This is a genomic window from Aeromicrobium endophyticum (assembly GCF_003586285.1).
Classification (GTDB): domain Bacteria; phylum Actinomycetota; class Actinomycetes; order Propionibacteriales; family Nocardioidaceae; genus Aeromicrobium; species Aeromicrobium endophyticum.
Genome location: NZ_QUBR01000001.1, coordinates 1,355,767 through 1,467,540, shown reverse-complemented (window position 1 = coordinate 1,467,540; position 111,774 = coordinate 1,355,767). Strand labels below are relative to the sequence as shown.

Sequence of the window (111,774 nt, the reverse complement as noted above, 5' to 3'; positions counted from 1 at the left end):
GCATCGAGCGCGACTTCGACGTCGACGCGGTGCGCGCGCTCGTCGAGGCCTCCGACACCGACGTGCTGATCGGCGGGCCCGAGCTGGCCGGTCAGGCCCTCGCGGCCGGGCTGGTCGACGAGATCCACACCTTCGCGCACCCCGTCGTCGTCGGAGGGGGTGCGCGGTGGCTGCCCGACGGCGTCCGCACCGATCTCGAGCTCGTCGACGAGCACCGCTTCGGCGAGGTCGTCCACCTGCACCACCGCGTGCTGCGACCGTCGGGCGTCCGGTGACCGAGCTCGTCGTCCGCGAGGACGACCTGACGGGCGCCGAGGTCATCGCCCTGCTCGAGCAGCACCTCGACGACATGCACAGCCACACCCCCGCCGAGAGCGTCCACGCGCTCGACGTCGACAGCCTGCGGGGCGACGGCGTGACGTTCTGGAGCGCGTGGTCGGGCGACGCGCTGGCCGGCTGCGGCGCGCTCCAGCAGATCGACCCGGCGCACGGCGAGATCAAGTCGATGCGCACCGCGGACGCCTTCCGCGGCCAGGGCGTCGCGAGCCTGGTGCTGGTGCACCTGCTCGACGCCGCTCGATCGCGCGGATACCGCCGGGTCAGCCTCGAGACCGGCAGCAACTCGCCGTTCGCCCCGGCCCGCCGCCTCTACGAGCGCCACGGCTTCACGTACGGCGAGCCGTTCGCCGACTACGAGCCGGATCCGTGGAGCGTCTTCATGTCGCTCGACCTGGCCTGACGCCGCCGCAGCAGGGCCGCGACGCCCGCGTAGGCCGCGAGCACGAGGGTCAGCACCACCCAGCTGAGCACGTACGGCTTGCCGAGGATCGTGTCGTTGCCGGGCTTGCCGCCCTGACCGCTCAGCACCGGCAGGAAGGCGACCGTCAGCGTCCCCCAGACGACGAAGGCCGTCGCCGTCGCGCTGCGCCAGTGCGCCGGCAGCACCCGCGAGGCCGCGTACCCGATGCCCACCACGACCGGCGCGAGCACCGCGTCGTGCAGCACCACCCCGCCCGCGAGCCAGAAGGCCTCGGACGTCAGCTGCTCGCGGGTGAAGTCGCGCATCAGCCACACCCCCCACAGCCCGCAGCCGACGCCCAGGGCGACGAGGAGCCCGCGGACGGCCCTCACGCGCCGACCTCGATGCGGTTGATCCACTTGGTCTGGAACACGCCCGGACGGTTGGGGGCGATCAGCCGGGCCGGGTAGCCGTGGTCGATGTCGAGCGTCGCGCCGTTGAGCGCCAGCGCCAGCATCGTCCGGCCGTCCTTGGCGACGTTGCCGACGACCCGTGACGAGCCGAACGCGCCACGCGTCTGCAACGACCTCACCACCACGTCGGAGTCGGCGTCGGCCCCCACGAGGGCGAGCAGGTCGCGCAGCGGCACGCCCGTCCAGGTCGCGTTGCGGCTCCAGCCCTCGACGCACGCGATGGGCAGGCGGTGGGTGCTCTGCGGCATCGCGAGCAGCTCGTCGCGCGAGAGCGAGACCGTCCGGTCACCGGCGACGAGCTCGAGCCGCCACGCGGGGTCGAGCGCCGTCTTCGCGGTGCCGGCACCCGCGGCGGTGCGGTTGACCGGCAGGTCCTGGGGGCCGTCGCCGGGCCGCACCGAGAACGCCGACACCCGCCGCAGCCACGGCACGGTCTGCCCAGCCGTCAGCACCACGGCGAGCCCGGATGCCGCGAACGCCGCCAGCAGCACGCTGCGACGGGTCGGCGCCGACGGGTCGAGGTCGTGCTCGGCATGCTCGACCGGCGCGCCGAGCGCCGTGCGGATGACCGGCAGCTTGACGCCGATGTGCACGAGCAGTGCGCCGATCGCCACCCAGGCGACGGCCTCGTGGGTGCGGCGGAAGCTGAACTCCCAGGGGTACCAGCCGATGATGTTGAGCGTCCCGCTCGCGAGCATGAAGAACGTCGCGCCCATCAACGCCGCGATCGACACGCGCTCCAGCGCCTCGACGACCAGCGCGCGGGCGCCGCGTCCGGGCCGGATGAACAGTCTCGGGAAGACCGACCACAGCTTGACCAGCAGCAACGGGATGGCCGCCGTGCCGGAGACGATGTGCAGCCCCTGCGTCCACCGGTACAGCTGGGTCGGGTTCGGGCTCAGGGTCAGCCACCCCGGGGTGCTGTACTGCAGGTGGCTCCACATGCCGGTGAGGAAGCAGACGGCGAAGCAGATGCCGAGGGCCGTGCCGACCCGTGCCGTCAGCTCGGGCCCCCGCGCCCTGCTGTCGAAGTCGTCCGGGCGCGGTATCCGTCGCTCGATGTCGGCGACGGTGGGCAGTCTCACGGCAAGGTCCGGACCATGGTGGCAGTGTGACGCCCACCGGCGGTCTGTGTCGAGACCACCCGCATGCCCGCGGCGGCTGCGACACCCGCGATGGCGTCGAGGCCCACGACGGCCCAGTCGAACGGCACCGACAGGCGTCCGTCGACCCGGAGTCGACGACGCTCGTGGACGAGCCCCGCGCCGCGGTCGGCGACCTCGGCGATGACCTGGCCTCCCGGGACGAGCACATCGCCCACCCGTGCGAGCAGCCGGACGGGGTCTCCCCCGATGCCCAGGTTGCCGTCGGCCAGGAGGGCGAACGACCAGCGTCCCTCGCCGGGGATCGTGGCGTAGACGTCGCGCAGCAGCGCCAGCGCGCCCCGGTCGCGGGTCTGACGGACCGCCTCCTTCGAGACGTCGATGCCCATCGCGAAGATGCGGCGGGCCGCCAGCGCACCGACGAGCCGTCCCGGACCGCAGCCGATGTCGATCGTCTCGGCGTCGCACGGGTCGATGAACAGCTCACGATCGACCCAGTCGGGCTCGGACGACCACATCGCGACGTCGAAGGGCTCGATGCCTCCCACGTCGTCGACCACGTGGGTGATCTTGCCGGTGAAGGCCGCGTCGTAGGCGCTGACCGGGTCGAAGGCGAGACTCATGACGGCGATCCGGTCTCGTCGGTCGTGTCGGTCTCGTCAGCCTCGGCAGCGCTCGCCAGCTGCCGGCTGACGGCGTCGGCGATCAGCGAGATGGGGACGGTGCCGGCGATCTCGACCGCGTCGTCCCACGTGTCCATGTCGCGCAGCGTCCGGAGCGTGACGACGTCGCCGCCAAGGGCCTCGACCGTCCTGGCGCCCGTGTCGGACGCTGACATCTCGACCCCGGTCAGCGCCGCGGCGAGCGACGGGTCGGGCAGGCCCAGCAGCCACCACCCGCCGTCGGTGGCGGGGCCGACGACGATGCTGCCGAGCTCGACGGTGCGACCGGCGTCGAGGTAGTCCGCCACCAGCAGCTGCGGGGTGTCCATGCCCACCTGCACGATGCCCGCGGTCGAGCCGGCGGCGGCGTCGGCGTGCGCGTTGGCCAAGCGCTCGGCCAGACCGTCACCGCGTTGGGGGATGACCTTCAGGGGCTCGAGGGCCTCGCGGATCTCGTCGGCGCGGGCTGCCCGCGACAGGTCTCCCGTCATGGCCACCACGACCGGCCAGCCGACGGCCGTGGCCGTGGCCAGGGTGTCGAGCAGCGCGGCGGCGGCCAGGTCGGCGGCCACGTCGTCGCCGACCGTCCGGGCGACGCGGGTCTTGGCCAATCCGGGGACGGGCGCCTTGGCCACCACGAGCAGCGTCGGGGCGGTCATCGCATGACCTTCGCGAAGTCGTGGGCCACGCGGACCGTGCCGCGCACCGAGCCCGACACCTTCGACTTCGTGCCCTCGGCACGGCGGTCGTACGACACGTCGATCTCGCTGACCGTCCACCCCGCCTCGGCAGCCTTGAGCATCAGCTCGAGGGGATAGCCGAAGCGCCGGTCCTTCACGTCGAGGGCCAGCAGGTCGTCGCGGCGGCAGACGCGCATCGGCGCGAGGTCGTGGATGCCGAACGCGCTGCGGTGGCGGATCAGAGCGGCGAGCATCGTGGTACCGGCCCGTGCGTGCCAGGGCCACACGCCCCGCCCGACGGGGCGACGCCGTCCGACGGCCATGGTCGCGGCGCCGGAGCGGACGATGTCGAGCATGGGCACGAGCTCGTCGAGGCGCATCGACGCATCGCCGTCGATGACGGCCACGAACTCGGACGTCGCGGCGAGCATCCCGGTGTGCACGGCGGCGCCGTAGCCCGGACGGTGCTCGCTGACGACCCGGGCGCCCAGCGACCTCGCGACATCGGCGGTGCCATCGGTCGATCCGTTGTCGACGACGATGACGTTCCAGCCCTCGGGGGTCTCCGCGAGGACGGTCGGCAGCGCGAGAGCCTCGTCCCGACACGGGATCACGACATCGCAGGTGCTCATGGTCATGATTCGAACCTAGGGGGCGTGGCGATTGGTCGCACCCGCAGAGGGATCGTCCACCTGTCTCCATCGGGCCGGGCGACCGCCTCCACCCTAGGCTTGCGGCGTGCCCAGGATCCCGACGAGCCCCCGAGCAGCCGTGCTGTCGGCCGGTGCCGGTCTGGTGCTCGTCGTGGCCGCGATGGTCGTCCCGCAGTGGCTCGACGACGACGTCCGCGTGCACTTCCCGCCCCTGCACGCCGACTGGGACCCCCGCTTCGGCGTCCTGACCCTGCCCGCGATCGCGATCGGGCTGGTGCTCGTGGGGGTGCTGCCCCGGCTCACCCGCACGCTGCCGTGGCGAGCACTGCTCGCCACGGCGTTCGCGACGGCATGGCTGTGGATCGTCGCCGTCGCCATGACCGAGGGCACCGAGGGGCTGGCCCGGACGTTCGAGCGCCGGCAGGAGTACGTCTACGACGCGCAGAGCGTCGGCTCGATCCACACGATGCTGCAGACGTTCATCGACCGCATCCCGATGGATGCGCCCGACAACTGGTACGTCCACGTCGCGGGCCACCCGCCCGGCGCGCTGCTCTACTTCGTGGGGCTCGACCGGCTCGGCATCACCGACCCGTTCTGGATCGGCGTCGTGTGCGTGACGATCGCCAGCACGGCGATCGTCGCGGTCATGATCACGCTGCGTGCGCTCGGCTCCGAGGCGCTTGCCCGCTCGGTGGTGCCGTGGATCGTGCTGGCGCCCAGCGCGGTGTGGATGGGCGTCAACGGCGATGCGGTGTTCACGGCGGTGGCGGCGTGGGGGCTGGCGCTGCTCGCCGTCGCCGCCGTGCACCGCCGCGCGCTGCCGGCCGTCGGATCAGGCCTGCTGCTCGGCTACTGCGTGTACCTGTCGTACGGACTGCCGCTGCTGGGCATCCTCGCGGTCACGGTGCTGGTCGTCGCGCGCAGCTGGCGGCCCCTGCCGTGGGCCCTGGGCGGTGCGCTGGTCGTGGCCGCGGCGTTCACCCTCGGCGGGTTCGCGTGGTGGGAGGCCTATCCCGTGCTGCGCGAGCGCTACTACGACGGCATCGCGTCCGAGCGGGCGTTCTCGTACTGGGTGTGGGCCAATCTCGCGGCGTGGACGTTCACGGCGGGCCTGGCCGTCTGGGCGGCGTTCCCGACGGCCGTGCGGGCGCTGCGCGAGCGCAACGTGCTGGCTCAGCTGGCCGCGGCCGCCGCGGCGACCATCGTCGTGGCCGACCTGTCGGGCATGAGCAAGGCCGAGGTCGAGCGCATCTGGTTGCCGTTCACGATCTGGATCGTCGCCCTCCCTGCCCTGCTGCCCGAGCGTTGGCACAAGCCGCTGCTGGCGTCGCAGGTGCTGCTGGCCCTGCTGGCCCAGCAGCTGCTCCTCACCCGCTGGTGACGCGATGTGTGACGTCTACGGCGTCACGGGCGACCCGTGACGCCGTAGACGTCACACACCGCAGGTCTAGCGGGTGCGCAGGGGGTCGGTGGCGAGGGCGGCGAGGCCCTCCTCCGGACGGATCTCGGCCTCGAAGCCCAGGCCGGCCTTCGCCGCTTCGGGCGACGCCACGACGTGGCGCACGTCGAAGGCTCGGTAGTCGCCCGTCAGCACCGGCTGCTGGCCGCCTGCCGCGGCCGCGAGGGTCGACGCCATCTGACCGATCGTGAACGTCGTGCCCGACGCGATGTTGTAGGGCGTCAGGCCCGGCTCGTGGTCGGCCACCTGCTCGACGGCCAGCACGTTGGCCCGCGCGATGTCGTGGACGTGCACGAAGTCGCGCACCTGGGCTCCGTCCTCGAAGACCCGAGGGGCCTCGCCCCGCGCGATCGCCGAGCGGAAGATCGCCGCGACGCCGGCGTAGGGCGTGTCGGCGGGCATGCCCGGGCCGTAGACGTTGTGGTACCTCAGCGCCACGGCCCGCGAGCCCTCCAGCGTGCACCAGGCCGATGCGTAGTGCTCCTGCGCGATCTTCGACGCGGCATAGCTCGTGCGTGGCAGGAAGGGGGTGTCCTCGGAGATGCGACGCCACGTGATGTCGCCGCCGCACACGGGGCAACGGGGGTCGTAGCGGCCCACCGACAGGTCGTCCTCGCGGCGCTGCGCGGGCGGGACGTCGCCGTGCTCGGGGCACGTGTAGCGCCCGTCGCCGTAGACGACCATCGACGAGGCGAGCACCAGGCGGTCGACACCGCGGCGGGCCATCGCGGCCAGCAGTCGGGCCGTGCCGGCGTCGTTGTGCTCGGCGTAGTCGGGCAGGTCCTGCGCGTCGACCCCGTTGCCGACCATCGCCGCCTGGTGGCAGACCACGTCGATGCCGTCGAGCACGTCGTCGAGCCGCGCCGAGCGCAGGTCGAGCTGCTCGAACCCCGGCGGACGCTCACCGGGACCGTGCGCCTTGTCGAGGAACATGTCGAGCGCGACGACCTCGTGCCCGCGCTCGCGCGCGATGCGTCCGATGTGGGTGCCGATGAAGCCGGCAGCGCCCGTCAGCAGGATCTTCACGGCAGCTCGATCGGGAGGTCCATGCCGTCGACGGCGTGCGAGCACTCGCAGTCGCGGTCGGTGCCGAGGCCGGCGACCACCTCGGCGAGCACGCCCTTGAGCGTGTCGGTGTGGGCGGCGAACACCTCGAACACGGCGTCCATGCTGACGGCCGAGGCCTCGTCGACGCCGGCGTCGTGATCGGTGACGAGGGCGACCGTGGCGTAGCAGAGGGCCAGCTCTCGAGCGAGGACCGCCTCGGGGTGCCCGGTCATGTTGACCACGGCCCAGCCCTGCGCGCCGTACCACTTCGACTCGGCACGGGTCGAGAACCGCGGACCCTCGATGACGACCATCGCGCCGCCGTCGACCGGCGTCTGCTCGGCCAGCCCGTCGAGCAGGTGGTGACGCAGCCTGGAGCAGTAGGGGTCGGCGAACGAGACGTGGCACGCACCGGAGTCGAAGTACGTCTGGTGACGTCCGCTGGTGCGGTCGACGAGCTGGTCGGGGACCACGAAGGTGCCGGGCCCGTGCTCGACCTGCAGGCCGCCGACGGCGCACGGCGCCAGCACCTGCCGGACGCCGAGGCTGCGCAGCGCCCACATGTTGGCGCGGTACGGCACGCGGTGGGCCGGGAAGTCGTGGTGCGCGCCGTGCCGGGGCAGGAACGCGACAGGACGCCCCTCGACGGTGCCGACGGAGATGGGGGCGGACGGCTTGCCGTAGGGGGTGTCGACCTCGACCTCCTGGGGGTCGTCGAGGAAGGTGTAGAAGCCGCTGCCGCCGATGACGGCGACGTCGGGACGCGCGAGCTCAGTCATCCCCCGAGCATGGCACCTGAGCCGTCACCCCGCGAACCACGCATCCGTGCGCCCTCCCGGACTGGCTAGACTGCCCATGACGTCGAAGGACGTCGCGCCGATGTAGCTCAGTGGTAGAGCGCTTGCTTCCCAAGCAAGATATGCGGGTTCGATTCCCGTCATCGGCTCTCACGCGCGAAGCGCGTCCCGCCCGATGACGGGAATCGAGTGGGCCCCTCCCCGCGGGGCCTCCGTCGCGGCGAAGCCGCCAGCAGGCGCCGCCCGCCAAGGGATCCCGTCATCGGCTCCGAGCACAGCGAGGCGCCGGTGACGGGAATCGAGAGGGCCCCTCCCCGCGGGGCCTCCGTCGCGGCGAAGCCGCCAGCAGGCCGCGCCCGCCAAGGGATCCCGTCATCGGCTCCGAGCGCAGAGAGGCCCGCGCAGCGAGGCCGTCAAGGGCACGTCAAGATGCCGTCAAGCCCGTTCCCAGCAGCCCAGCACGGTCCTACGTTCGTGATGTCAGCACATCACCCACGAAGGAGCACCATCCCATGGACACCCTGGTCGTCCCCGTCCGCCACTCGCCGTTCGGCACCCTGACTCCCATGACGGCTCGTCAGCGCAACGGCACACGGGTCGGCATCGCGTACAGCTCGATCGCCGCGCTCGAGGCCGTGCAGCCGAACCGCGAGTGGGTGCGCCTGAGCGAGGGCGCCCTGAACGCGCTGCTGTCGCCGCTGGGCATCCGGACGATCCAGGTCGATCCGCAGCTCATCGTGGCCGATCTGTGCAGCAGCGCGCCCGACCGTCCGATCTGCGCGTGACCGGCACCATGACGACGCTCCGCCACCACCACGCCCCACGAGCGGCCCACCCCTGGCTCGACCTCCTCGAACGGACCGGAGGACTCCCCCTGGTCGCCGCCGCGGTCGGCCTCGCCTCCGGGCTGGCCGTCGTCATGCGGGCGCTGGTGTGACGGCGGCCCGCTCCGTATCTAGCCGCGGTTGAGCGCAACGGCGGCACGCACGAGCTCGACGAATGCGTCGCCGTCGACCGACTCACCCTCGCGGACGTCGATGGCGCGGCGGGTGCCGGCGTCGAGACTGGCGTTGAAGAGTCCCGTGGGATCGGGCAGCGACGCGCCCTTCGCGAAGGTGACCTTGACCTTGTCCTTGTAGGTCTCGAGCGTGCACACGAGCCCCGACGACGAGAAGGTCGGGACGCCGTCGGGGTTGGTCGGCTTGCGCCACTTGACCTCCTCGACGACGTCCGGCTCGGCGCGGGTCACGAGCGTGCGAAGCGTGTCGACGGTGTCGGTGCGCCAGTCGGTCGTCATGAGCCCATCGTACGGATGAACGGCCTCGTCCGGCATCTTTCTGAGATCGTTTTTTCGCCTGCAATCGCAGGGGTTATCCGCCCGCCAAGCAGGCCGCAGCCACCACCCCCACCCATCCACCCCCACCCGGGTGCCGAAGTACTGGTGGAAGCACCCCCCAAACTTCACCAGCACGACAACCCCAAGGATGTGGATCACATGAGCACCATTCGCTCGTACAAGAAGACCTTCGCCGGTATCGCCCTCGCCGCCGTGGCCGCCATGCCGCTCGCCGCCTGCTCGTCGTCGGACTCGTCCGACTCGGCCAGCTCGTCGTCCAGCGAGTCCAAGACCGCCATCGCCAAGCCCGTCGCCCGGATCAACGCCCTCTCGGGCGAGGACACCGCCGTCAAGCTCGACGCCGGCTTCGCCGACGCCCTCAAAACCCTCGGCCTGACGCCCGGCGTCGTCGGCGAAGGCAAGCTCACGGACGGCTCGCTCGTCTTCCCGATCACCGGCGGCAACGTCACCTACTTCAAGCCGGGCACCGCCAAGCCGTACGTCATCGGCCAGATCCAGCACGAGGGCTCGGGCTTCTCGCTCGAGGCCGGCGGCACCAAGGTCGAGATCACCAACCTGAACGTCGACCCGGGCGCCTCGCGTGTCTACGGCGACGTGGCCGTCAACGGCAAGACCGCCGTCACCTCGGCGTTCATCTTCCAGCTGCGCGGTGCGACGCTGAAGCCGCTGCAGACCGAGGGTGACACCGCGATCCTCGAGGGCACCAAGGTCTACATCAGCCCCGTCGCGGCCAGCCTGCTGAACGACACGTTCAAGACCGACGCCGTCACCGACCAGCTCCTCGTGGGCGTCGCCAAGATCACCGTCAACACGACGCCGGCCAGCTGACACCACCAGACCCCTTGCCGGTTGGGTGAGGAGCACGACACGGTGGGCGCCTCCTCGGGGGGCGCCCACCGCGCTGCGTCCGGACGACCCTGCCCCCAGACGGAGGACGGAGTCAGATCGCGTGGTGCGCGTCGGCGACGGCCCGGGCCTCGTCGCGCAGGGCCTGGACGACCAGGCGGACCGACGGCCGCTCGAACCGGTCGGGACGCAGCAGGGCCGCGATGTCGCGCTTGGCCCGGATGCCGACCAGTGGTCGGGTGACCAGGCCGTTGCCGTGCTCACGGGTCGTGAACCGGGGCAGGATCGCGATGCCGTGACCCGCCGCCACCAGCGCCTCGACGATGCCGTTGTCGGAGATGCGCTGTGCGATGCGCACCGGCTCGCCGGTCGCGGCCACGACCTGGCTGAGCACCCGGTCGAACGGGTAGTCGTGCGGCACGCCGATCCACGTCTCGCTGACGACGTCGCGCGGCGAGAGGCTCGCCTTGCGGGCCAGCGGATGCCCCTCCGGCAGGGCCACGTCGAGCGGCTCGCTCATGAGCGGGACGACCTGCAGCCCCCGCTCGTGCCACGACGCGTTGGTCGTCGGCGAGTCGGCGATGACGACGTCGTGGTCGGGCGTGAGGTCGGCGAAGTCGACCGTCACGCCGTCCTCGTCCGAGCACAGCAGCTCGACCTCGGGGGTTCCGGCCATGCGCGTGAGCGTTCCCGGCAGCAGCATCTCGCCGCCGGTGGGGAACGTGGCGAGCCGTACCTGGCCGGCCGGACGCTCCATGTACTCGCGCCACCGACCCTCGGCCTTCTCGATCGCGACCGCGATCTCGGTGGCGGCCTGCGCGAGCGCGCGACCTGCGACGGTCAGCTCGACGCCTCGGCCGGCCGGGGCGACCAGCGTGTACCCGGCCTCGCGCTCGAGCACCTTGAGCTGCTGCGACACCGCTGAGGGTGTGACCTTCATCGCGTCGGCGACCGCTCCGACCGTGCCTCGTTCGGCCAGCTCCCGCAGCAGTGCGAGCCGATTGACGTCCATGTAGCAACACTACATGTTACGTGTAGCAATGTTGGCTTGTCCTTGACGTTCCACAGACCCACACTGGATGTACGAGCTACCCCGGCTCGCACAGACAGCCTTCAAGGAGGCCCCCATGCTCGTCCTCGGAATCCTCATCGGTGCGGTCTCGGTCGTCGGCGTCGTCAAGACGGTCCGCCTCGTCGCCACGGACGGCCACGGCGCCGTGCCGACGCGCACCTACCCGAACATGTTCAGCATCCGCTGACCCGCACACGCACGAGGCCTCCGCGACGATGTCGCGGGGGCCTCGTGCGTGTGGAGCCTGCCGGTCAGGCGACCCGGGTGCGGTAGCCCGGCAGCAGCTCGTCGACCAGCGCATCGGTCTCGGCGGCCGATCCGATCGGCGAGCCGTGCTCGGCGATGGCCGCGTACATGTCGCTGACGGCCTGCTCGAGGTCGTCGCGCGAGCCGACGTGCGACTCCAGCCGCAGCCGCGAGCGCCACAGCTCCTCGCTGGCCGGCGCCATGCGCAGACCCTGGGCCAGCGCCGCGCGCGCGGCGTCCTCATCGTCGCGCACGGCCGCGGCCTCGGCCGCCGCCAGCACCGTGAGGTTGACGGCCATCGCGATGTCGGACTCGAGCGTCGTCGCCGCCAGCCAGCCGTACCGGTCGGACGGGATGCCGTCGAAGGCCGGCCCCTCGACCAGGTCGAGGGCCGCGCGCAGGTGCGTCGCGCGGCGAGCCCCGTCGTCGCTGGCCCGGTTGAGCGCATCGCGGAACGACGTCCAGTCGAGGTCGACCGCGCCGGCCGCGAACGCCCAGATGCCGAGCTCGTGCTGCAGCACCGGCTCGCCGTCCGAGGTGCTGCCGAGCCAGGTGGACAGCTGGGCCAGCGCGGTGTCGCGCACCTCGGGCTCGACGCCGCGGGGCCACAGCGCCGCGCTGATGCGGTTGGCGTGGACGCCGGTGGGGTGGATCGCCAGGAAGCACGCCAGCTCGGTGAGCAGCTCGCGGCGGCCGGGATCGACCTCGCCGGGCGCGGACACCTCGACGGGCCCGAGGATGCGAACGCGTGCGACCGACTCGTGCTCGGCGGCCACCCGGTGCTCGGCGACCAAGGCGTCGACCAGCTGGTCCATGCTGACGCGCTGCGACCCGGCCGCCGGCTCGTGCAGGGCGACGAGCCCGTGCACGGCGTCGACCGTGAGCACCTGCGCCGTGACGTCGATGCCGGCCATGGGCGACGAGACACGCCCGTCGGGCCGGCTGGTCAGGCGCAGACCGCTGGTGGCGGTCGAGCCGACGATGACGACGCCCAGGGCGACGGTCGGGTCGGCGGCCAGCTCGTCGAGTCGCGCCAGCTCGTCGGGGCTCGGCGAGCCCGAGCACACGATGAGCTGGTAGCTCCAGTCGATCGCGTCGGGGTGGCTGGCCCGCGCCGCGCGAGCCGAGTCGGCACCTGCGTCGCGGCAGGCCGCGCGCTGGTACCGGGCGACGTTGTCGAGGCCCTCGAGCACGCGACCGACGTCGTCGGCGTGGCGGATGCTGCCCGATCCGACGTGCGACAGGTCGTCGGCGAAGCCGACCAGGGTGACCGCGCGGTCGTCGGCCCACGGGTGGGTCGCTGCGTCGACGGCCATGCTGAGCGCCAGGCCGCGCGCGACGTCGCCGTCGCCGTCGAGGGCGATGACCCCGTCGACCGACTCGGTGTCGAGCAGGAAGACCGTGCCGTCGTCGCGGCGCCCGATGCTCACCAGACCCGGCAGCGGCGACAGACCGTTGCCGCCGACGACGGCGTCACGCTGGAGCGACCACACGGACCCGCTGGACGTCCAGCCGTCGGGCGGCTCGACCGTCGGAGCTTCGTCGAAGACCATCGCGAGCCCCTGCTCGGACAGCGATGCCCGTGCCGGCGCGGCGAACCCGGGCCGGGAGTTGAGCGAGCGCACGGCGCGATCGAGCCAGCTGGCCGTCGTGACGTCGGCCTCGTCGCGCAACCGGCTGCCGGGGGTGGGCGGCGTGGGCACCGGATCGTGCGGATCGGTGCCGGACGGGTCGCGGGTGGCCCACCACTCGCCGGCCGTGGCCGACGCGCGGCGGCGGCGCAGGCCCAGGAAGGCTCCGGCGAGCACGAGACCGCCGGCGACGCCGAAGAACGGCGTCCAGGCACCGTCGACCTGCAGGCCCCCGCCGTCGGCCTGAGCCGCGGCGCCCGCGTCGGCAGAGGCGCTCTGCGCCGTGGCGCCGGTCTGGCTAGCGGGCGCGGGCGTCTGCACGGGCACCTCGGCGACCGTGGCGTGGTCGACGACCTTCAGGCCCGGGCCCTTCGCGTCGTTGGGCAGCTTCATGACCCAGCCGGGGTGGATCAGGTCGGCCTTCTGCAGCACGCGTCCGTCGGGCTGCTCGACACCCTTGTTGAGGTCCCAGATCTCCTGGTAGCGGCGACCGTCGCCGAGGTAGCGGTCGGCGATGTCCCACAACGTGTCGTAGTGACGCCCGTTGGGAGGCTTGACGTCGTAGTAGGTCGTGACGCCCGTGGCCACGTCGGTGTCGGTGGCCCGCTCGAGGTCGCCGACCGCCGGCAGCGTGCCGTCGGGCAGCTCGGCGGGCATGACGACCTGCGAGACCGTGCTGGTCACCACCTGGCTCGTCGGCGCCGCCTGCACCGTCTCGTCGGCCGACGCCGTGACCGCGTTGGCCGACGACATGCCGACCGACGTCACCGCGGCGAGCAGCACGATCGACGAGATCAGGCGGCGGGCGAGCGTCTGCGTGCCGATGCCGCCACCGGGGACGTGCGGGGCCAGGCCGCTCTTGCGGCGCTCGGCCACGGCCTCGACCAGCAGGCACACGACGAAGTGCGCCCACGCGAGCCACACGACGACCGCCAGCACCGCGAGCACCGTCTCGGCCGTCGTGGGCGTGGTCAGCCACTCGGCCGACGGCTTCTCGTCGGGCCACGGCGTGCCGAACGCCGACAGCAGGCCGATCGGGACGCCGACGACGATCGCGATCGTGCCGACCAGGGCCGCCGCGCCCTGCGCCACGAGTGCCCAGCGCTTCTCGGGCTCGGCGACGGCCGGCAGCCGGTTCTCGGGAGAACTCTCGATGGTCGAGGGCATCGTGCGCTCCTGGGGATCAGAGGATCAGTAGATGACGGCGGGCGGCTGGTTGGGCGCCTGGACCTCTTGGACCGGGATCACCTGACGAGCACGCATCGTGAAGCCCTGCCCGAGGTCCTGCATGGCCGTGCCGTCGCCGTAGCTGACGCGCCACACGATCGTGACGTCGGCGTAGAAGGCGTCCTTGACGTTCTCGGGGATCGGCTTGGTCGCGAGCTTGCGCGCCGAGGCCGACGACCTCGGGAACGTGATGAAGCACGAGCCCTCGGGCTGGTTCTTGGCCGAGGCGCCTTCGACGTACGGTGTCGACGGGTCGCACACCGCGGTGGGGATGCCTTGCTGGTTCGGGTTGATCGTGATGGACGTCGCGCGGGCCTCCATGACGACGCCGCCGACCTCGATGCGCCGGAACGGCCCGCCGTCGGCCTTGGCGGCATACGGACCCTGCGCCACGACCGAGGTGTCGACCGGGTCGAGCCAGCGGAAGGTGAAGAAGGTCGGCACGCCCACGATCGGCGTCGGGTTGGGACGCGTCCGCATGAACGGGACCGGCATCTGCGTGGTCGACCCGAACTGCTTCCAGAGGAAGTCGGTGATGCCGTTGTGGCGGTCCTCGATGTCGGTGCCGTTCTCGACGAACACGATCGACAGCTCGAGCGTGCGGGCACGTCCGCCCGTGTAGGTGTCGAAGTCGATGTTGCCCAGGCACGTCATCAGCATGTAGCGGCCCTCGGAGGGACGCAGGTTCTCGGGCTTCTGGATGGCCGGGGGGATCTCGCTGTAGCGGCACCGCTGCAGCTTCTGGTCGCCGAACCGCTCGCGCAGCGTCTTGGCGTCGCCGCCACCCGCCGACACGCACGACATGCCCATGCCGGCGCCGTTGGCGAACACCGAGCACGACTTGGTCGGCGACTGGTACGAGGCCTGCTTGGTGCCGTCGCTGAGGGTGTTGGTGTCGCCTGAGGTGCCGTCGCCGCCACCGCAGTTCGGCTCGGCGATCGGGCAGTCGGCCTGCGCCGGCCCCGACGACACGGTGACGACGCCGAGGCTGACGACCAGCGCCGTCAGGACGGTGCCCACGGTGGTGCGGATGGTGCTCATGCGGGCGGACCTCCCGGGCACGTGCCGGAGATCTCGGTCGTCTTGAGGACCCATCGACCGGACGACTTGCTCAGCATCGCCTTCTCCTTGAACCAGATCTGCTCGCCCTCGCCGACGACCTTGTTGTTCTTGTCTCGAATCGCCGTGGTGGGCGCCCACGAGCACATCACCAGCGTGGCGCGGTCACCGGTGGTCTCGGACGACTGGACCTTCACGTCGCCCTCGGGCGCCGCCTGGTACTGCTTCTGCTTGGAGATGTTGATCGCGTTGACGTACTTGCGCAGGACGGTCTTGCTCGTCATCTGCTCGAGCCCGCCGACGATCTTGCCGGCATTGATCGACGCGGCCAGCGTCTCGTTGGCCGTGGTCCACGCCAGCACGGCCTCGTCGTTCTGGTAGGTCGGCCAGTCCTGGATCTTCCACGTCACGCCGTTCGCGCCCGGCGGCTGCGTCGCCGCGGCAGGAGCCGGCGCGGACGTGGTCGCAGGCGTCGTGGGTGCGGCCTTCGACGGCGAGGGCTTGGGCTCGTCGTCGCTGCCGCCGCCGCTGCACGAGGCCATCGCGCCACCCAGGGCGACGACCACGGCGCCTGTGACCAGCGACTGACGCTTCACGTGTGGCTCCCCCCGGAGACGAAAGATGTCGGACCGGAGACCACCATACCGAGAAAACGCTGCGACGCCGACCCAGACCGGGCGACGACGACGGCAGACGCGGGGTCAGGCGCGCCCGAGAGGGCAGCCCGGCTCGCACGCACCCACGCGATCATGTGGGGGGCCCTCCCCGGCAGGTGCCACCTCTGCCGTCGATCGACGTCAGGACCCACTGCCCCGACGCCTTGCTCATCACGGCGTCCTGCCTGAACCAGATGCCCTCGTCATCGCCCACGGCTCGGTCGTTCTCGTCGCGGACACCTGTCGTCGTCGACCACATGCACATGGACAGCTCGGCACGGTCGCCCTCCGTCCTCGACGACCGGACCTTGACGTCACCCACGTCCGCGACGTGGTACTTGCGCTTGCTGGAGAGCGCGACGGCGTCGGCGTAGATCCGAAGCACCTTCTTGCTGACCCGCTGCTCGAGCCACGGAACGAGCCTGCCCTGGTTGGTCGATGCTGCCAGCCCCTCGGCGATGCGCGTCCACTCGATCACGGCCTCGTCGTCCTGGTGCTTCTCGAAGTCCTGGATCTTGTAGGTCACGCCGTCCGCCCCCGGTGCCCGCGTCGCGACGGTGGGCGAGGGCGACGGCGGAACGACCGGTGTGGGGGGCGTCGTCTGGGACGGGGCCGCCGAGGGGGTCGAGCGCGACGGTGTGGGCGCATCGCCATCCCCGCACGCCCCGACGACACCTGCGAGCAGGACGACGGACGCGCCGATGGCGAGGCGATCACGTATCACGGTGCGTCACCGGCCGGCTTGCACTCCGGGGGCTCGTCCTCGTCGGGCTTGTCGTCGTCCTTGTCCTCGTCGTCCTTGTCCTTGTCGTCCTTGTCGTCGTCCGGGTCGTCGGTCGGTTTGGGGGTGCACGGCGTCACCTCGACCTCCTCGGGCACCGGCGGCGCGGTGGCCGTCGGCGCGCTCGTGGCCGGGGGCGCGACCGAGGGAGGAGCGACGGTCGGCACCTTGCCACTGTCCGGCTTGGAGATGCCGCTGACCGGACGGGCGAGCGCCTCGCCGTCTGCCTGCAGCGTCTGCCGGCCGATCAGGCCCAGCAGCACCGCCTTCAGGTCGATCTGCGTCGTGACGACCACGGCGGTGAAGTCGCCGGCCGGATCGTTGACCCGCTTGAGGGCCGCTCGACACACGGTCAGCTGCGGGTCGAGCGACTTGGCCTTCTCGCAGTAGTCGCTGGCCGCCGCCAGCGCCAGGTTCGGCAGCAGGTCGAGCCGCGGATCGGTGACGTCGATGGCCTGGGCCCCGGCCCGCGCGGCCTCTTGCGCATAGGCGATCGCGCGCCCCTTGGCGTTCAGCTGGCGCCCGCCGTCGATGACCAGCGCCGCCAGCATCAGGATCGCCAGCGACACGATGACGACGAACGGCGTGATCGAGCCGCGCTCGTCGCGCGCCGTCACCGGTAGCCCCGGTAGCGGTCGAGCGGGCTCGTGAAGGTGCGCGCGATGTCGACCTTCTTGAGGGGCAGCGCGCCGAGGTCGCTGAGGTCGAGGGTGCAGCGCACCGTCACGGTGACGGTCTCGATCGCCAGGGGGTTGTCGGGATCGGGCAGGCCGAAGGCGTTCTGCGACAGCTGCGGCGGATCGGCGGCAGCCGTGCTGCGGCACGAGGCCGGCGCGTCGTCCATCGACTCCTTCACGACCTGCGAGACCACCGCCGGCACCTCCGACCGGTTGTTCTGCGCCGTCGCCGCCCGCGCCGCGTCGCGAGCCGCCTGGTCCACGAGGCTCTCGGTCTGCGCATAGCGACCGAAGGCGATGATCAGGAACAGCAAGGCGAGCAGGAACGGCGCCACGATGACCAGCTCGAGGCTGGCCGTGCCCCGCTCGGGACGATGCGTCGTCATGGGCGCAGATCACCCCGGAACTGCTCGAGCGTCGCCTCGGACGACTGCTGGATCTCGACCGTGCCGCCCACGGGCAGCACGACCGAGCCGATCACGCGCATCGTGACCCGTCCGGTCTGGGTGTCGATCGTGCCGACGGCAGTGACGTCGTTGAGGCGTCCGATCTTGGTGGCGTACCCCTCGGTGACCTGCTCGGCCGCCCTGATGAACGCGCCGGGGTCGGAGTTGTTGCCGGCCAGGCGCAGGTACGAGACGCCCTCGCGCGACGCCGACTGCGCCGTGTTGAGGGAGTAGAAGTAGAGCCCCGCCTGGATGATCGTGAAGATCAGCAGCAGGAAGATCGGCGCAATGATCGAGAACTCGATCGCGCTGGTGCCCCGGTCAGGGTGTGTTCGAGCCCTGCTCGATCTTGTTCGAGTTGTCCTCGACGACACCCTGGATGACGCGGGCGACGACGAGCGCCAGGATGACGACGACAGCCGAGATGATGGCCCACTCGATCGCGGAGGCCCCGCGCTCGTTGAAACCGTCACGGCGGGCACGATCGGCCCGGGCACGCACGAAGGTGATGATGCCCATCGCGTAGAACACTTCGGCTGACACGAATTTTTCCCCCGGTTCATGGGCCGCCACTCAACCGAGCTGACTGACGGCGGGATAGGCCAAGAATACCAAGAATGCGACGCACATGAGCAACTGAGCCATCAGCATCGACTGCGAGCTCTCACCGGCTGCTCCCTCGACGTCGACCATCTCCTTGCGCCGCATGCTCTCGGCACGCGCCATGAGCGACATACGGATGCGCGCGCCCTCGTCGCCGGCCAGCGCGAGCGCCGACGCGAGGTCGCGCAGCTCCTCGACGCCGAGGTCGCGGCCGAGGCGCGCGATGCCCTCCCACGGCGTCCAGCCCATGATGCGCGCGTTCGACAGCGCCTGGCGCATGCGCACCATGGCCCAGTGGTCGCCGAACGACGACGCCGCCATCAGCGCCTCGGGCAGGCCACGGCCGCCGGCGAGGTTCATGGCGACGAGGTCGAGGAAGGCGCCGGTGACGTGCCGGAAGTCGCGGCGGCGCTTCTCGGCCTCGCCGTGCAGCGCCAGGTCGGGCAGGAAGAAGGCGAACACGGCGGCGGCGAGGGCCAGGACGACGGGCACGCCGAGTCCCCCGACCAGACCGCTCAGCTTGAGGGCCACCGGCAGCCAGACGAAGGCACCCAGTGCCAGCAGCGCCTTGGTGCCCAGGTGCGTCGACATCGAGCGGTTCATGACCTCGAGGTCTTCGCGGGTACGCATGAGCTGCCAGCCCCGCGCGCCGGCCTCGGCCTCGAGCCGCTCGCCCAGCGTGGTGCGGACCCGATCGAGTCGACCGTCGAGCTCGACCCCGGCCGCGCTGGCCGTCAGCGACCGGCGTGGACGCCGCTGCCGGTCGAGCCGGCTGAGCGTCGCGGCGACGCCGGGCACGGGACGACGCAGGGCCAGGACGATCAGCAGGATGCCCGCTCCGACGCTGGCTCCGGCCAGCAGCTCGAGGATCATGCGTCCCGCCTCGCCATGGTCGGTGCGGCCGTGATGACGCTCGACGGGCTCGCCATGCCGGGCGTGATGAGGAAGCGCTCGGGCTCGGCGACGCCCGACAGCCGGCGCAGCCACAGGATGCTCAGGCCGAACACGCCCAGCACGCCGGCGAGCACCAGCTGGCCCTCGAGGGAGCCGTACGGCTCGACGTAGGTGCGGTTGAACACGACCAGGAGGGCCGCCACGCCGACGATGACACCCACCACGACCTGCACGCTGCGCCGGGTGCTGCGCCGGCTCGACTCGACCCGCCGTCGCACGTCGAGCTCGTCGCGCGCCGACGAGGCCAGGGCCGACAGGACGTCCCTCAGGCCGGGCCCGCGCAGCCGGGCGTTGAGGATCAGGGCCGCGACCACCAGGTCGGCCGACGGGTCGTCGAGGTCCTCGGAGAACTTCATCAGCGCGTCGGGCAGCGGCTCGCGCACACGCAGCCGGTCGACGAGCAGGTTGAGCGACGGCCTGATGGAGGGGGCCGCGTTGACCGCGGTGGCGGGGATCGCCTGCTCGAGACCCACGGCACCGGCGATCGTGTCGCGCAGCGCCTCGATCCATCCGGCGAGGCCCTCGATGCGGCCGATCGCGGCGCGCTCCTGACGAGCGCCGCCGAAGGCCCTGTCCCAGAACGCGACCAGCGCGCCCAGGACGACCGCGAGCACGACCCAGCGGGTCACGACCAGCACGACGACGCCGACGAGCACACCCGCCAGGGCCTGCTGCCCGCGGCGACGCGACGTGCGCGACGACACCGCGCGACGGCCCGGCGTGGCACCGGCGGTCGCGCTGACCTGGCGCGTGAGGGCGTAGTAGAGCACCACGCACCCGAGGCCGAGCACGGCGCCGGCCGTGATCGACAGCGGGAGGCGGTAGTCCTCGAGCATCAGGCCCACCGTCCGTGGACCATGGGCCGGTAGCCGTGGTCCTCGAGGTCGGCGACGCAGCCGATCGGCGAGTGCGCGGCCGCGCGACCGTCGGGGTCGGGGGCGAAGACCTCGTTGGAGAGCACCTGGCCGTCGTGGCCCACGACCTCGCGGATGCTCTCGACGACGCGGCGCTGGGTGCCGCCCGTGGCGTGGTCGTTGCGCTTGCGGACGAACACGACGAAGTCGAGGGCACCGGAGATCAGCATCGTGGTGGCCTCGAGCGGCAGCCGCTCCTTGCTCTGGATGGCGTAGGTGCCGATGCGGTTGAACACCTCGAGCGAGGAGTTGGCGTGGATCGTCGACAGCGAGCCGTCGTTGCCCTGGCTCATCGCGTTGAGCATCGTGACGATCTCGTCGCCGAGCACCTCGCCGACGATCACGCGCGACGGGTTCATGCGCAGCGACCGGCGCACCAGCTCGGCCATCGACACGTGCCCCAGGCCCTCGGAGTTGCCGAGGCGCTCCTCGAACGACACGACGTTGGGGTGCAGGTCCTCGTACTCGCCGAGGCCCAGCTCGAGGGCGCGCTCGACCGTGATGAGGCGCTCGGTGGCCGGGATGACGTTGGCCAGCGCTCGCAGCATCGTGGTCTTGCCGGCGTTGGTGGCGCCCGCGATCATGATGTTCTTGCGCGCGAGCACGGCCGCCTTGAGGAACTCGCCGATGTCGGCCGACATCGTGCCGTTCTCGACCAGCTCGTCGAGGAACACCCGGCCAAGCCGCGCCTTGCGCACCGAGATCGACGGGCGGGCGCACACGTTCATGACGGCCGACAGGCGCGATCCGTCGGGCAGGCGCAGGTCGAGCTGCGGGTTGGCCGAGTCGAACGGGCGGCTCGACAGGCCGGTGTGGGCGGCGAGCACCTGCACCAGCTCGATGAGCTCCTCGTCGCTCTCGGCCACCGGCGGGTGGCGCTCCTCGCGGCCGTCGCCGTACTGCACGAAGACGTTGTCGCAGCCGTTGATGTCGATGTTCTCGACCTCGGGGTCAGCCAGCAGCGGCTCGAGGCGACCCACGCCGAACAGCGCCGAGTGGATCGCCGCGGCGACGCTGGCCTCGACGTCGGACGGGATGGGCGAGCGTCCCTCGGCCACCTCGTAGCGGGCGTGGTCCTCGAGCACCTGGACGATGAGCGACCGGGCGAACTCGCGCTCGTCGTCGGCGCTCATCGGGCTGATGCCCGAGATCTGGTCGCGGCGCCTCTGCTCGTTGAGCCGGTCGGCCACCTGACCGCGCAGGGTGCGCACCAGGTCGTGATCGATCACGAGGTCACCTCCTGCTGCTGGTCGGCGGGCTGCTGGTCGGTCCCGCGGCCGGCCGGGACGAAGGCGCCCGCGGTGCGGTCGGCCAGCACGTCGACGATCGGCTGGGCCGACCGGACGAGCGCCGTGCGCGCCGGGCTGCCGGTGACCTGGCCGAGGAAGAACGCGGCGCCGGTGGTGTCGTGGGCCAGGTGATGCACGCCCTCGACCGGGGTCTGCGACTGCACGATCGCGTCCCTGATCTCGGCGACGGCACGAGAGCGCTTGGGCGGGGCCACGACCACGACGTGCAGCGGCGTGCCGACCTCTCCGCCCAGCGCGTCGCTGACCTTGCGCAGCCGCTCGCGCAGGTGCACGACGCTGCTCGGCACGATGTCGACGACGAGCACGACGGCCGAGGCGGACGCCAGGATCGCGTTCTGCGGCGTCTCCGCGCCGATGCGTCCGAGGTCGACCACCGTGTCGGTGCCCGGCAGCTCGGCGAAGAGCTGCCCGAGGACGTCCCACTGGCCGAGGCCCGCCGCCTGCTCGGGCGTCGTCATGCCCGTGATGACCTCGAGGCCCCCGACGATCTGCTCGGTGTGCTGGCGCACCAGGTCGGCGTAGAGCGACTTGCGTCCCGCAGCGACCAGGTTGAGCAGGCCGGGGTTGGAGTCGAGGGGCTCGCCGTCGGCGCCCGGCATGCGCAGGGCGACGTCGCCGCCGGCCGGATCGCACTCGACGAGGATGCTGGGGCGGGGCCAGAGCGCCGCGAAGAGCATCGCGGCGGTGGTGACACCGGGCGAGCCCTTGGCGGACGCGATCGCGAGGAGCGCCATGTCAGCCCTCGCAGGTCTTCTGCAGCGTGGACTCGTCGACGTTGCCGATCAGCGCCGGCGTGACCGAGGAGTCCTCGATGCCCTGCGACACCGTCGACAGGCACGTCAGGTCGATCGCGACGACGATCGAGACCTGGTCGTCGCCGGCTCCACCGATCGAGCCGCTCTGCTGCTCGCCGACCGAGACGAGCTCGGCGTAGACGGTGCGGCGACCGCCCTCGGTCGAGCCGACGTCGAGGGCCAGCTGGTCGCCGGACTGCAGCCCGCGGATGAACGGCGACGAGTCGACGTTGATCACCAGGCGGGTCTGGTCGGCCGCGACGCCGGGCTCGTCGGAGATCATCGTGCGCATCACGACGGTGCCGTCGACGAGCCGGGCCGCGGCGGTCTTGCCCACGATGCTGTCGCGGTCGGACGACGGCACGCCACCCTCGAACCCCTCGGGCAGGCTGACCGTCGTGAGGTCGTCGTCGGAGATCGTCGCGCCCTGGGCCACCTCTCGGCTGACCTGGACGAACGACGCCCGGTCGCCCGACTGGATCGCGAGGAACGCCGAGGCGAGCGCACCGCCGACGATCAGGATGACCGCGAGCCCGATCAGGGCCGGGCGCGACTCACGCGTCGACGGCAGTCGCGAGACGGACGTGGAGCTCGCGCTTGATCTGGCCATGTGTGGGGACCTCTCGGGAGTGGAGCAGGGGTCAGCCGCGGGCGCGATCCGTCCCCCGGCGGTGGATCAGGGCAAATTGTGGCACGCGTCGTGCCGACCCGCGAGGGGGCACGACGACGTGTCACGGCGTGGTCGCGGTCGACTCGGGCGCCGTGGCCGCCGGACCGGTGGGCGCGGGGGACGCCGGAGCGGGGTTCGAGGCGGTCTGGCCTGGCACTGCAGGCGCCGTGGTGGACGGTCGCTGCTGCTGCTCCTGCTGCTTCTTCTCGTTCTCGGAGGTCTTCTTGAACGCCTCGGTGACCGCGAGCCCCGCGATGATGACGGCGACCACGATGATGCCCACGACGACCGCCGGCCAGGTGCGTGGATGGTCGCGCCAAGTGCGCCGGCTGCCGTGCAGCAGCGCCGAGCGCAGCTGCCTGCGCCGCATCGCATCGGCCTCGAGCACGTAGCGCTCGGCGTTCGGCGTGTTCTGCATCGCCGAGCGCGGACCTCCCGACGTCGGTCGCGGCACCTCGGGGGGCTGCTCGGTCATCGCCGGACGCTCCGCTGCGCCACCGCGCCGGCGATGCGCAGGAACGCCTCGCGCGTCGTCGACGCCACCCGGGCCGGGTCGTAGGCGTGGCCTTCCTGCAGGTACGGGTCGGGCGGCACCACGACGACCCCGGCGGACGAGCCGGTCAGCCTGAGGGCCTCCTTGTAGGCCTGCTCGTGCGGGCAGACGACGACGTGCACGGCGACCGCCGCGGCCTCGGGGTTGACGAAGCGGACGCGCTCGAGCGCGGTGCGCAACGCGGCGACACCCATCTCGCCGGGCCCCGTCACCACGACGGCCTGGTCGGCGCGGGCGAGCGCGGCGTGCCCGGCCTCGCCGGCGTCGTCGCCGACGTCGAGCAGGTTGAAGGTGTGGTCGGCGCGCAGGCGGTCGAGCACGCCGACGACGTCGTTGCGCGTCAACGCCTGGTCCCACCCCGAGCCGTCGACCAGCCCCAGCCCGCTGGGGGCCGTCGGCGCAGCGGTCGCCTCGCTCTCGGCGACCAGCGAGGCGACGGACCTCGCCGTGTCGGCACCGAACGACGCGGCGAGGGACGGCGTGCCCTGCTGCACGTCGACGACGACGGAGTGATCCTCACGCATGGCCATGAACGCCGTGCCGACCCCGACCGCCACGGTCGTGCACCCGACCCCGCCCTTGCCCGAGACGAAGGTGACGATGCGCCGATCGGTCTGCCGCTGGCGCACCGCGTCGACGATCTGGCGCTCGCTCTGCACGGCGACGGCGGCATCGGGTGTCACGAGGCCGCGGGCGACGGTCTTCAGCAGCCGGGACGTCTGGCGCGGTGCAGCCGCCGGACGGGCGCCCGACAGCTGGCGCTCGAGCTCGGAGGGGGCCCGCACGACCTCGGGCTGCTCGGGCGGGGCGGGCGGGGCCGGGGGCTGGGCAGCACCCGGTGCGCCGCCCTGGGGCCGCAGGTAGACGACGGGCGCACGCGGCTCGCCGTCGTCGACGGGGGCCGGGTCGGGACGGCGCGGGGCCTCCGGCTCGCCCAGGCCGAGGCTGCGCGGGTCGATGCCCATGCGCGCCAGGTCGCCGGCCGCGCCCTGCGCCTGCCGTCGGTCGCGGATCGTGGGGTCGACCGGCTCGTCGCCGTCGCCCGTGCCGTCGTCGGCCATCAGAAGATCCCCCCGATCCGCTCGTAGATCCCGATCGCGCCGCACAGCACCACGAGCAGGTCGACCACCACCAGGAACTCCAGGATGTTGAGCAGCCGCTTGACCCGCGCCCGGGTGATGTCGGACATCGGCGCCGACGTCAGCCCGATCGCGGCCAGCATCGCGGCCGCGACGACCACCGCGAGCCACGGGGCGGCGTCGGCGTGCTCGATCGTGAACCGGCTGGCCACGAAGGCCACGACGACCAGCCCGGCGGTGCGCAGCGGCAGCATGTGCGGGGTGCGCGAGAACAGGCGCGACCGCAGCGTCGCGGCGACCGCGAGGCTGACCGCGAGCGTCCGGTCCCACGGGTCGTCGCGCAGGTCGAGGGCGATGCCACCCCACACCACGACCAGCGCGATGCCGACGAGCGAGCCGATCAGCACCGCGTTGCTGGCGCGGTAGCGGGCCTGCAGCGCCGTGAGGTCGAGGCGTCCGACGTGGCGGACGCGGTAGTCGGCACTCGCGACGCCGCCGACCGACAACGAGATGAGCGGGATCGTGCCGACCGTCAGCAGGGCCAGCACCGGCAGGATGCGCGTGGCCTGCTCGACCGGCGCCGAGGTGGCGTCGACCACGGCGTGCGCCAGGCCGACCACCAGCAGGACGGCGGCCGCGGCGAGGTGGGCCGTGGCGGCGGGGGTGAGCAGACGCGCGACGCCCGCCGTGACGGCGACCGCGACGACGGCGAACGCCAGCACCTCCCACGTGTCGACCTCGGCCCGGTCGCCGATCGCCGATCCGAGCACGGCCGCCCACACCATGGCGGTGGCGGCGGCGACCTGCGCGTCGAGCACCCGCGCCAGCGTCGCGGCCCACCAGGTGGCGAACAGCAGCGCGGCCACGACGATGCCCGCCGGGGCGGGGTCGCCGGCGCCGGCGAGGGCGCCGGAGCCGTCGAGTCGCGTGGTGAGCCACGAGCCGATGCCCAGCACCGCGAGCAGCACGGAGCCGAGCAGCACGGTGTACGAGCGCGTGGTGAGGGTCGACCACACGCCGCCCGAGGCGTCGACGCTGTCCTCGACGGTGTCGCGGACGTCCTCGACCGTCGCAGGCCGCACGTCGTCCTGCTGCGCCCGCAGCTCGAGCACGTCGCCGTCGAGCACGCCGGCGTCGCTCAGCGTCTGCGACAGCGCGAGCGTGGCGCCGCCGAGCGGGGCGAGCGTCCAGCTGGTGGGCGACCCGGGGGCCGTGTCGGGCGCCGCGTAGCGCATGACCTGCGGCAGGACGTCGGACAGCGGGAGCGCGCTGGGCAGGGCGAGATCGATCGTGCGCTCGGCCGTCACGACCGTGACACGGCTGTATGCGGTTTGCATGCCCACCCCCCTCAGCGACCATGGCGGCCACCTTGCGGGGGCCCTCGGCGGTTGCGAGCATATCGTTGGCGCACCGACCTCACACGCACGACGACCGCACTGATCGGATCTGGGGACTCATGACCACCACACTGGTGAAGCGACCGGCACGCATCGAGCCGCCCAGCGCCGAGACGAGCCCGCTGTCGATCGAGGCCCCGCCGATGCGCGGCCAGGCCGCGCCGGCCATGGCAGGCGCCAGCATGATGATGATGCCGATCATGAGCGGCACCGGGTCGGTGACGGTCGCGATCACGCAGCGCGACCGGCCGATCGTCGCGGTCGCGGCGATGCTGGCCCTCATCGGGTCGATCGCGATCGGCGTCGTCATGATGATCAGCCAGCGCAGCGGCAGCAAGCGCCAGGTGCGCGAGGGACGCGAGCGCTACCTCGACTACATCGAGGCGCTGCGCCACACCGTCCGCGACCAGATCGCCGGCCAGCGCGCCGAGCAGTCGTGGCGCCACCCCCGCACCGACGAGCTGCTCGACATCTGCCGCGACAGCACCCGCCGGTGGGAGCGTCGTCCGTCGCACGCCGACTTCCTGTCCGTCCGGCTCGGCACCGGCGAGGTGCCGCTGTCGTCGGGGCTGACGCTCGACGCCGACACCGGGCCCCTCAACGACTTCGACCCCGTCTGCCTGCAGGCGGCGCAGGAGCTCATCGAGCGGTACGCCCTGCTGCGCGACCAGCCCATCACCGTCGGCCTCGCCCCGGTCGGTCAGACCAGCATCGTCGGCCGGGCGCCGCTGCGCCGCTCGATGGCCACCACGATCGCCCTGCAGCTGGCCGCCCTGCACTCCCCCAACGACCTGCAGATCGCCCTGGTGCGCTCGGACGACACCGCCGCCGACTGGGACTGGGTCAAGTGGCTGCCGCACACGCAGTCCAACGCCCTCGACGGCGACCTGCAGGCGCGCCGTGTCGAGGCCGACGTCCCGGCGATGGCCGAGCTGCTCCAGCCCGAGCTCGAGTCACGGCTCGACCGCCTGCAGCGGGCCCGCGGCGGCTCCGTGGGCGGCCCGCACCTCGTCGTGATCGTCGACGGCGAGGGCCTGCAGCACGGGCAGCACCTCACCTCGCCCGACCCGCAGGTGTCGCTGGCGGCGCTCGGCGTGCACGTCATCTCGCTGCTCGACTCGCCGCGGCTCGAGCCCGAGTCGGTCGAGGAGCGCATCGAGATCGCCGACGACGGCTCCGTCACGCTCGCCTCGCGTCCTGCCCCGTTCACGATGGACCTGTCGGCCCCCGGCCTGGCCGCGACCATCGCCCGCGTGCTGTCGGCGCTGCGGCTCACCGTCGAGGACGCGCTCGACTCCGACGGCCTGACCGACACCGTCGGCCTGCCCGAGATCCTCGGCGTCCGCGACCCCGCCAAGCTCGACCTCGGACGCACGTGGCGGCCGCGGGCGCTGCGCGACCTCCTGCGGGTGCCGATCGGGGTCGGCGCCAACGGGCAGACCGTGTGGCTCGACCTCAAGGAGTCGGCGCACGGCGGCATGGGGCCCCACGGGCTGGTGGTCGGCGCCACCGGCTCCGGCAAGTCCGAGATGCTCCGCACGCTCGTCAGCTCGCTGGTCATCGGCCACGGCCCCGACCGACTGGCCCTCATGCTCGTCGACTTCAAGGGCGGCGCGACGTTCGCCTCGATGGAGCACATCCCGCACATCGCCGGCATGATCACCAACCTGCAGGACGACCTGACGCTCGTCGACCGCATGCGCGACGCGCTGTTCGGCGAGATGCAGCGTCGCCAGGAGATCCTCAAGGAGGCCGGCAACCTCCCCAACGTCACGGCCTACCAGGACCGCATCGACGCCGGCGAGCCGCTCGAGCCGCTGCCGCACCTGCTGGTCATCGTCGACGAGTTCTCCGAGCTGCTGACCGCCAAGCCCGACTTCGCCGAGCTGTTCGTCGCGATCGGGCGCATCGGCCGATCCATCGGCGTCCACCTGCTGCTGGCCACGCAGAAGCTCGAGATGGGCAAGATCCGCGGCCTCGAGTCGCACCTGTCGTACCGCATCAGCCTGCGCACGTTCTCGGAGGGCGAGAGCCGCGACGCGATCGGCGTCCCCGACGCGTTCCACCTGCCGCCCGAGCCCGGTTCGGGCTACCTCAAGGTCGACACCACGGTGTTCGACCGGTTCAAGGCCGCCCTCGTGTCGTCGACCTACGTCCCGCCGGTCGACGGGCCGAAGACCACGGTGCCCGTCGTGCCCTTCGTGGCGCTCAACGGGCTGGGCGCCTGGCTCGCCCAGCAGGCGGCCGTCGAGGCGCAGGTCGAGCGGGTCGCGGCCGAGCGCCCCACCTCGTCGACCGTGCTCGACGTGCTGTGCGACCAGATCGCGGCGGCCGGCGCCGCCGACGTCCGCCCGGTCTGGCTCGACCCGCTGCCGTCCGAGCTGCCGCTCGGCGACCTGGTCTCGATCGACGACACCGCCGACGCCACCACGTGCACGGCCGTGCTCGGCATGGTCGACGACCCGACGCACCAGAGCCAGTTCCCCCTGGCGTGGGACTTCACCGGAGGCGGCGCCAACCTCGTCATCTCCGGCTCGCCGCAGACCGGCAAGTCGACCCTCGTGCGCACGCTGGTGCTGTCGATGGCGATGGCCTACGGACCGGGCGACGTCTCGTTCTACTGCATCGACTACGGCGGAGGGTCGCTCAGCGGCCTGCAGCGCGTGCCGCACGTCGCCTCCGTCGCGTCCCGCGTCGATCCCGAGCGCATCAGCCGCACCGTCAACGACGTCCGCGCGGCGCTCAACCACCGCGAGGCGATGTTCCGCGAGCACGGGCTCGAGTCGATGGCCGCTTTCCGCCGGGCGCGGGCCGACGGCTCGCTGCCGGGCGACGAGCCCGGCGACATCTTCCTGATCGTCGACGGCTGGGGCACGTTCCGCGACGAGTTCGACGACCTCGACTACGCGATCGCCGACCTGGCGGCCCGCGGCACCAACTTCGGCGTGCACGTGATCATCACCGTCACGCAGAACATGCAGGTGCGCATGCGCATGCAGGGCTCGATGGGCGGACGCCTCGAGCTGCGCATCAACGACGCCTACGACTCGGAGTTCGACCGCAAGGTCATGGAGCAGATCCCCCGCGAGATCAACGGCCGCGGCATCACCGGCACGCGCCAGCAGGCCAACCTGTTCCAGGCCGCCCTGCCCGTGCTGGAGGTCGCCGACACCGAGTCGTCCGAGTCGGGCCAGCAGGCGCTGATCGACGCGATCGCCGCCAAGTGGGGCGATCGCAGCGTCACCAGGGTCGAGGTGCTGCCCCGCCTGGTGCCGTTCGCCGACCTGCCGCCGATCCAGCTGGGCGACAAGGGCGTGCTGGTCGGTCTGTCCGAGCTCAACCTCGGGCCCGCCGAGATCGACCTCTACGGCGCCGACCCGCACCTGCAGGTGTACGGCGACGGCGAGACCGGCAAGTCCAACCTGCTCAAGCTGATCATCAAGAACCTCGTCACGGCGCGCACCCCCGAGGAGATCGGCATCGTCGTGGTCGACTACCGCCGCTCGCTGCTCGACGTGGTCCCTGAGGAGTACCTGCTCACCTACGCGACGGGCCTCGACCAGACCGCGGCGATGGCCGCCGAGGTGTCGTCGGCCATCCTCGCGCGTGTGCCCGGTCCCGACGTGACGTCCGAGCAGCTGCGCAACCGCACGTGGTGGTCCGGGCTCGAGGTCTTCGTCATCGTCGACGACTACGACCTCGTCGCCACCTCGCAGGGCGATCCACTGCGTGCCTTCGTCGACCTGCTGCCGCAGGGCCGCGACCTCGGTTTCCACCTCGTGCTGGCCCGTCGCACCGGCGGCATGTCGCGCGCGGTGTTCGAGCCGCTGATCCAGCGCCTGATCGACCTCAGCGCGCCCGGCTTCATGTTCTCCGGCGATCGTCTCGAGGGGCGCCTCATCGGCGGGCACCCGTCGCGCCGCCTGCCCAAGGGCCGCGCCATGTACGTCACCCGCGACGGCTCGACCTCGCTCGTCCAGACCGCGCTGGTGCCCGACGACGAGGCCTGAGGGCACGGGTCGAGAGCCGCCGCGCGGGTGAACGGACGGCGTCCATCTCCTGGAAATCTGTCGCATCTGGCAGGTTTGCCCTAGTCTGGGTGACTACGACCAACTAGTCCTTTCGGGCTATGTGACTTCTCACCAGGGGGTAGACACGATGACCAACGATCGCGTTTCACTGTCCGAGGGCTACGAAGGCGCTCTCCAGCAGAACAAGGGAATCGCCCAGGAGGGCGACGCCGCGCAGGCCTTGTCCAAGAAGCAGCACGGCCACACCGAGGCGCTGATGGGCCAGAACAAGGGCGCGCTGGCCTCCCAGGCGGCCAACGGCTCGACGGCCACGGCCAACACGCTGTCGGCCGGCGCCCTGATGCACGCCAACAACGCCACCGGTGGCGCCGACTACCTTCGCCGCACCGCCGGCCACGAGGACTCCGCCTCCCACGCCCAGGCCGGCGAGTCCCGCACCGTCGAGACCGCCGCGTCGGACCTGACGTCCAAGATCAACCGTTCCTGACCCATTCCGTACTCGTTCTGAAGGAGACATCATGAGTGACCAGCTTCGTGTCGACCGCGGTTCCGTCCAGCAGCACGTCGACGACACGCGTTCGACCATGTCCAACTTCCGTGACGCCGGCGACGGCGCCGACCGCCAGCAGGCTCACCTGCAGAACCAGATGGAAGGCGGCGTCGGTTCCGACCTGCAGGCCGCCCAGCGCGCCTCGACCCGTCACCACGGCGAGGAGATCGACACCAACGTCAACAAGCTCGCGGGCAAGACGTCCGAGAACACCGACGAGTTCATCTCCAACGTCCGCAACGCGGCCAACAAGTCGCTGCGCACCATCAACTGAGGTCTGACGCATGGGCTCAGGAGACGTCACAGGTGTCCAGGTCGACGGCCTGCACGGCGCCGGACGCACCGTGGCCGGCCGGTCGGCCGGCGGGCAGTCCGCCGCCAACGGGCTCAAGCACGACCTCGACTCTGCCTCCGGGACGGTGGGCCACGCGCGCATCAAGTCGGCGCTGACCGCATTCGTCACCAACAACGTGATCGACGACAGCAACGCGGTCGGCCACCAGCTGACGGCGGCCGGCGACAACGTCTCGAACGTGGCTTCGACGGCACGATCCAGCGATGAGGAGCACGCCCACGCCATCTCCGCCGAGGTCAACTCGACCTCCGGCGAGGCTGACGGACTGCGCGTGCGCATCAACCGCATCCAGTGAACAGCCAGGATGTTGGCACGGCGGCTCGCGCCGTCGAGCCAACGTCCTGGCTGGCACGGTTCGGCGCGAGGAGCGGTACGGCCGTCCTGATCCTCGCCATGCTCTGCGGCTGCGGGCGACAGGACGACGCTGGGACCACCGACGCCCAGCACGGCGGCGCCGTGTGCCACCTGGTCGATCGCGACCTGGTGAGCGCGGTGGTCGGCGACGGCAAGCTCAGCACGACGGGTCCCGGCGCCGTGTCGGCCGGCGCCCGCACGGCCGCCGTGTCGCACTGCAGCATCAGGGCCGACGATGCACGCGAGCCGGTGGTCCAGGTGCGGCTCGGCGACACCGGCGGCGAGGCCGACACATGGCGCACGCGCCTCAAGGGTGAGGCCGACGAGGCGGGCGTGCCGCTCACCTACGAGGACGACGACTGGTACGGCTACACCCGCGACTACCCATCGGGGATGTACAACCCGGGCAGCAGCCTGGACGTCGTCACCGACGACCACGTCATCCGTGTCACGATCTACACGTGGTCGGGCTCCACCCACGACCAGCGTGTCGCTCTCGCCGAGAAGATCGCGCGCAGCGCGGTGGACAACCAGGCGACCTTCGACCAGAAGGGCTGACGTCCCGGCGCGTGTCGTCGACCTCGTAGGGTTCGAGAGGTGATCACCGGCTTCGACCTCGACATGACCCTGATCGACTCGCGTCCCGGCATCAAGGCGGTGTACGAGCAGATCGTGGTCGAGAGCGGCGCGCCGATCGACACCAATGCCGTCGTGTCACGGCTCGGCCCGCCGGTCGAGTGGGAGCTGGCCCACTGGATGCCCGAGGCCGACGTCGAGCACTGGGCCGACCGCTACCGCGAGCTGTACCCGTCCCTCGCGCTCGAGCTGGTCGAGACGCTCCCGGGCGCTCTGGACGCCGTCGAGGCGGCCCGTTCGCGCGGACGCACGATCGTGGTCACGGCCAAGCACGGCCCCAACGCCGTCCTGCACCTCCAGCGTCTCGGCCTCGAGGTCGACGAGGTGTTCGGCCGCGCGTGGCGTGAGGGCAAGGGCGAGGTGCTGCGCGCCGAGGGTGCGAGCGTGTATGTGGGCGACCACGCGCACGACATGGAGGCCGCCCGCGCGGCCGAGGCGCACGGCGTCGGCATCACCACCGGACCCTGCGGCGCCGACGAGCTGCGGACGGCCGGCGCGTCCACGGTGCTGACGACTTTGGAGGACCTTCCAGCCCTGCTCAGCACCATGTGACGACGGCGACAGGGCCTGCAGCGCTTCTGGCTTGTCTTCGCGGCGAACGAGGCGGATACTTAAGTTACTACCCAGTAGCAAGCTGCCTCCTGCAGCGCAGACCCTGAAGGAATGCTGGCATGAGCCATTACAAGAGCAACCTCCGCGACGTCGAGTTCAACCTCTTCGAGCTGTTCGACCGCGGCAGCGTCTACGGCACCGGGGTCTTCGAGGAGATCGACGCCGACACGGCGCGAGACATCCTCGCCGAGATCGAGCGCCTGGCCACCGGCCCGCTCGCCGCGTCGTTCGACGACGCCGACCGCAACCCGCCCGTCTACGACGCCGACGCCAAGACCGTCACGATGAACCCCGCCTTCGCCAAGTCCTACCAGGCCTGGATGGATGCCGAGTGGTGGCGCATCCAGATCCCCGAGGAGATGGGTGGCCAGCGCGGCCCCGCCTCGCTCATCTGGTCGAGCGCCGAGTTCGTCCTCGGCGCCAACGCGCCGGTGTGGATGTACGCCGCCGGCCCCGGCTTCGCGCGCGTCGTGTTCGAGAACGGCACCGACCGCGACAAGAAGATCGCGCAGTACATGGTCGACCGCCACTGGGGCGCCACGATGGTGCTCACCGAGCCCGATGCCGGCTCCGACGTGGGCGCCGGCCGCACCAAGGCGTTCCCCAACGAGGACGGCTCGTGGAACATCGAGGGCGTCAAGCGCTTCATCACCTCGGCCGAGCACGACATGGCCGAGAACATCATGCACCTCGTCCTGGCCCGCCCCGTGGGCGTCGAGGGCGTCGGCGGTCCTGGCACCAAGGGCCTCAGCCTGTTCCTCGTCCCCAAGATCCACTTCGACCACGAGACCGGTGAGCTGACGGGCGAGCGCAACGGCGCCTACGTCACCAACGTCGAGAAGAAGATGGGCATCAAGGTCTCCACCACGTGCGAGGTCACCTTCGGCGACGGCGCGCCCGCCAAGGGCTGGCTGCTCGGCGAGGTGCACGACGGCATCAACCAGATGTTCCGGGTCATCGAGAACGCTCGCATGATGGTCGGCGCCAAGGCCATCGCGACACTCTCGACCGGCTACCTCAACGCGCTCGACTACGCCAAGGAGCGGGTGCAGGGCGCCGACCTCACGCAGGCGTCCGACAAGACCGCCCCCCGCGTGACCATCACCCACCACCCCGACGTGCGCCGCTCGCTGATGACGCAGAAGGCGTACGCCGAGGGCCTGCGCTCGCTCATGATCTACGCCGCGACGTGGCAGGACGAGGTCATGCTCAAGCAGGCCACGGGCGAGGACGCCTCGCTGGCCGAGGCCGTCAACGACCTGCTGCTCCCCCTCGTCAAGGGCTACGGCTCCGAGCGCTCGTGGACGCTGCTCGGCACCGAGTCGCTGCAGACGTTCGGTGGGTCGGGCTTCCTGCAGGACTACCCGCTCGAGCAGTACGTGCGCGACGCCAAGATCGACACCCTCTACGAAGGCACGACCGCGATCCAGGGTCAGGACCTGTTCTTCCGCAAGATCGTCAAGAACAAGGGCCAGGCGCTCGGTCACCTCGCGTCCGAGATCGAGGCCTTCATCACGAGCGAGGCCGGCAACGGTCGCCTCAAGATCGAGCGCGAGCTGCTCGCGAAGGGCCTCGAGGACGCCCAGGCCATTATCGCCGCGACGTTCACCGACCTGATGTCGGCCAACCCCGCCGATGCCAACGGCGACATCAAGAACATCTACAAGGTCGGGCTCAACACGACCCGCCTCGTGTACGTGCTGGGCGACCTGACGCTGGCGTGGCTGCTGCTGCGCAGCGCCGAGGTCTCGCTGAACAAGCTGGGTGGCGAGGTGTCGGCGGCCGACAAGGCGTTCTACGAGGGCAAGATCGCCGCGGCGTCGTTCTTCGCACGCAACGTCCTGCCGCTGCTGGCCGGAGAGCGCGCGATCGCCGAGAACATCGACGGCTCGCTGATGGAGCTCGACGAGGCCGCCTTCTGATCGAGGCCGCCACCGCCCTTTGAGGAACTACCGCCCCTTGAGCTTGTCGAAAGGTCCCTTTCGACGAGCTCAAGGGGCGGCCTGGTTCTCAAGCGGCGGTCTGGTTCTCGAGGGGCGGCCCGGTTCTCAAGGGGCGGTCTGGCCTCAGCCGAAGTTCTCGCGGTGCTCGGCCTTCAGGCGCTGGTAGGTCTCGTCCGCCGCCGCGGCGTCCCAGGCGGCCTTGAAGATCCGCGCCGACTCGGCCTTGACCGGGTCCTCCGGATCGGCGGGCAGCTCGTCGCGGCCGTGCGCCCCGCTCTGCCCCTTCTTGTCATCCGGCACCGGGCCGTCGTACTTGCGCCCCCCGCGGTGCCGGGCGTACCGGCGCGACCGCGTGTAGCCCATCTGGAGGTACTTGCGGGCCATGTCGGCACCGACCAGGTCACCGTCCGCGAGGTAGGCGGCGAACGCCTCGGTGATCGCCGCGCTGCTCTCGCGCGCCGCATCGGGCGTCGCGAACCGCCACAGCGGCAGCAGCTCGCTCTTGTAGGGCTCGACCCGGAAGACACCCTGCTCGCCGCGACCCACCCGGTAGAGCTCCGGGTGGGCGCGGTGGTCGACGTCCTCGGCCACGGGTCGGGTCAGAGGTCGGTGACGGTGGCGTGGTCGCCGCCGTCGTACGGCTGACCGGTGACCTTCGACTTCACCAGGCTGATGACGCTCGACACGCGACCGCCGGGGTTGTCCCAGTACTCGGCCGTCTCGGCGTCGACATGGATGAGGATCGCGTTGGGGTCCTCCGGCCCCTCGGGGATCCAGGCCTCCGCGAAGGTGCTCCAGTACTCCTTGAGCTTCTCGAGGTCCTCGACGACCTCGGCCTTTCCCGAGATCGAGACCCACGAGCTCTGGCCCGTGATCGTCACGCCGACGGTCGGGTTGGCGCGGATGTGCTCGACCTTGCGGGAGTCGCGGGTCGCGATGAACCACAGGTCGCCGTCGAGGTCGACGTCCTGGCGTGACATCGGACGGCTGACGAGGTGGCCCTCGGCGTCGGTGGTCGTGAGCATGACGAAGCGTGAGTCCTTCGCGAGCTCGACGAGCTTGGCGGTGTCGTTGTCGTGGTCGTGCGTGGAGTCGGTCATGACTCCGACGTACCCGTCCGTGGCCGCTTCACCCGTGTGGGCGGTGCCGATGCGGGTACATCCGTCTCATGACCCAGACCCCCGAAGAGCCCGGCACGTCCAAAGGACCCCAGATCGACGCCGAGCCGAAGCCCGAGCCCGCGACCGACGCCAAGCAGGGCGTCAACGACGCGAACCCCGAGGACACCGGCACGGACGAGCCGCTGACCTCGCTCTGACGTCCGAGCACGACGAAGCCCCCGGAGCCGGCAAGGCTGCGGGGGCTTCGTCGTGGGAGGTCAGTTGAAGAGCGCGCCCGTGATGGTGAAGTAGCCGTAGCCGTCCGTCAGGTAGAACAGCACGTACATGGCCAGGGCGCCGCCGGCGAGGGCGACGTCCTTGTTGAAGGAGATCATCTCCATCTGCTTGGCCTGGGCGTCGGTCTCCTTCCAGAAGGCGTGCATCGTGACCGCCATGATCAGCAGCAGCACGGCGATGCCGAGCGAGCCGGCGTCGCCGAAGATGCCGAGCAGGATCGACAGGCCGCCGACCAGCAGCGCGACGCCGCTGACCCGCGCCAGGACCTTGCCGTTGGGAAGCCCCTTCGACGAGGCGTAGCCGCCCATCGCGTCTGCCTGGGTGAGGTGGCCGAAGGCCGAACCCAGCAGCAGGAGGACGAACAGGATGCGGCTGATGAGGAAGATGGCTTCCATGGGAGCTCCAAAAGATTGAGTGTTAAACCATCATCCTCTCGATGATGGGTGACCGCGTCAAGCGCCGGACGCGGTGGGTCGGTGTGCGAAAGTTGCTGCGTGAGACTCACGAACCCGCTCTGGTACCTCGCGGCGTTCCTCCTCGCGATCGGCAGTGCGATGGCCGCGACCGCCGTCGCCGCCAGCGCGCTCGACCCCGTGCGCGACGCGACCGTCACGCCCGTGACCGAGCGGGTCGACGCCCAGGGCGCGACCCTGGCGATCTACACCGACCTGGTGCAGGACGATCGCGAGATCAGCTGCCGCGGCCGCTACGGCCAGGACGACCGGGGACGCGTCGTCATCCCCGACAAGGGCATCGACGTCACCGCCCAGGGCGACGGCACGAGGTGGCACCTCATCGGCCTGCTCGAGCGGGGCCGCGACGGCCTGCGCATCGTCTGCACCCCCGTCGACAAGCGGGTCGACAACGCGGCCTACGGCTACGCGACCGTCACGGGCTACAGCTCGACGGTCAACAACGGTCGTGGCATCGCCTACATCGGCGTCGCCGTGGCGGCCGTCCTCGCGGCATGGGTCTTCTGGTGCCGGAGGGCTGCGCGCCGCGCGCGTCGGTCCTCGGCCGCTGGAACGGCGGCATGAGCCTCGCGCCAGTAGCCTGAGCGCCATGGCCTGGAGCAGCGACGACATCCCCGATCTCAGCGGACGACGCGCCGTCATCACCGGCGTGACGGGAGGCCTCGGTCTGCACACCGCGATCGGCCTGGCCCGCAAGGGCGCCGACCTCGTCGTCACGGCGCGCGACAGCGCGAAGGCCGACACCGCGCTGGCGCGCATCGCCCAGGAGGTGCCGGGGTCGTCCGTCGACGTCGTGTCGCTCGACCTGGCCGACCTGGCCGACTGCGAGCGCGCCGCGTCCGAGGTGCGGACGGCCTACGACCGCATCGACGTGCTGGTCAACAACGCCGGCATCATGATCCCACCCAAGAGCGAGACCGCCGACGGCTTCGAGCTGCAGATGGGCACCAACCACCTCGGCCACTTCGCGTGGACCGCACACCTGTGGCCGCTGCTCGACGCGAGCGCGGCACGCATCGTCGCCGTCTCGTCGATGGCGCACACCATGGTCGGCAGCATCGACCTCGACACCCTCACGCCAGCCGGCAGCTCGCGGCCCTACAAGCGCTGGCAGTCGTACGGCGAGTCGAAGCTCGCCAACCTGATGTTCGCGCTCGAGCTCGACCGGCGGGCCAAGGCGTCCGGCAGCGCCGTCGTGAGCGTGGCCGCGCACCCCGGCTACGCCTCCACCAACCTCACCAAGACCGGCATGTCGGTGCGCGGGACGTCGCTGCCGGGCATCGGCATCCACCAGATCAGCAAGATCATCGCCCAACCGGCCTCCCACGGCGCCTGGCCCCTGCTGATGGCCGCGACCGATCCGAGCCTCTCGGGCGGCGAATACGTCGGTCCCGCCTCGCTCGGCGGCTGGCGCGGCCGGCCCAAGCTCGTCGGCATGACCAGGACGGCGCGCGACACCGAGCTCGCCGCCGACCTGTGGGCCGCTTCCGAGACGGCCGCCGGCGTCACCTTCGCGGTCTGACGTCGGCACGGCCTACAGGGGCACGCGGCCGTACTCCTCGGGATTCTCGGCCATGATCTTGCGGCGGGTGCGCACGCGGTAGCGCCAGATCTGCAGGATGCCCAGGGCCCACAGCACGTACTGGAACGACATCGCCCACCGGAACGCCGTCGGCGTGTAGTCGCTGCCGCCGCCCGGCGTGCGCCAGTCGAGGATCAGGCCGATCGCCACCACCAGCAGCAGGCTGGCGATGAAGCCGCCTTGGTTGATGATGCCCGTGGCGCTGGCCATGCGGTCGGACGGATTGGACGTGCGTCCGAGGTCGAAGCCGATCATCGACGCGGGACCGCCGATGCCAGCCACCACGACCAGCGCGATCAGCAGCCCCAGGGGCGCCTCGCCCGGCCAGGCGAGCACCGCCGTCCACACCGTCACGATCGAGCCGACGATGCCGAGGACGATCGACGACCGGTGCCACGGATGACGGGGGATGATCAGGCCGAGCACGGGGCCGGCGACCACCATCACCCCCACCATGAGCGTGAGCAGCAGACCGGCGGTGTGGTCGGACAGCCCCTCGCCCTGGACGAAGAACGGGTAGCCCCACAGCAGCGCCAGCGTGGTCGCGCTGAACTGCGTCGAGAAGTGTGTCCAGAACCCGAGCCGCGTGCCGGGCTGCTGCCACGACGCGGTCAGGCTGGCGCGGATGCGGGTGACCGACATCGCCGGCCCTCGCACCGAGCGCCCACCCGGCACGTCGCGCACCACCAGGACGAGTGCGAGGCTCAGGACGATGCCGAACGACGCGGCGATGAGGTAGGACCGCGTCCAGCCCAGCTCGCGCAGCGCGATCGTCATCGGCACGGCCGCGAGAGCGCCACCGAGCTGGCCGACCATGCCGGTCAGCTGCGTGATGAGCGGGATGCGGCGCGGCGCGAACCACGTGTTGACCAGGCGCAGCACGCAGATGAAGGTCATCGCGTCGCCCATGCCGACGAACAGCCGAGCCACCAGGGCCAGCGGGTAGGAGTCGGCGAAGGCGAAGCCGGCCTGGGCGAGCGTCAAGGTGAGGGCACCGGTGAGCAGCACCCGGCGCGGGCCGAAGCGGTCGACGAGCAGGCCGACCGGGATCTGCATCGCGGCGTAGACCAGCAGCTGCAGCATCGTGAAGGTGGCCAGCTGAGCGGCCGAGATGTCGAAGCGCTCGGCGGCGGTGAGCCCGGCGACCGCCAGCGACGAACGGTGGAACACGGCCAGCAGGTAGACGAGCAGCGCCACGATCCACACGCCGTAGGCGCCGCGATGACGGACCTCGGCGGACTGGCTCACCGATCGATCGTAGTCCCGTCCGCACGGCGGCACGAGGCGGCCTGTGCCACGGTGGGACGCATGACGTCCAGCGCACTGACCCTCGTCGACTGGCGCCGACGCGTCGCCGAGATGTACGCCGCCGTGCGGTCCGAGACCGATCGCGAGTCGGCGTGGACCCAGTGGCGCGCCGCCCGCGACGGGCTCTTCCGCGAGCATCCGCAGAGCCCCCTCACCGCTGACGACCCGCTCCGTGACAGCGGCCTGCCCTACTGGCCGTACGACCCGGCGCTGCGGTTCGAGGCCGAGCTGCTCGACGTCGACGAGCCCGAGCCGCGGATCGTCGACGCCGGCGGCGACGGCACGATCGAGATGCACCTGGCCGGACGGGTCGAGCTGCCGATCGGCGGGACCCTCGACGTCTGGTGGCTGCACCAGTACGGCGGAGGCATCTTCGTGCCGCTGCGCGACGGCACCTCGGGCGACGGCTCGTACGGCGGCGGTCGCTACCTGCTCGACACCGCCAAGGGCTCGTGGCTCGGCGGCACCGACACGTCGATCACGCTCGACCTCAACTTCGCGTACCACCCGTCGTGCCGCTACAACCCGCGCTGGCAGTGCCCCCTCGCCCCGCCCGGCAACACCATCACCGCGAGGGTCGAGGCCGGCGAGCGGCTGTGATCCTGACGTTCTGACCGCACACCGTCGGTGTGCCGGTCAGAACGTCAGGGCCATCGCGGGGTCGCGCAGGACGGCGGCGACGTCGGCCAGGAATCTCGATCCCTGCTCGCCGTCGACGACGCGGTGGTCGAAGCTCAGCGCCAGGGTGGTGACCCAGCGGGGCACGACCTGGTCGTGATCGTCGACCCACGGCCTGCGCTCGATCGAGCCGAGCGCGAGGATGCCCGACTCGCCGGGGTTGAGGATCGGCGTGCCGGCGTCGATGCCGAAGACCCCGATGTTGGTCAGCGTGAACGTGCCACCCGACATCTGCGCCGGCTGCGTGCGTCCCTCGCGAGCCGTGGCGGTCAGCTCGCCGATCGCCGCCGCGAGGTCGACGAGCGACAGCCGGTCGGCACCCACGACGTTGGGCACGACCAGGCCTCGCTCGGTGGCTGCCGCGATGCCGAGGTTGACCGACCGCTTCACGACGATCTCCTGCGCCTCGTCGTCCCACCTCGCGTTGAGCTCGGGCGTGCGGCGCATGGCCAGGCAGATGGCCTTGGCCGCGATCAGCGTGGGCGAGACGCGCACGTCGGCGAAGGCCCGGTCGCCCTTGAGCCTCGCGACCAGCTCCATCGTGCGTGAGACGTCGACCGTGACCCACTCCGTGACGTGCGGCGCCGTGAACGCCGACCGCACCATGGCCTCGGCGGTCCACTTGCGCACACCCTTGATCGGGATGCGGGTCTCGTCGTCCGGTGTCGTCGGGCTCGGTGCCAGTGCCGGTGTCGGTTCCGCCGGCTGGCGAGCGGCGGCGTGCGCCTCGACATCGGCTCGGGTGACGACCTCGCCCGTGGCGACGACCTCGGACAGGTCGACGCCGAGGTCCTTGGCGAGCTTGCGCACGGGAGGCTTGGCCAACGGGCGCCTCGTCGGCTTGACCTTCTCGAGGTCGACCGACGCGACGCTCGGCGGGGCCATCCGGCGCCGGCGCACGAGCTGCTCGGCACCGGGGCCGTAGCCGACGAGCATCGGCTGCCGCTCGGTCTCGGGGTGGGGCTGGGACTCTGGCCGAGGCGCCTCGGCGGCGCCGCCGGACGCCGGCGCACCGTCCCCGATCGTGATGATCGGACGGCCGACCTCGACCGTGTCGCCCTCCGCCGCGTGCAGCGTCCGGACGACCCCGGCGTACGGGCTGGGCAGCTCGACCAGCGACTTGGCGGTCTCGATCTCGACGATGACGTCGTTGACCTCGACGGTGTCGCCGACCGCGACGCGCCAGCCGATGATCTCGGCCTCGGTCAGGCCCTCGCCCACGTCGGGCAGTGCGAACTCGTTCATGGTGGGGCGCCTCTCAGTACGCGCGGGCACGGTCGACGGCATCGAGGATGCGGTCGAGCCCGGGAAGGAAGTCGTGCTCGACACGGCTCGGCGGGTACGGCATGTCGTAGCCGGTGACCCGCTGCACGGGCGACTCGAGCGCGTAGAAGCACTCGTCGCCGACGCGGGCGGCGATCTCGGCGCCCAGGCCCAGCGTGCGAGCCGCCTCGTGGACGACGACGGCATGACCCGTGCGCCGCACCGACTCGACCACGGGGCCGAGGTCGAGCGGCGACAGCGTCCGCAGGTCGATGACCTCGAGATCGAGCCCGTCGGCCTCGGCGGCACGCGCCGAGTCGAGGCACGTCCTGACCATCGGTCCGTACGTGATGAGCGTGGCGTCGCTGCCAGGACGCACGACCCGCGACGACCACAGCGGCGCGGGCTCCGAGTCGGTGTCGACCTCGCCGGACTCCCAGTAGCGCCGCTTGGGCTCCATGAAGACGATCGGGTCGTCGGAGGCGATCGCCTGCTGGATCATCCAGTGGGCGTCGTCGGGGTTGGAGCAGGTGACGACCTTGAGGCCCGCCGTCAGCGCGAACTGGCCCTCGGGGCTCTCCGAGTGGTGCTCGACCGCGCCGATGCCCCCGCCGTAGGGGATGCGGATCACGATCGGCATCCGTACGCGTCCCCGGCTGCGGAAGTGCAGCTTGGCCACCTGGCTGACGATCTGGTCGTAGGCCGGGTAGACGAATCCGTCGAACTGGATCTCGATGACGGGACGGAACCCGCGGAACGTCATGCCGACGGCCGTGCCGACGATCGCCGACTCCGCGAGCGGGGTGTCCATGACGCGTCCCTCGCCGAAGTCCTTCTGCAGGCCCTCGGTGACCCTGAAGACCCCTCCGAGGGGACCGATGTCCTCGCCCATCAGGACGACCTTGGGATCGTTCTCGAGCGCGGCACGTAGGCCCGTGTTGAGCGCCTTGACCATCGTCATCCGTGTCATGACGCGACCACGCTCCCCTCGATCGAGTCGCGCCAGGCGACGTGCTCGGCCTGCTGCTGCCGGTTCTCGACCGTGCTCTCGACGAAGACGTGGTCGAACAGCTCGGCGAGATCGGGCTCGGGGATCTGCTGGCAGGCCGTGCGTAGACGCAGGCCGAGCGCGTCGGCCTCGTCCTCGAGGTCGGCGAAGAACTGGTCGGTCGTCCCCTCGGCCACGAGCAGACGACGCACCCGGTCGAGCGGGTCCTTGGCCTTCCAGCCGTCGACCTCGGCGGCGTCGCGGTAGCGGCTCGGGTCGTCGGACGTCGTGTGGGCGCCCATGCGGTAGGTCACCGCCTCGATCAGCGTCGGGCCCTCGCCGTCGCGGGCGCGCTGCAGCGCGCGGCGGGTGACCGCGAGGCAGGCCAGCACGTCGTTGCCGTCGACGCGGACGCCGGGCAGCCCGAAGCCCGCCGCCCGCTGGACGATCGGCACCCGGGTCTGGCTCGCGACCGGCACCGAGATCGCGTAGTGGTTGTTCTCGCAGAAGAAGACGACGGGCGACTGGTGCACGGCGGCCCAGTCGAGCGCCTCGCTGACGTCGCCCTGGCTGGTCGCGCCGTCGCCGAAGTAGGCGATCACGGCGCTGTCGCGGTCGGGGTCGCCGGTGCCGACGAGGCCCTCGAGCGACAGCGCCATCGCATAGCCCGTGGCGTGCAGCGTCTGGGCGCCGATGATGATGTTGGGCAGCGCGAGGCCGTGGTCGGCCGGGTCCCAGCCGCCGAGGTCGGCGCCGCGGAAGATGCCGAGCAGCAGCGTCGGGTCGACGCCGCGGCACCAGGCGACACCGTGGTCGCGGTAGGTCGGGAAGGCGAAGTCGTGGTCGCGCAGGGCCCGGGCCGAGCCGATCTGGGCGGCCTCCTGGCCGAGGGCGGGCGGCCACAGACCGAGCTCGCCGTGACGCTGCAGCGCGTAGGCCTCGGTGTCGACGCGTCGCGTCATCACCAGGTCTCGGTAGAGCGCCTCGATCTCGGCGCGATCGCCGTCGAAGGAGTGCTGCGGGTCGGTCATGCGCTCGCCGCTCGGGGCGAGCAGCTGGACGAGCGGGACCTCTGGGATCGGATCGGTCGACGAGCTCATGCGTCTCCTCCATCGTCCGGCGGCGGGGTCTCCGCGCCGGAGTCGAAGCGGTGGGACGCCCTGGCCCGGGGTGTCGGGTCTGACGGACGGCTCACGCGGGTATGACCGGCGTCACACCTGGCACCACCGTAGCCCTCACCACCCCATCGATCCAGTCAGCGGCGGGCAGACCTCCACGCGCCGGCGATCGACAGCAGCTGGGCGTTGACCTCGGGCGACCCGATGCTGACCCGCACGCCCTCGCCGGCGAACGGACGCACCGACACCGGGTCGCAGGCGGCCGCGAAGTCGAGCGCGTCGTCGCCCAGCGGCAGCCACACGAAGTTGGCCTCGGTGTCGGGCACGTCCCAGCCCTGCGCCCGCAGGGCGTCGACCATCGCCACCCGTGCCTCGACGATCGCGTCGACCCGGCGATCGAGCTCGTCGTGCGACTGCAACGAGGCCACGGCAGCGGCCTGCGAGAGGTCGGTGACGGCGAACGGCGGCGTCGCCTTGCGGATCGCCACGGCCACCTCGGGGCGGGCGATCGCGTAGCCCACCCGCAGGCCGGCCAGGCCGTACGCCTTCGAGAAGGTCCGCAGCACGACGACGTTGGGGTGCTCGGCCAGCAGCGCCAGACCGCTGGCGGCCAGCGGGTCGCGGACGAACTCGACGTACGCCTCGTCGACGACGACCAGCACGTCGTCGCGGACGGACGCGAGGAAGCCCGTCAGCGCCTCGGCCGTCACGACCGGGCCGGTGGGGTTGTTGGGGGTGCACACGAGCACGACCTTGGTGCGCTCGGTGACCGCCGCCGCCATCGCGTCGAGGTCGTGCGTCGCGTCGGGACGCAGGGGCACCCGCACGGTCGTCGCACCCGTCAGGTCGGCGGCGATCGGGTAGGCCTCGAACGAGCGCCACGCGTAGACGATCTCGTCGCCGGGCTCGAGGTGGGCGCTGAGCAGCGCGAACAGGACGGCGACCGAGCCGGTGCCGGCCGCGAAGTGGTCGACCGGCAGGCCGAACCGTGCCGACAGCGCTTCGTACAGATCGGTCATGCCGGCGTCGGGGTACCGGTTCATCCGACCCAGCTCGGCCGCGGCGCGCTCCATGACGCCGGGCAGCGGCGGGAACGGGTTCTCGTTGCTCGACAGCTTGTGGTCGTCGCTCAGGGCCGCCTTGCCGGGCCGGTACACCGGGATGCCGTCGAGAGCCTGCCGCGCGCGGGGTGTCGTCATGCGCCGAGACTATCCGCGCCGCGGACGCCTGACAGAATCAGCGCGTGCCGCACCCCAACCCGCGCCTCGGCTACGCGCTCATCATCACCGTCGCCGTGCTGTTCGGCGTCAACGGCGGCGTCTCGCGGGTCGCGATGGGCGCAGGGCTCAGCCCCGAGTCGTTCACGACGCTGCGCATCACGGGCGCCACCCTCGTCTTCGCGGCCTACGCCGCGTGCTTCCGCCGCTCGGCCCTGGTCCGCCCGCGCGGCACGGCGCTGATGCTCGTGATCGCGCTGGGACTCGTCGGCGTCCTCGGGCTGCAGCTGACCTACAACGTCGCGATCGACCGTCTGCCGCTCGGCATCGCCCTGCTGATCGAGTACCTCGCCCCGGTGCTCGTCGTCCTGTGGGTGCGCTTCGTCCGGCACGAGCCCGTGCGCCCGCGCATGTGGGCCGCGGTCGCGCTCGCCGTCGCGGGCCTCGCCGTCGTGAGCCGGGTGTGGAACGGGCTGGCCTTCGACGGCCTCGGGGTCGTGATGGCGCTGCTGGCCGCGGTCTGCTTCGCGACCTACTTCCTGCTCGGCGAGCACAACGTGGGCGTCGACGACCCGCTGCGGGTGATCCTGTGGGCGTTCGTCGCGGCGACCGTCGCGATGAACCTCGTGCAGCCGATCTGGACCACGCCCGATCTGCCCGCCACGACCGACGGGCTGGGCCGGCTCGACGGCATCTCGGTCGACCCGTGGCTGGTCATCGCGGTGGTCGTGGTGCTCGGCACCGTCGTGCCGTTCTTCCTCGGGATGCTCGCCCTGCGCCACCTGCCCGCCACCATCGTGACGGTCGTCGCGATGCTCGAGCCCGTCATCGCCGTGGTGCTCGGCTGGGCCTGGTTCCGCGAGTCGCTGACCGCGGTGCAGGTCGTGGGCGCGGTCGCCGTCCTGGCCGGCATCGTGCTCGCGCAGACGTCCCGCAGGGTCGAGCTGACCATCCCCGCCCCGTAGGCGGGCCCCTGGTCGGGCCCGGATGCGACAATCGTCCGATGGAGCGCTTTCTCTCGACCTGGATCGTCAGCGCCGTCGCGCTGTCCGTCGCCGCCTGGCTGCTGGGCACCCACATGGCGATCGGCGACCCCAGCGAGTCCGACGCCACGCGCATCGTCGCCGTGCTCGTCGTCGCGCTGGTCTTCACCCTCGTCAACAGCCTCGTCGGGCCGATCATCAAGGTCCTGTCGCTGCCGTTCATCATCCTGACCCTCGGCCTCGCGCTGCTGGTCATCAACGCCCTCCTGCTGCTGCTCACCGAGCGCATCACCGACGCCTTCGACGTCGTCTTCCACATCGACGGCTTCTGGTGGGCCGTGCTGGCCTCGATCGTCATCTCGGTGAGCCAGAGCATCGTCGGCGCCTTCGTGGGCTCTCGCGACTGACCGTGACGTACCGCATCGCGCTGGTGTGCCTCGGCAACATCTGCCGCTCGCCCATCGCCCACGTCGTGCTCGACGACCGCCTGGCGCGCGCCGGCCTCGACGACCGGGTCGAGGTCAGCTCGTCCGGCACCGGAGGGTGGCACGTGGGCGAGCCGATGGACCGGCGCGCCGCTGCCGTGCTGCGCGACGCCGGCTACGACCCGTCCCGCCACCGCGCGCGGACGTTCTCGGCCGACTGGTTCGCCGAGAACGACCTCGTGCTCGCGATGGATCGCAGCAACCTCGCCGACATCGTCGACCAGGCTCCTGCCGCCGGCTTGCGCGAGGGGCACGTGCGCATGTTCCGCGCGTTCGACCCCGAGGCCCGCGACGACGACGAGGTGCCCGATCCCTGGTACGGCGGGGCCGACGGCTTCCGCGACGTCCTGGCCATGGTCGAGCGCACCACCGACGGCCTCGTCGACCGCCTGCCCGAGCTGCTTCGCGACCAGCTCTGATCCGCCGACCAGGGCACCGAAGACCCGCGCCGAATCGGTGCGGAAGTCCGCAGACGTCGTTCGGGTGAGTGGCGAGCCGGTAACGTCTGGGTCATGGCACGCATGGCAGGGACCGCCGCCCGGGCGGAGACGCTCCTCGGCCTCGGCGTCGTCTCGACGACCCCGGTGGCCGGTGGTGACATCTGCACGTCCACCCGCCTGCGCCTGACCGACGGCCGCGGCGCGATCATCAAGACGCGCCCCCATGCGCCTGCGGGCTTCTTCGAGCGCGAGGCCGAAGGTCTCCGCTGGCTGGCCGAGGCCGGCGGCGCCAGGACACCCCAGGTGCTCGCGGTCGCCGACGACTGCCTGGTGCTCGACTGGGTCGAGCCGGGCAAGCCGACCACCGATCTCGCCGAGCGGTTCGGCCGCAGCCTCGCCGCCACGCACCGCGCCGGGGCCGAGACGTTCGGCGGCCCGCGCGACGGCTACATCGGCATGGCCCCGCTGCCCAACCGCACGCTGCCGAGCTGGCCCGAGTTCTTCGCGTCGCGGCGCGTCATGCCGTACGTCCGCGCCGCCGTCGACCGCGGCTCGCTGACGATCGACGAGGCCGCCACGATCGAGTCGGCGATGCGCCGCATCCACGACCTCGCCGGGCCCGCCGAGCCGCCCGCGCGCATCCACGGCGACCTCTGGTCGGGCAACCTCGTCTGGGGCGCCGACGGCGACGTGTGGGTCATCGACCCCGCCGCCCACGGCGGTCACCGCGAGACCGACCTGGCGATGCTCTCGCTGTTCGGCGCACCGCACCTGCAGCGCATCCTCGACGCCTACGACGAGGCCGCGCCGCTCGCCGACGGCTGGCACGAGCGCCTGGCACTGCACCAGCTGCACCCCTTGCTGGTGCACTCGGTGCTGTTCGGCGGCACCTACGGCGCCCGAGCCGCATCGGCCGCCAAGGACCTGCTCGCCGGCCGCACCGCCTGACCGGGGCCGCCGAGCCGTTCGGGGCGTCTTTCAGCGCGATCTCAGGCATGCCGGGCAGACTGGGCCCATGCGCATCCTTGTCGTCGACGACGACCGTGCCGTCCGCGACTCGCTCCGACGATCGCTCGAGTTCAACGGCTACACCGTCGAGCTCGCCTCCGACGGTGCCGAGGCGCTCGCCCGCGTGCCCCAGATCGACCCCGACGCGATCATCATGGACGTCATGATGCCGCGGCTCGACGGCCTCGAGGCCACCCGGGCGCTCCGCGGCGCCGGCAACGACGTGCCGATCCTGGTGCTCACCGCCCGTGACGCCGTCTCCGACCGCGTCGACGGGCTCGACGCGGGGGCCGACGACTACCTCACCAAGCCGTTCGCCCTCGAGGAGCTGCTCGCCCGCGTGCGCTCGCTGCTGCGCCGATCGAGCCGCGCCGCCCAGGTCGAGCCCGACGAGAAGCCCCTGACGTTCGCCGATCTGTCGCTCGATCCCGTGACGCGCGACGTCACCCGGGGCAACCGGTCGCTCTCGCTCACGCGCACCGAGTTCGCGCTGCTCGAGCTGTTCCTGCAGCGGCCCAAGCGGGTGCTCGAGCGGTCGTTCATCCTCGAGGAGGTCTGGGGCTTCGACTTCCCGACCACCGCCAACTCGCTCGAGGTGTACGTCGGCTACGTCCGGCGCAAGCTCGAGGCCGAGGGCGAGCCCCGCCTGCTGCACACCGTGCGCGGCGTCGGGTACGTCCTGCGCGAGACTCCCCCGTGATCGACGCGGGCCACCGCGCGCTGCAGAAGATCAGCCGGCGCATGTCGCTGGCCCTGCGCGTCGCGGTGCTGACGACCGTCGCCGTCGCGATGACCCTCGGCATGGTCAGCGCCGTCGTGTTCGTCACGGTGCGCGCCGAGTTCACCAGCTCGCTCGACGACTCCATGATCCGGCGCGCCAACGCCGCCGTCAGCGCCGGGATCAACGAGCCGCTCCTCAGCGATCCCTCGACCAATGCCCTCGCCTACATCGGGATCCAGCCGTTCATCGTCCAGTCGGGCCAGCTCATCGGCAACGTCCAGAACGACTCGTCGGAGTACGCCAAGCTCAAGGGATACCGCGAGCTCGAGGTCTCCATCGGCGAGCGCAAGGTCTCGGCACGCACCGTGACGATCCAGGGCGTCCCGCACCGTGTCGTGGCCGTGCCCGCCTACAAGGGCCGGGCCCTGGTGCTGGTGCAGTCGATGGAGTCCAACCGCGACGCGCTCGAGCGGCTCAAGATCATCCTGCTGCTGGCGAGCACCGCCGGCGTCGTGCTGGCCGGCCTCGCGGGGTGGGCCGTCGCGACCAACGGCCTGCGACCGGTGCGGCGCCTGACCGAGGCCACCGAGCACGTCGCCCGCACGACCGACCTGACCCCCATCGAGGTCAGGGGCAGCGACGAGCTCGCCCGCCTCACGACCTCGTTCAACGCGATGCTGGTGGCGCTCGACGCCTCGCAGGAGCGCCAGCGTCAGCTCGTGGCCGACGCGGGTCACGAGCTGCGCACGCCGCTCACGAGCCTGCGCACCAACATCGAGCTGATCGGCCAGGCCGCAGACAACGCCGAGCGCAGCCTCACCGACGACCAGCGGCACGAGATCATGGGCGACGTCCGCGCCCAGCTCGAGGAGCTCACGACCCTCGTGGGCGACCTCGTCGAGCTGGCCCGCGACGAGCCCATGACCCGCGACCCGGCACCCCTCGACTTCGCCGACGTCGTCAACCAGGCGGTCTACCGCGTGCGCCTTCGGGCGCAGGACGTGCACATCGACGTCGACCTGTCGCCGTGGATGGTCATCGGCGAGCCGCAGCTGCTCGAGCGGGCCGTGACCAACCTGCTCGACAACGCCGCCAAGTGGAGCCCGCCCGACGGCGAGATCCGCGTGCGGCTGGCCGGCGGCGTGCTGACCGTCGCCGACGACGGTGCCGGCATCAACGAGCAGGACCTGCCGCACATCTTCGACCGCTTCTACCGCTCGAGCGAGGCGCGCACCCTGCCCGGATCAGGACTGGGGCTGTCGATCGTCAAGCGGGCCGCCGAGCGGCACGGCGGCACGGTCGACGTGACCTCGGCCCCGGGCAGCGGCACGACGTTCACGCTGGTGCTCCCCGAGGCCGCCGCGAACGAGCTGACCTGACGCGGACGATCTCGCAGGACGCCGCTTCTTCGAGCGATCACACGGCAATCTCAGACCTGTCTCAGTGATGAGCGAGAATCTACTTCCATGACCGATTCGCACGATCCGTTCGCCGAGCGTCCCTACACCCCTCCCACGGGTCAGGACGGCGCAGACGCCACGCCCGCGGCACAGCAGCCCCCCGCTGCCTCGACGCCGCACGACGACGCGACGCCGTCGCCCACCGACCACGAGCCCACGGTCGAGGTCCCTGCCCAGGCACCCCCCGCGCCCCCGGCCCCTCCCGTCGCCGAGCCCGTGCAATCGGCCACTCCTCCGCCTCCTCCGGCCGACGACTTCACCCACCGCTACCCGTCGCAGCCCGAGCCGGCCGCCACCTACGGCGATCACGAGCCGACCGCGTCCTTCGCCGCCCCGGCCTTCGCGGCTCCCGCCTATGCAGCGGCGGGCGCCGGCCACCACGGCGCAGCCGCGACGACCTCCCGTCCGCGGCGCGGCGGTCGCGTCGTCGCCGGCGGCCTGGCGTTCCTCGTGCTCGCGGCGGGCGCCGGCTATGGCGGAGCCTGGGCCTTCAACCAGCAGGACGACGGTGGCGACGGCACGACCGTCAGCTCGCTCGACACCAGCAACAAGGCCACGCAGACCAACGTGCCCGCCGGCACCGTCGAGCAGGTCGCCAACAAGGTGCTGCCGTCGGTCGTGCAGATCAACGTCAAGGGCGGCCAGGAGTCCGGCTCCGGCACGGGCATCATCATCAGCGACGACGGCGAGATCCTGACCAACAACCACGTGGTCGCGGTCGCCGGCGACAACGGGATCATCACGGTCGCCTTCAACGACGGCACCAACGCCAAGGCCGAGATCATCGGCACCGATCCCAAGACCGACCTGGCCGTCATCAAGGCCGAGGGCAAGAGCGATCTCACCCCGGCCACGCTCGGCACCTCGTCCACCCTCAAGGTGGGCCAGGAGGTCGTCGCGATCGGCTCGCCGTTCGGCCTCGAGAGCACCGTCACGCAGGGCATCGTCTCGGCACTCAACCGTCCCGTCTCGTCCAGCGACGGCTCGGGCGGCGAGCGCACGACGTTCCCCGCCGTGCAGACCGATGCCGCGATCAACCCGGGCAACTCGGGCGGGCCGCTGGTCGACCTGCAGGGACGGGTCATCGCGATCAACTCGGCGATCCGCTCGGGCGGCACGACGTCGGGCGAGGCAGGATCCATCGGCCTCGGCTTCGCGATCCCGGTCGACCTGGCCAAGAATGTCGCCAAGCAGCTGCTGGCGGGCAAGACCGTCGCCCACGCCCAGATCGGCGTCACGGTCGACAGCTTCCTCGGCACCGACGGCATCACGGGCATCGGCGCGCAGGTCAAGAGCCTCACCGCCGATGGCGCCGGCGCGAAGGCCGGCCTGAAGGAGGGCGACGTCATCACGTCGGTCAACGGCGCCGTGGTCCCCAGCTCGGAGGCGCTGGTCGCCGCGGTCCGCGGCTTCAACCCCGGCGAGAAGGTCACGGTCGGCTACACCCGTGACGGCCAGAAGAACAAGACCGAGGTGACCCTCGGCTCCGACGGCGGCACGCCCACGCAGTAGCCGTCGCCACCCCGAAGGGCCCCGATCATCCGATCGGGGCCCTTCGCCGTTCGCGGCGTGCACGTCCGAATCCCGCGAGTGGTGGAGCGCTGTGCCCACTAGCGTGATGGCGTGAAGACAGACCGTGACCTCTCGCTCGTCGCCCTGCTGACCACCGTGGTGCTGTGGGCCTCGGCCTTCGTCGGCATCCGCGCCGTGGGCGACACCTACTCCCCCGGATCGCTCACGCTCGGCCGGCTCGTCATCGGGGCGGCGGCCCTGACGCTCTTCGCCCGTCCGAGCGTCCGGACGCTGCCGCGCGGGCGGGGGCTGCTGCTGGTCGCGGTGTACGCCCTGACGTGGTCGGTCGGCTACAACGTCGCCCTCAACGCCGCCGAGCGCGATCTCGACGCCGGCACGACGGCGCTGATCGTCAACATCGCCCCGGCCCTCGTCGCCCTGATGGCGGGCTTCGTGCTGAAGGAGGGCTTTCCGCGCCCGCTGATCGTCGGCATGGTCGTGGCCTTCGGCGGGGTGGCGCTCATCGCGCTCAGCCCCGACCACGACCCCACGGCCACGGCCACGACGACCACCGGCGGCGTCGTGCTGTGCGTCCTCGCCGCCGTGCTGTACGCCGTCGGGGCGCTGGTGCAGAAGCCGGCGCTGGCCTTCGTCAGCCCCGTCGTGTGCGTGTGGCTCGGCTGCGTGATCGGCGCCGTGGCGTGCCTGCCCTTCGCGCCGGGCCTGGTCGACGGGGTGCGGTCTGCCTCCGGCGAGGACCTGCTGTGGCTGCTGTACCTCGGCGTCTTCCCGACCGCCGTCGGCTTCACCACCTGGTCGTACGCCCTGCGACGCATCTCGGCCGGCCAGGCCGCCTCGACGACCTACCTCGTGCCGGCCGTGGCCACCGCGATCTCGTGGATCGTGCTCGACGAGGTGCCGGCCGCCCTCTCGTTCGTCGGCGGCGCGCTGTGCCTCGTCGGCGTCGCCATCACCCGGCTGCGGCGCCGAGCGCCCCAGCCAGTCGTCGCAGGTCAGGATCGGGAGCGTCGATGAGCTCGGCCACCACCTGATCGACCTGCTCGGCGCCCAGGCCGGCAGCCGTCAGGTTCGCGCGGGCCTTGGCCAGCACGTCGCGGGCCGGGACCGGTCGCCCCGCACCCCCGAGGACGTCGTCCACGGACGCGTCGATCGTGCGTCCGCCCATCAGCGTGACCCGCAGACGGGCCGGGAACCGCGCTGGGAAGCCCGAGTCGTCCCACACCTCGTGGGTGATGCGGCGCGACAGGTCGAGCCTCGCGCCCCCGATCGGGTCCGAGAACAGGTCGAGGGCGACGTGCCCGTCGACGGCACGACCGGCCAGCACGTACGGCAGGCTCCAGCGCGCGTCGTGCGGGGTGCGCGGCGACTGCCGATCGGACCACGGATCGGCGATGACGGGCACGGCGCCCCGCGGCACGTGGCAGTGGATCGACGCGATGTCGTCGGCCCGCACGCCACCGTCGAGCACCTCGCCGAGAGCCTCGACGAACGGATGGATGAAGTGGCAGCAGGGGATCATCTTGAAGGCCGCATCGGGCAGGTGCCAGCGATCGCCGAGCGTCGTCAGCTCGTCGGCCAGGCGCGCCGGGGCGCCGGGGTCGTCGGCGTAGAGCGCGAAGAAGCCCCAGTCGCCCTCGAGCACGCGGGACGGGCCCGTCATGCCGGCACGGGCGAGCTCGGCGGCCCACAGGCCCGAGTGCGCGGCCCAGGCCGGCTGGCCCGCCTTGACGGTGTCGCCCTCGGCGAGGAAGGCGAAGGTGCCGCCGGGCATGCTGCCGGCGATGCCCAGCGCGGACACAGCGACGTCCTCGGGATCGTCGAGCAGCAGCGACGAGACCAGCGCCGCCGCGAACGGGCCGGCGGCCGACGTGGTCTGGAAGCCTCGGGCCTGCAACGTGCCCGGGCTCGCGAGGCCCATGCGGATGATCGCCTCCCAGCCCAGCGCGTACGCCGAGAGCATCGCGGCGCCCCCGAGGTCGGCGTCCTGCGCCACCGCGAGCGCCGCAGCCGCCAGGGTGGCGCTGCCGTGCATGACCGAGCCGACGTGCGTGTCGTCGAACTCGAGCGAGTGGATGTAGGAGCCGTTGACCAGCGCCGCCACGGAGGCCGGGGCGGAGGCGCCGGAGCCGAGCACCGTCGAGCGTCCGCCCGCGTGGGCGCCGGTGGCGACGCGGTCGAGTCCGTGCAGGGGCCCGCTGCGTGCGCCGAGCGCACCCACGCCGATCGCGTCGAGCAGGTGCAGGCGGGCCGAGGCCATGACCTCGTCGGGCAGACGTCCGTGCAGGGCGCGGGCGCGGCGGACGAGCTCGCTGGTGAGGCCGGACGGTGCCGTCATCGCTGCCACGCCTCGGTGACGAGGTCGTGCCACGGGCGGGCGTCGAGCTCTCGACCCGCGACGAGCGCACGCGCCAGCGGGGCGAACGCCGGCGCGGCCGAGGTGAGGTCGGCGATCTTGTCGAGGACCTGCTGCTGCTCGAGCGGACGGTCGGGTCCGCCGACGGCGCTCAGCACGACGACCTCGGACGACGAGCCGTCGGCGCGTCGCACCGTGACCCGCGCCGGACGGTCGTGAGGCGCCTCCGGCAACGGGTCGAAGGCCGCGATCCGCACCAGGCCGCGCAGCCGCGCGACGGTCTGGTCGTGCAGCAGCGACTCGTCGAACACCGACGGATCGGTGCGTCCCGACGCCAGCACCGCGCCCACGACGTGCGGCAGCGAGAACTTGCCCGCGAGCGTCGTGGACGGATCGGCGTTGTCGAGCGAGTAGGCGAGGGGGTGCGTCTCGACGACGACCTCGGCGATGTCGGCGCTGGGGACGTCGGCCAGGTCGCCGTGCGCCAGCTCGAGAGCCGCCTCGAGCGCCGAGTGCGTGTACTGGCAGGCCGCGTAGACCTTGTGGTAGCCGTCGAGGATCGCCCACGGCGTGGGCTCGTCGCGCCCGGCGATCTCCGCGTCGTCGGCGGCCTGCCCGTAGCCCGCCGCGAAGACGTCGACGGCTCCCGTCGGCTCGCCGTTCAGGCCGGCCGTGGCGAGGTCGACGGCGAGGAAGCCGAGCACCGCGCCGGCACCGGCCCAGGCGTTGCGCACCTGCGCACCGGAGACCGCGTGGCTGAAGGGTCCCGACATCGACAGGGTCGCCGCCACGTCGACCGCGGCCAGCACGGCCTCGCCCGATCCGGTGCGCAACCACGCCACGGCGGCCGCCGCACCGATCGGCGAGAGGGTCGCGTGCGGGTGCAGCACGAGCGGTTTGGGCGCGGGGAAGGCCCGCGCGAAGGCCGTCACGACCTCGTAGCCCACCACGACGGCGGCCAGCACGTCGCCGACCGTCCGGCCGGTGGCCTCGCCCTCGGCCGCGGCGGCCGGGACGGTGTAGAGACCGCCGTGGCACGTGGCCGGACGGTAGCCCTCGTCGAGCTCGTCCCACCCGCAGGCAGCGGCGTTGAGGGCTGCGGTCTTGTCGCGCGCACCGCGGCCGCCCAGCACCGTGGTGGCCTCGCCGGGCGAGCTGGGCGACGAGAACGCCCGGCCGAGCTCGACGACCTCGGGGTGCGTGGCACCGACCAGCATCGCGGCCAGGTCGTCCATCACGACGAGGGCGGCCTTGCTGCGCAGCCGGTCGTCGGCGAGCAAGGTCGTGGCGTCGACCGCGTCGATGCGCGCGACCAGCCGCTCGCGCCAGGCCGACCAGCCCTCGGGCACCGTCGTCACGCAGGCACCTCGGCCGCGGCAGCCGCACCGGCGAGCCGGCCGAGACCGACCGCCGTCAGCAGCCCGTTGCCGGACGAGTAGCCCCGCCCGCCCTGCTGGCCGCTGACGCCCGCGGCGACGCCGCCGACCGCGAAGAGACCCGGCACCGTGCCGCCGTCCTCGCGCACGACGCGTCCGTCGAGGTCGACGTCGAGGCCGCCCTGCGTGTGGAAGAGACCGGGCGAGACGCGGGACGCGACGTACGGCGCCTCGAGCGGCGCCAGCCCGAAGTCGGTGCGGCCGTGGGTGTCGACCTGCTCGCCGCGGGCCGCGGCGGCGTAGTCGTCGAGGGTCGCCCGCAGTGCCTCGGCATCGACGCCGACCACGGCGGCGAGCTCGTCGATCGTCGCGCACTCCTTGGCACCGCCCATCGCGACCAGGTCGGCGAACTCGTCCTCGCGCAGGGTGATGTCGCGGATGCGGCTGTCGTAGACGGCCCAGATCGGCGCGGTGCCGCCGAGCACCTCGGTGGCGAAGCCGGAGTAGCCGACGATCTCGTCGCCGAGCCGCACGCCGCGGGCGTCGACCAGCACGCCGCCCTTCTCGACCGTCGTCCACGACAGGATCGAGCCGTGCGGGTACGCCACGGCGGCGTAGCCCTGGAAGGCCGCCTGGTTGCGCAGCCGTCCGCCGAGCTCGACGCCCCACTCGATCGCCTCGCCCGTCGAGCCGTGGGCACCGAAGTACTCCAGCCCGGCCAGCTCGGGGGCCCACCGCTGCACGAGCTCGCGGTTGGCCGCGAATCCGTTGGCCGCGAGCACGACGGCCCGGGCCCGGATGACGTAGCGCTCGGTGCGGTCACCCTCGACGACCACGCCGCGCACGACGCCGTCCTCGACCACCAGCTCGGTGACGGGGTTGCCCGTCACGACGTCGACCCCGGCGCGGCGGCACGCGGCCACCAGGTCGTTCGACAGGTCGATGCCCCGGCGCGAGACCGGCGCGTGCAGGCGCGTGACGGAGTGCCCCACGTGCTTGTAGTCGGTGATGAGCGCCAGGGCGACCTGGTGGTCGTCGACCAGCCACTCGACCAGCGAGGCCGACGTCTCGGCGAGGCGCCGGGTCAGGTGCTCGGCCTCGTGCGGGCCGCTCTGGCGCAGCAGGTCGGCGGTCATGCGGTCGGGGTCGTCGTCGACCCCCGCCTCGCTCTGGAAGCGCGACCCCGCGGCCGGGATGGATCCCGTCGACAGCGCCGTGTTGCCGCCGGGCGCGTCGAGCTTCTCGAGCACGACGACCGACGCCCCGGCGTCGGATGCTGCGAGGGCGGCGGCGAGACCGCCGCCGCCGGCGCCCACGACGACGACGTCCACGTCGACCTCGATGTCGTCCGGGTGGGCGGGCTGAGCAGGTGTGGAGGTCATGGTGATTCCTTTCGAACCGGCCCACGGGCCGGCGGCAACGATGTCAGACGGTGACGGCTCAGGCCGTCGGCACCTTGGCCATCAACCCGCCGTCGACCAGGATCGACGTGCCGGTGACGAACGAGGCGTCGTCGGAGGCGAGGTACGAGATGGCGCCGGCGATGTCGGCCGGGCTCCCCATCCTGCCGAGGGGGGCTGCGGCGCCGGCGCCGGCCGCGGCACCGGCCGGGTCGTCCTGCGCGTCGAAGTAGCCCTGCAGGTTGGGCGTCAGGATGAAGCCGGGGCAGACCGAGTTGACGCGGATGCCGTGCGGGCCGCCGTCGAGCGCCATCGCCTTGGTCATGGCGAGGATCGCGCCCTTCGAGGCGACGTACGCGGCGTCCTGCGGGAACCCGGCGAACGACGCCGTCGAGCCCAGCGTGATGACCGAGCCGCCGCGCGGCACCATGGCGGGCCACAGGTGACGGTTGAGCAGGAACAGGCTGGTCAGGTTGACGTCCATCTGGTGGTGCCACTCCTGCGGGCTGAGCGCGTCAAGGGCTCCCACCACCGTGATGCCCGCGGCGTGCACCACCACGTCGGGCGCGCCGTGCTGCTCGAGCAGGCCCGGCACGTGCGCGTCGACGTCGTCCTGCGAGGCGACGTCGAAGGCCGCCGTCACGGCACTCGGGCCGGACGCCTGGGCCGCCTCGGCGAGCCGCTGCTCGTCGCGGCCCAGCAGCACGACCGTGGCGCCGTCGGCGCCGAGGCGCTCGGCCGCACCGCGCCCGATGCCCGAGCTGGCGCCCGAGACCCAGGCGATCTTGCCGTCGAGGCGTCCCGTCACGAGGCACCGCCCATGGGCAGCGCGGGCTGGCCCGCGGTCCATCCGCCGTCGACCGCCATCACGACACCGGTCACGGCCGACGACCACGACGACGCCAGGTACGCGATCGTCTGGCCGATCTCCTCGGGCTCGAACATGCGGCCCAGGGGCACGCGGGCCGACACGGCGGCGTCGAGCTCGGGGGTCATCTGCTGCTTGGCCATCGGCGTGAGCGTGAAGCCGGGGCAGACCGCGTTGACACGGATGTTGTCGGGGGCCCAGTCGATCGCGAGCGACCGCGTGAGGGCGGCGACGGCACCCTTCGACGCCGAGTACGCCGACTGGTCGGGCAGGCTCACGAGCGCCGCCTGCGAGGCGACGTTGACGATCGCGCCCGTGCCGGACGCCTTGAGGGTCGCGTACAGCGCCTTGCTGGTGTTGAAGGTGCCGACGACGTTGACGTCGTACGTGCGCCGGAAGTCGTCGGGGTCGACGTCCTGGGCCGGCAGGTTGGCGGTGATGATGCCTGCGCAGTTGACCAGGATGTCGACCTGGCCGTGCTCGGCCACGGCGGCGTCGGCCGCGCGCTGCACCGACGCGGAGTCGGTGATGTCGGTGCCCACGACGCCGGGAGCGTCGGTGAGGTCCCACGCGACGACGGTCGCGCCCGCTCCTCGCAGCACCTCGACCGTCGCCGCCCCGATGCCGGACGCGCCGCCGGTGACGACGGCCACCTTGCCTGAGAGATCGACCATGTCGTGCCTTCCTTTCGTCAGCGCGAGGTCGCGCTGGGGTAGTCGGTGTAGCCGGTGTCGCCACCGGTGTAGAAGGTGTCCTCGTCCCACGTCGACCGCTCGAGGCCGAGACGCCACCGCTCGACCAGGTCGGGGTTGGAGATGAAGAGTCGCCCGACGCTGACCAGGTCGGCGACACCGTCCTCGACGATCGGCGTCACCTCGTCGAGCTCGCTGGAGCCCATGTAGCCGGTGTTGACGACGTACGTCGTGGGCCAGCGGCGGCGCAGCTCCTCGTGCAGCGTCGAGGTGCGGCCGCGCAGCGTGTGCAGGTAGGCGAAGCCGTCGCCGGCGAGCTCGTCGACGAGGGTCAGGTAGGTGTCCTCGTTGTCGCGGTCGCGCATGTCGTTGAACTGGCCGCCCGGCGAGATGCGGATGCCCACGCGGTCGGCGCCGATCGCGTCGGCGCACGCGCGGGCGACCTCGACGAGGAACCGGGCGCGGCCCGCGGGCGATCCGCCGTACTCGTCGGTGCGCTCGTTGGTGCCGGGCGACAGGAACTGGTGGGGCAGGTAGCCGTTGGCGGCGTGGATCTCGATGCCGTCGGCACCCGCGGCGACGGCACGAGCGGCCGCCGACGCGTAGTCGTGCACGATCGTGGTGATCTCGTCGGTCGTCATGGCGCGGGGCTCGGGGCACGGCACGGTCTCGCCGTCGGCCGTCGTGACCTCGAGGTCGGCGCGGACGGCGCTGGGCGCCAGCACCTCGCAGCCCTCGGGCAGCAGGCTCGGGTGCCCGATGCGTCCGGTGTGCATCAGCTGCACGAACAGGCGTCCGCCCGCCTCGTGCACGGCGTCCGCGATGCGGGCCCACTGGGCCTGCTGCTCGTCGGTGTGGATGCCCGGCGTGCCGGGGTAGCCCTGGCCGGCCGCGCTGGGCTGCGTCGCCTCGCTGACGATCAGGCCGGCGCCCGCCCGCTGCCGGTAGTAGTCGATCGCGCTGTCGGGCAGCACGCCTGCGACGTCGGCACGGTTGCGGGTCATGGGGGCCATGACGACGCGGTTGGCCAGCTCGACGCGGCCGAGCTTCCAGGGGGTGAAGATCGTGTCAGGCACGGGTGGCTCCTTCGGCGGGACGCGTCTCGGCGGCCCGCAGCATCTGCAGGGTGTTCTGCAGGGAGGCCTGCAGGTGTGACTTCATGGACAGGCGGGCGCCCTCGCCGTCGCGCGAGGTGAGCGCGCGGATGAGCTCGCGGTGCTCGCCGACGGCCTCGTGGGCGCGCTGACCGCTCGCCCCCGACCGCGACCGCGCCAGGCGCAGCTCGCCGTTGACCTGCGCCACGGCCTGCGCCAGCCGGACGTTGCCCGCGTGCCGCACGATCAGGTCGTGGACGTCGAGGGTGTCGAACACGCCGGGCTGCTGGCCCTGGATGACCTCGGAGACCGTGGCCTCCTGCAACCGGTCGAGCTCGCGCAGGCCGTCGTCGCCGATGCGCGCGGCCGCCAGCTCGGCGGCCTCGCACTCCAGGGCGATGCGCACCTCGAACAGCTCGTGCACCTCGTCGAGGTCGAGCCGCCGGACGAACGCTCCGCGGTGCGACTCGAGGGTGACCAGGCCGAGGTGCGCCAGACGCTGGAGCGCCTCGCGCACCGGGCCGCGGCTCACCCCGAGGTCGGCAGCGATCTCGACCTCGTTGAGCCGCGACCCGGTCGGACGTTCGCCCTGGACGATCTGGTGCCGCACCCGGGCCTCGACCTTGTCGGCCAGGGTCAGGTTGCTGCGGTCGATCGGCAGGACGCCGTCCAGCCGGAAGGTGTCAGCCATCGATGTTGACGCACACCGTCTTGACGTCGGTGTAGTCGTGCATGACGTCGTGACCCATCTCGCGACCCCAGCCCGACTCCTTCATGCCGCCGAACGGCATCGACGGGTCGAAGACGCCGTAGGAGTTGACCCACACGGTGCCGGCCTGGATGCGGGCCGCCATCTGGTGCGCCGTGGCGACGTTCTGCGTCCACACGCCCGACGCGAGGCCGTAGCGGGTGTCGTTGGCCATCGCGACGACCTCGTCGGTGTCGCTGAACCGGCTGGCCACGACGACCGGGCCGAAGATCTCCTCCTTGATGATGCGGGAGTCCTGCGTCGCGCCGGCGAAGATCGTGGGCTCGATGAAGTAGCCGCGGTCGCCGATGCGGGCGCCGCCCGTGACGACCTCGCCCTCGTTCTTGCCGACGTCGAGGTAGCCGCTGACGCGCTCGAAGTGCTCGCGGCTGGCCACGGGACCGATCTCGCTGGTCGGGTCGAAGCCGTCGCCGACCTTGATCTGGCGAGCCTTCTCGGCCATGCCCGCGATGACCTCGTCGTAGACGTCGTCGTGGACGTACAGGCGCGACGCAGCGGCGCACGCCTGACCGGCGTTGAAGAAGATGCCGGCCGAGGAGCCCGCGATCGCGGCCTCGATGTCGGCGTCGGGGAAGATGATGTTGGCGCTCTTGCCGCCCAGCTCGAGGGTGACGCGCTTCAGGTTGCCCTTGGCGGCGTCGAGGATGCGGCGACCCGTCGCGGTCGATCCCGTGAACGAGACCTTGTCGACGTCGGGGTGCTCGGCGAGTCGCTGACCCACCGTCGACCCGTAGCCGTTGACGACGTTGAAGACGCCGGGCGGGAAGCCCGCCTCGAGGGCCAGCCGGCCCAGGCGCAGCGCCGACAGCGGCGTCGCCTCGGCCGGCTTGAGCACGACGGTGTTGCCCGCCGCGAGCGCCGGGGCCAGCTTCCAGGCGCTGATCGTCAGCGGGAAGTTCCACGGCACGATCAGGCCGACCACGCCGAGCGCCTCGCGGCGCGTGTAGGTGTGGAAGTTGCCGGGGGCCGAGATCGGGATCGTCGAGCCCTCAAGCTTGGTCGCGAAGCCCGACATGTAGTGGAACAGACCGGCGGCCGAGGGCACGTCGCCGCCGGTCGCGAACGAGTACGGCTTGCCCTGGTCGAGGGTCTCGATGCGGCCGATCTCGGCGGCGTCCTCGAGCAGCAGGTCGCCGAGGCGCCACAGGCAGGCGGCGCGCTCGTTGGGCTTCATGCGCGACCAGGGGCCGCGCTCGAAGGCCTCACGGGCGGCGGCCACGGCGCGGTCGACGTCGGCGGCGCTACCCTCGGCCACCTGGGTGATGACCTCGCCGGTCGACGGGTTGACGGTGTCGAACACCTTGCCGTCGAGGGCGTCGACGAACTCACCGCCGATCAGCAGCTGGGTGTGCTCGATGGGGGCGTGGGCGTCGACGGGGGTCTGTGTGACAGTCATGCAGTGGTTCTCCTTAGGGAGGCGGGGCTCGGACTCAGTGCTCGTGGACGACGACGCCGCGGATGTTGCGTCCGGCGTGCATGTCGTCGACGGCCTCGTTGATCTGGTCGAGCGAGTAGCGGCGCGTCACGAGCTCGTCGAGCTTGAGCGTGCCGTCCTTGTACATCTTCAGCAGCTTGGGGATGTCGGCGGTCGGGTTGCAGTTGCCGTACATGACGCCCTGGAAGTGCTTGGCGAAGTTGGTGAAGTCCTGCGGGCTGATCGAGATGCCCTCGGCGGCCTGGCCGACCGAGACGAGCACGCAGGTGCCGGCCTTGCCGACCGCGCGGAACGCGTCGCCGATGATGTCGCCGTCGACGCGACCGACCGTGATCAGCGCGACGTCGACGCCCTGGCCGTTCGTCAGGTGGTCGATGCGCGACTGGGCGTCGGGGATCGAGGCGTACGCCTCGGTGGCGCCGAACACCTTGGCCTGGTCGTGCTTGGCCTCGACCGGCTCGATCACGATGATGTGGTCGGCACCGGCGTGCTTGGCGCCCTGCACCGCGTTGGCGCCGACGCCGCCGAGGCCGAGCACCAGCACGACGTCGCCGGGCTTGACGCCGCCGTTGACCGCCGCGCCGAAGCCCGTCGCCACGCCGCACGAGGCCAGGCAGGCCAGCTCGAACGGGATGTCCTCGGGCAGCTTGACGGTCTGCATCTCGTGGCACACGAGGTAGTTGGAGAACGTGCCCAGGCGGGTCACGCCACCGACCGCGTTGCCGTCGGCGTCGTGGAAGTGCGCGTTGCCGTCCATGCCCATGCCGGTCTCCATGCCGGCGCCGTTGTTGCAGATGTACTGCATGCCACGGGCGCAGTACTCGCACTGCCCGCAGGCGGGGATGAACAGGGTCGCGACGTGGTCGCCGACCTTGACCTTGGTGACCTTCGAGCCGACGGCCTCGACGATGCCGGCGCCCTCGTGCCCGCCGACCATCGGCAGGTCCACCGCGAGGTCACCCGTCACGAAGTGGTCGTCGGAGTGGCACAGCCCGCTGGCCATGACCTTGATCCGGACCTCGTTGTCGCCGGGCTCGTTGAGGTCGAGCTCCTGGACCTTCCACTCCTCGCCGACGGCGTGGATGACAGCTGCGTTGGTCTTCATGGTGGTGACCTTTCGATCGGGTGTTCTGGAAGGACGGATGGATGGGGGTTGCGGGGTGTGGACGGACGCGGTCAGGCAGGCACGTCGGGCCGGACCTCGGCCTGACGACGACGCTCGCCGCGGGTCTTGACCAGCTTGGACATGATCACGGCGATGACGAGCGCGCCGCCGTAGAAGAGCTGCTGGACGTACTGCTGCGCGCCCATCAGCTGCAGTCCGGTGATGCCGGTGACCAGGAAGTACACGGCGATCAGCGTGCCCCAGGGGTTGAAACGGCCGATCTTGAGCACCGTGGAGCCGAGGAAGCAGGCCGCGAACGCCGGCAGCAGGAAGGCTGCGCCCGACGTCGGGTCGGCGCTCGCCGTGGTGCCGGCGTAGATCACGCCGGCCACACCGGCGACACCGGCCGAGATGATCATCGAGACCCAGCGCAGGCGCGAGACGTTGACGCCGTTGAGACGGGCCACGTCGCGGCTCTGACCGGCGAACAGCAGGCGCTGGCCGAAGGCCGTGTGGTCGAAGACGTACCAGACCAGGACGCACAGGGCGATCGCGTAGTAGAAGTCGACGGGGATCGCGAGGAAGGGCTGCGTCAGCATCGTGTCGGACAGCTTGCGGTCGACGCCGGTGATCGTGACGGAGTTCGAGATCTGGTAGATCAGCCCCTGCACGACCGTGCCGATGCCGAGCGTCACGATGAACGGGTCGATGTCGAAACGCGTGATGATGAAGCCGTTGACGACGCCGACCACCATGCTGACCAGGATCGCGGCGATCACCGCGGCCCAGATGTTCCAGCCCTGGTTGACGTTGAGCACCGCCACCACGACGGCCGACAGGTTGAGCGTCGAGGCGACCGACAGGTCGTAGTCGCCGGCGCGCAGCGGCACGATGAGCCCGAGCGCCAGCACCAGCAGCACGGCCTGCGAGCCGAGCATGTTGGAGATGTTGGCCGTCGTCGGGAAGGTCTCGGGCACGATGAGGCTGAACACGAGGAACAGCACGGCCCACACCCCGAGGAGGGCGAACCGCTCCGGCTCGGCAGGCCGCTTGGCCGCCTTGCGCGGCGCCTTCGGGGTGGCGGTGGTCTTCACCGGGTCGGTCGTGGTCATGACGCTTCCTCTGCATAGACGGCGGACGCGAGCGCGTCCTTGGTGATGTCGTCCCCGTGGATCTCGGTGCGGATGCGGCCCTCGTCGAGCACGATGACCCGGTCGGCCATCTCGACGAGCTGCTCGTAGTCGGAGGTCGCACACAGGACCGACATGCCCTCGGCCACGGCGGCCCGGATGAGCTTGAAGATCTCGCGGCGGGCTCCGATGTCGACGCCCTGCGTGGGCTCGCTCAGCAGCATGACCCGCGGCGCCGTGTCGAGCCACTTGCCCAGCAGGGCCTTCTGCTGGTTGCCGCCGCTCAGGTGGCCGAACTGCGCCTCGGGGCGTGGCGGGACGACGTTGAGCCGGTCGCACGCCTCCTGCGCCTGGGCCTCGATGGCCTTCCAGTCGACGCGGAAGCCGCGGGCACGGCGGGTCAGGAACGGCAGCGACATGTTCTCCATGACGGTCAGCCCCAGCACGCCTCCCTGGCCCTTGCGGTCGGCGGGGATCAGGATGACGCCGCGCGCCATCGATGCCGCAGGACGCAGGTCGGTGACGGGCTGGCCCTCCTGGACGACCGTGCCGGCGCGCGGGGCCCGCACGCCGTAGAGCAGCTCGGGCAGCTCCTCGAAGCCGGATCCGGCCAGCCCCGTGATGCCGACGACCTCGCCGGCGTGCAGGTCGAGGTCGAGGTCGACGATGCGGTTGCCGGTCAGGCCGCGCGCCGACAGCAGCGGCGGTCGGTCGTCGTGCACGACGGCCGCGCCCTTGGCCACGTGCTCGTCGCGCGCGCCGAGGATCAGCTGCACGAGGTCGTCGCGGGTCGAGCCCTGGGTGTGGCGGGTGCCGGCGGTCTCGCCGTTGCGGAAGACCGTGATGCGGTCGGTGACCTGAAGGATCTCGTCGAGGTCGTGGCTCACGAGCAGCACGGCGTCGCCGGCCGCGCGCAGGCGGTCGAGCAGCGCGAACAGCATGCCGACCTCGTGCCGGGGCAGGAAGACCGTGGGCTCGTCGAGCACCAGTATCTGACCGCGCCGCTCGCCGCCGGCGATGCGCTCCTGGCCGCCGACGGCCCGGACGACCGCGACCATGGCGCGCTGCACGGGGGTGAGCATGTCGATCGTGGCGTCGACGTCGACCTCGACCTCGAAGCGGTCGAGCAGCTCACGCACGCGGGTGCGCTCGGCCGTCCAGTCGACGCGGCGGAAGCCGCTGGCGTGACCGACGTTGTCGAGGGCCATGTGCTCGAGCACCGTGCCGGCCGGCGCGAGGCCGAGGTCCTGGTGCACGAAGCCCATGCCCTCCTCGCGGAGGCCGCGCGGGCCGAAGGGGCTGCTGAGGTCACGGCCGTGGATGCTGACCGTGCCGCTGTCGGCGTCGTGGAAGCCCGCGAGCACCTTGATGAGGGTCGACTTGCCGCTGCCGTTGGCACCGAGGAGGCCGTGCACCTCTCCCGGGCGGACGTCGAGGTCGACGCCGCGCAGCGCGGGGACGCCGTTGAAGGACTTGTGGAGACCGGTGACCCGGAGCAGCGGGGCGGACGTCGCCGCCCCGCTGCTCGCCACGGTCGTCGTGGGATCCGTCATGGACTACGCCAGGCCCCAGAGCTTGAGGAACGCGGCCGGGTACGCGTCGCCGAAGCCCTTGCCGCTGGCCGGCGGGTTGCCGGTCTCGTCGACGTTGGACTTGTCGATCAGACGCAGGGGTCCGGTCTCGCCCTTGATCGGCGGCACGCCGAGCATCGCGCGGAAGGCGACGTCGAGGTTGACGTACGAGACCCAGTCGGGGTTCTCGGCGACGTTGACGGCCACGGAGCCGTCCTTGACCATCTTCAGGATCGCGGGCGTGCCGTTGAAGCTGTAGATCTTGATGTCGCGGTTGGGCGCGGCCTGCTTGATGCCGGGCGCCGCGTAGAGGGCGATCGAGTCGTAGATCGGCAGGACCGCGTTGATCTTCGGGTCCTTCAGCAGGGCCGACTGCACGAGGCCCTGCACCTGCGTCGACCACTGGGCGACCGGTGCGTTGACGACCGTCGCCTTGGAGCCCGACGGAGCCTCGTCCTTCAGGGTGTCCTCGATCGTCTTGACCATGCCCTTGGAGGGGCCGGTCTCGGAGACCTGGATGACCAGCGCGTGGACCGGCTCACCCTTCAGGTTGGCGATCGCGTACTGCGTGAACAGGCGAGCCGCCTGGTTGAACGGGGCGAACGCCTCGTAGTCCAGACCCGGCGTGCCGTCGCCCTCGCTGTCGCTGAGGTGCAGGGGGATGACCGGGATGCCGGCCTTCTTGGCCGCGTCGATCTGGGGGCCGAGGGTCGAGGCGAGCGGACCGTTCAGCATGATCGCGCCGGCCTTGGCGTTGATGGCCTGCTGGATGCCCTGCTGGAACGACGTCTGCGTGCCGTCGGACGGGAAGGTCACGAAGTTGACGCCGGCCTCGGCCGCGACCTTCTTCATGGCCTTCTCGCCGACCGAGTAGAACTCGGCCTTGCTGTCGATCGGGATCGAGTAGATCGTCTTGCCCTTGAGCGAGGCGACGTCGATCGGCTCACCGAGGTCGTCGGTGCCCGGGACCGCCTTGGCGGCGTCGACGGCCTTCTGCGCTGCGGCTACCTCGGCCTTGCTGTCGCCGGACGACCCGGATCCGCCGTCCGAGGAGCCGCTGCCGCAGGCTCCCAGGACGAGCAGGGCTGCCGCGGTGACCGCGACTGCCGAGAACTTCTTGGTGTTCATGACTACTCCAAAGGGGGTGGGGGTGGGGGGTGAGGCAGGGACGCTGCGTGCTCGCTGGGGTCTCGGATGGGCTGCTATCGGTTCGCGAGGCTGGGGTCCTCGATCAGGTTGTCGTAGATGACCGTGATCGAGCGACGCTGGAACATCTCGACGAGCGAGTCGGGGTAACCGACGTAGTCATCGGTGTCGACGTGGATGTTGTCCTCGAAGCGGATCTCGTCGCACGCCTGGTCGCGATCGTGACCGGCGGCGATCGCCGCGGCCACCTCGGCCACGACCTCACGGCCGAGCTGGCGGTAGTGATCGACCACCGCCCGGTCGGCCACCTCCCCGTGACCGGGGACGAGGAACTCGAAGTCGTACTCGGCGACCGCGTCGATGGCGTCGAACCAGTTCGACAGGCGCGAGTCCTGGAACGACGGCAGGCCGGCCTCGCACACGATGTCGCCGGTGAAGATCACGGCGTCCTGGGGGAACCAGGCGAGGAGGCTGTTGGCCGTGTGACCCGGGCGGAACGTCAGCTCGAGGCTCGCGCCGCCGACGTGGACGTCGAGACGCTCGCTGAAGACGACGTTGGGCACGCGCACGGTGTAGTCGTCGACGAGCGCGACCGCGTCGGGATCGATGCGTGCGAACAGGTCGCGCAGGTACTCGTCGGTGGGCGCGTCGGTGAGCAGCCGCTCGCGGGTGCCGCGGTGCGAGACGACCTCGCCGCCCATCCAGAAGTTGCCGATGGTGTGGTCAGGGTGGTGGTCGGTGTTGACGACGAAGCGCGTGTCGCCGAAGGCGGAGACCGTCTCGTTCCAGCGCATCGCGTCGGTCGGGCGGTGGGGCGAGTCGACGAGGATGAGTCCGTCGTCGCCGACGATGATCGAGTTGTTGCTGCCCAGGTGGGCGGTCTCGACGTGGACGCGAGGCGTGATCTGCTGGAGGGTCATGCGGGGTTCTCCTGCTTCGGCATGGACGGTCCGCCGAGGAAGCCGACGAGGTTCTCGATGCGCAGCGGCGCGAAGACCTCGACGAACACGGCCTCGCCCTCGATGCTGTGGCCGCCGTGGACGGAACCGCGCGGCACCAGGCAGACGTCGCCGGCCGAGAGCTCGAGCTCGGTGCCGTCGATCGTGAAGGCGATGCGTCCGCTCAGCATCACGATGGCCTGCTCGGCGTCCTCGTGGGTGTGCGGCGGCAGCTCGGTCGGGTGGACCCAGCGGATCTGGTTGACGCCCATCTCACGCCCCGCGACGGCGGTGCGGAAGTTGTTGGGCAGGCCCTCGACCTCGGGGAGCGAGCTCCAGGCTGCGGCGTACATGCATCTGCTTTCGGTCGGCGGACTATGACGCGAGTCACGCTATCCGCGTCAACTGCAAACTGTCAACAGTTCTCAGTAAACGTTGTGTAACGTCCAGAAGCAGCCCACCAGCCGGCCTGATCGACGTCGCCGCTACCCCCGTTCTCCAGGGAGCGAAGCGACCGCGAGGGCGAAGCCCGAGGCGAACCACACCCTCACCACTGACGTCAGCCCCCCTCGCTGCGCTCACGGTCGGCCGCAAGCGGCCTCCCTGGGGGACGACAGGCGACGTCGGCCGCAAGCGGCGTCCCTGGGGGACGACACACCTCGTTCGCCAGGGAGCGAAGCGACCGTGAGGGCGAAGCCCGAGGCGAACCACACCCCCACCACTGACGTCAGCCCCCCTCGCTACGCTCACGGTCGGCCGCAAGCGGCCTCCCTGGGGGACGACAGGCGACGTCGGCCGCAAGCGGCCTCCCTGGGCAACGACAGGCGACGGATCAGCCGGGGATGCCGGCCAGGTGGTAGACGTGCGACTCCGCGGAGTCGTGGCGCAGGCCGATCACGGCCTGGTAGTCGGGTGAGTGGTAGAACTCAGTGACCCGTTCCAGGCTGTCGAACTGCACGATCACCAGGCGCTCGAAGGTGCGCCCGCCCTCCTTGACCACCAGCTCGCCGGCCGACGGGAAGGCATGCGCCAGGAGCCGGGCCCCGTACTTCTCGAGCACGGGACCGCTGCGCTCGACGTACTGGTCGTACGTCTCGGCGTCGTGCACCGTCACCTCGGCGACGATGTAGCCCGGCCCGGACGTCATCAGTCGCCGATCGCGCGCAGCGACGTCATGAGGTCGGCCGTCGTCGACACGTCGGCGTACTTCTGCCCCATGTCGAACAGGTTGACCTCGTGCACCAGGGGGCTGCGGTCGTAGACGGCGTCGGACGGGACGGCGACCTTGTAGTTGTACGAGAACGCGTCGACGGCACTGCCACGCACGCAACCGGACGTCGAGCAGCCCGTGACGACGAGCGAGTCGATGCCGGCCTGCACCAGGTAGCTCAGCAGGGGCGTGCCGAAGAAGGCGCTGGGGTGCCGCTTGGGCAGCAGGATCTCGCCCTCGAGGGGCGCGATGTCCGGGTGGAACTCGTACCCCTTGTCGGGGATGTCCATGATGCCGGGCACCTTCGCGCCCAGCGCACCGGCGTCGAACGCCTTCTTGGGCGCCACGTACGGGTACAGCACGGGCCAGCCCTTCTCGCGGAACAGCGCGAGCAGCTGCGCGATGTTGCCGACCGCGTCCCAGGCGACGTCGCCGCAGCTGGTCGTGAACTCGCCGATGGCCTCGTCGAACGGGCGGGGCTCGGTGCCGGTCGTGCGGTACTGCACGTCGATGATGAGCAGTCCCGGTCGCTTGCCGAGACCGACGGGACGGCCGAAGCCGGCCGCGTCGTAGCGCTCGCGGGTGAGGTCATCGATGATGTCGGTCATGCGTCTGCTTCCTTCTCGGCGGCGGCGAGGGCCGCGGCACCGCTGCGCTCGCGGCGCAGGTACCGGCCCGTGGTGTGGTCGGCGAGCTGCCCGTCGCGCAGGGCGAACGTCCCGCGGACGAGCGTGTGGACGACGCTGAGCGGCACCTCGGTGCCCTCCCACGGCGTGTAGTCGGCTCCGGAGTGCTGCGTCGCGGCGTTGATCGTGTAGCTGCCGTCGAGGTCGACGACAGCGAGGTCGGCGTCGGAGCCCACGCGGATCGTGCCCTTCTGGGGGTACATCCCGAACAGCTTGGCCGACCGGGTCGACGTCGCGTCGACGAGCCGCTCGAGCGGGACGCCGCGGCGCAGGCCCTCGCTCAGCGTCAGCGGCAGCACGCCACCGGTGCCGGGGAAGCCCGCCGAGGCGGTCCAGATGTCCTTCTCCTTGTTGACCCGGTGGCGGGCGTTGTGGTCGGAGCCCACCGTGTCGACCGAGCCGTCGGCCAGCCCCGTCCAGAGCGTCTCGAGGTCGGCTCGCTCGCGGATGGGCGGGTTGACCTTGCCGTACGTGCCGCAGTCGGCGTCGGTCGTCAGCGTGAGGTACTGCGTGCAGGTCTCGACGAAGAGGTTCTCGTAGGAGCGACGCTGGCGCTGCATCGCCTCGAGTGCGAGCTGGCTGCTGGTGTGCACCGCGTAGACCGAGGCGCCGGTGATCTGGGCCATGTAGGCGACGCGCTGCACGGCCTCGGCCTCGACGAACGACGGCCGCGACTGGTTCCAGGCGCTCAGCGGGCCGCGCGACTCGTCGATCGGCCGGTTCTTGAGCTTCCAGACCAGCTCGATGTTCTCGGGGTGCGGGTTGATCATGGCGCCGTTGTCGGCGGCCATGCCCAGCACGTCGTACATGTAGCCGTCGTCGTTGCCCGGCAGGCCGAGGTACTTGCCCTCGTCGCCCTTGAAGTTCATGAAGAACTTGAAGCTCGAGATGCCGAACTCGCGGATGTACGCCGGGATGTCGTGCACGTGGTCGTCGGAACCGACGACGATGTGGAAGCCGAAGTCGACGTAGGAGTCCTGCTCCATGACGGCCTGCGCGCCGGGCACGACGGTGTCGTACGGCTCGCCGCTCATGAGGTAGACCAGCATCGAGGTGATGCCGCCGGCGGCCGCGGACGCGGTCTCGAGACGCGCGTCGTCGGGGTCGCGGGGCACGCGGATGTCCTTGCCCAGGTGCACGTGGGGGTCGATCGCGCCCGGCAGCACGAGCTTGCCGTCCAGCTGGACGACCTCGCGTGCCTCGGCGTCGGAGTCGCGCGAGACGATGCCCGCGATCAGGCCGTCGGTGATCAGCAGGTCGACGTCTGCGGTGCCCGTGCCGTGCAGGTAGACACGTCCGCCCGAGAGGCGCAGGTCGTGCACGGTCATGCGATCACTCCCTGGACCGGAAGGTCGGCGGCGTATCGCCGGTCGAGCTCGTCGAACTCGGGCTTGCGCACGAGCGACTGGCGGTCGGACCAGCTGATCATCAGGTCGGCAGCGTCCTTGGTGTCGCCATGGGTGCGCAGGTGGTCCATCACCTGGCGCATGCCGGCCACGGCTCCGCGCATCGCGGCATTGGCGTAGAGGGCGATCGAGAAGCCCAGCTCGCCCAGCTCGTCGCGGGACGTCAGCGGCGTGAGCCCGCCCTCGACCATGTTGGCCATGTGGATGCCCGGCACGGTGCGCACGATGTGCGCCATCTGCTCGGTCGTGGTGGGCGCCTCGATGAACAGGATGTCGGCACCAGCCTCGGAGTAGGCGGCGGCGCGCTCGCACGCGGCGTCGAGACCCTCGGTCGACAGGGCGTCGGTGCGCGCGATGATCAGGAGGTCCTCGTCGAGACGCGCGTCGACGGCGGCCTTGACCTTGCCGACCATCTCCTGCATCGAGACGACGTCCTTGCCGGCGAAGTGCCCACACTTCTTGGGGCTGACCTGGTCCTCGAGCTGGATCGCCGAGGCTCCGGCCCGCTCGAGCTGCCGCACCGTGCGCTGCACGTTGAGCGCGTTGCCGAAGCCTGTGTCGGCGTCGACGACGAGCGGGATCGAGACCGACTCGGCCATCGCGGCGACGTGGCCGACCAGCTCGGTGACCGACATCAGCCCCAGGTCGGGCATGCCCAGGTAGGTGTTGGTGACCCCCGCGCCGGAGACGTACACGGCCCCGAACCCCGCCTGCTCGATGACACGAGCCGTCAGCGCGTTGGGCGCGCCGGGCAACAGGATGGGAGAGGTGGCCTGCTCGATGAGCGCACGGAGGCCGGGGGTGTCGGTCATGGGGTCTCATTCCCCTTTCGAGGATCGTCGGTGAAGCCGAGCGCGGCAAGGGCGCCGCGCCGGGCGTGTTCGAGGTGCTCCTGCACGAGGAGGACAGCGGTGTCGGCGTCGCGCGAGCGCAGGGCCGCGACGATGGCCTCGTGCTCGCCGAGCGCGGCCTTCGCGCGGGTGGGGGCCTTCGCCGACATCGAGCGGGCCAGCGAGATCTGGTCCTGCGTGTCGAGGGCCGCCCGCTCGAGCGTCGCGTTGCCGGCCAGCGCGAGGAGCCGGCGGTGGAAGTCGCGATCGGGCGGATAGCGCCCGTTGGTGTCGTCCATCGCGAGCCCGGTGTCGGCCACGAACGACTCGAGCCCGGCCAGCTGCTCGTCGTCCGCCCGCTGGCAGATCAGGCGGGCCGCGTACATCTCGTAGGCGCAGCGCATGTCGTAGAGCTCATCGATCTCGCGCGCCTCGAAGGTGCGGACGAAGGCCCCGCGATGGCTGATCATCGTCAGGAGGCCCTCGCCGGCGAGCCGTTGGATCGCCTCGCGCAGCGGACCGCGGCTGATGCCGAGCGCCGACGCCAGGGCAACCTCGTTGAGCCGCTCGCCCGGCGGGATCGTTCCGTCCAGGATCATCTCGCGGATGACGACCTCGGTGCGCCGCGAGAACGTGCCATCGCGCGTCAACGCCGCGCCGGCTTCATCACTCACTGTTGCTCCTCACGGGCCGTCAGGGATCGGCCCTGGGATAGGGGACAGGTCGTTCGATTCTGCCCCGCCGCCGCGGCCGCCGCGCTCGGGACACGACCGCGGATAACTCATTGTGACGCCGTTCGCTGTCAACTGTCAACAGTTTAAATGCCGGCGAGCGGTCAGGGCTTCGCGATCCGGTCGGCGGCGATCCAGGCCAGCGCCATGACGGGCGCGGCCGAGTTGCCCGACACCTGGTGGGGCAGCACCGATGCGTCGACGACCCGCAGCCCGTCCACGCCCCGCACCCGCAGGTCGGCGTCGACGACGGCGTCGTCGTGCGGACCCATCGCGCACGAGCCGACCGCGTGGTAGATGCCGCTGCCGTGCGCGCGAGCATGGGCGACGACCTCGTCGGGCGTCGAGACGCCGGCACCGGGGAACACCTCGGCCTGCACCGCCGGCGCCAGGCCCGACGCCTCGATGACGGCCCGGGCGTGCGCCAGGATGCCGCCGGTCGTCGCCCGCTCGGCAGCATCCTGCAGGTAGCGCGCCGTGATCTCGTGCCCGGTTCCGCCAGGTGCGAGGTGGATCGAGCTGGGAGTGGTCGGACGGATCGCCCATCCCGTGAAGAGCAGCCCCGAGTACGGGGCGAGCCGCATGCGATCGGACGTCTCGTCGAGCGCCACCGGCACCCAGACGCCCTGCGCGTCAGGTCGCGTGCTGAGCGGATCGGACCGGAACGCGCTGACGACGTCGTAGCCGCTCGACGCGATCGGGCCGCGGCGGGTCGCGAGGTACGCCAGTGCCTCGCGGGCGAGACCGCGCCGGGTGTTGAGGCGCTCCGTCAGCCCCCGACGATCGGCGAACCGCACCTGCATGCTGACGGTCCGCTGCTCGACGACCCCCTCCCCCACGCGCGGGCGGTCGAGCACCAGCGGCACACCGGCGGCCGCGAGCACCGGCGCGGGGCCGATGCCGGATCGCTCCAGCAGCAGCGGCGTCTCGATGGTCCCGGCCGACAGCACGACCTCGCGCCGGGCCTGGACCACCTCGACATGCTGCCCACGCATCATCTCGACCCCCACGGCACGGCCGCGCTCGACCACGACCCGCACGGCGCGGGCGTGCGTGGCGATCGTGAGGTTGGGCCGTGCCCGCGCCGGTGCCAGGAAGGCGCTGGCGGCGCTGACCCTGCGGCCGCGGCGGATCGTGGCGGGGGCCCGCCCGATGCGCTCGTCGTCGGAGTCGTTGAAGTCGTCGACCTCGCAAAGCCCCACCGAGAGGCCACCGGCGAGGACCGCGTCGGTGACGGCGTCGGGCACCGACGGCACCGAGACGTGCACGGGGCCTCCGGCACCCCGCGTCGCCGACGCCCCCAGCTGGTGGTCCTCGATGGCCTGGTACGCGCGCAGGAACGCGTCCGGACCCCAGCCGGGTCCGCCTGCCTGCTCGAGCGCCTCGAAGTCGGGCCGCGCGCCACGCACCCACATCAGCCCGTTGACCGACGTGGAGCCGCCGAGACCACGCCCGCGGACCCAGCCCTCCGCCGGCACGCCGGACGATGCGAGCGTCGGGTAGGTGCGGGTGTGCCGCGTCGATCGGAGCGTCGCGTAGAAGGCTCTCGGCACCGACAGCAGCGGGTCGCGACCACGTCCGCCGTCCTCGACCAGGAGCACCTCGACCGAGGGATCGGCCGACAGCCGCGAGGCCAGGACGCACCCGGCCGCGCCCGCGCCCACCACGATGACGTCGTAGGTCATGGCGACCGGATCCACTGCGGCACGAGGCAGCGGGCCGAGCGGTCGCGCGCGGCACCGAGCCAGACCCCCGCGCCGTAGGCGAGGTCGTCGAGTCGTCGCGCGGCCGCGAACCTCACGGGGTCGAGCGTGGTGTCGGCCCGCGCCCGGGCGAGCGCCGCATCGGCCACCGCCGCCACCGCGACGAGACGCCGTGCCCGCCGGGACGTCGCGCACGCCGCTGCAGCGATCGGCCACCAGTGCCGGAGCGCCAGCGCCGAGGCCTGACCCGACGTCGTGCGCACCGAGCCCGCCACCACGGCGACCCGGCCGACCGGCGACAGGTCGTCCGGTGCCGCGGCCAGCATGCGCGCGACCACCGCGACCGCGAGGGCCGTCGACCAGCGGCGCTGCACCAGGGCTGCGCCGATCAGCGCGGCAGCCTCCGGGGTGAGCACCGCCGGCGTGACCAGCTCGCCGTGACGGCGCGAGAGCGCCGCCGCGCTCGTGCCGTAGAACGCCTTGCGTCCCGCCCAGGCCGTCAGCGTCGTACGCCCTCGGTGCCAGGCCACGACGTCGCCGGCGTGGCGCACGCGCCAGCCGGCACCGCGCAGGCGCCACACGAGATCGACGTCCTCGCCGCTGGTCATGGCCTCGTCGAAGCCGTCACCGAGGGCCGCGACCCGCGCGACGAGACAGGCCGTGGGCACGTACGACACCGACGACCACGGCCGCACCGTGGCCGGCACGGGCCCGAGGTCGAGCGAGCCGCGGGCGTCCTCGTACCGCTCGAACCACCGGCGTCCGCCGCGCGATCGCACGCGCGCCGCGACGGCGGCCAGACCCGGGTCGGTCGTGTGCGCCACCAGCCCGGCCAGCGCGTGCGGGGTGACCTCGACGTCGGAGTCGACGAAGGCCACGAGCGGCGTCGACACGCGTCGCAGACCGTCGTTGCGTGCCGCGGACGGTCCGCCGTTGACGTTTCGCCGCACCAGCTCGGCGCCGTGCCGCGCGACGACCTCGGCCAGCGCTCGCGAGTCGCGGGAGGCGTCGTCGACCACGATGCAGCGCACGGCGGGACGCAACGACGCCAGCAACCGATCGACGCCCGACGTCCGGTCGCGCACCGGCACCACCACCGTCAGGTCGGTGAGCGCGGCGACGTCGACCGCGTGGCCGGCGAGCACGGGAACCGCGAGGTCGAGGTCGAGCAGGCGTCCGGCCAGCACGGCACCGACGGGGTCGAGCACCGTGAGGGAGCGGGACGTCATCAGCCCGCGGGCCGTGGCCGACAGGCGCAGCACCCGCGTTCCGCGGCGCACCACCGGGCCCATCACGACGTCGTCGTGCAGTCGGACGACGAAGCCCGTCGGCAGGGCCGACGCCAGGTCGGCGGCCTGCCCGACGCTCACGGGGTCCGCTCGACGAGCCCGATCCTGCCCCGGGCGTCGACGACGCCCGCCGCCAGCGCGTCGACCGTCTGACCGATCATCGTCGCCAGCACCTCGGCCCCGCGGGACGCACTCGCGCCCGTCGGGTCGCCGAGCACGCCGTTGGCCGACACGGCAGCCACCCCGCCCTGCATCAGCAGCGGCAGGATCTCGCCGAGCGGCCGGGTGTCACCCGGCTCGGCGCGGTCGAGCCGCACCGATCCGGGACGCAGGTGCAGCATCAGCGACGTCTCGGTGAGGCCCGCGTGCAGGTCGACGTCCTCGGTGGCGCACGGCACCCAGGCGACGTCGTGGCCCTCGTCGCGCATCTGGACGACCGCGGCCGTCAGCGCCATCAGGTTGCCCCCGTGCGCGTTGACCAGGACGATCCGGCCGGCCCAGGTGCGCAGCGACCGGACCAGCTCGACGACGACCTGCTGCAGCACCTCGGTGCCGATCGAGCACGTGCCCGCGAAGGCCTGGTGCTCGCCGCTGGACCCGTACGACAGGGCCGGGGCGACCAGCACGTCGCCGCCCACGGCGTCCGCCGCGCCGCGGGCGACCGCCTCGGCGATCGCCGTGTCGGTGTCGAGCGGCAGGTGCGGGCCGTGCTGCTCGATCGAGCCGACCGGCACCAGCACCGTCGGCCGGTCGGGCAGCTCCGCCCACGTGGCGTCGGCGAGGCGGCTCATGTCAGGCGGTCGCCGTCGCCGCGACGTCGTCCGGGACGGCGGAGGTGACAGCTGCACCGAGGTGACGCTCGAAGCCGTCGGGGATGACGAGCAGGTCGCGGTTCAGCTGGTCGATCGACGACAGGCCCATGCCCAGCAGCGACGAGTCGATGCCGCTGCGCAGGATGTCGAGGACGTTGCCGACACCCGCCTCGCCGTTGGCCGCGAGGCCCCACAGGTAGGCGCGGCCGATCATGACGGCCCGGGCGCCCATCGCGACGGCCTTGACGACGTCGCTGCCGCGGCGGATGCCGCCGTCGAGCAGCACCTCGATCTGGTCGCCGACCGCGTCGGCCACCGCCGGGAGCGTGCGGATCGGGGCCGGGGTGCCGTCGAGGTTGTTACCGCCGTGGTTCGACACCGAGATGGCGTCGACGCCCAGGTCGACCGCGCGGCGGGCGTCGTCGACGCGGCAGACGCCCTTGAGCATGAACGGCCGACCGCTCATCTGCTGCCACTGCTCGGTCATCCACTGCACGTCGTCCCACGTGGGAGGCGGAGTGGTCATCCACTCGTAGTAGGCACCGAAGAACGTCGGCCCCTTGGCCTGACCGGGGGCGGCGAGGTTGGGCGAGGTGAGGTCGGGGAGGTCGCGGGCGAACGACGCGAGCCACCGCGGCTTGCGGATCACCTGCGGAGCGAACTTGACCGCGGTCTTGAAGTCGACCTTCTCGGGGATCTCGGGGCTTCCCCAGTCGCGGCCCATCGAGAACGACCAGTCGAGCGTCGCGATGAGTCCGAGCGCTCCGGCGGCGTGCGCGCGCTCCATGCGCTGGATCATGACGTCCCGCTCGCCGGTCCAGTACATCTGGAAGAACGTCTGCGGGTTCGCCGCGACGACCTCCTCGACCGAGCGGGAGGCGAAGTTGCTGAGCCCGATCACCGTGCCGCGCGAGGCGGCCGCGCGGGCCACGGCGACCTCACCGTCCGGGTGCACCGCCTGCACGCCGGTCGGCGACATGATGACGGGCAGCGAGATCGGCTGGCCCATCACGGTCGTGGCCATCGACCGCTCGGGCTGGTGGCCGGCGACGTGCGGGGCGAAGCCGAGCTCCATGAAGGCTGCTTCGTTGTCGGCGGTCGACTGACCGCGCTCCGACCCGGCGACCAAGGCGCCGTAGACGGACGACGGGAGGCGCTTCTTGGCGCGGCGCTGGGCGACGGCGACGGACTCGAACCAGGGGTTCTGGGCCCAGGGATTCTTCGACATGAGGGTTCTCGTTCCTGGTGCTAGAGGGTGAAGCCGGCGAGGGGGTTCTCGGCGCACGCCGACACCGGCGGCTTCGTCGCCTGGACGGCGAGGGCGTCGTCGCGGCGCGAGAGGGTCAGCATCACCGGCTGGTTGCGGGTGGGGTTGGCCTTGGAGTGGTCCTTGCCCTGCGGCGGCAGCACGCGGTCGCCCGAGGCGAGGGCGTCCTCGCCGAAGCCCCGGACGCACTCGGGGTCGGGGCCGTCGAGCGGCAGGCCGGTGAAGAACTTGGCGGCCATGCAGCCACCGCGGCACGCGTCGAAGAACGCGCAGCTCGTGCAGGCACCGGAGGTCTGCGGCGACCGCAGCTCGGTGAACAGCTCGGAGCGCTGCCACACCGTCTCGAAGCCGCCGTCGGCCAGGACGTTGCCGGCCAGGAAGTTGTCGTGGATCGCGAACGGGCACGCGTAGACGTCACCGATCGGGTCGATCAGGCACACGACGCGGCCGGCGCCGCACAGGTTGAGGCCAGGGAGCGCGCTGCCGCCGTCGGCGACGCCGAAGGCCGACAGGTGGAAGAACGAGTCACCCGTCAGCACGTTCTCGCCGTTGGCGACCAGCCAGTCGTAGAGCTCGCGCTGCTGCTCGGGCAGGGGGTGCAGCTCGTCCCAGACGTCGGCGCCGCGGCCCGACGGACGCAGGCGCGTGAGGCGCAGCGTCGCGCCGTACTGGTCGGCGATGGCCTTGAACTCGTCGAGCTGCCCGATGTTCTGTCGCGTGCAGACGACCGAGATCTTGGCGTCCTTGAAGCCGGCGTCCTGCAGGTTCGCCAGGGCGGTGATGGCAGTGTCGAACGAGCCGGGACCGCGCACGTAGTCGTTGACCTCGGGCGTCGCGCCGTCGAGCGAGATCTGCACGTCGACGTAGTCGGTCGAGGCCAGGAAGCGGGCCCGCTCGGGGTTGAGCCGCACGCCGTTGGTCGAGAACTTCACTCCCACGTCGTGCGAGACGGCGTAGTCGAGCAGCTCCCAGAAGTCGGGACGGATCGTCGGCTCGCCGCCGCCGATGTTGACGTAGAAGACCTGCATGCGCTGCAGCTCGTCGATGACGGCCTTGCACTGCTCGGTGCTGAGCTCGCGGGGGTCGCGGCGTCCCGACGACGACAGGCAGTGGGCGCACTCGAGGTTGCAGGCGTAGGTCAGCTCCCACGTCAGGCAGATCGGTGCGTCCAGGCCCAGCTCGAACTGCTCGATGAGGCTGCCGCCCTCGGGACGGGCGACGACGGGACGGGTCTCGAGGATGGTCATGCGGCACCTTCTTGGACGGAGCGGGCCTGGTCGGTCGCGCGGGGACGGATCATGTCGGTGGCGGCCAGACCCTGCAGCGCGGCGACGTAGCCGGGCCACTGGGCCTCGGCCACGCCCACCGACTGCAGGGTCGACCGGACATCGGGGTGGGCGGCGAGGCCGCGGACGACGTCGACCAGCTGCATGCGCTTGAGGAACGTCAGCTTGCGGTTGCCGAAGTGGTACGCCATCGCGCCGAAGGGCTCGGGGCGCAGCGCCACGGCCGGGGACAGGTCCCACGCCTCGGCGAGCATCTGGTCGGTCGTCGTCATGGTCGGCGACTCAGTAGACGCCGCACATGCCGTCGATCGAGACTTCCTCGATCAGCGACTCGGCGGTGACGGTGGTGTCGGTCTCGGGGGCGGTGACCTCGGTGGTGGGGGCATCGATGCTCATGGGCACTCCTCGGTTAGTGGTGTGCGACACACCTTAATGACACTCAGGGCCAAAAGTCGAGACTCTTCAAGCATCTTTTGCCTACTGTTAACAATCGGGGTCAGAACGCGGCCTTGGTACGTTGCCCCGGTGGACCAGCGAACCCGCCCAGCTCTCGGCCGTCCGGGAGCGACGACCCACGAGCAGATCGAGGAGGCCGCGTTCCGCCTGTTCGACGAGCGAGGCTTCGCCGACACCACGGTCGAGGCGATCGCGGAGGCCGTGGGCGTCGGCCGTCGCACGCTGTTCCGCTACTTCGAGTCCAAGAACGACATCCCGTGGGGGCGGTTCACCGACAGCCTCGACCACTTCCGCGCGATCCTCGCCGACACGCCGATCGACCTGCCGCTGCACGAGAGCGTCCACCGCGCCGTGCTCCGGTTCAACGACTTCGGTCCCGAGGCCGCGGCCCAGCACCGCAGACGCATGGGCCTGATCCTGTCGACGCCGGCGCTGCAGGCGCACTCGGTGCTCCGCTACGCGCAGTGGCGCGCCGTCATCGCCGAGCACGTCGCAGCTCGCCTGAGCCTCGATCCGGGCGACCTGTTGCCCGTCACGGTCGGGCACGTCAGCCTGGCCCTGGCCCTGTCGGCGTACGAGTTCTGGCTGGCGCACGACGACGCCGACCTGCTCGAGCTCATCGACTCGGCGATGACCGGCCTGCGCGACCACCTGCGCTGAATCGCGTGCCGGAGACCGATCTTTCTGCATCCCGGTCGTCCTGACGGCCGAAACGCATCGAGGACAATCGCAAGGGTCCCGGATCTCACGACACATGGGTTGTCCTGACAGCCGGAAGGGCTCAGGATCAGTCGCGACAGCGGTGGGTCAAGAAGGCGGATGGCCGACCGATCGGCGATGTCGTCGGCGAGGGCGATCAGGTCCGCCCGGAAGGCAGGGTCGCCGCGGTAGACGTGGGGCGATCTGAGCCACTCCACAGCGACGGCGTTGCCCCTGGCCACCAGCTCGACTGCCTTGCGGACGTCCCAGCCGTTGACGTCGTATACCGCGTCAAGGGGAGTCTCGATCACGTCCCGCGGCAGCCACGGCGTGAGATACGCGTCCTCGCTGCGCACGTAGAAGAAGCGGCAGTCGTAGTCACTGTCGGGCGACGGGAATCCCCAGGCACGACTACCGCTCTCGATCGCCCACGGGATGTTCACGCCGTGGCTCGACTCGACTCCGTCGAGCCGTTCGTCGATGCGATCCACCACCTGTGGGTCGAAGGTGTCGGGGATGGCGCGCATGTGTTCAACGTAGCGACAACCCTCCGCGTGCGGTGGCACCGGCGAGGACGCACGATGGACGCATGAAGATCGGTGACAAGGTCAGCTGGGACACGCCCCAGGGCCGCACTCAGGGCAAGATCGTCGAGAAGAAGACCAAGGACTTCCAGCTCGCGAAGCAGAAGTTCACGGCATCGGACGACGAGCCGAAGTTCGTCGTCGAGAGCGACAAGACCGGCGCGAAGGCCGCCCACGCCGCGTCGGCGCTCAACGTCCTGAAGGGCTGAGGTCCGGGCCCGCAAGGGCTCGATCGACCGCAGCACGGACGTGGATCGACGTCGTGGCGAACGCCGGCACAGGCAGATCGGCCGCGCCGATCAGCAGCTCGATCTCGGTGCAGCCGAGGACGACTCCGCGGGCCCCGCGAGCCACCAGACGGTCCACGACGTCGAGGTAGACGGCCCGGGACGCGGGCGTGACCACACCGTGGCACAGCTCGTCGTAGATGATCGCGCTCACGCGGGCGCGGTCGTCCGCCACCGGCACGACGACGTCGACGCCGCGTGCCGCCAGGCGGTCGACGTAGAAGCCCTGCTCCATCGTGAAGGCCGTGCCGAGCAGGCCGACCCGGTCGACACCTGCGGCGATGACGGCATCGGCCGTCGCATCGGCGATGTGCACGAGCGGCACCGTGGCCGCCTCCTCGATCGCGGCGGACACGTGGTGCATCGTGTTGGTGCAGAGCACCAGCAGGTCGGCGCCCGCGCGCTCGAGGCGGACGGCGGCCGTCGCGAGCAGGTCACCGACCTGGTCCCACGTGCCAGCCGCCTTGAGCGCCTCGACCTCGGCGAAGTCGACCGACTCCAGCACGATCCGGGCCGAGTGCAGACCGCCGAGCCGCTCGGCCACCAGCTCGTTGGCCAGCCGGTAGTAGTGCGCGGTGCTCACCCAGCTCATCCCGCCGATCATGCCGATCGTCCTCATGGCTTCATCACGTCCGAGAGCACCAGCTGCGCCGACTCACCGCGACGCACCACGACCACGGCGTTCTGCGCGAACTCGACCGCGAGCCGTAGCGCCGCCTGCTCGGGCAGGTCGAGCACGAAGAAGCCGTGCTCGGCGCGCCAGGCCGGGTCCTCGCCGAAGCCCGCGTGCGGCAGCGCCACGAAGCCCCGCGCGGCGAACAGCCCCGCCATGCGCGCGTGAGCGTCGGCGTTGACATCGTCGTGGGTCGGGGCGCTGCGCGGGTTCCAGGCCGTGATGAAGACGCCCGAGGTCGCCCCGTGGGCATCCAGCACCGCGTCGACGTCCGGACGGTGCTCGCCGATACGCGCCTCCGCGAGCATGCCCCCGTCGACGTCGAGCACGGCGTACCGCGTAGCGCGGTAGGCCGCGAGCAGCTCGTCGCTCATCCGACCAGGTCGGTGACCAGGTCGCGCAGGATGCCGAAGCCGTTCTGCGTCAGGATCGACTCGGCGTGGAACTGCACCCCGCGGTAGTGGGGCCCCGCGACGAGGTGGACGTCGCCGGTCGCCGGGTCGGTCTCGACCGTCACCCCGTCGGGCAGCCCCGACGCGGGCACCCGGGCGACGAAGGTGTTGTAGAAGCCGACGGTCTCGGGCCGGTCGAGCACCGTCAACCGGCTCTGCGTGCCCTGGAAGACGATGTCCTTGAACACGAGGTCGAGACCGATCTGGTGGCTGAGGGTCTGGTGACCCAGGCACACCGCGAGGAACGGCCGCTCGTCGTCGAGCAGGCCCCGCACCACCCCGTGCAGCGTCGCCATCTTGGGGTCGTCGACGTCGCGCGGGTCACCTGGGCCGGGGCCCACCACGACGAGGTCGTAGCCGTCGAGCGCGTCCGGCTGATGCAGGGCCGGCGCGTCGTGGCGGACGATGTCGGTCGTCATGCCGAGAACGCCGAACACGTGCGACAACATGTTGACGAAGTCGTCCTCGCCGTCGACGACCACGACGCGCTTGCCCACCAGCGACGGCACCGGGGCGGCGCCCGACTGGTCGGTCAGCCAGAACTGGCTGAGCCGCTGGTTGCGCGAGCCGAGGGCGATGATGACCTCGTCCTCACGGGTGAAGGCGTCCCACGCGTGCGACTCGCGTGACGCGTCGAGCGCCGGAGCGGAGTCGACGAGGCCGAAGGCGCTCAGGATGCCGCCGGCCTTGGCCCACGTCTCGGTCGTCTCGTACTCGGCGTCGGAGTCGCGCACGAGCGTCGCGCCGGCCGTGACCTTGAGGTTGCCGGCGAGGTCGACATCGGCCGTGCGGATCAGGATGGGCGCGTCGGCGAGCTGTTCGCCCTGCTCGTCGCGCCCGATCAGGGCCGCGACCGAGGCGTAGTAGCCGCGCCCCTGCGGCTCGTACTGCTTGATCAGGCGGCAGGCGTTCTCGACGGGGCTGCCCGTGACGGTCGCGGCGAACATCGAATCACGCAGCACCTCGCGGACGTCGCGGTGCGTGCGGCCAGCCAGCAGGTACTCGGTGTGGACGAGGTGCGTCATCGGCTTGAGGTAGGGGCCCAGCACGAGCCCGCCCTCGTGGCAGATGTCGCACATCATCTTGAGCTCTTCGTCGACGACCATGAAGAGCTCGTAGATCTCCTTCTCGTCCTGCAGGAAGGTCAGCAGCTCGCGCTTGCGATCGGCGTGGGTCTCGAGGCCGCGCATGCGGAAGGTGCCGCTGATGGGGTTCATCCGCACCTGGCCGGCCTCGAGGCTGACGTGCCGCTCGGGGCTCGCCCCGATGAGGTAGCGGTCGCCGGTGAAGATCAGGAACGTCCAGAACGCGCCGCGCTCGCGCTCGAGCAGCCGGCGGAACACCGTCAGCGCCGCGTCGTGGCCCCAGTCGGCCACCTGCGCCCGGTAGTGCCGGCCGATCACGAGGTTGGCGCCCTCGCCCTGGCCGATCTCGTCGTCGATGATCTGCCGGACGATGCCGGCGTACTCCTCGTCGGACGTCTCGAAGCCGCCGCGGTCGGTGAACTCGACCGGCACGTCGGGCAGCAGCTCGAGCAGGTCGGCCAGTGGCACCTCGGCGCTGTGCTGGATCTCGATCGCCGACAGCGGCGTGCCGTCCTGGTGCGCCTCGAAGCCGCGCTCGCGGGCCTGCGCGTAGGGCACCAGCACGAGGTGGTCCCACGCGCGGCCGGGGCCGGTCTTGAGCGGGACGTCGGCCAGCACGTCGAGGTCGGTGCGGGGGCCGCCGACCATCGTGACGGTGTCGGACTCGCGCACGCGGATGAGCGCGAACGCCGGCTGGGCGAGCAGCTCCTCGAGCGGGTTGGCCTCGAGGGGATTGGCGTCGAGGGCGGTCATGTCAGGTCCTTCGGTTCGTGCCCCGGCCGGACGAGGAGCGTCGTGAGACAACGATGCCCAGAGCCGGCGCGAGGCGGTCTGGGCACAACGAGTCGACAGGCCACCGCTACGGGCGGCGCCACCAGGTCTGGCGAGGAGTCGACATGGCAGGAGCCTAGCGCAGCGCCTGAGACCCCAGTGAGCCTTGTCCGCGTGGTATCACGGCGATACCGTTGAGTCATGAGCATGACGTTGCGACTCGACGACGAGCAGGACGCCGAGCTGACCGCCTTGGCCGCTGCTCAGGGCATCAGCAAGAACGAGGCCGCCCTGCGAGCCATCCGCGAGAGTGCAGCTCGCGTCAGCAGCGATGCAGACGTGCGCAGACTGACGCGCGAGGCGATCGAACGGTACGGCCCGCTGCTCGACCGACTCGCACAGTGATTGCGTACCTCACGCTCGACAACCTGCTGTCGATCGTCGACGTGGCTGGGCTTCAGGCGGTGCGCGACGTCGGTCTTCTCGATTCCGCCGCTCAGCGACCTCGAACGACCGTGTTCGGCGACGACGCCTATCCCACGATCGACGAGAAAGCGGCTGTGCTGCTCGAGTCCATCGTGCGCAACCACCCGCTGATCGACGGCAACAAGCGGCTCGGCTGGCTGTCGGTGTTCGCCTTCTACGGCCTCAACGGCATCAGTCTGGACGCCCCCGAGGATCCCGCCTACGACCTCGTCATCGCGGTCTCGACGGGGGCCATGAGCTACCAGGAGTCGGCTGCCAGACTGGCGGCATGGACATCGACGTCGACCTGATCAGGCGCGACCTGGCCCAGCTCGTCAACATCCCCAGCACCGGTGGATCCGATGCCGAGGTCGCCGTGCAGCGCTGGTGCGCCGCGACGCTGACGGGGCTCGGGCTCGACGTCGACCAGTGGAGGCTCGACCTCGACGCGCTGCGGGCCGATCCCGAGTACCCGGGCGAGGAGGTCGAGCGCGCCGAGGCCTGGGGCGTCGTCGGCACCTCCGGCGAGGGCACCCCGGCCCTGATCCTCAACGGCCACGTCGACGTCGTGCCGCCCGGCGAGCCCGACTCGTGGACCAACTCCGATCCGTGGCACGTCCGCGAGGTCGACGACCGGTGGTTCGGCCGTGGCGTCTGCGACATGAAGGGCGGCGTCGTCGCGATCATCGCGGCGGCCCGAGCCGTCAGCGACCTCGAGCTGTCCCGCCCCTTCGCGGTGCACAGCGTCGTCGGCGAGGAGGACGGCGGCATCGGCACGTTCGGCACGCTGCGCCGCGGGCACACCGGCGACGCATGCATCATCGCCGAGCCCACGGCCGGCCGGGTCGTGGCGGCCAACGCCGGCTCGCTGACGTTCCGCATCGAGGTGCAGGGACGCTCGACGCACGGCTCGATGCGCGCCACCGGGCACAGTGCGATCAGCGCCTTCGAAGTCATCCACGCGGCGCTCGCCGAGCTCGAGGACGTCCGCAACCAGGCACCGCCCGAGCCGTTCGGGTCGCTGCCGTGGCCCATCAGCGTCGGCATCGTGTGCGCGGGCGACTGGGCCAGCACGGTGCCCGACCGGCTCGTCGCCGAGGGGCGCTACGGCGTCATGCCGGGTGAGTCGTTCGCCGACGCCGAGGCCGCCTTCGAGCAGGCCGTCCAGCGGGTCGCCGAGGCCGACACGTGGCTGGCCGAGCACCCGCCCGTCGTCACCTGGCCCGGCGGCCGGTTCGCCGCCGGACGCCTGCCGCAGGGCGAGCCGTTCGGCGACCAGGTCGCCACCGCGGTCGTGTCCGCCGGCCAGCCCCTGCCCGACCTGGTGGGCGCGCCGTACGGCTCCGACCTGCGTCAGTACGCCACGGCTGGCATCCCGACCGTCCAGTACGGACCCGGCGACATCGCCGACGCCCACGCCGTCGACGAGAGCGTCAGCATCGCCGAGGTCGTGGCGTGCGCGACGGCCTACGCCGAGCTGATCGTCGCCCGCTGCCGCTGACCCGGTCAGGTCAGGGCGCGGAGGGCAGCTGCTCGGGCTGGTCGGTCTCCTGGGCGCTCGGGTCCTCGACGGGATCGGGGTTGGCGGGCTCGGCGCCGGCCGCCGGCATCGGCAGGCTCACGTACTCGCCGACCTCGATCGTCTTGGACGGGTTGAACGAGACCACCTGGACGCCGACCGGCACCCCCTCGGCGTCGAAGGTCACGACCGAGACCTGCGCCTGGCGCCGCAGGCTGCTGCCGAGCGCGATCGGCAGCACCGCGCCGCCCGTGGTGCCGGTGGTGAGCCGCGTCGTGGTGGAGCCCCCCGGACCGACGATCGCCTTCGGCCCGACCTGGTAGTGCAGGTGGCCGGTGAGGACGAGGTCGACGCACCCGCTGGCCGCGACCTCGCTGCCCGACGCCCACGAGTGGACGGCCAGCACGCCGACCCTCTCACCGGCCGCATCGGCCTTGCAGGCGGCGTCGCGCAGCGACGTGTCTTGGTCGGCCAGGCCGCCGTTGCGGGTCTTGGCGTCCTCGGTGTAGCCCGTGAGCTTGGTGCCGCGGGGGTCGCTGGCACCGAGGAACCGCACGCCGCCCACCGTGACGGGCTTGCCGCGCAGCACCGTGAACCCCTTGTCGGCCATCTGCTCGGCCACCGCGTCGGTGTCGTGGTTGCCGGCGACCGCGACGGTCTCGAAGCCGTCGAACTCGCGGGCGAGCGAGTTGATGCTGAACGACTCCCACGACGCGCCCTGGCCCGTGTCGTCGCCGAGGTCGATCAGCAGGCGCGCCTGCGCCCGGTCGGCGATCGTGCGGGTGACCGGGTCCATGCCGATGTTGTCGTGGCGGTCGGTGACGACGAGTGCCGTGGTCTCGCCGTCCTGGGGCGTGCGCAGCTGGGCGTTGCGGGCGTTCTCGTCGAGCGCCTCGTAGAAGCTGACCGAGTCGCGGTAGAGGTAGAGGGCGCCCTCGACGAGGGCGCGGCTCGAGCTGGTGGCCGATCCCTGCGCCAGCTCGATCGTGCGCAGGCCGGCGTTGTCGACCGGCAGCTCGGGGAACTCGCGGGTGAGCGACACCCACTGCTTGCTCGGTCGTCCGTCGTCGCCCGGCACGACCACCAGCACGGCAGCACCGACGACCACGAGGGCCGTGGCCGAGCCGGTCACGAGGGTGCGGCGCGTGGGACGGACGACGCGGGCCCGCAGCTCGCCACGACGACGTGACCCCACCGCCGTCCAGACCAGCACCGCCGCCGTGCCGGCGAGCAGTCCGAGGCCGAGGCCGCGCAGGGCCGCCGACACGCCCATGCCGATCATCGCGGAGCGCACGGCCCGGATCTCGCCGTCGGGCTGGCTCGCGATGACCGCGTCGCGGGCCAGCATCTCCTCGAGCCCGGCGCCCTGGCTGTCGCCGAGATCGATCGCCACCCCGATGCCCCCGGGCACGTCGACAGGCACCCGCACCTGCGGCAGGAGGGCCCCGAAGTCGAGCGTCGCATGACCGTCGGTGGCCGGCCGGACGGTTGCGTCGTGGGCCCCGATGACGAGGTAGCGCTCGCTCTGCAGGAACATGGCCCACGCGGTGGGGACCGCGACGACCAGGACGACGGCGAGCACTCCCAGGACCGTGCCGAGTCGCCTCACGAGATCCGCTGCCTCCAGCGCTCGGTGGTGCCCACCGTGGTGAGCAGCTGGGTGGCACGGGTGAGGACGACGTAGAGCGTCCGCCAGCCGGCGCTGGACTCGTCGGTGATGCCGTCGGGCTCGACGACCACGACGCCGTCGAACTCCAGCCCCTTGGTGTCGAGGCCGTCGAGCACCCTCAACCGCCCGTCGTGCTCGGCGACGAGATCGGTCAGGTCGGCGCGGAGACGCTCGACGGACGCCCGCGGCGCCACCACGGCGACGGTTCCCTCGACCCGCCCGAGGATGTCGCGAGCCGCGTCGCGGGCGGCGTCGACCAGCGAGCCCGGCTCGACCACGTGCTGCCGGGGCTCCTCGCCGGTACGGCGCACCGCGTCGGCGAGATCGGGATCAGCGACGCCGACGGCGGCGACCTTGGCGGCGAGCTCGTAGATCTCGGCGGAGTTGCGGTAGTTGGTCGACAGCCGGAAGGCGTGCTCGGGCTTGCCGTCGAGCGCGGCCTTGCGGGCAGCCGCCGACTCGCGCGGGTGCGGCCACGACGACTGAGCCTCGTCGCCCACGATCGTCCAGCTGGCGTGACGGCCGCGACGTCCGAGCATGCGCCACTGCATCGGCGAGAGATCTTGCGCCTCGTCGACCAGCACGTGCGCGAAACCATCGTCCTCGATGCTCTGGGTCGACCGGAACCGGTCGACCCGCTCCTCGCGCTCGCGACGCTCGAAGCTCATGAGCTGCTTGGGGGCCTCATCCTCGTCGTCGGTGGCCTCGGGCAGCTCACCCACGAGGTAGCGCAGCTCGTCGACCAGCGGGACGTCCTGGATGCTGGGCTCGCTCGCGGCCCAGGACGCCTTGAGCGCCTCGACCTCGACGCGGCTGAACGTGCCCTGCGAGAGGCGGTCGATGACGTCAGGGAGGGTGCGCCAGATCTCGATCGGCTCGACCGGCGGCCACCACTGCTCGACGAAGTCGACGAACCGGTCGTCGGTCGTGACGATCTCGACGAAGTCGTCGCGGCCCTTCTCGAGCGCGCGCTCGCCGCGCACCTGGCGCCACAGGGCCTCGACGAGCACCGCCGGCGCCTGGGCGTAGGCGCGGTTGCGCTTGGCGCCGGCCAGCAGCTGACGGCGCAGCTTGTCGAGCTGGGCGGCGTCGAGGCGCAGCACGTCGTCCTTGAAGAAGTAGCGGAACTCCGTGGGCGCACCGGGCATCGGGGCGGCGGCGGCCTTGGCCAGGAAGCCCGTCATGCGCGACGACCCCTTGGCCGCGGCGGCGACCGGCTCGTCGTGCCGGCCGGCCCGGATGCCGTCGACGACCTCGCCGAGCGAGCGCAGCGTCACGCTGGTCTCGCCGAGGCTGGGCAGCACCCGCTCGATGTAGCTCATGAAGACGTTGGACGGCCCGACGACCAGCACGCCACCGGACTCGAAGCGGCGCCGATCGGTGTAGAGCAGGTAGGCCGCGCGGTGCAGCGCCACGACGGTCTTGCCCGTGCCCGGGCCGCCGCCGATCGTGGTGGCACCCCGGCTGGGGGCGCGGATGGCCTCGTCCTGCTCCTTCTGGATCGTGGCCACGACCGAGTGCATCGTGCTGTCGCGGGCCCGCGTGAGGCTGGCGAGCAGCGCGCCCTCGCCGATGACGACGAGGTCGTCGGGAGCGTTCTCGCCGTCGAGCAGGTCGTCCTCGACGCCGATGACCTGGTCGTTGGAGCAGCGGAGCACCCGGCGGCGGACGACGCCGGCCGGCTCCTGAGCCGTGGCCTGGTAGAAGATCGCGGCCGCCGGGGCACGCCAGTCGACCAGCAGGATCTCGCGGTCGGCGTCGCGGACGCCGATGCGTCCGATGTAGCGGGAGTCGCCGTCGATCATCGTGAGCCGGCCGAAGACCAGGCCGTCGTGGGCGGCGTTGAGCGCCGAGAGACGTCGCTGCGCCTGGAAGACCATGGCGTCGCGCTCGACGAGACCGCCCTCGTTGCCGACGTGACCTCGGGCCATGCCCTCGACCACGAGCGACTGGGCGACCTTGGCGGAGGCGTCGAGACGCTCGTAGACCATGTCGACGTACGACTGCTCGGCCTCGATCTCGCGCTGTGCCGCGTTGTCTGAGCTCACCCCACTCCTTCGCTCCCCAGTTTCGCTCCCCAGAGAACTCACAAGTCTATGACCTGGCTCGGACGTTCCGCACACAGACGTCCGCGGCGTGACGCCGCCCACGCTGAGGTGGCAGCCCCCGACATAGCGCCGTACGGTCGAAACAGGACCAAAGACCCACAACCTGAGGTGAACCCATGCGCAAGACACTTGCAGCACTCGCCACCATCGCCCTCGTCGCGGCGCCCATGACCTCGGCCGAGGCCGCGTCGAAGTACCGCGTCTCCGCCGGCGTCAGCGACAACAAGCTCGACCTGACCTCCCACGACGGCAGCAACCGCAGCCCGCACATCAAGGGCAAGGTCAAGGGCGGCAAGGTCGCGGGCAAGAAGGTGTACTTCTACGCGAGCAACACCAGCGCCCGCAACCAGAAGTACCGCTACATCGGCTCCGACAAGCTCTCGTCGTCCGGTCGCTTCGACAAGAAGTGGAAGCCGAAGGACGGCGGCAGCTACCGCATCAAGGTCGTCAAGAAGTCGGGCAACGGCAAGCGCGCCGGGCAGGACCTCACTCGCGTGTACGTCTTCAAGTTCGTCAACCTGGCCTACTTCTATGCCGGCGGCGAGGGCGTGACGCGGCCCGACAAGACGGGCACGGTCGGCGGCCAGTACTGGTCGACGGGGTACGAGATCCCGGCCGGCTCCTCGGCGACGTTCGCGACGCAGGGCTTCTCGTGCTTCCGCATCAACTTCAAGATCGGCGTGGCCGATCGCGTCGGCGGCACGGGCAGCTACCGCATCACCCAGGGCACCCGCACGATTAAGGAGGGCACCCTCTCGAGGGGCGACCGGTTCGTCGAGCCCACCAAGACCGAGTCCAAGCGCATGCGCGCCGGCCAGCCGGTCGTCGTGAGCGTGTCGGGCACGAGCTTCGTGCTGGGCAACCCCAAGGCGGCCTGCACCTACCCGACCCGCACGGCCGCGGTGCGTTGACCCCATCGAACCGGACGATCGAATCGTCCGGTTCGGCGCCGCGCACGGCGGCCCGCCACTAGTGTTGGGACCTAAGTCCCGTCTCGGAGGTGCCGTCGTGCGCAAGGTCCTGATCGCTGTCGTCGCCACGGGCATGTCCCTGGCCCTCGTCAGCCCGGCGGAGGCCAAGACGCCCCGCCACTTCTCGATCGGCGCCCACGCCGACAACCGCAAGATGGACCTCGACTCGAGCACCGGTGGCAACCGCACCACCAACATCGTCGGGCGGGTCAAGGCCAAGGGCGTCAAGCTCAAGGGCAAGAAGGTGCGCCTGTACGCGACCAACTTGCACACCGCCAACGGTGGCAAGCGCTCGCTGGGATCGGCCAAGCTCACCTCGAAGGGCCGCTTCAGCAAGAAGTTCGCCCCGGCCGAGGGCGGTCAGTACCGCATCGACATCGTCAAGAGCTCGAGCGGACGTGTGAAGGGCCGCACCAAGTCGATCGTCGTGGGCGTCTACGAGTGGCCCCTGCTCGACCGCTTCTACCGCGACGACGCGAGCAACCCCGACCCGGCACGGCGCCTCGTCGGTCGGGCCGACCGCGAGCTGACCTCGTCCGGCTCCTACTGGGGGATGTCGTACGCGATCGCCAGCGGTGGCAGTGCGGTCTTCGACATCAGCGGCTTCGCGTGCTGGCGCTTCAACATGAAGATCGGCCTCTCGCGACTGTCCCGCGCGTCGGAGGGAACGGCCGTGGTCTCGCAGGGCGGTCGCGAGCTGGCCCGCATCAACCTCGACCGCGGAGGTTTCTGGGAGCCGTCGCGCTCGGTGTCCGAGACGCTCAGCCCCGACCTGCCCCTGGTCGTGTCGGCACCGGCGGTCGACGAGGCCAACGGTGCGCCGGTCGCGCGCTTCGTGCTCGGCAACCCGAAGGCGTCGTGCACCTACCCGGGACGCACCACGCCCTACCGCTGAGGCGTTCGTGCTGGCCCGGGCTAGCCGATGTCGAGGATCCGGCGCAGGAACTGACGAGTGCGCTCCTCGGACGGGTCACCAATGACCTGGGCGCTGGTGCCGTGCTCGACCACGACGCCGCCGTCGATGAACAGCACCTGGTCGGCCACCTGCTCGGCGAAACGGATCTCGTGCGTCACGATGACGGTCGTCCACCCCTGCGACGCGAGGTCCTTGATGACCGCCAGCACCTCGCCGACCAGCTCGGGGTCGAGCGCAGACGTCGGCTCGTCGAACAGGACGACCTCGGGTCGCAGGGCCAGCGCCCGGGCGATGCCCACGCGCTGCTGCTGACCGCCCGACAGCTCGAAGGGGTGCTGGTCGGCCTTCTCCGACAGACCGACCTGCTCCAGCAGCTGACGCGCATCGGCGACGGCCTCGTCGACCGGACGCTTCTGCACCTGGACCGGACCCTCGATGACGTTCTCGAGCACGGTCTTGTGCGGGAAGAGGTTGTGCGACTGGAAGACCATGCCGCTCTGGGCCCGCAGCCGGGACGTCTCGGCGCGCGCCTTCTTGCCCGCCGGCAGCGTGGCGAAGTCGATCTCGACGTCGCCGATGCGCACGAGACCGGCGTCGGGGGTCTCCAGCACGTTCAGCGCGCGCAGCAGCGTCGTCTTGCCCGAGCCCGACGGGCCGAGCACCGCGGTCGTCGTGCCCGACGACGCGGCGAAGTCGACACCTCGCAGGACGTGGTTGTCGCCGAAGGCCTTGGTCAGGCCCGTGACGGCGACGAGGGGTCGGGAGGTGTCGGTCATCTGGCCACGAACCTGTTCAGTCGGGTCTCGATCCGTCCTTGGCCCGCCGCGAGCGCGGCGCACACGACCCAGTAGTACAGGGCGGCCAGGAGGTACAGCGGGAAGAACACCTGGGCCGCCGAGGCGGCGATCTGGGCCTGACGGAACAGCTCGGTCACCAGCACGACCGACAGCAGCGACGTGTCCTTGAGCAGCGAGATGAGGGTGTTCGACAACGGCGGCACGGCCGTGCGCGCGGCCTGCGGGAAGACGATGCGCCGCAGGGTCTGCCAGTAGCCCATGCCGATCGTCGCGGCCGCCTCGAACTGGCCCTTGGGGACCGACAGGATCGCCGACCGGACGATCTCGGCCGCGTAGCCGCCGACGTTGAGGCTCAGGGCCAGCACCGCCGCGGGCCACGACGGCAGGTCGATGCCGATCTCGGGCAGGCCGTAGAACACGATGAACAGCTGCACCAGCAGCGGCGTGCCGCGGATGACCGAGATGTACGTCCGGGCGATCCCGCGCAGCACGCGGCTGCCCGAGATGTTGGCCAGGGCGGCGGCCACCGCCAGCACCAGACCGACGGCGAAGCTCACGATCGTGATGGGGATCGTGGCGATCAGCAGCTTCTGCAGCATCGGCCACGCGGAGTCCTTGACGATCTGGGCGTCGCTGCGGACGGCCCGGCCGCCGGACAGGTCGGCCTCACCGGAGTTCTCGACCGAGACGTCGATCTTGAAGTACTTCTTCGAGATCTTGGCCAAGGTGCCGTCGGCCTTCAGCGCCGCCAGGGCGTCGTCGGCCTGCTGCAGCAGCTGCGTGTCGTCCTTGCGGAAGGCGAGCTTCTGCTCGCTGACCTCGTCGCCGGCGTTGCCGGCGATCTCGATCTTGTCGGTGCCCGTCGTGTTGAGGTAGTCGAGCGCAGCGAGGTTGTCGTTGATGAGAGCGTCGACGCGGCCCTGCACGACCAGCGCGGCGGCCTGGGCGAAGCCCTCGACGCCCTCGACCTTGGCTCCGGCCTTGCGCGCCAGCTCGGCGTAGTTGGTCGTCAGCGACTGCGCGGTGGTCTTGCCCTTGAGGTCGGAGAGCTTCGTGATGCCCTTCTCGCCCTTCTTGACCACGATCACGCCGCGCGAGTACGTGTAGGTGTCGGACAACCCGTACCGTGCGGCGCGCTCGGGGTTGTCGGTGACCTGGTTGGCGATGACGTCGATGCGTCCGGCCTCGAGGGCGGCGAAGATCGCGTCGAAGGTGGTCTCGACGAACTGCAGTCGCCAGCCGGCCTTCTTGGCCACGGCCTTGATGACCTCGACGTCGTAGCCCGTCAGCTTGTTGGTGTCGGACTCGTGGAACGAGAACGGCGGGTACGTGCCCTCCGTGCCCACGCGGACGACCGGGCGGTCGTCCTGGGCCGCGACCGCGGCACCGGAGGGCGTCACGACCAGGACGAGCATCAGCAGCGCGAGCACTCGGAGTGCGTGGCGCATCGGTTCCCCCTCGTGACGGCCGGAGCATCGGTGCTTCGACGGTAGGGGGATGCTAGCCGTCGCGCACGGCGACCCGGCGCATCTCCGCCATCTGGGACGGCGCGGCGGCCGGCGACGTCAAGGCAGGTACGCGACGCCGATCTCGATCTCGGCCCGTCCGCCGCCCTCGACACGACCCAGCACCTCGATGCGGTCGGCGGTGACGGCGTCGTCGTTCTGGTCGCCGATGAAGTGCAGGCCGACCTCGCCCGCACGCAGCGCCGTCGAGAGGACGACCCCATCGCTCATCTGGCCGTCCTTGCGCTTCCAGGCCCAGTGGCCGACCTTCGTGTCGCCGGCGTAGGCCGTGGCGACCATCCGGGAGACCTGGTCGGCGTCGACGGGGTTGAACCACAGCCGCAGGCTCTCGAGACCGTCCACCGCGAAGGTGTAGCCCCCGCCGCTGGAGAACTGCCACCGCGCCGTCTGGTCGGACTGGCGCTCGACCGTGGACGGGCCGACGGCCGTGAAGTCGTCCCCGGCGAGGTAGACGTAGTCGCGGTGGGCCGACAGGGGCCGGGACACGCGCTCGGGCGGACGTCCGGTGGCCTCGCGCACCCGCCGTGACGGCGCGGGGTCGCGCGACGCCACGACGATCGACCAGGCGTTGGCGAGCGGCTCGACGTGGTGGGCGTAGAGGCCTGCGCCGTCGAGCATGCCCTTCAGCCGGTCGACGTCGAAGACCGAGACGTGGCCCCACGCGCCCTCGATGCGTCCGTGCATCGGCACCGAGAAGAGCAGGTCGGCACCCTCGGGCAGGGCGTCGGCCAGGGTCTTGAGGGCCAGCTCGGCGTCGGGGACGTGCTCGAGCACCTCGCAGCAGATGACCAGCGTCGCGCCGGTGGCCGCGATGCGCTCGCGCGTCAGGGTGTAGAGGTCCTGCGCCTCGAGCTCGAGCGTCTCGGGGGCGAGGCCGTTGACCGCGAACAGACCGGTCGCCGTGGGGATGTAGCGGTCGATGATGTCGATGCCGAAGTACTTCTTGATGCCGCGGTCCTTGATGAGCGACGCGGCGAGCAGCCCGTGGCCGAAGCCGACGTCGAAGACGACCTCGCCCTCGCGCGCGAAGTCGACCGTGCGCCGGAACCGCAGGCGGTTCTTGCGGTTCTCGGGCTTCAGCTCGCGGCCGTCGGGCAGCGTGTACTCGAGCTCGGCGAGGGTGTCGGCGTAGGCGTGCCACGCGTCGAGCTCGTGGCCGAACACGCGGTCGGCGCCGCGCCGGGTCATCCGCTCGTAGGCGTCGAGCAGCAGCCAGCCGGCGCGGACCGCAGCGACCTCGGTGGGGTCGTCGCCCTCGCGGTCGATCGTCCCCTCACCCCGCGGGTGGTCGCCGACCTCGCGCAGCAGACGTCCGGCGACGCCGTACGGCCCGTACTGGCGGGCCTGCTTGACGGCGGGTGCCGGCGCGGGAGCCGGCGACGAGGACAGCCGGCTGCGAAGCCTGGACAGAGGGGAAGCCATGGCCGCGACTATATCGGCTGCGGCATCCCTATCCCGGTCGCAGCGCCCGCTCCCGCAGGCATGACGAGGGCCCACGACCGTGACGGTCGTGGGCCCTGCGACGAGCCGATCTACTTGATCGAGATCTTCTTGCTCTTGACGGTCTTGGCGAGGACCCGCGAGTCACCCGAGTAGACGATCGTGAAGGCCTTCTTGCCCTTCTTCAGCTTCTTGAGCTTGATCGTGGCCTTGCCCCGCTTGAGCGTCACGGTCTTGAGCTTCTTGCCGCCCAGCTTGATCGTGACCTTGCCCGACGGAGAGACACCCGACGCCTTGACCGTGACCGTCAGCGTCGCCGACTTCTTGCCGGCCTTGGCCGACACCTTGATCGACGGCTTGACCTTGGCGGGAGCCGACGGCGCCGGCGGACCGACGACCGGCGGGGTCACCACGGGCGGCTGCGCCACCGGCGCGACCGTGACCGGCTGGAGCGGGGTCGCCGTCCCCGCCGTCCCCACGACCGTGTTCGCGTCGGCGAACGAGGTCTTGCCGAGGTACCAGTTCTGGGGCCCGGCAGCAGTGACGGCTGCTGCGGCGGCGCGAGAGAACGCGGCCCCTCCGGACTGCGGACCGCAGTCGAAGCGGACCTTGTACTCGCCGGTCGGCAGCTCGCCGATCAGGTAGGTGGCAGCCTCGTAGTTCGCTTCACCGAAGTACGGGTCGGACTGGTCGGCGTCATCGACGGCATAGGCCACGGGCTCGACGCAGCCGATCGGTCGCGTGAGCGTGCCGGTGATGGCCACGGAAGGCGCCAACGCGGCGTTGACCGTCTTGACGTCACCGAAGTCGATGTCGATGGCCGGTGCAGCCTCGCCGCTCGCCACGGTCACGTTGCCGTTGAACTCCGAGAAGTGAAGTCCGCTCTGGTCCGTGAACGTCACGCGGTAGGTGCCTTCGTCGTCGACCTCGACGTCGTAGGCGCCGTTGCTGTCGGTCGTGTCGCTCCCGGCGAAGCCCCATGTGTCGCCGTCGTCGGAGGAGAACTTCTGCTCGACCTCGACGGCGATGCCGCTGAGCTCGGCGTTGTCGCTCGTGTCCGTGACGACACCCTTGATGTCAGCCGTAGTGGGGCTCGGGGCGAGCGTCGCGTCCACGCCGGGGGTGGTCTCGCCGGCCGTCACCGTGACGCCGCCGGCATCGGCGAGCGTCTTCTGGTCGTCCCAGTACTCGGAGACCAGGTCGTTGCCGCCGCAGTCGGAGAACTTGAGCTTGTAGGTGCCGGGCGTCAGACCCTCGAGCGAGTAGTCGCCGTTCTCGTCGGTGGTGCCCAGGTCGGGCTCCGGGCGGCTCTCGTCGTACGTGCCGTCGACCAGGCCGTAGGCCTCGACGCAGACGTCGACGATCTTGGCGTCGGGCCCGGTCACGGTGCCGGCAATGCTGCCGCCCAGCTGCAGGTCGGCGTTCGCGACCTCGGTGTCGCCGGGCTCCACGGTGAACGTGGTGGCAGTCGCGGAGTAGACGGACGGCTGGTCGTCATAGAACTCGGGCGCGTACGTGGTGCCCTCGTCGTTGAAACCGATGCGGTACGAGCCGGCCGGCAGGGTGTTGATGCGGTAGCTGCCGTCCTCGTCCGTGAAGGCGTAGCTCTGGGAGGACTCCCAGCTGGTGACGCCGCCGCTGACGACCTTGCGGTAGGCGGAGACGGCGACGCCGGCGAGGGGGTCACCGTCGGCGGTGACCACGCCCGACACGATCGCTGCGGGCGTCAGGGCCGCGTCCTTGGCGGTGACCACGTTGCCGTTGAGGATGGTGATGGTGGTCGCTCCCGTGGAGTCCTCCCGGTCGAACGGGATGTCGTCGTAGTACTCGTGAAGGAAGTCGTCCTTGCTGAAGTCGAGCTGGTACTCGCCGTCGCGCAGACCGGTCACGACGTAGCTGCCGTCGGAGTCCGACGTCGCCTCGCGCTCGTACCGGTAGCGGCCGAGCTCGAGGCGCGACACGATGACGCGGACGCCGTCGAGCGCACCAGCGCCGTCCTGCGCGGTCGTGCCGCCGATGGAGCCGCCGAGCGTCAGGTCGAGCGCGGGCACCGTGACGTCGGTGCCGTCGACGTCAAACGGCGCCGACTCCTTCACGGCGTACGGAGTGCTGCCGTCATCGGCCGACGGTCCACCAGACTTGACCCGGTAGGTCCCGGGATCGACGTCGGCGAACGCGTAGCCGCCACCGTTGAAGTAGTCGCTGTTCTCGTACTCCCAGTCGATGTCTCCGCCGCGATCGACGCGCCGCTCGAGGGTGACGGGGATGTTGACGAGGTCCTCGTCACCGCTGAGCGCGACGGTTCCGCTGACGGTGGCGGGATCCCCCGGCGCGGCGGAGGCCGGCACGAAGGCCAACGGCCCGAGGACGAGGGCGAGGGCCGCGAGGAGCGCGACGACGAGTCGCGGGGCGAGAGGTCGCCTCGCCTCGACGATGGACGGTGATGACGACATGCAGGACTCCCGATGATGGATGACGAGCTGTCAGTCAATGCCAGTTACGGGACCTTCGTCCCCGAACGTCCGAAGACCATCACGAATGACTAGGTCGACCCATCACATCGGCAAACCGTCGATGAGGTCGCCCTACCCCTTGCGCTGCAGGAACGCCGTCATCGCCTCACGCGCCTCGTCGCTGCCGAACAGCTCGCCCGACAGGGTCGCGAGCTGCTCGCCCAGCGCGTCGATGCGGGCGACGAGATCGTGGTTGAGCAGCCGCTTGGTCTCGCGGAGGCCCTGCGGACGTCCCTTGAGCAGGTCGCCGAGGGAGCGGGCGACCTCGGCCTGCAGCTCGACATCGACCACGGACCGCGTGACCAGACCGACGGCGACCGCCTCGGGCGCGTCGAACGTCCGCGCGGTGAGGAACAGGTCGGCCGCCGCACGATCGGTCAGCCGCGGAAGCAGCGACGCCGAGATCACGGCGGGCGCGAGCGCCAGGCGCACCTCGGTCAGCGCGAAGGTCACCGACTCGGCCGCCAGCACGATGTCGGCAGCACCCACGATGCCGAGGCCGCCGGCCCGCACGGGCCCGCCGAGCTCGACGACGACCGGCTTCGACAGCGTCGCGATCTGACGCTGCAGCGCGATCAGCGCCTTCGCGCCCTCGACCATGCCGCCGCTGGCGGCCTCGGACAGATCGGCGCCCGAGCAGAACACCCGACCGGCCGATCGCACCAGCACGGCTCGCGTCGCGGCGTCCACGTCGGCGGCGGCCAGGTGCTCCGCGAGCTCCGACACCAGCTGCCGGCTGAGGGCGTTGCGGTTGTGCTCGCTGTCGAGCGTGATGGTCGCGACGTCGTCGACGACCTCGAGGTGGACGAGCTCGGTCATGTCAGGGTTCCTCCTGCGTGGGTGCGGCCGGCTAGTACGACTTGGGCAGTCCGAGGCTGAACTGGGCGACGAAGTTGAGCGCCATCTCGCGACTGACCGGGGCGATGCGCGACAGGCGCGACCCGGCGAGCATCTGCACGAGACCGTACTCGTTGGCCAGGCCGTTGCCGCCGTGGGTCTGGATGGCGCGGTCGACCGCATTGCAGACGGCCTCGCCGGCAGCGTACTTGGCCATGTTGGCGGCCTCGGCCGCCCGCATCACGTCACCTGCGGCGTAGAGCGCCGCTGCCTTCTGCGTCATGAGCCGCGCCATCTCGATCTCGATGTGCGTCTGCGCCAGCGGATGCGAGATCGCCTGGTGCGCACCGATCGGCGCGTCCCACACCGTGCGCTGCTTGGCGTACTCCGACGCCTTGGCCAGCGCCAGCCGTGCCGTGCCCAGCGCAAACGACGCGGCCATGATGCGCTCGGGGTTGAGCCCCGCGAAGAGCTGCTCGATGCCGGCCCCCTCGCCACCGATCAGCGCGCCCGCCGGCACGCGCACGTCGTCGAAGAACAGCGTGAACTGCTTCTCGGGCGACACGATGCCCATGTCGATCTCCTGGTACGTGAAGCCCTCGGAGTCCGTCGGGACGAGGAACAGCGCGGGCTTGAGCTTGCCGCTGCGCGCGTCCTCGGTGCGAGCCACGACCAGCACGTGGCTGGCCTCGTCGACCCCCGAGATGTACGTCTTGGTGCCGGTGAGCCGCCAGCCGTCCGCCTCGCGGAACGCGGTCGTGATGATGTTGTGGGAGTTGGAGCCGGCATCGGGCTCGGTGATCGAGAACGCGAACGTCGACGTCCCGTCGGCCAGCCCCGGCAGCAGCGCCTGCTTCTGCTCGTCGCTGCCGTACTGGGCGATGATCGTGCCTACGATCGCGGGCGACACGACCATCAGCAGCAGGGGGCTTCCCGCCGCGGCGAGCTCTTCGCAGACGGCCGCGAGGTCGCCGATGTCGCCGCCGCCTCCCCCGTACTCCTCGGGGATCGCGACGCCGAGGAAGCCGTTGCGGCCGGCCTCGGACCACAGCTCGGTGGTCTTCTTGCCGGCGCGGGCTGCCTGCTCGAAGTAGTCGCGACCGTACTTGGCGCCGAGGGCTGCGACGGACCTGCGGAGCGCCTGGCGCTCCTCGGACTCGGTGAAGGCGATGGTCATGGCTTCTCTCCTTGGGGGCTCTCGCCCGTCGAAACGTCGATCACGGCCAGGACCGCGCCGGACTCGACCTGCGAGCCGGCCGTGACCGAGAGCTGGGTGACGACGCCGTCGGTCGGCGCCGTGATGGTGTGCTGCATCTTCATGGCCTCGAGCACCACGACGACATCGCCCGTGCGGACGTCCTGACCGTCCACGACGGCCACCTCGACGACGGCGGCGGGCATCGGCGCGAGCAGCGACCCCTCGGCGACCACGTCGGCCGGGTCGACGAAGACCGGCACGGCGACGAGGTCGACCGCGCCGTGCGGCCCGTCGACGTCGACGCTCCCGGTGCCCACCGAGACCACATAGGCCTCGACGACTCCCGCGACGTCGAGCACGACCCGTGTCGGGGTCGCCTCGACGACGGTGACGTCGTCGAGGTCGTGCAGCACAGGCCCGGCCGAGTAGGGGATCGTCACCTCCGCCCCGCCGGTCGAGAGGACGTACGTCCGCGTGCGCGGCTGGCTCGGCACGTTGCGGTACGCCGTCGGGATGCGGCCCAGCACCGTCGCGCCCGTCGAGGCGGAGGTCGCCTCGGCGAGCGCGGCCGCGGACGCAGCCCTGCGCACCTGCCCCTCGTCCATGCGGGGCGCCGTCCAGGCCTCGAGGCGGTCGTCGAGCAGCGTCGTGCGCAGCCGCGCCGCCGCGAAGTCGTCGTCGGCGAGGATCGCGCGCAGGAACTCCCGGTTGGTCGTCACGCCGTGGATGCGCGAGCGGCGCAGCACTCCGCCGAGGCGTCGGACGGCGGCCGACCGGTCGGGGCCGTGAGCGACGATCTTGGCGATCATGGCGTCGTAGTGGATGCCGACCGCCGAGCCGGCCTCGACACCGGAGTCGACCCGTATGCCGGGGCCCACGGGGACGTCGAACGTCCGCAGCGTGCCGGTCTGCGGCTGCCAGTCGTCGGCCGGGTCCTCCGCGTAGAGGCGCACCTCGACCGCGTGACCGGCCGGCTGGGGCACGTCGCCGACCAGCGGCCGCCCCTCGGCCACGGCGATCTGCAGCGCTACGAGATCGAGCCCGAAGACCGCCTCGGTGACGGGGTGCTCGACCTGCAGCCGGGTGTTCATCTCCAGGAAGAACACCTTCTCGCCCGCGACCATGAACTCGACCGTGCCCGCGCCGACGTAGTCGACGGCCTCGGCCGCCGCGCGGGCCGCGTCGTGCAGGACGCCACGGACGCTGTCGGACAGCCCCGGGGCCGGGGCCTCCTCGACGACCTTCTGGTGGCGCCGCTGGATCGAGCAGTCGCGGTCGCCGACGACCCAGACCGTGCCGCGGGTGTCGGCCATGACCTGCACCTCGACGTGCCGCGCGGCCTCGAGGTAGTGCTCGACGAAGACCGTCGGGTCGCCGAACGCCGACGCCGCTTCGGCGGACGCCTGCTCGATCGTGCGCTCGAGCTCGTCGAGCTGCCGGACGACGCGCATGCCGCGACCGCCCCCGCCCGCCGATGCCTTCACCAGTACCGGCAGGTCGGCAGAGGTGACCGCGCCGGGCTCGAGTCGTCCGAGCTGGGGGACGCCAGCGTCGAACATCAGCTCCTTGGCGCGGATCTTGTCGCCCATCGCATCGATGGCCTGAGGTGTCGGCCCGATCCAGGTCAGCCCCGCCGCCTCGACGTCGCGCGCGAACCGGGCGTTCTCCGACAGGAAGCCGTAGCCGGGGTGCACGGCGTCGGCACCGGCCTTGAGCGCCGCCGCGATCACGAGGTCGCCCCGCAAGTAAGTCTCGTTCGGCGCGCTGCCGGGAAGCCGGACCGCGACATCGGCCTCGCCCACGAAGGGCGCGGACTCGTCGGCGTCCGAGAACACCGCGACGGTCGAGAGGCCGAGCTCTCGGCACGTGCGGAACACCCGCCGAGCGATCTCCCCCCGATTGGCCACCAGCACCGATGAGATGTGGGTCGTTGCTGTTGGTTCCGGCGTCGTGGACTGGCCGAAGGTGCCCACTTCTTGCGGGTTGCTGGCGTTCACAGGCGGAACACTCCATATCCCTCGGCGCCCTGGACGGGGCGGGTGTTGATGGCGCTCAGGCAGATGCCGAGGATGGTGCGGGTGTCGCGCGGGTCGATGACCCCGTCGTCGTAGAGCATCCCGGACGTGAAGTACGCCAACGACTCCTTCTCGATCTGCTCCTCGATGTAGGCGCGCATCGCGACGTCGCCCTCCTCGTCGTACGGCTGGCCCTTGGCCTCGGCGGCCCCACGGGCGACGATCGAGATGACGCCGGCGAGCTGCGCAGGGCCCATGACGGCCGACTTGGCGTTGGGCCAGCTGAACATGAAGCGCGGGTCGTACGCGCGTCCGCTCATGCCGTAGTGGCCGGCCCCGTACGACGCGCCCATCACGACCGACAGGTGCGGGACGGTCGAGTTGCTGACTGCGTTGATCATCTGGGCGCCGTGCTTGATGATGCCGCCCTGCTCGTACTCGGCGCCGACCATGTAGCCCGTCGTGTTGTGCAGGAACAGCAGCGGGGTGTCGATCTGGTTGGCCAGCTGGATGAACTGCGCCGCCTTCTGCGCCTCCTCGCTGAACAGCACGCCCTGCGCGTTGGCGAGGATGCCGATGGGGTGGCCGTGCAGGCGGGCGTAGCCCGTGACGAGCGACGTCCCGTAGAGCGGCTTGAACTCGTCGAACGGCGCCGACCCGTCGGGAGTGCCGTCGACGATGCGCAGGATGACCTCGCGCGGGTCGAACGGGACCTTGAGATCGGTCGGGACGATGCCGAGCAGCTCCTCCGGATCGTGCACCGGCTCGGCGTAGGTGGGCTCGGGCGTGGTGCCCTGCTTGCGCCAGTTGAGGTTCTTGACGATCGAGCGACCGATGCGGATCGCGTCGCGCTCGTCCACCGCGAGGTAGTCGGCCAGGCCCGACTGGCGGGCGTGCATCTCGGCCCCGCCGAGCGACTCGTCGTCGGACTCCTCGCCCGTGGCCATCTTGACCAGCGGCGGCCCGCCGAGGAAGACCTTGGCTCCCTCCTTGACCATCACGACGTAGTCGCTCATGCCCGGCACGTAGGCACCGCCGGCCGTCGAGTTGCCGAAGACGAGCGCCACCGTCGGACGACGGTCGGCACTGGCGCGGGTGATGTTGCGGAACGAGCGACCGCCGGGGATGAAGATGTCCTTCTGCGTCGGCAGGTCGGCACCACCGGACTCGACCAGGTTGACGGTCGGCAGCCCGCACTCCTCGGCGATCTGCGCCGCTCGCTGCACCTTGCGCAGCGTGCTCGGATTGGTCGAGCCGCCCTTGACGGTGGGGTCGTTGGCCACGACCAGCACCTCGACGCCCTCGACGACGCCGATGCCCGTCACGACCGAGGCCCCCACCGCGAAGTCGGTGCCCCAGGCCGCGAGCGGCGACAGCTCGAGGAACGGTGAATCAGCGTCGATCAGCAGCTCGATGCGCTCGCGCGCCGTGAGCTTGCCGCGCCGGTGGTGGCGCTCGATGTTGCGCTCGCCCCCCGCGCCCACCGCCAGGCGGTGCTGCTCGGCCAGGTCGGCGATGCGCTCGAGCATCCGCTCGCGATTGGCGCGGTAGTTCTCCGAGGAGGTGTCGGCGGCGGTCTTCATCACAGTCCCATCAGCTTGGCGGCCAGATCGGTCATGACCTCGGTGGCGCCGCCGCCGATGCCGAGGATGCGGGCGTCGCGGTAGTGGCGCTCGACCTCGGACTCGCGCATGTAGCCCATGCCGCCGAAGATCTGGACGGCCTCGGACACGACCCACTCGCACGCGGCGACCGAGACGTTCTTGGCCACGACGGCCTCCAGCAGCGGCGACTCGCCTGCCGCGGCCTTCTCGACGGCCTCGCGCGTCAGGGCACGGGCGGCGGCGGTGCGGCTGTGCATCTCGACGAGCTTGTGGCGGATCACCTGACGCGTCACGAGCGGCTTGCCGAACGTCTCCCGCTGCTTCGAGTACTCGATCGCGAGGTCGAGCGAGCGCTGCGCCGTCGCGTAGGCCTGGGTCGCCAGGCTGAGGCGCTCGTTGACGAACTGGTTGACGATCAGCCCGAAGCCGCCGTCGACCTCGCCGACGATGTTGGCCGCCGGCACCCGCACCTCGTCGAACGTGAGCTCGGCGGTGTCGGAGCAGTGCCAGCCCATCTTGCGCAGCGGCTTCGACACCGTGAACCCCGGCAGCCCCTTGTCGATCACCAGCAGGCTGATGCCGCCGAAGCCGCTGCCGCCGGTGCGCACCGCGGTGGTCACGAAGTCCGATCGCACGCCCGAGGTGATGAAGGTCTTCGCGCCGGTGACGACGTACTCGTCGCCGTCTCGCACGGCTCGCGTCGTCAGCCCCGAGACGTCCGAGCCGCCGCCGGGCTCGGTGATGCCGAGCGATCCGATCGTCTCGCCGGCCAGCGTGGGCCGCACGTAGCGGTCGACGAGGTCGGCGTTCTTGCTGTCCACGATGTGCGGGATCGCGATGCCGTGCGTGAACAGGCTCGCGAGCAGGCCGGTCGAGCCGCCCCCGGCCATCACCGCCTCGGTCATGATCGTCGCGTCGATGATGTCGCCGCCGGACCCGCCGACCTCCTCGGCGAACCCGATGCCCAGCAGGCCCGCGGCCGCCGCCTTCTGGTGCAGCTCGCGCGGCAGCAGGCCGGCGTCCTCCCACGCCGGCAGGTGCGGCGCGATCTCCTTCTCGGTGAACGACGTCACCATCTCGCGCAGGGCGATGCGTTCGGGGGTGTTCCAGACGTTCACGGTCGTGCCTCCGGTGCGGGATCGGTCAGGTGGGTCGGGAGCAGGGCGGACGGGACGTCGACGACGCGGGCGCGGAGCCACTCGCCGACACCCTTGGCCTGGGGGTCGAGCCGCGTGGACGATGCGACGCCCTCGCCGAGCAGACCGTGCACGACGACGTTGACGGCCCGCAGGTTGGGCAGGGGATGCACCTCGACGTCGAGCGTCGCGGCCTCGGGCAGCAGCTCGCGGACGGTCGCGACGTCGAGCAGGCCGACGAGCCAGGCGTAGGCGTCGTCACGGGCGGGGTGGTCGGCCGGGACCCAGACCCCGATGTTGGCGTCGCCGCCCTTGTCGCCCGACCGCGCGTGCGCCAGACGTCCGAGCGGAACTCGTGTCGTCCCGCCCACCGACCGCGCGAGTGGTGCGTTCCCGTCCCCGAGTGGTGCGGAGCGGACCGACTCGCCGTCTCGTTCTGTCCACTCCGCACCACTCGCGGAGGTGGGGCTCGCGGGGGTGGGGGGTGGGGGGATGTCCTCGCGGCGGCCGTCGGCGTGGACGACGACGTGCGGCACCTCGGGCTGCGCGACGTAGGCGGCGCGGTAGACGCCGTAGGGGGTGCCGGCCGCGGGCGGCCGCGAGACGCTGAAGCCGGGGTACGACGCGAGCGCCAGCTGGATCGCCGCATCGCTGAAGGCGCGACCGACCGGCTCGGGCGTCGCGCTGCGCACGTGCAGCCTGAGCAGCGACGTCGCCCGCGCCTGGGTGTCGGGATCGGCCGAGTCGGTGCGGTCGAGGTGCCACTCGACCGACTCCGGCCGGACGCCCGCCGCGAACGCGGCCTCCAGCTGCTGCTCGATGAGCGTGGCCTTCTGCGGGACGTCCAGACCCGTCAGCAGGAAGTCGACGGAGTTGCGGAAGCCGCCGAGCGCGTTGAGGCACACCTTCGTGGTGGCCGGAGGCGGCTCGCCCACGACGCCCGAGATCGCCACGCGGTCACGGCCGAGCTGCCGCAACGACATCGAGTCGAGCCGCGTCGAGACGTCGGGGCCGAGGTAGACCGGCGACTGGATCTCGTACACGAGCTGGGCCGTGACGGTGTCGACCGTGACCGCACCGCCCGTGCCCTCGTGCTTGGTGATGACGACCGACCCGTCGGCGGCGACCTCCGCGACCGGGAACCCGAGAGGTGTCGACATATCGACATTCGCGAAGCCGGAGAAGTTGCCACCCGTCGCCTGGGTGCCGCACTCGATGACGTGACCGGCCACGACCGCGCCCGCCAGCTGGTCGAGATCGTCGCGGCCCCAGCCGAAGTGGGCGATGGCCGGACCGACCACGACCGAGGCGTCGGTGACCCGTCCGGTCACGACGACATCGGCGCCCGCCGAGAGCGCCGCCGCGATGCCGAAGGCTCCCAGGTAGGCGTTGGCCGTCAGCGCCCTGCCACCGGTGCCCTCGTTCAGGCCGAGCTCGTCGGCCCGCCCGCTCAGGTCGTCGCCCTCGACGTGCGCGATCGCGACGTCGAGGCCCTGGTCGGCGGCGATCTCGCGCAGCCTCGCGGCGAGCGCGGCCGGGTTGAGCCCGCCGGCATTGGCCACGATCCGCACGCCGCGCTGCTTCGCCAGCGCCATGCACTCGGTCATCTGGCGGACGAACGTCTTGGCGTAGCCGAGCGACTCGTCCTTCATCCGGTCTCGGCCGAGGATCAGCATCGTCAGCTCGGCGAGGTAGTCGCCCGTGAGGTAGTCGAGGTCGCCGCCCTCGAGCATCTCGCGCATGGCCGAGAGCCGGTCGCCGTAGTAGCCCGAGCAGTTGCCGATGCGGACGACGTCCGTCGATGCGTCCGTGCTCATCGATCGGCCAGCCGGACGGGATCGGCACCCGGCAGGCCCGCGAACGCCTGGACGATCGTGAGCCAGTGGGCGGCGTGTTCCCCCTCGGCCGTCACGTCGACGTCGTCGAGGTGACGGCGCCGGGTCGCGAGCAAGGCGAAGTCGTACCCCGAGCCGGTCACGCGCTCGGCGGCATCGGCCGGGCCCCAGGTCCACGACTCGCCGTCCGGGCCGGTGAGCTCGACGCGGACGTCGACCCCCGGGTCGGGCTCGTCGTGCACGAGGTACGTGTAGCCGCGGGCCCGCACACCGATGTGGCAGACGTGCTTGGCCCGGACGGTCTGCGGTATCGCGATACCCAGCGCCTCGCCGATGTCGTGGCCGTGCGCCCAGGTCTCCATGATGCGCGCCGTGGCCATCGACGTCGGGCTCATGGGCGGCCCGAACCACGGCACCTTCTCGCCCTCGGGCACCGCTCGCAGGGCGGCGTCGAGCTCGACCCGCCCCTCGCGCCACTCCAGCAGCAGGTCGCCGGGCGGGATCAGCGCCGTCTCGGCCGACTGGGCGTCGACGAACCCCGTGGGATCTGAGGCGGCTGCGCGCAGCATCTCGGCGAAGGCCTCCGGATCGTTCAGCGCCGTCAGCGATGCCAGATCGGTCCAGTGCAGGTGGGCGACCTGGTCGGTCACGGTCCACCCCTCGGGGGTCGTGACGGTCGCCCACGCGGGCTCGGCCAGGCCGGCGACCCACTGGTCGAGCTGCATGCTCTCGGCCGTGAGGTCGGACAGGACGTCGTCGAGCGTGCTCATGCGGCTCTCCTTGGACGAAGCGGCGTCATGACGGCGGAGTGCTTCATGACTGGTCCAGCTCGCGCTCGAGGACCGCGGCCCACGAGTCGAGGACGGTCGAGCGGCGGGCGGCGTCGTCGCTGAGCGAGGCTGCGAGGCCGAGCCCGCGGACGAGGTCGAGCGTCGCCTGCACGAGCTGACGGTTGTCTCCGCGGCTCTCGTCGATGTCGAGCAGCTCGACGGCATAGGCGTGCGTCTCGCGTCCGATGCGCCGCTCCAGGGGTGCGACCGACTCGCGCAGGTCGGCATCGGTGCGCGCGGCCACCCACAGCTCGAGCGCCGCGAAGAACACCGGCGACACGAACTGGGCGGCGAGGATCTCGAGCACCCCTCGGATGCGGTCGTGCTCGGGCAGGCTCTCGGCATGGCGTCGCATGTCGTCGCGTCGCCGGTCGGTGAGGTGCTCGACGGCCGCGACGACCAGGGCCTGCTTGCTCGGGAAGTGGTGCAGCTGGGCACCGCGGCTGACGCCCGCGCGCCGGCTCACCACCGTCGTGGTGGTGCCGGCCCACCCCAGCTCGACCAGGGAGTCGACCGTGGCCTCCATCAGCCGCAGGCGCATCGCGCGGGTGCGCTCGCCCTGTGTCGATCGGGCAGCGGTGTCGGTCGTCACCCGACCACCATGCACCGTCGCAACACAAACAGTCAAGCCTGCTTGTTTGTGGACGGACCGTGACCGGCCAAAGATAAGAACGCCCTCACCGCGGTCTCACGGGGCACTCACCTCGACCCGGTGTTCTGAGGTCATCGAGAACGATCCCCACAGCACCAGGAGAACACCATGCGCACGACTTCGCTTCGTCCCCGTCTCGCCGCCGTCGGCCTCACCGCTGCCCTCGCCCTGACTCTCGGCGCCTGCGGCGGCAGCGACGACGAGACCCTCTCGTCGGGCGACCGCAACAAGGCCGAGGCCGCCGCCCTGAAGTACGTCGGCGGTGGAGCCGTCACCGACGCCGAGCGCGGCGACGGCGACGACACGTACGCCTACCAGGTCGAGGTCACCCTGCCCAACGGCACCGACATCGACGTCGAGCTCGACGACTCCTTCAAGGTCACCAACAGCCCGCCGAAGGCCTCCGCGTTCGCCACGGGCTCCCCGTCGGCCACGCCGCCGGCCGACCCGACCGGCGCCGCTCCGTCCGCGGGAGGCTCCGCCGACGACCAGCCCCTCACCGGAGACACGCTGACCCAGGCCAGCGAGGCCGCTCTCAAGGCCGCCGGCGGCGGCAAGGTCACCGAGACCAGCGGCAGCGACGACCCCGACCACGCCTACGAGGTCGACGTGCTCATGCCCGACGGGCAGGACCTCACGGTCGAGCTGGACGAGGGCTTCAAGGTCACCAAGATCGACCGTTAAGACAGGGCGTCGGGCTCGGCTAGGCTCTGGTGACCCAAGATTTCGCTGAGAGGCAGCCCCATGAGCGACCACAGTCCCGTCCCGCCGCCGCCCCCACCGCCGCCGCCGGCCGCGCCGGCAACAGCGCCGATGCCCCCCGTCGGGGCCTCGTCCGTCCCCCCGCCGCCTCCGCCACCCCCGGCTGACGGCGCGCCCGTCGCCACCGGCGGCGGCAAGGGCCGTCGTGGCGGCCGCGTCGCGATCATCGGCGGCGTCGTGGCCGCCCTCGTGGTGGCGGGCGGCATCGGCGCCTACGCGGTCTACGACCGACTCAGCGGCGGCGGTCCCCAGCCGCACGACGTGATGCCGGCCTCGACGCAGGTCTACCTGCGGTTCGACCTCGACCCCTCGGCCAGCCAGAAGGTCGACCTGTTCAAGCTGCTGCGCAAGGTCCCCGACCTGGCCGACGAGATCGGCATCAAGGACGAGCAGGCCGACATCCGCGAGCTGGTCTTCCCCAAGATCCTCGCGAGCGAGTGCAAGGACGTCGACTACGACAAGGACGTCGAGCCGTGGCTCGGCGACCGCATCGGCGTGGGCGCCAGCATCAAGGACCGTTCCGCCCTCATCGCGGTGCAGGTCACCGACGAGGACGCGTCGCGCGCCGGCATCAAGAAGCTCTTCGGCTGCGCCGACGAGAAGTACGGCATCGGCTACCGCGACGGCTACGCGCTCATCGCGCCCACGCAGGCCGAGGTCGACAAGGCCGCCGCCGCGACCGACAAGGCGACGCTGGGAGACAACAAGACGTTCGCCGCCGACGTCGACTCCTTGGGCGACCAGGGCATCGCCTCGGCATGGGCCGACCTCAAGAGCCTGAGCGACCTGCCCGAGGCCAAGGAGGCGCTCGGTCCGCAGCTCGACGAGCTCGTCAAGGCCGGCTCGGTGGCGACCACGCTGCGCGCCGACGGCGACGCGATCGAGCTCGCCGTGCTGGGTGGCATCGCTCCCACCAAGGGCGACAGCAAGGTCGCTGCCCTCGGCAAGCTGCCCTCCGACACCATCGCCGCCCTGTCCGTCTCCGGCGCCGGCAAGCAGGTCGCCGAGGGCTTCGAGTCGTTCGTCAGCGAGTTCGACCGACAGTTCGCCGGCGGAGGCGGGCTCGGCGACACGGCGAGCAGCACCCCGTCGAGCACGCTCGTCGATCCGATCAGCACTGTCCCGACCGAGCCGACGCCGACGTTCCCGGTGCCGTCCAGCTCGGGGCCGACGGTCGACCCCGACGACCCGTTCGGCAGCGACGACCCCTTCGGCGGTGACGATCCGTTCGGCAGCGATCCGACCGACCCCAACGGTGGCGGACTGGGCGGCGGCGATCTCGGTGGTGGCGGACTGGGCGGTGGCTTCAACGTCCAGCAGTTCCTCGACCGGCTCGAGCTCGAGACGGGCTTCAAGCTGCCCGAAGACCTCGAGACCCTGTTCGGCGACAACCTCACGCTCGCCATCGGGTCCAAGAACCTCGAGAAGCTGCCGACGTTCTCCGGTCCGGAAGCCTTCAGCAGCATCGACGTGGCCCTCTCGCTGACGTCGGAGAAGGCGCCCGCGCTCGACCTGGTCAAGCGCATCGCGGCGCAGGCCTCGCGGGCCGGCATCCCGCTGATCGCCTCGCCCACCGACCAGGGTGCGGTCCTGGCGAGCAACCAGGACGCCGCCGACGCGATCTCCGACCCCAAGGGCTCGCTCGGCGACGAGAAGGCGTTCAAGAGCGTCATCCCCGACGGCGAGAACGCCTCGGCCGGCCTCTACGTCAACATCGGCACGATCATCGACAAGCTGCTCGAGGCCGATCCCCCGGCCGACGTCCGCAAGGGCATCGAGGCGGCCTCGAAGCTGTCCGCGGTCGGCATCTCGTCGGGCACGCAGGACGACCGTGCCATGACGCGGATGCGCGTGTCCTTCCGCTGACGACGACCGCTGCCGGGTGAGGTCACCTCGCCCGGCAGCGGCTCAGGCGGAGTCGGGCACCAGTCCGGCGATCGGCTCCTGGTGGGTGTCGGGATCGACGGTGGTCGGTCGGTCGAGCTCGCCCACGGCACGGCGCGCGAAGTCCGCCGCGAGCTGCAGCGCCATCTCGCTCTCGGGCAGCACGTCGGCCAGCACCGGGAAGGCGTGCACCTGCTTGCGCCACAGGTGGGTCTCGACCTCGACGCCCCGCCCGGCCAGCAGCAGGGCCATCGCCTCGACCTCGGGGCGCAGCATCTCGTCCTCGACCGCCACGAAGAACGTCGGCGAGCTGATGTACGCCGTGGCGTGCAGGGGCGAGGCGTACCCCTCGATCGACGCCCCCTCGGGGAGCCAGCGCTCGCGGATCTTGGCCAGGCGACCCACGGGCAGGTAGGCGTCGCGCGACCGGATGATGCGCATGACGTCCTTGTCCTCGCGGTCGGGGTCGACGCTGAGCAGCGGCGAGAAGCCCAGCAGCGCGGCCGGCGCCTGCAGCCCCCGGCGGGTCGCGAGCTCGGCGACCTTCATCGCGAGGTAGCCGCCCGCGGAGTCTCCGGCGACGACGATCTTGTCGGGGTGCGTCGACTGGTCGAGCAGGGCCGCGTAGGCCGTGATGGCGTCGTGGACCGAGTCGGCGATCGCCCCTTCGGGCAGCTGCACGTAGTCGACCGAGACCACGGTGGCACCGGTCTTGAGGGCCAGACGCTCGCAGATGCGTCGATGGCTCTCGATGCCGCACGAGAAGAATCCCCCGCCGTGCAGGTAGAGGATCGTCATGTCGCTGTCGGGCCCGAAGCGATGGGTCATCGCCTCGACCCGGACGCCGCCCAGCCGGTACTCGACGGGCTCGACGTAGCGCGACCGCGGCCTCTTGGCCGAGAACCGGTCGAGGGCACGGATCGCGGCGAGCGACCGGTCGTTGATCGGCGTGTACCGCAGCAGGGGCTTGAAGACGATGCGCATCGACCGCTGCAGCACCCGCGCCTTGAGGCTGAAGGTCTCGTGGACGACGGCCTCGTCGTAGACCACGCGCATGGGTCCGCGCCCCGCACGTGCCGGCCGATCGGGGCGGGGACGTCCCGGACGCTGGCGCGCCCGGGGGTGCGGCACCAGGCCGATCAGCCCGGCCGCGCGATCACGCCACGTCGACCACCACATACCGCAAGCATACTCGCAGTATGTGAACTCGTCAGTCGGCCTGGAAGCGTGCGTCGACCTCGACGCGGATCACGATCTCCTGGGGCGTCAGGTCGAGCTCGGGGCCGTGGCCGTCGGCGAAGGCGGCCTTGAGCATGGGGACGGCGGACGGGTCACCGGGGCCGACCAGCATGCCCGGATCGGCGATCTGGGTCGCCACGACCTTGCCGCGGCGCACTGCGTTGGCGTACGTCTGCGCCTTCGCGACCGCGTCGTCGACGGCGGCCTTGCGCACCTCGGCCTCGTGGACCCGACGGCTCTTGGCGCTGACGTCCCACTCGACGCCGCCGATCTCGACGCCGTCGACGCTCGACCAGTGGTCGACGAAGCTGCTCAACCGCTCGAAGTCGGTGAACTCGGCCCGCAGCTGCACCCGGGCCACGTGCACCGCCTCGCCGCGGCGCCCCTCGCCGTCCCACGGACGATGGCTGAACACCCGCACCTGGTCGCTCGACCAGGTCGTGACCGCGTGGAGGTCGACGAGCTCCTTGAGGTGCGCGGACAGCGGATCCTGGATCGCGACGGCGCTGGAGAACGCCACGGCCCGGTCGGGGCCCTCGATCGCAGCGGCCAGGGCGACGGTCGCGCGTTCGGCGGGGTGGTGCTGCTCCGCGGAACCGCGCACGGTGATGTCGAGCGTCATGCGGACATCTTGCCCCATACCGGTGGCCACCGATCCAGCTCGGCGCCGCGAGCGGACGCGGCCGCGACCTGAGTTCGGCATTGCATAGCCAGGTACTAGGCTGCCTCCA

The 111,774-nt window shown here is 71.4% G+C and carries 114 protein-coding genes, 1 tRNA gene and 1 pseudogene (2 of these 116 cut by a window edge); 37 read left to right on the top strand and 79 right to left on the bottom strand.

What is annotated here, in order from left to right; translation table 11 throughout:
* Together DX116_RS07195 and DX116_RS07190 are read left to right on the top strand one after the other, a co-directional pair.
* A protein-coding gene (locus tag DX116_RS07195; protein ID WP_119703445.1) for a dihydrofolate reductase family protein crosses the window boundary here: on the top strand, positions 1 to 275 show its end. It extends 289 nt beyond the left edge of the window; 275 of the gene's 564 nt are visible here — the last part of the coding sequence; its start codon lies off the left edge, out of view; the stop codon is at positions 273 to 275.
* Positions 272 to 739, top strand: a complete 468-nt coding sequence (locus DX116_RS07190) for a GNAT family N-acetyltransferase (protein ID WP_233556597.1) — start codon at positions 272 to 274, stop codon at positions 737 to 739. Before DX116_RS07195 ends, DX116_RS07190 begins: the two co-directional genes overlap by 4 nt.
* Here the strand turns inward: DX116_RS07190 and DX116_RS07185 are convergent.
* Genes DX116_RS07185 through DX116_RS07165 form a run of 5 tightly spaced genes read right to left on the bottom strand, consistent with a single transcriptional unit; the run spans position 691 to position 4,295 of the window.
* Positions 691 to 1,131 (bottom strand): hypothetical protein, encoded by a 441-nt coding sequence (locus DX116_RS07185; RefSeq protein WP_119703444.1) that lies wholly within the window; start codon positions 1,129 to 1,131, stop codon positions 691 to 693. The two genes, DX116_RS07190 and DX116_RS07185, sit on opposite strands and share 49 nt — an antisense overlap.
* Positions 1,128 to 2,297, bottom strand: a complete 1,170-nt coding sequence (locus DX116_RS07180) for a molybdopterin-dependent oxidoreductase (RefSeq protein WP_119703443.1) — start codon at positions 2,295 to 2,297, stop codon at positions 1,128 to 1,130. The genes DX116_RS07185 and DX116_RS07180 overlap by 4 nt, the downstream gene beginning before the upstream one ends.
* Complete coding sequence (locus DX116_RS07175) at positions 2,294 to 2,938, bottom strand: methyltransferase domain-containing protein (RefSeq protein WP_158591925.1); 645 nt, start codon at positions 2,936 to 2,938, stop codon at positions 2,294 to 2,296. Before DX116_RS07175 ends, DX116_RS07180 begins: the two co-directional genes overlap by 4 nt.
* On the bottom strand, positions 2,935 to 3,636 hold the full coding sequence (locus tag DX116_RS07170; protein ID WP_119703442.1) for a TIGR04282 family arsenosugar biosynthesis glycosyltransferase: 702 nt from the start codon (positions 3,634 to 3,636) through the stop codon (positions 2,935 to 2,937). The genes DX116_RS07175 and DX116_RS07170 overlap by 4 nt, the downstream gene beginning before the upstream one ends.
* Positions 3,633 to 4,295: a glycosyltransferase family 2 protein gene (locus DX116_RS07165; RefSeq protein ID WP_199715950.1), complete on the bottom strand. Its 663-nt coding sequence runs from the start codon at positions 4,293 to 4,295 to the stop codon at positions 3,633 to 3,635. The genes DX116_RS07170 and DX116_RS07165 overlap by 4 nt, the downstream gene beginning before the upstream one ends.
* 100 nt (positions 4,296 to 4,395) lie before the next feature.
* On the opposite strand from DX116_RS07165, the gene DX116_RS07160 reads away from it, so the two are divergent.
* On the top strand, positions 4,396 to 5,694 hold the full coding sequence (locus tag DX116_RS07160) for a hypothetical protein (RefSeq protein WP_233556596.1): 1,299 nt from the start codon (positions 4,396 to 4,398) through the stop codon (positions 5,692 to 5,694).
* Positions 5,695 to 5,760: 66 nt separating this feature from the next.
* Here the strand turns inward: DX116_RS07160 and DX116_RS07155 are convergent, their stop codons facing one another.
* Together DX116_RS07155 and DX116_RS07150 are read right to left on the bottom strand one after the other, a co-directional pair.
* Positions 5,761 to 6,798 carry an NAD-dependent epimerase/dehydratase family protein gene (locus DX116_RS07155; protein ID WP_119703440.1) on the bottom strand — a complete coding sequence of 346 codons (1,038 nt, stop codon included), beginning with the start codon at positions 6,796 to 6,798 and terminating at the stop codon, positions 5,761 to 5,763.
* Positions 6,795 to 7,598: an S-methyl-5'-thioadenosine phosphorylase gene (locus DX116_RS07150; protein WP_119703439.1), complete on the bottom strand. Its 804-nt coding sequence runs from the start codon at positions 7,596 to 7,598 to the stop codon at positions 6,795 to 6,797. Before DX116_RS07150 ends, DX116_RS07155 begins: the two co-directional genes overlap by 4 nt.
* A 96-nt stretch (positions 7,599 to 7,694) precedes the next feature.
* On the opposite strand from DX116_RS07150, the gene DX116_RS07145 reads away from it, so the two are divergent.
* From DX116_RS07145 to DX116_RS19885, 3 genes are all read left to right on the top strand, one after another.
* Positions 7,695 to 7,765 (top strand) — tRNA-Gly (locus tag DX116_RS07145).
* A gap of 363 nt (positions 7,766 to 8,128) precedes the next feature.
* Complete coding sequence (locus tag DX116_RS07140; RefSeq protein WP_119703438.1) at positions 8,129 to 8,401, top strand: SAV_915 family protein; 273 nt, start codon at positions 8,129 to 8,131, stop codon at positions 8,399 to 8,401.
* On the top strand, positions 8,398 to 8,553 hold the full coding sequence (locus tag DX116_RS19885) for a hypothetical protein (RefSeq protein WP_158591924.1): 156 nt from the start codon (positions 8,398 to 8,400) through the stop codon (positions 8,551 to 8,553). Before DX116_RS07140 ends, DX116_RS19885 begins: the two co-directional genes overlap by 4 nt.
* Before the next feature lie 18 nt (positions 8,554 to 8,571).
* Here DX116_RS19885 and DX116_RS07130 read toward each other — a convergent pair whose 3' ends face one another.
* Positions 8,572 to 8,913, bottom strand: coding sequence for a DUF1801 domain-containing protein (locus tag DX116_RS07130; protein ID WP_119703436.1), 342 nt, complete (start codon positions 8,911 to 8,913; stop codon positions 8,572 to 8,574).
* 198 nt (positions 8,914 to 9,111) lie between these two features.
* On the opposite strand from DX116_RS07130, the gene DX116_RS07125 reads away from it, so the two are divergent.
* On the top strand, positions 9,112 to 9,801 hold the full coding sequence (locus DX116_RS07125) for a hypothetical protein (protein ID WP_119703435.1): 690 nt from the start codon (positions 9,112 to 9,114) through the stop codon (positions 9,799 to 9,801).
* A gap of 112 nt (positions 9,802 to 9,913) precedes the next feature.
* Here the strand turns inward: DX116_RS07125 and DX116_RS07120 are convergent, their stop codons facing one another.
* On the bottom strand, positions 9,914 to 10,831 hold the full coding sequence (locus DX116_RS07120) for a LysR family transcriptional regulator (RefSeq protein ID WP_119703434.1): 918 nt from the start codon (positions 10,829 to 10,831) through the stop codon (positions 9,914 to 9,916).
* A 115-nt stretch (positions 10,832 to 10,946) separates the two neighbouring features.
* Between DX116_RS07120 and DX116_RS20410 the strand changes: the two genes are divergently transcribed.
* Entirely contained in the window at positions 10,947 to 11,078 is a 132-nt protein-coding gene (locus tag DX116_RS20410; protein ID WP_267897684.1) for a hypothetical protein, read from the top strand.
* A gap of 64 nt (positions 11,079 to 11,142) precedes the next feature.
* Here the strand turns inward: DX116_RS20410 and DX116_RS07115 are convergent, their stop codons facing one another.
* The 16 genes from DX116_RS07115 to eccD form a co-directional block, all read right to left on the bottom strand.
* Positions 11,143 to 13,935 (bottom strand): LysM peptidoglycan-binding domain-containing protein, encoded by a 2,793-nt coding sequence (locus DX116_RS07115; protein ID WP_119703433.1) that lies wholly within the window; start codon positions 13,933 to 13,935, stop codon positions 11,143 to 11,145.
* A 24-nt stretch (positions 13,936 to 13,959) separates the two neighbouring features.
* Positions 13,960 to 15,036 carry a hypothetical protein gene (locus DX116_RS07110; protein ID WP_119703432.1) on the bottom strand — a complete coding sequence of 359 codons (1,077 nt, stop codon included), beginning with the start codon at positions 15,034 to 15,036 and terminating at the stop codon, positions 13,960 to 13,962.
* Positions 15,033 to 15,650 carry a hypothetical protein gene (locus tag DX116_RS07105; protein ID WP_119703431.1) on the bottom strand — a complete coding sequence of 206 codons (618 nt, stop codon included), beginning with the start codon at positions 15,648 to 15,650 and terminating at the stop codon, positions 15,033 to 15,035. Before DX116_RS07105 ends, DX116_RS07110 begins: the two co-directional genes overlap by 4 nt.
* 151 nt (positions 15,651 to 15,801) lie before the next feature.
* Positions 15,802 to 16,236, bottom strand: a complete 435-nt coding sequence (locus DX116_RS07100) for a hypothetical protein (RefSeq protein WP_147393609.1) — start codon at positions 16,234 to 16,236, stop codon at positions 15,802 to 15,804.
* Between the two features lie 194 nt (positions 16,237 to 16,430).
* The gene (locus tag DX116_RS20085) at positions 16,431 to 17,108 is read right to left on the bottom strand and encodes a TadE/TadG family type IV pilus assembly protein (protein ID WP_199715949.1); all 678 of its coding nucleotides are present in this window, start codon (positions 17,106 to 17,108) and stop codon (positions 16,431 to 16,433) included.
* Positions 17,105 to 17,554: a TadE/TadG family type IV pilus assembly protein gene (locus DX116_RS07090; RefSeq protein WP_119703429.1), complete on the bottom strand. Its 450-nt coding sequence runs from the start codon at positions 17,552 to 17,554 to the stop codon at positions 17,105 to 17,107. Before DX116_RS07090 ends, DX116_RS20085 begins: the two co-directional genes overlap by 4 nt.
* Positions 17,551 to 17,988, bottom strand: coding sequence for a TadE family protein (locus tag DX116_RS07085; RefSeq protein WP_158591923.1), 438 nt, complete (start codon positions 17,986 to 17,988; stop codon positions 17,551 to 17,553). The genes DX116_RS07090 and DX116_RS07085 overlap by 4 nt, the downstream gene beginning before the upstream one ends.
* Complete coding sequence (locus DX116_RS19880; protein WP_233556595.1) at positions 17,936 to 18,157, bottom strand: hypothetical protein; 222 nt, start codon at positions 18,155 to 18,157, stop codon at positions 17,936 to 17,938. Before DX116_RS19880 ends, DX116_RS07085 begins: the two co-directional genes overlap by 53 nt.
* A gap of 30 nt (positions 18,158 to 18,187) precedes the next feature.
* Positions 18,188 to 19,090 (bottom strand): type II secretion system F family protein, encoded by a 903-nt coding sequence (locus tag DX116_RS07080; protein ID WP_119703427.1) that lies wholly within the window; start codon positions 19,088 to 19,090, stop codon positions 18,188 to 18,190.
* Positions 19,087 to 20,007, bottom strand: a complete 921-nt coding sequence (locus tag DX116_RS07075) for a type II secretion system F family protein (protein WP_119704174.1) — start codon at positions 20,005 to 20,007, stop codon at positions 19,087 to 19,089. The genes DX116_RS07080 and DX116_RS07075 overlap by 4 nt, the downstream gene beginning before the upstream one ends.
* Positions 20,007 to 21,314: a CpaF family protein gene (locus DX116_RS07070; RefSeq protein ID WP_233556594.1), complete on the bottom strand. Its 1,308-nt coding sequence runs from the start codon at positions 21,312 to 21,314 to the stop codon at positions 20,007 to 20,009. The genes DX116_RS07075 and DX116_RS07070 overlap by 1 nt, the downstream gene beginning before the upstream one ends.
* Complete coding sequence (locus tag DX116_RS07065) at positions 21,311 to 22,129, bottom strand: P-loop NTPase family protein (RefSeq protein ID WP_119703426.1); 819 nt, start codon at positions 22,127 to 22,129, stop codon at positions 21,311 to 21,313. Before DX116_RS07065 ends, DX116_RS07070 begins: the two co-directional genes overlap by 4 nt.
* 1 nt (position 22,130) lies before the next feature.
* Entirely contained in the window at positions 22,131 to 22,799 is a 669-nt protein-coding gene (locus tag DX116_RS07060) for an SAF domain-containing protein (protein WP_119703425.1), read from the bottom strand.
* Positions 22,800 to 22,920: 121 nt separating this feature from the next.
* Positions 22,921 to 23,334: a hypothetical protein gene (locus DX116_RS20080; protein ID WP_199715948.1), complete on the bottom strand. Its 414-nt coding sequence runs from the start codon at positions 23,332 to 23,334 to the stop codon at positions 22,921 to 22,923.
* Positions 23,331 to 24,473, bottom strand: coding sequence for a hypothetical protein (locus tag DX116_RS07050; RefSeq protein WP_119703424.1), 1,143 nt, complete (start codon positions 24,471 to 24,473; stop codon positions 23,331 to 23,333). Before DX116_RS07050 ends, DX116_RS20080 begins: the two co-directional genes overlap by 4 nt.
* On the bottom strand, positions 24,473 to 25,828 hold the full coding sequence (gene eccD / locus DX116_RS07045; protein WP_119703423.1) for a type VII secretion integral membrane protein EccD: 1,356 nt from the start codon (positions 25,826 to 25,828) through the stop codon (positions 24,473 to 24,475). Before eccD ends, DX116_RS07050 begins: the two co-directional genes overlap by 1 nt.
* Positions 25,829 to 25,947: 119 nt before the next feature.
* Here eccD and eccCa point away from each other — a divergent pair, with 119 nt between their 5' ends.
* The 7 genes from eccCa (at position 25,948) to DX116_RS07010 (ending at position 34,348) form a co-directional block, all read left to right on the top strand.
* Positions 25,948 to 29,898 carry a type VII secretion protein EccCa gene (gene eccCa, locus DX116_RS07040; RefSeq protein WP_158591922.1) on the top strand — a complete coding sequence of 1,317 codons (3,951 nt, stop codon included), beginning with the start codon at positions 25,948 to 25,950 and terminating at the stop codon, positions 29,896 to 29,898.
* A 148-nt stretch (positions 29,899 to 30,046) separates the two neighbouring features.
* Positions 30,047 to 30,406 carry a hypothetical protein gene (locus DX116_RS07035; protein WP_119703421.1) on the top strand — a complete coding sequence of 120 codons (360 nt, stop codon included), beginning with the start codon at positions 30,047 to 30,049 and terminating at the stop codon, positions 30,404 to 30,406.
* Positions 30,407 to 30,437: 31 nt separating this feature from the next.
* Positions 30,438 to 30,743: a hypothetical protein gene (locus DX116_RS07030; RefSeq protein WP_119703420.1), complete on the top strand. Its 306-nt coding sequence runs from the start codon at positions 30,438 to 30,440 to the stop codon at positions 30,741 to 30,743.
* Between the two features lie 10 nt (positions 30,744 to 30,753).
* Positions 30,754 to 31,119 carry a hypothetical protein gene (locus tag DX116_RS07025; protein WP_119703419.1) on the top strand — a complete coding sequence of 122 codons (366 nt, stop codon included), beginning with the start codon at positions 30,754 to 30,756 and terminating at the stop codon, positions 31,117 to 31,119.
* The gene (locus DX116_RS07020; RefSeq protein ID WP_147393608.1) at positions 31,116 to 31,736 is read left to right on the top strand and encodes a hypothetical protein; all 621 of its coding nucleotides are present in this window, start codon (positions 31,116 to 31,118) and stop codon (positions 31,734 to 31,736) included. The genes DX116_RS07025 and DX116_RS07020 overlap by 4 nt, the downstream gene beginning before the upstream one ends.
* A 39-nt stretch (positions 31,737 to 31,775) precedes the next feature.
* Positions 31,776 to 32,366, top strand: a complete 591-nt coding sequence (locus DX116_RS07015; RefSeq protein WP_233556593.1) for an HAD family hydrolase — start codon at positions 31,776 to 31,778, stop codon at positions 32,364 to 32,366.
* Between the two features lie 119 nt (positions 32,367 to 32,485).
* The gene (locus DX116_RS07010; protein ID WP_119703417.1) at positions 32,486 to 34,348 is read left to right on the top strand and encodes an acyl-CoA dehydrogenase; all 1,863 of its coding nucleotides are present in this window, start codon (positions 32,486 to 32,488) and stop codon (positions 34,346 to 34,348) included.
* Between the two features lie 144 nt (positions 34,349 to 34,492).
* Here DX116_RS07010 and DX116_RS07005 read toward each other — a convergent pair whose 3' ends face one another.
* Both DX116_RS07005 and DX116_RS07000 read right to left on the bottom strand, forming a co-directional pair.
* Positions 34,493 to 34,960 (bottom strand): DUF4385 domain-containing protein, encoded by a 468-nt coding sequence (locus DX116_RS07005; protein ID WP_119703416.1) that lies wholly within the window; start codon positions 34,958 to 34,960, stop codon positions 34,493 to 34,495.
* 8 nt (positions 34,961 to 34,968) lie between these two features.
* Entirely contained in the window at positions 34,969 to 35,469 is a 501-nt protein-coding gene (locus DX116_RS07000) for a pyridoxamine 5'-phosphate oxidase family protein (RefSeq protein WP_119703415.1), read from the bottom strand.
* Positions 35,470 to 35,537: 68 nt separating this feature from the next.
* On the opposite strand from DX116_RS07000, the gene DX116_RS19875 reads away from it, so the two are divergent.
* Positions 35,538 to 35,687 (top strand): hypothetical protein, encoded by a 150-nt coding sequence (locus DX116_RS19875; RefSeq protein WP_158591921.1) that lies wholly within the window; start codon positions 35,538 to 35,540, stop codon positions 35,685 to 35,687.
* A gap of 60 nt (positions 35,688 to 35,747) precedes the next feature.
* On the opposite strand, the gene DX116_RS06995 is transcribed toward DX116_RS19875, so the two are convergent.
* Positions 35,748 to 36,161, bottom strand: coding sequence for a DoxX family protein (locus DX116_RS06995; RefSeq protein WP_119703414.1), 414 nt, complete (start codon positions 36,159 to 36,161; stop codon positions 35,748 to 35,750).
* A gap of 99 nt (positions 36,162 to 36,260) precedes the next feature.
* On the opposite strand from DX116_RS06995, the gene DX116_RS06990 reads away from it, so the two are divergent.
* Both DX116_RS06990 and DX116_RS06985 read left to right on the top strand, forming a co-directional pair.
* A complete protein-coding gene (locus DX116_RS06990) occupies positions 36,261 to 36,803 on the top strand; it encodes a hypothetical protein (protein WP_119703413.1) in 543 nt (180 codons plus the stop codon).
* Between the two features lie 25 nt (positions 36,804 to 36,828).
* A complete protein-coding gene (locus DX116_RS06985) occupies positions 36,829 to 37,761 on the top strand; it encodes an oxidoreductase (protein ID WP_119703412.1) in 933 nt (310 codons plus the stop codon).
* Positions 37,762 to 37,773: 12 nt separating this feature from the next.
* On the opposite strand, the gene DX116_RS06980 is transcribed toward DX116_RS06985, so the two are convergent.
* Entirely contained in the window at positions 37,774 to 39,069 is a 1,296-nt protein-coding gene (locus tag DX116_RS06980) for an MFS transporter (RefSeq protein ID WP_233556592.1), read from the bottom strand.
* A gap of 60 nt (positions 39,070 to 39,129) precedes the next feature.
* Between DX116_RS06980 and DX116_RS06975 the strand changes: the two genes are divergently transcribed.
* The gene (locus DX116_RS06975) at positions 39,130 to 39,729 is read left to right on the top strand and encodes a DUF1684 domain-containing protein (protein WP_119704170.1); all 600 of its coding nucleotides are present in this window, start codon (positions 39,130 to 39,132) and stop codon (positions 39,727 to 39,729) included.
* Between the two features lie 36 nt (positions 39,730 to 39,765).
* On the opposite strand, the gene DX116_RS06970 is transcribed toward DX116_RS06975, so the two are convergent.
* The 4 genes from DX116_RS06970 to hisC form a co-directional block, all read right to left on the bottom strand.
* Entirely contained in the window at positions 39,766 to 41,052 is a 1,287-nt protein-coding gene (locus DX116_RS06970) for a dihydrolipoamide acetyltransferase family protein (protein WP_119703411.1), read from the bottom strand.
* Positions 41,053 to 41,065: 13 nt separating this feature from the next.
* Positions 41,066 to 42,040, bottom strand: coding sequence for an alpha-ketoacid dehydrogenase subunit beta (locus DX116_RS06965; protein WP_119703410.1), 975 nt, complete (start codon positions 42,038 to 42,040; stop codon positions 41,066 to 41,068).
* Positions 42,037 to 43,158, bottom strand: a complete 1,122-nt coding sequence (gene pdhA / locus DX116_RS06960; protein ID WP_119703409.1) for a pyruvate dehydrogenase (acetyl-transferring) E1 component subunit alpha — start codon at positions 43,156 to 43,158, stop codon at positions 42,037 to 42,039. Before pdhA ends, DX116_RS06965 begins: the two co-directional genes overlap by 4 nt.
* Positions 43,159 to 43,313: 155 nt before the next feature.
* Positions 43,314 to 44,375, bottom strand: a complete 1,062-nt coding sequence (gene hisC / locus DX116_RS06955; protein WP_119703408.1) for a histidinol-phosphate transaminase — start codon at positions 44,373 to 44,375, stop codon at positions 43,314 to 43,316.
* 44 nt (positions 44,376 to 44,419) lie between these two features.
* Here hisC and DX116_RS06950 point away from each other — a divergent pair, with 44 nt between their 5' ends.
* The 8 genes from DX116_RS06950 (at position 44,420) to DX116_RS06915 (ending at position 52,037) form a co-directional block, all read left to right on the top strand.
* The gene (locus DX116_RS06950) at positions 44,420 to 45,358 is read left to right on the top strand and encodes an EamA family transporter (protein WP_119703407.1); all 939 of its coding nucleotides are present in this window, start codon (positions 44,420 to 44,422) and stop codon (positions 45,356 to 45,358) included.
* A 38-nt stretch (positions 45,359 to 45,396) separates the two neighbouring features.
* On the top strand, positions 45,397 to 45,783 hold the full coding sequence (locus tag DX116_RS06945) for a phage holin family protein (protein ID WP_119703406.1): 387 nt from the start codon (positions 45,397 to 45,399) through the stop codon (positions 45,781 to 45,783).
* A gap of 2 nt (positions 45,784 to 45,785) precedes the next feature.
* Positions 45,786 to 46,280, top strand: coding sequence for a low molecular weight protein-tyrosine-phosphatase (locus tag DX116_RS06940; protein WP_119703405.1), 495 nt, complete (start codon positions 45,786 to 45,788; stop codon positions 46,278 to 46,280).
* Between the two features lie 93 nt (positions 46,281 to 46,373).
* On the top strand, positions 46,374 to 47,249 hold the full coding sequence (locus DX116_RS06935; protein ID WP_119703404.1) for a fructosamine kinase family protein: 876 nt from the start codon (positions 46,374 to 46,376) through the stop codon (positions 47,247 to 47,249).
* Between the two features lie 67 nt (positions 47,250 to 47,316).
* Positions 47,317 to 48,009 carry a response regulator transcription factor gene (locus DX116_RS06930; protein ID WP_119703403.1) on the top strand — a complete coding sequence of 231 codons (693 nt, stop codon included), beginning with the start codon at positions 47,317 to 47,319 and terminating at the stop codon, positions 48,007 to 48,009.
* On the top strand, positions 48,006 to 49,409 hold the full coding sequence (locus DX116_RS06925) for a sensor histidine kinase (protein WP_233556591.1): 1,404 nt from the start codon (positions 48,006 to 48,008) through the stop codon (positions 49,407 to 49,409). The genes DX116_RS06930 and DX116_RS06925 overlap by 4 nt, the downstream gene beginning before the upstream one ends.
* Positions 49,410 to 49,496: 87 nt before the next feature.
* Positions 49,497 to 51,002, top strand: coding sequence for a S1C family serine protease (locus DX116_RS06920; RefSeq protein WP_119703402.1), 1,506 nt, complete (start codon positions 49,497 to 49,499; stop codon positions 51,000 to 51,002).
* A gap of 111 nt (positions 51,003 to 51,113) precedes the next feature.
* The gene (locus DX116_RS06915; protein WP_119703401.1) at positions 51,114 to 52,037 is read left to right on the top strand and encodes a DMT family transporter; all 924 of its coding nucleotides are present in this window, start codon (positions 51,114 to 51,116) and stop codon (positions 52,035 to 52,037) included.
* On the opposite strand, the gene DX116_RS06910 is transcribed toward DX116_RS06915, so the two are convergent.
* The 26 genes from DX116_RS06910 to mftA all read right to left on the bottom strand — a co-directional run bounded on the left by DX116_RS06910 (position 51,973) and on the right by mftA (position 78,516).
* Positions 51,973 to 53,358, bottom strand: a complete 1,386-nt coding sequence (locus DX116_RS06910) for an MmgE/PrpD family protein (RefSeq protein ID WP_119703400.1) — start codon at positions 53,356 to 53,358, stop codon at positions 51,973 to 51,975. The two genes, DX116_RS06915 and DX116_RS06910, sit on opposite strands and share 65 nt — an antisense overlap.
* Positions 53,355 to 54,734 (bottom strand): MmgE/PrpD family protein, encoded by a 1,380-nt coding sequence (locus DX116_RS06905; protein WP_119703399.1) that lies wholly within the window; start codon positions 54,732 to 54,734, stop codon positions 53,355 to 53,357. Before DX116_RS06905 ends, DX116_RS06910 begins: the two co-directional genes overlap by 4 nt.
* Complete coding sequence (locus DX116_RS06900) at positions 54,731 to 56,134, bottom strand: FAD-dependent oxidoreductase (protein WP_119703398.1); 1,404 nt, start codon at positions 56,132 to 56,134, stop codon at positions 54,731 to 54,733. Before DX116_RS06900 ends, DX116_RS06905 begins: the two co-directional genes overlap by 4 nt.
* A gap of 58 nt (positions 56,135 to 56,192) precedes the next feature.
* Positions 56,193 to 56,960: an SDR family NAD(P)-dependent oxidoreductase gene (locus DX116_RS06895; protein ID WP_158591920.1), complete on the bottom strand. Its 768-nt coding sequence runs from the start codon at positions 56,958 to 56,960 to the stop codon at positions 56,193 to 56,195.
* Entirely contained in the window at positions 56,957 to 57,694 is a 738-nt protein-coding gene (locus DX116_RS06890) for an SDR family NAD(P)-dependent oxidoreductase (RefSeq protein WP_119703396.1), read from the bottom strand. Before DX116_RS06890 ends, DX116_RS06895 begins: the two co-directional genes overlap by 4 nt.
* A 17-nt stretch (positions 57,695 to 57,711) precedes the next feature.
* Positions 57,712 to 58,788, bottom strand: coding sequence for an alkene reductase (locus tag DX116_RS06885; protein ID WP_119703395.1), 1,077 nt, complete (start codon positions 58,786 to 58,788; stop codon positions 57,712 to 57,714).
* A complete protein-coding gene (locus DX116_RS06880; RefSeq protein ID WP_119703394.1) occupies positions 58,781 to 59,497 on the bottom strand; it encodes a GntR family transcriptional regulator in 717 nt (238 codons plus the stop codon). The genes DX116_RS06885 and DX116_RS06880 overlap by 8 nt, the downstream gene beginning before the upstream one ends.
* Positions 59,490 to 60,971, bottom strand: coding sequence for an aldehyde dehydrogenase family protein (locus tag DX116_RS06875; protein WP_119703393.1), 1,482 nt, complete (start codon positions 60,969 to 60,971; stop codon positions 59,490 to 59,492). The genes DX116_RS06880 and DX116_RS06875 overlap by 8 nt, the downstream gene beginning before the upstream one ends.
* A gap of 34 nt (positions 60,972 to 61,005) precedes the next feature.
* Positions 61,006 to 62,115, bottom strand: coding sequence for a Zn-dependent alcohol dehydrogenase (locus DX116_RS06870; RefSeq protein WP_119703392.1), 1,110 nt, complete (start codon positions 62,113 to 62,115; stop codon positions 61,006 to 61,008).
* A gap of 71 nt (positions 62,116 to 62,186) precedes the next feature.
* Positions 62,187 to 63,227, bottom strand: coding sequence for an ABC transporter permease (locus DX116_RS06865; protein WP_119703391.1), 1,041 nt, complete (start codon positions 63,225 to 63,227; stop codon positions 62,187 to 62,189).
* Positions 63,224 to 64,798 (bottom strand): sugar ABC transporter ATP-binding protein, encoded by a 1,575-nt coding sequence (locus DX116_RS06860; RefSeq protein WP_119703390.1) that lies wholly within the window; start codon positions 64,796 to 64,798, stop codon positions 63,224 to 63,226. Before DX116_RS06860 ends, DX116_RS06865 begins: the two co-directional genes overlap by 4 nt.
* A gap of 3 nt (positions 64,799 to 64,801) precedes the next feature.
* Entirely contained in the window at positions 64,802 to 65,944 is a 1,143-nt protein-coding gene (locus DX116_RS06855; RefSeq protein ID WP_119703389.1) for a sugar ABC transporter substrate-binding protein, read from the bottom strand.
* Between the two features lie 74 nt (positions 65,945 to 66,018).
* Positions 66,019 to 66,882, bottom strand: a complete 864-nt coding sequence (locus DX116_RS06850; protein WP_119703388.1) for an MBL fold metallo-hydrolase — start codon at positions 66,880 to 66,882, stop codon at positions 66,019 to 66,021.
* Positions 66,879 to 67,253: a cupin domain-containing protein gene (locus tag DX116_RS06845; protein WP_119703387.1), complete on the bottom strand. Its 375-nt coding sequence runs from the start codon at positions 67,251 to 67,253 to the stop codon at positions 66,879 to 66,881. Before DX116_RS06845 ends, DX116_RS06850 begins: the two co-directional genes overlap by 4 nt.
* A gap of 479 nt (positions 67,254 to 67,732) precedes the next feature.
* Complete coding sequence (locus tag DX116_RS06840; protein WP_119703386.1) at positions 67,733 to 68,047, bottom strand: DUF1330 domain-containing protein; 315 nt, start codon at positions 68,045 to 68,047, stop codon at positions 67,733 to 67,735.
* Positions 68,047 to 68,718: an isochorismatase family protein gene (locus tag DX116_RS06835; protein WP_119703385.1), complete on the bottom strand. Its 672-nt coding sequence runs from the start codon at positions 68,716 to 68,718 to the stop codon at positions 68,047 to 68,049. The genes DX116_RS06840 and DX116_RS06835 overlap by 1 nt, the downstream gene beginning before the upstream one ends.
* Positions 68,715 to 70,124, bottom strand: coding sequence for a dihydroorotase (locus DX116_RS06830; RefSeq protein WP_119703384.1), 1,410 nt, complete (start codon positions 70,122 to 70,124; stop codon positions 68,715 to 68,717). The genes DX116_RS06835 and DX116_RS06830 overlap by 4 nt, the downstream gene beginning before the upstream one ends.
* Positions 70,121 to 71,014: an isocitrate lyase/PEP mutase family protein gene (locus DX116_RS06825; RefSeq protein ID WP_119703383.1), complete on the bottom strand. Its 894-nt coding sequence runs from the start codon at positions 71,012 to 71,014 to the stop codon at positions 70,121 to 70,123. Before DX116_RS06825 ends, DX116_RS06830 begins: the two co-directional genes overlap by 4 nt.
* Positions 71,011 to 71,706 carry a GntR family transcriptional regulator gene (locus DX116_RS06820; protein ID WP_147393607.1) on the bottom strand — a complete coding sequence of 232 codons (696 nt, stop codon included), beginning with the start codon at positions 71,704 to 71,706 and terminating at the stop codon, positions 71,011 to 71,013. Before DX116_RS06820 ends, DX116_RS06825 begins: the two co-directional genes overlap by 4 nt.
* Positions 71,707 to 71,867: 161 nt before the next feature.
* Positions 71,868 to 73,448 (bottom strand): GMC family oxidoreductase, encoded by a 1,581-nt coding sequence (locus DX116_RS06815; protein ID WP_119704168.1) that lies wholly within the window; start codon positions 73,446 to 73,448, stop codon positions 71,868 to 71,870.
* Complete coding sequence (mftF, locus tag DX116_RS06810; protein ID WP_119703381.1) at positions 73,445 to 74,836, bottom strand: mycofactocin biosynthesis glycosyltransferase MftF; 1,392 nt, start codon at positions 74,834 to 74,836, stop codon at positions 73,445 to 73,447. Before mftF ends, DX116_RS06815 begins: the two co-directional genes overlap by 4 nt.
* Positions 74,833 to 75,546, bottom strand: a complete 714-nt coding sequence (mftE, locus tag DX116_RS06805; RefSeq protein ID WP_119703380.1) for a mycofactocin biosynthesis peptidyl-dipeptidase MftE — start codon at positions 75,544 to 75,546, stop codon at positions 74,833 to 74,835. The genes mftF and mftE overlap by 4 nt, the downstream gene beginning before the upstream one ends.
* A 1-nt stretch (position 75,547) precedes the next feature.
* Positions 75,548 to 76,795 carry a pre-mycofactocin synthase MftD gene (gene mftD, locus DX116_RS06800; protein ID WP_119703379.1) on the bottom strand — a complete coding sequence of 416 codons (1,248 nt, stop codon included), beginning with the start codon at positions 76,793 to 76,795 and terminating at the stop codon, positions 75,548 to 75,550.
* A gap of 20 nt (positions 76,796 to 76,815) precedes the next feature.
* A complete protein-coding gene (mftC, locus tag DX116_RS06795) occupies positions 76,816 to 78,081 on the bottom strand; it encodes a mycofactocin radical SAM maturase (protein ID WP_119703378.1) in 1,266 nt (421 codons plus the stop codon).
* Entirely contained in the window at positions 78,078 to 78,392 is a 315-nt protein-coding gene (gene mftB, locus DX116_RS06790) for a mycofactocin biosynthesis chaperone MftB (protein ID WP_119703377.1), read from the bottom strand. The genes mftC and mftB overlap by 4 nt, the downstream gene beginning before the upstream one ends.
* 10 nt (positions 78,393 to 78,402) lie before the next feature.
* Positions 78,403 to 78,516 carry a mycofactocin precursor MftA gene (gene mftA, locus DX116_RS06785; protein ID WP_119703376.1) on the bottom strand — a complete coding sequence of 38 codons (114 nt, stop codon included), beginning with the start codon at positions 78,514 to 78,516 and terminating at the stop codon, positions 78,403 to 78,405.
* A 129-nt stretch (positions 78,517 to 78,645) separates the two neighbouring features.
* Between mftA and mftR the strand changes: the two genes are divergently transcribed.
* The gene (mftR, locus tag DX116_RS06780; protein WP_233556590.1) at positions 78,646 to 79,236 is read left to right on the top strand and encodes a mycofactocin system transcriptional regulator; all 591 of its coding nucleotides are present in this window, start codon (positions 78,646 to 78,648) and stop codon (positions 79,234 to 79,236) included.
* A gap of 176 nt (positions 79,237 to 79,412) precedes the next feature.
* Here mftR and DX116_RS06775 read toward each other — a convergent pair.
* A pseudogene (locus DX116_RS06775) lies at positions 79,413 to 79,802 on the bottom strand (nucleotidyltransferase domain-containing protein); the annotation flags it as partial.
* 62 nt (positions 79,803 to 79,864) lie between these two features.
* Between DX116_RS06775 and DX116_RS06770 the strand changes: the two are divergent.
* Entirely contained in the window at positions 79,865 to 80,068 is a 204-nt protein-coding gene (locus DX116_RS06770; protein ID WP_119703374.1) for a hypervirulence associated TUDOR domain-containing protein, read from the top strand.
* Here the strand turns inward: DX116_RS06770 and DX116_RS06765 are convergent.
* Genes DX116_RS06765 through DX116_RS06755 form a run of 3 tightly spaced genes read right to left on the bottom strand, consistent with a single transcriptional unit; the run spans position 80,049 to position 83,109 of the window.
* Entirely contained in the window at positions 80,049 to 80,738 is a 690-nt protein-coding gene (locus DX116_RS06765) for an aspartate/glutamate racemase family protein (protein ID WP_233556589.1), read from the bottom strand. The two genes, DX116_RS06770 and DX116_RS06765, sit on opposite strands and share 20 nt — an antisense overlap.
* Positions 80,739 to 80,761: 23 nt before the next feature.
* Positions 80,762 to 81,193, bottom strand: coding sequence for a DUF3293 domain-containing protein (locus tag DX116_RS06760; protein WP_119703372.1), 432 nt, complete (start codon positions 81,191 to 81,193; stop codon positions 80,762 to 80,764).
* Positions 81,190 to 83,109 carry an anthranilate synthase family protein gene (locus DX116_RS06755; RefSeq protein WP_119703371.1) on the bottom strand — a complete coding sequence of 640 codons (1,920 nt, stop codon included), beginning with the start codon at positions 83,107 to 83,109 and terminating at the stop codon, positions 81,190 to 81,192. Before DX116_RS06755 ends, DX116_RS06760 begins: the two co-directional genes overlap by 4 nt.
* A gap of 219 nt (positions 83,110 to 83,328) precedes the next feature.
* Here DX116_RS06755 and DX116_RS06750 point away from each other — a divergent pair, with 219 nt between their 5' ends.
* Genes DX116_RS06750 through DX116_RS06740 form a run of 3 tightly spaced genes read left to right on the top strand, consistent with a single transcriptional unit; the run spans position 83,329 to position 85,093 of the window.
* Positions 83,329 to 83,532: a ribbon-helix-helix protein, CopG family gene (locus DX116_RS06750; RefSeq protein ID WP_119703370.1), complete on the top strand. Its 204-nt coding sequence runs from the start codon at positions 83,329 to 83,331 to the stop codon at positions 83,530 to 83,532.
* The gene (locus DX116_RS06745) at positions 83,529 to 83,903 is read left to right on the top strand and encodes a type II toxin-antitoxin system death-on-curing family toxin (RefSeq protein ID WP_119703369.1); all 375 of its coding nucleotides are present in this window, start codon (positions 83,529 to 83,531) and stop codon (positions 83,901 to 83,903) included. The genes DX116_RS06750 and DX116_RS06745 overlap by 4 nt, the downstream gene beginning before the upstream one ends.
* A complete protein-coding gene (locus DX116_RS06740; protein WP_119703368.1) occupies positions 83,882 to 85,093 on the top strand; it encodes an ArgE/DapE family deacylase in 1,212 nt (403 codons plus the stop codon). Before DX116_RS06745 ends, DX116_RS06740 begins: the two co-directional genes overlap by 22 nt.
* 10 nt (positions 85,094 to 85,103) lie before the next feature.
* Here DX116_RS06740 and DX116_RS06735 read toward each other — a convergent pair whose 3' ends face one another.
* The gene (locus tag DX116_RS06735; protein WP_119703367.1) at positions 85,104 to 86,693 is read right to left on the bottom strand and encodes a metallophosphoesterase family protein; all 1,590 of its coding nucleotides are present in this window, start codon (positions 86,691 to 86,693) and stop codon (positions 85,104 to 85,106) included.
* Positions 86,694 to 86,716: 23 nt separating this feature from the next.
* Complete coding sequence (locus DX116_RS06730; RefSeq protein ID WP_119703366.1) at positions 86,717 to 88,828, bottom strand: HelD family protein; 2,112 nt, start codon at positions 88,826 to 88,828, stop codon at positions 86,717 to 86,719.
* A 176-nt stretch (positions 88,829 to 89,004) separates the two neighbouring features.
* On the opposite strand from DX116_RS06730, the gene DX116_RS06725 reads away from it, so the two are divergent.
* Positions 89,005 to 89,799 carry a hypothetical protein gene (locus DX116_RS06725; RefSeq protein ID WP_119703365.1) on the top strand — a complete coding sequence of 265 codons (795 nt, stop codon included), beginning with the start codon at positions 89,005 to 89,007 and terminating at the stop codon, positions 89,797 to 89,799.
* Positions 89,800 to 89,896: 97 nt separating this feature from the next.
* Positions 89,897 to 90,754, top strand: coding sequence for a hypothetical protein (locus DX116_RS06720; RefSeq protein ID WP_119703364.1), 858 nt, complete (start codon positions 89,897 to 89,899; stop codon positions 90,752 to 90,754).
* A 20-nt stretch (positions 90,755 to 90,774) separates the two neighbouring features.
* Here DX116_RS06720 and DX116_RS06715 read toward each other — a convergent pair whose 3' ends face one another.
* From DX116_RS06715 to DX116_RS06660, 12 genes are all read right to left on the bottom strand, one after another.
* Positions 90,775 to 91,551 carry an amino acid ABC transporter ATP-binding protein gene (locus DX116_RS06715; RefSeq protein WP_119703363.1) on the bottom strand — a complete coding sequence of 259 codons (777 nt, stop codon included), beginning with the start codon at positions 91,549 to 91,551 and terminating at the stop codon, positions 90,775 to 90,777.
* Positions 91,548 to 93,020: an ABC transporter substrate-binding protein/permease gene (locus DX116_RS06710; protein WP_119703362.1), complete on the bottom strand. Its 1,473-nt coding sequence runs from the start codon at positions 93,018 to 93,020 to the stop codon at positions 91,548 to 91,550. The genes DX116_RS06715 and DX116_RS06710 overlap by 4 nt, the downstream gene beginning before the upstream one ends.
* A gap of 117 nt (positions 93,021 to 93,137) precedes the next feature.
* Positions 93,138 to 94,520 carry a methyltransferase domain-containing protein gene (locus DX116_RS06705; RefSeq protein ID WP_119703361.1) on the bottom strand — a complete coding sequence of 461 codons (1,383 nt, stop codon included), beginning with the start codon at positions 94,518 to 94,520 and terminating at the stop codon, positions 93,138 to 93,140.
* Positions 94,521 to 94,630: 110 nt separating this feature from the next.
* Entirely contained in the window at positions 94,631 to 96,991 is a 2,361-nt protein-coding gene (locus DX116_RS06700) for an Ig-like domain repeat protein (protein WP_119703360.1), read from the bottom strand.
* 132 nt (positions 96,992 to 97,123) lie between these two features.
* On the bottom strand, positions 97,124 to 97,870 hold the full coding sequence (locus DX116_RS06695) for an enoyl-CoA hydratase-related protein (RefSeq protein WP_119703359.1): 747 nt from the start codon (positions 97,868 to 97,870) through the stop codon (positions 97,124 to 97,126).
* Between the two features lie 31 nt (positions 97,871 to 97,901).
* Positions 97,902 to 99,065, bottom strand: coding sequence for an acyl-CoA dehydrogenase family protein (locus tag DX116_RS06690; RefSeq protein ID WP_119703358.1), 1,164 nt, complete (start codon positions 99,063 to 99,065; stop codon positions 97,902 to 97,904).
* Positions 99,062 to 101,083 (bottom strand): acetyl/propionyl/methylcrotonyl-CoA carboxylase subunit alpha, encoded by a 2,022-nt coding sequence (locus DX116_RS06685; RefSeq protein ID WP_233556588.1) that lies wholly within the window; start codon positions 101,081 to 101,083, stop codon positions 99,062 to 99,064. Before DX116_RS06685 ends, DX116_RS06690 begins: the two co-directional genes overlap by 4 nt.
* Entirely contained in the window at positions 101,080 to 102,684 is a 1,605-nt protein-coding gene (locus DX116_RS06680) for an acyl-CoA carboxylase subunit beta (protein ID WP_119703356.1), read from the bottom strand. Before DX116_RS06680 ends, DX116_RS06685 begins: the two co-directional genes overlap by 4 nt.
* A complete protein-coding gene (locus DX116_RS06675; RefSeq protein ID WP_119703355.1) occupies positions 102,684 to 103,823 on the bottom strand; it encodes an acyl-CoA dehydrogenase family protein in 1,140 nt (379 codons plus the stop codon). The genes DX116_RS06680 and DX116_RS06675 overlap by 1 nt, the downstream gene beginning before the upstream one ends.
* On the bottom strand, positions 103,820 to 105,658 hold the full coding sequence (locus DX116_RS06670) for an acyclic terpene utilization AtuA family protein (protein ID WP_119703354.1): 1,839 nt from the start codon (positions 105,656 to 105,658) through the stop codon (positions 103,820 to 103,822). Before DX116_RS06670 ends, DX116_RS06675 begins: the two co-directional genes overlap by 4 nt.
* Positions 105,655 to 106,446, bottom strand: coding sequence for a TIGR03084 family metal-binding protein (locus tag DX116_RS06665; RefSeq protein ID WP_119703353.1), 792 nt, complete (start codon positions 106,444 to 106,446; stop codon positions 105,655 to 105,657). The genes DX116_RS06670 and DX116_RS06665 overlap by 4 nt, the downstream gene beginning before the upstream one ends.
* A gap of 43 nt (positions 106,447 to 106,489) precedes the next feature.
* Positions 106,490 to 107,098, bottom strand: a complete 609-nt coding sequence (locus DX116_RS06660) for a TetR/AcrR family transcriptional regulator (RefSeq protein WP_233556587.1) — start codon at positions 107,096 to 107,098, stop codon at positions 106,490 to 106,492.
* 168 nt (positions 107,099 to 107,266) lie between these two features.
* Here DX116_RS06660 and DX116_RS06655 point away from each other — a divergent pair, with 168 nt between their 5' ends.
* Both DX116_RS06655 and DX116_RS06650 read left to right on the top strand, forming a co-directional pair.
* The gene (locus DX116_RS06655; protein WP_119703352.1) at positions 107,267 to 107,842 is read left to right on the top strand and encodes a PepSY domain-containing protein; all 576 of its coding nucleotides are present in this window, start codon (positions 107,267 to 107,269) and stop codon (positions 107,840 to 107,842) included.
* Positions 107,843 to 107,902: 60 nt separating this feature from the next.
* Entirely contained in the window at positions 107,903 to 109,786 is a 1,884-nt protein-coding gene (locus DX116_RS06650) for a hypothetical protein (protein ID WP_147393606.1), read from the top strand.
* Between the two features lie 42 nt (positions 109,787 to 109,828).
* On the opposite strand, the gene DX116_RS06645 is transcribed toward DX116_RS06650, so the two are convergent.
* Positions 109,829 to 110,983 carry an alpha/beta hydrolase gene (locus DX116_RS06645; protein WP_119703350.1) on the bottom strand — a complete coding sequence of 385 codons (1,155 nt, stop codon included), beginning with the start codon at positions 110,981 to 110,983 and terminating at the stop codon, positions 109,829 to 109,831.
* Positions 110,984 to 111,014: 31 nt separating this feature from the next.
* Positions 111,015 to 111,665, bottom strand: a complete 651-nt coding sequence (locus DX116_RS06640) for an SIMPL domain-containing protein (protein ID WP_199715945.1) — start codon at positions 111,663 to 111,665, stop codon at positions 111,015 to 111,017.
* Between the two features lie 108 nt (positions 111,666 to 111,773).
* Between DX116_RS06640 and DX116_RS06635 the strand changes: the two genes are divergently transcribed.
* Position 111,774, top strand: partial view of a PaaI family thioesterase gene (locus tag DX116_RS06635; protein WP_119703348.1) — a 1-nt sliver only. The gene runs 500 nt beyond the window's last position; only 1 of the gene's 501 nt is visible here; its start codon straddles the right edge of the window (only 1 of its three bases is visible, at position 111,774); its stop codon lies off the right edge, out of view.

Bases quoted from the DNA above. Each gene is read 5' to 3' on its own strand.
- DX116_RS07175 (WP_158591925.1), bottom strand. From the start codon at position 2,938: ATGAGTCTCGCCTTCGACCCGGTCAGCGCCTACGACGCGGCCTTCACC.
- DX116_RS07170 (WP_119703442.1), bottom strand. From the start codon at position 3,636: ATGACCGCCCCGACGCTGCTCGTGGTGGCCAAGGCGCCCGTCCCCGGA.
- DX116_RS07165 (WP_199715950.1), bottom strand. From the start codon at position 4,295: ATGACCATGAGCACCTGCGATGTCGTGATCCCGTGTCGGGACGAGGCT.
- DX116_RS07150 (WP_119703439.1), bottom strand. From the start codon at position 7,598: ATGACTGAGCTCGCGCGTCCCGACGTCGCCGTCATCGGCGGCAGCGGC.
- DX116_RS07140 (WP_119703438.1), top strand. From the start codon at position 8,129: ATGGACACCCTGGTCGTCCCCGTCCGCCACTCGCCGTTCGGCACCCTG.
- DX116_RS07130 (WP_119703436.1), bottom strand. From the start codon at position 8,913: ATGACGACCGACTGGCGCACCGACACCGTCGACACGCTTCGCACGCTC.
- DX116_RS07125 (WP_119703435.1), top strand. From the start codon at position 9,112: ATGAGCACCATTCGCTCGTACAAGAAGACCTTCGCCGGTATCGCCCTC.
- DX116_RS07120 (WP_119703434.1), bottom strand. From the start codon at position 10,831: ATGGACGTCAATCGGCTCGCACTGCTGCGGGAGCTGGCCGAACGAGGC.
- DX116_RS20410 (WP_267897684.1), top strand. From the start codon at position 10,947: ATGCTCGTCCTCGGAATCCTCATCGGTGCGGTCTCGGTCGTCGGCGTC.
- DX116_RS07115 (WP_119703433.1), bottom strand. From the start codon at position 13,935: ATGCCCTCGACCATCGAGAGTTCTCCCGAGAACCGGCTGCCGGCCGTC.
- DX116_RS07110 (WP_119703432.1), bottom strand. From the start codon at position 15,036: ATGAGCACCATCCGCACCACCGTGGGCACCGTCCTGACGGCGCTGGTC.
- DX116_RS07090 (WP_119703429.1), bottom strand. From the start codon at position 17,554: ATGACGACGCATCGTCCCGAGCGGGGCACGGCCAGCCTCGAGCTGGTC.
- DX116_RS07080 (WP_119703427.1), bottom strand. From the start codon at position 19,090: ATGATCCTCGAGCTGCTGGCCGGAGCCAGCGTCGGAGCGGGCATCCTG.
- DX116_RS07075 (WP_119704174.1), bottom strand. From the start codon at position 20,007: ATGCTCGAGGACTACCGCCTCCCGCTGTCGATCACGGCCGGCGCCGTG.
- DX116_RS07065 (WP_119703426.1), bottom strand. From the start codon at position 22,129: ATGGCGCTCCTCGCGATCGCGTCCGCCAAGGGCTCGCCCGGTGTCACC.
- DX116_RS07060 (WP_119703425.1), bottom strand. From the start codon at position 22,799: ATGGCCAGATCAAGCGCGAGCTCCACGTCCGTCTCGCGACTGCCGTCG.
- DX116_RS20080 (WP_199715948.1), bottom strand. From the start codon at position 23,334: ATGACCGAGCAGCCCCCCGAGGTGCCGCGACCGACGTCGGGAGGTCCG.
- DX116_RS07050 (WP_119703424.1), bottom strand. From the start codon at position 24,473: ATGGCCGACGACGGCACGGGCGACGGCGACGAGCCGGTCGACCCCACG.
- eccD (WP_119703423.1), bottom strand. From the start codon at position 25,828: ATGCAAACCGCATACAGCCGTGTCACGGTCGTGACGGCCGAGCGCACG.
- eccCa (WP_158591922.1), top strand. From the start codon at position 25,948: ATGACCACCACACTGGTGAAGCGACCGGCACGCATCGAGCCGCCCAGC.
- DX116_RS07035 (WP_119703421.1), top strand. From the start codon at position 30,047: ATGACCAACGATCGCGTTTCACTGTCCGAGGGCTACGAAGGCGCTCTC.
- DX116_RS07030 (WP_119703420.1), top strand. From the start codon at position 30,438: ATGAGTGACCAGCTTCGTGTCGACCGCGGTTCCGTCCAGCAGCACGTC.
- DX116_RS07025 (WP_119703419.1), top strand. From the start codon at position 30,754: ATGGGCTCAGGAGACGTCACAGGTGTCCAGGTCGACGGCCTGCACGGC.
- DX116_RS07010 (WP_119703417.1), top strand. From the start codon at position 32,486: ATGAGCCATTACAAGAGCAACCTCCGCGACGTCGAGTTCAACCTCTTC.
- DX116_RS07000 (WP_119703415.1), bottom strand. From the start codon at position 35,469: ATGACCGACTCCACGCACGACCACGACAACGACACCGCCAAGCTCGTC.
- DX116_RS19875 (WP_158591921.1), top strand. From the start codon at position 35,538: ATGACCCAGACCCCCGAAGAGCCCGGCACGTCCAAAGGACCCCAGATC.
- DX116_RS06995 (WP_119703414.1), bottom strand. From the start codon at position 36,161: ATGGAAGCCATCTTCCTCATCAGCCGCATCCTGTTCGTCCTCCTGCTG.
- DX116_RS06985 (WP_119703412.1), top strand. From the start codon at position 36,829: ATGGCCTGGAGCAGCGACGACATCCCCGATCTCAGCGGACGACGCGCC.
- DX116_RS06975 (WP_119704170.1), top strand. From the start codon at position 39,130: ATGACGTCCAGCGCACTGACCCTCGTCGACTGGCGCCGACGCGTCGCC.
- DX116_RS06970 (WP_119703411.1), bottom strand. From the start codon at position 41,052: ATGAACGAGTTCGCACTGCCCGACGTGGGCGAGGGCCTGACCGAGGCC.
- DX116_RS06965 (WP_119703410.1), bottom strand. From the start codon at position 42,040: ATGACACGGATGACGATGGTCAAGGCGCTCAACACGGGCCTACGTGCC.
- pdhA (WP_119703409.1), bottom strand. From the start codon at position 43,158: ATGAGCTCGTCGACCGATCCGATCCCAGAGGTCCCGCTCGTCCAGCTG.
- hisC (WP_119703408.1), bottom strand. From the start codon at position 44,375: ATGACGACACCCCGCGCGCGGCAGGCTCTCGACGGCATCCCGGTGTAC.
- DX116_RS06945 (WP_119703406.1), top strand. From the start codon at position 45,397: ATGGAGCGCTTTCTCTCGACCTGGATCGTCAGCGCCGTCGCGCTGTCC.
- DX116_RS06935 (WP_119703404.1), top strand. From the start codon at position 46,374: ATGGCACGCATGGCAGGGACCGCCGCCCGGGCGGAGACGCTCCTCGGC.
- DX116_RS06930 (WP_119703403.1), top strand. From the start codon at position 47,317: ATGCGCATCCTTGTCGTCGACGACGACCGTGCCGTCCGCGACTCGCTC.
- DX116_RS06920 (WP_119703402.1), top strand. From the start codon at position 49,497: ATGACCGATTCGCACGATCCGTTCGCCGAGCGTCCCTACACCCCTCCC.
- DX116_RS06910 (WP_119703400.1), bottom strand. From the start codon at position 53,358: ATGACGGCACCGTCCGGCCTCACCAGCGAGCTCGTCCGCCGCGCCCGC.
- DX116_RS06900 (WP_119703398.1), bottom strand. From the start codon at position 56,134: ATGACCTCCACACCTGCTCAGCCCGCCCACCCGGACGACATCGAGGTC.
- DX116_RS06890 (WP_119703396.1), bottom strand. From the start codon at position 57,694: ATGGTCGATCTCTCAGGCAAGGTGGCCGTCGTCACCGGCGGCGCGTCC.
- DX116_RS06880 (WP_119703394.1), bottom strand. From the start codon at position 59,497: ATGGCTGACACCTTCCGGCTGGACGGCGTCCTGCCGATCGACCGCAGC.
- DX116_RS06875 (WP_119703393.1), bottom strand. From the start codon at position 60,971: ATGACTGTCACACAGACCCCCGTCGACGCCCACGCCCCCATCGAGCAC.
- DX116_RS06870 (WP_119703392.1), bottom strand. From the start codon at position 62,115: ATGAAGACCAACGCAGCTGTCATCCACGCCGTCGGCGAGGAGTGGAAG.
- DX116_RS06865 (WP_119703391.1), bottom strand. From the start codon at position 63,227: ATGACCACGACCGACCCGGTGAAGACCACCGCCACCCCGAAGGCGCCG.
- DX116_RS06860 (WP_119703390.1), bottom strand. From the start codon at position 64,798: ATGACGGATCCCACGACGACCGTGGCGAGCAGCGGGGCGGCGACGTCC.
- DX116_RS06855 (WP_119703389.1), bottom strand. From the start codon at position 65,944: ATGAACACCAAGAAGTTCTCGGCAGTCGCGGTCACCGCGGCAGCCCTG.
- DX116_RS06850 (WP_119703388.1), bottom strand. From the start codon at position 66,882: ATGACCCTCCAGCAGATCACGCCTCGCGTCCACGTCGAGACCGCCCAC.
- DX116_RS06845 (WP_119703387.1), bottom strand. From the start codon at position 67,253: ATGTACGCCGCAGCCTGGAGCTCGCTCCCCGAGGTCGAGGGCCTGCCC.
- DX116_RS06840 (WP_119703386.1), bottom strand. From the start codon at position 68,047: ATGACGTCCGGGCCGGGCTACATCGTCGCCGAGGTGACGGTGCACGAC.
- DX116_RS06835 (WP_119703385.1), bottom strand. From the start codon at position 68,718: ATGACCGACATCATCGATGACCTCACCCGCGAGCGCTACGACGCGGCC.
- DX116_RS06830 (WP_119703384.1), bottom strand. From the start codon at position 70,124: ATGACCGTGCACGACCTGCGCCTCTCGGGCGGACGTGTCTACCTGCAC.
- DX116_RS06825 (WP_119703383.1), bottom strand. From the start codon at position 71,014: ATGACCGACACCCCCGGCCTCCGTGCGCTCATCGAGCAGGCCACCTCT.
- DX116_RS06815 (WP_119704168.1), bottom strand. From the start codon at position 73,448: ATGACCTACGACGTCATCGTGGTGGGCGCGGGCGCGGCCGGGTGCGTC.
- mftE (WP_119703380.1), bottom strand. From the start codon at position 75,546: ATGAGCCGCCTCGCCGACGCCACGTGGGCGGAGCTGCCCGACCGGCCG.
- mftD (WP_119703379.1), bottom strand. From the start codon at position 76,795: ATGTCGAAGAATCCCTGGGCCCAGAACCCCTGGTTCGAGTCCGTCGCC.
- mftC (WP_119703378.1), bottom strand. From the start codon at position 78,081: ATGACCATCCTCGAGACCCGTCCCGTCGTCGCCCGTCCCGAGGGCGGC.
- mftB (WP_119703377.1), bottom strand. From the start codon at position 78,392: ATGACGACGACCGACCAGATGCTCGCCGAGGCGTGGGACCTGTCCCCG.
- mftA (WP_119703376.1), bottom strand. From the start codon at position 78,516: ATGAGCATCGATGCCCCCACCACCGAGGTCACCGCCCCCGAGACCGAC.
- DX116_RS06770 (WP_119703374.1), top strand. From the start codon at position 79,865: ATGAAGATCGGTGACAAGGTCAGCTGGGACACGCCCCAGGGCCGCACT.
- DX116_RS06765 (WP_233556589.1), bottom strand. From the start codon at position 80,738: ATGAGCTGGGTGAGCACCGCGCACTACTACCGGCTGGCCAACGAGCTG.
- DX116_RS06760 (WP_119703372.1), bottom strand. From the start codon at position 81,193: ATGAGCGACGAGCTGCTCGCGGCCTACCGCGCTACGCGGTACGCCGTG.
- DX116_RS06755 (WP_119703371.1), bottom strand. From the start codon at position 83,109: ATGACCGCCCTCGACGCCAATCCCCTCGAGGCCAACCCGCTCGAGGAG.
- DX116_RS06750 (WP_119703370.1), top strand. From the start codon at position 83,329: ATGAGCATGACGTTGCGACTCGACGACGAGCAGGACGCCGAGCTGACC.
- DX116_RS06740 (WP_119703368.1), top strand. From the start codon at position 83,882: ATGGACATCGACGTCGACCTGATCAGGCGCGACCTGGCCCAGCTCGTC.
- DX116_RS06725 (WP_119703365.1), top strand. From the start codon at position 89,005: ATGCGCAAGACACTTGCAGCACTCGCCACCATCGCCCTCGTCGCGGCG.
- DX116_RS06715 (WP_119703363.1), bottom strand. From the start codon at position 91,551: ATGACCGACACCTCCCGACCCCTCGTCGCCGTCACGGGCCTGACCAAG.
- DX116_RS06710 (WP_119703362.1), bottom strand. From the start codon at position 93,020: ATGCGCCACGCACTCCGAGTGCTCGCGCTGCTGATGCTCGTCCTGGTC.
- DX116_RS06705 (WP_119703361.1), bottom strand. From the start codon at position 94,520: ATGGCTTCCCCTCTGTCCAGGCTTCGCAGCCGGCTGTCCTCGTCGCCG.
- DX116_RS06700 (WP_119703360.1), bottom strand. From the start codon at position 96,991: ATGTCGTCATCACCGTCCATCGTCGAGGCGAGGCGACCTCTCGCCCCG.
- DX116_RS06695 (WP_119703359.1), bottom strand. From the start codon at position 97,870: ATGACCGAGCTCGTCCACCTCGAGGTCGTCGACGACGTCGCGACCATC.
- DX116_RS06690 (WP_119703358.1), bottom strand. From the start codon at position 99,065: ATGACCATCGCCTTCACCGAGTCCGAGGAGCGCCAGGCGCTCCGCAGG.
- DX116_RS06680 (WP_119703356.1), bottom strand. From the start codon at position 102,684: ATGAAGACCGCCGCCGACACCTCCTCGGAGAACTACCGCGCCAATCGC.
- DX116_RS06670 (WP_119703354.1), bottom strand. From the start codon at position 105,658: ATGAGCACGGACGCATCGACGGACGTCGTCCGCATCGGCAACTGCTCG.
- DX116_RS06665 (WP_119703353.1), bottom strand. From the start codon at position 106,446: ATGAGCACGCTCGACGACGTCCTGTCCGACCTCACGGCCGAGAGCATG.
- DX116_RS06655 (WP_119703352.1), top strand. From the start codon at position 107,267: ATGCGCACGACTTCGCTTCGTCCCCGTCTCGCCGCCGTCGGCCTCACC.
- DX116_RS06650 (WP_147393606.1), top strand. From the start codon at position 107,903: ATGAGCGACCACAGTCCCGTCCCGCCGCCGCCCCCACCGCCGCCGCCG.
- DX116_RS06645 (WP_119703350.1), bottom strand. From the start codon at position 110,983: ATGTGGTGGTCGACGTGGCGTGATCGCGCGGCCGGGCTGATCGGCCTG.
- DX116_RS06640 (WP_199715945.1), bottom strand. From the start codon at position 111,665: ATGACGCTCGACATCACCGTGCGCGGTTCCGCGGAGCAGCACCACCCC.